The sequence below is a fragment of the Enterobacter sp. BIDMC 27 genome (assembly GCF_000534415.1).
Lineage (GTDB): Bacteria > Pseudomonadota > Gammaproteobacteria > Enterobacterales > Enterobacteriaceae > Enterobacter > Enterobacter hormaechei_C.
This window is the reverse complement of record NZ_KI973178.1, coordinates 1,033,978-1,149,320: the sequence shown is the minus strand read 5'-3', so window position 1 is coordinate 1,149,320 and position 115,343 is coordinate 1,033,978. Positions and strand designations below refer to the sequence as shown.

Genomic DNA, 115,343 nt, shown 5'->3' with positions numbered 1-115,343 from the left:
CCTTCGTACTCCAGCTTCAGACGTAACGGCTGCCACGGTGTTTGATACTCCACGCCGCCAAACAGCGAGGCCGGGCCGTGGAACATCTGGTCCCCGTTGATGGAGCCCGCTTTCTGGTAGCTGTTATCGCGGTAGCAGTATTTATCGCTGTAGGTACAGAACGGATTTTTGACGTTGCCGCTGGTGCCGAGATAGCCCCATCCCAGACCGAGTGAGAAATCAAACGGTCCCCAGGCTTTGCTGGCCACGATGTATTCCGCGTCAAACAGGCCGGTCCCGCCGATATCCTTCGCACCAACGGAGACCTGCGGCATCCAGTAGCTCTCTTCCCACAGGCGCAGCTTCACGTCGAAAGCTTTGTCTTTATAAGTCTGGTCGCCGGAGAAGGCATCCACGCTGCTGTACTGTTTTGTACGCACGTCGGTGTAGCGCAGCGTGGTCTCCAGCCAGGGGAACAGCTGCACGGACGCAGAGTAGTAACGGTACTGATCGTTATCGCGATAGTTAAGGCTGATTTCCCCCTCGCGGGCCATACGCGCGGTTGGGGTTTGCAGTAAGCCCACGCCGCCAAAATCGGACTGCGACGGGCCGATGGGTGCCGGATACGTTTCTGCATGACAGGCGGCACTCACGCACAGTGCAAGCATGCTGTAGAGATAGGTTTTTTTCATTATTCCGGTATCCGCTGTATCAGGGAGCGAAGGATATCGGCATTAAGCCCGTCATACGCTTTCGTCCAGAAATGGTCGGCAAAACCGACAAAAATGATGCTGCCTGGCATAGGTTCGATATGGCGTTTATTCCAGTAAGCCACCGGCGCTTTCTGCGTATGCCCGTCCGGATAGACCACCCAGGCATAGCTGTTATCCGCTCCGCTGAGCAGACTTTGCTCGTCGAGATAGCTCGCCACGTCCCGGCCCGGCGCAAACGGCTTTTTGCCAGGGCTGCTGAGAAGCCCCATCACGGTGACGGTGGAAGGTTGAGCCGGAAGCCACAGGGTATAGTCCCCTTCCAGCGACGGATTGCCGTTTTCCGCAACGCGCACCTCATCCGGATCCAGATTCACCTTCTGGCGCCCCGTCACCTTAACCGCCTGAAGCTGTTGACGCAGGCTAGTAATGGCCGCGGCATCGTCGGTATCTTCCTGTTGTGCCAGCCCGCTCAGTCGGGCGAGCAGCGCCTGATGTTTTTGTTCCGCTACGATCGTCGCCTGACGCTCGCTGATCACCGCCCCGGTCCACCAGCTTTTCGCCAGCCTCGGCTGCCCCACCAGATCGAGCAGATGCCCGGCATTGGTTAAGGTTTTAGGTTTTTCGCTGTCCGGGGTGTAGACCTGTACCGTTCCCGCAGACCACGCCAGCGGCGAGGTCAGGCTGGCGAGAAGCGCAATGTGGATGAACATTTTCATGATTTCGCCGCCTTGATCAGGGTGGCCTTCACCGGGAAGAAACCGGCACCGAGATACTGTAAGGACTGGCGGATTTGCCCCTCTTCGTCCACCCAGAAGCGGTTATGCCAGGTGGCCTGATCGGTTGTCACTTCTTCATCCAGCACGCGCACCTGCGTTTCGTCGCTGCCCACTTTGACACTGTCCGTACCGTCCCAGCGGAAGGTGGAGCGGGCCGTGGCGTAGCGCACCTGTTTATGCTCGGTCCAGCCCATCGTGCGCGTCCAGCTTGCGCCATCGACGATCTGATTCGGCTTGATGAGCGGATCTTCAGCCAGGTTGTTCACCTCAAGCAGGTTGTCGCCACCGAGCAACGTTTTCACGATGCGGGAATGCTGCGTCACGATGGTGGCCTGATCCTGCGTCACCCATTTCTGCTGCCCGTTTTCATCGAAAGCGAGCACCACAAACAGTTGCGGACCATCGTTTAGCTGCATGTACTGGCTGGCATACGGCATGTTCTGAAGTTCGTCATCGGTCAGATGCACGCCCGGCGTGCCGAACATGCTGTCCCACAGTGAGTGGCCCAGCCCTTTGGTGGTAGCTGAGCACGCCTGCAACAGCAGGCAAATCAGGATGATTGCAGGTCGCTTCACGACTCTTCTCCGAAGGGGCGAAATAACCACACCGAAGTGTGGTTATGATTAAAACACCCGTTATTACTGGGTGCTGGTCGTCGTAGTGGTCGTGGTTCCGGTATTGGAGCCATCACCGCCACCGGTTGCCGCCAGCGCGACACCCACGGCTGAACTTACGGCGCTGGTGCTGGCTGCGGTAGAACTCCCCGCAGACGCAGACGTCGCTGCCGACCCTGCTGCTTCCCCGACCTGGACCGGAGCTGCATAGACAGACGTCGCCGCAAGCGCAGATATGGCAAAAATGCCATACAGTACTTTCTTCATAACAATTTCCCTTCAATGAATGAATGGAGATTTGCCCGAAAAGAAATTCAGGCGGATTCGAGTATACACAACTAAAGCAGTGGGTTTACCGTGGGGGTAAATAGGGATGAGGTTTTCAGACTAATGGTTAAAAATGGAAGGAAAAAAGAATCAAGGAAATATATAATCAATATAAATCAACCAGTTATAATATAAGAACATTAAAGCATCACTCCGTATTTTCTTAAAATAAACCTCAGCAATTAACGGGGTTACCGTCTTTTTCGGATTAAACTCAGCTTCAGAATTTGAGATAACTAACAGACATCAGGAATTATCCGATAAAAAAATGCCGGCATATCGCCGGCATTGTTCATGACATATTTATTACGCACGCCAGGCTTTATAACGGTTAATCAGACCATTGGTGGAGCTGTCGTGGCTGTCGATCGCTTTATCGTCACCCAGCTCTGGCAGAATGCGGTTTGCCAGCTGTTTGCCCAGCTCAACGCCCCACTGGTCAAAGGTAAAGATGTTCAGAATAGCGCCCTGAGTGAAGATTTTGTGCTCGTAGAGGGCAATCAGCGCACCCAGGCTGAACGGCGTGATTTCGCGCAGCAGAATGGAGTTAGTTGGACGGTTGCCTTCGAACACTTTAAACGGCACAACGTGCTCCAGCGTAGCCGGATCTTTACCCTGGTCACGGTATTCCTGCTCAACCACCTCGCGGGATTTACCGAACGCCAGCGCTTCGGTCTGGGCGAAGAAGTTAGACAGCAGCTTCGGATGGTGGTCGGACAGTGGGTTGTGCGTAATCGCCGGGGCGATGAAATCGCACGGTACCATTTTGGTACCCTGGTGGATCAGCTGGTAGAACGCGTGCTGGCCGTTGGTGCCCGGCTCGCCCCAGATGATTGGGCCAGTCTGGTAATCCACCGCGTTGCCGTTACGGTCAACGTACTTGCCGTTGGATTCCATGTTGCCCTGCTGGAAGTAGGCCGCAAAGCGGTGCATGTACTGGTCGTACGGCAGAATCGCTTCGGTTTCAGCGCCGAAGAAGTTGTTGTACCAGATCCCGATCAGCGCCAGCAGTACCGGCAGGTTTTTCTCAGGCGCGGTGGTGGAGAAGTGTTTGTCCATCGCGTGCGCGCCGGAGAGCAGTTCAACGAAGTTGTCGAAGCCCACGGACAGGATGATGGACAGACCGATCGCAGACCACAGTGAGTAGCGGCCGCCCACCCAGTCCCAGAACTCAAACATGTTCGCGGTATCAATACCGAACTCACCCACCGCTTTACCGTTGGTGGACAGCGCCGCAAAGTGTTTCGCCACGTGCTTTTCGTCGCCCGCGGTTTTCAGGAACCAGTCGCGCGCGCTGTGGGCGTTGGTCATGGTTTCCTGAGTGGTGAAGGTTTTAGACGCCACCAGGAACAGCGTGGTTTCCGGGTTCACCTTTTTCAGCACTTCAGCGATGTGAGTCCCATCGACGTTGGACACGAAGTGCATGTTGAGGTGGTTTTTGTACGGGCGCAGCGCCTCGGTCACCATGAACGGGCCGAGGTCAGAGCCGCCGATACCGATGTTTACGACGTCGGTGATCGCTTTGCCGGTGTAGCCTTTCCAGCTACCTGAGATGATCGCTTCAGAGAAGGTTTTCATCTTTTCCAGCACCGCGTTCACTTCCGGCATCACATCTTTGCCGTCAACGATAATTGGCGTATTGCTACGGTTACGCAGGGCCACGTGCAGGACGGCACGGTCTTCGGTGCGGTTGATTTTCTCACCAGAGAACATGGCTTTGATGGCATCTGCCAGCTCAGTCTCTTTCGCCAGATCTTGCAGCTTCGCCAGCGTCTCTTCGGTGATACGGTTCTTGGAGAAATCCACCAGCATCAGGTCATCGAAGGTGGCGGAAAACTTGCTGAAACGATCGGCATCTTTCGCGAACAGTTCCGCGATGGTGACGTCTTTCATTTCATCAAAATGTTTCTGTAGTGCCTGCCATGCAGCGGTCTGCGTTGGGTTGATGTTTTTCATAGCAATACTCTTCTGATTTGAGAATTGTGACTGCGGTCGATTGTAGCGCCTGCAAATAAAAATTGTGATGGTTTTTATGCCATTGCCCTGGTCTGCATCAAACGCAGGTGAAAAGACCCGAAAAGTATAGCTGCTGTCGCGCCCTTCCGGCGTGGCGAAATGTTGGTCAAAAAGAGGGAAAAAGGAGCATAAAATATGGGCCTGTTATAAGTCCTGTTTCTGAGGGGTACCCCCCCATGAAAAATCCGCATAATCCCAGCATTGACAGGACCTCCCCCGCATTTTATTTATAGGGCCGTATTTTGCGCCTGCACCTGTTCTCGCTTCATTCTTGTGCCAAGGTCGCTCTATTCATTCCCTGACACGAGGTTGTTATGACGAGTTTTGTGGTCGCCAAGTTTGGCGGCACCAGTGTGGCAGACTACGATGCCATGAACCGCAGCGCCGATGTGGTGCTGGCCGATCCGAATACCCGCCTGGTGGTGCTTTCCGCCTCAGCCGGCGTGACGAACCTGCTGGTTTCCCTGTCTGAAGGACTGGAAGCGACCGAGCGTTTCGTGAAGCTGGATGCACTGCGCAAAATTCAGTTCGACATTCTCGAGCGTCTGCAAAACCCGAACGTCATTCGTGAGGAAGTGGAACGCCTGCTGGAAAATATCACCACCCTGGCAGAAGCCGCGTCGCTGGCCACCTCCAGCGCACTGACCGATGAACTGGTCAGCCACGGCGAACTGATGTCCACACTGCTGTTCGTTGAGATCATGCGCGAGCGCAATATTCAGGCGCAGTGGTTCGACGTGCGTAAAGTGATGCGCACCAGCGACCGCTTTGGCCGCGCCGAGCCGGACGTGGAAGCCCTGGCTGAGCTGACTAACCAGCAGCTTGCCCCGCGCCTGGATGAAGGCATAGTGATCACCCAGGGCTTTATCGGCAGCGAAGCCAAAGGGCGCACAACCACGCTGGGCCGTGGCGGTAGCGACTACACCGCCGCCCTGCTGGGTGAAGCCCTGCACGCCACCCGCGTGGATATCTGGACGGACGTGCCGGGTATCTACACCACCGACCCGCGCGTGGTCTCTGCGGCAAAACGTATTGACGTGATCGCCTTTGAAGAAGCGGCTGAAATGGCGACTTTCGGCGCGAAAGTGCTGCACCCGGCCACCCTGCTGCCCGCCGTGCGCAGCGACATTCCGGTCTTCGTTGGCTCCAGTAAAGATCCAAAGGCGGGCGGGACGCTGGTCTGCAAGAAAACCGAGAACCCACCGCTGTTCCGCGCGCTGGCCCTGCGTCGTAAGCAGACGCTGGTTACCCTGCACAGCCATAATATGCTGCACTCCCGTGGATTTCTGGCGGAAGTGTTTGGCATCCTGGCGCGCCACAATATCTCCGTGGACCTGATCACCACGTCAGAAGTCAGCATCGCGCTGACGCTCGACACCACCGGCTCCACCTCTACCGGCGACACCCTGCTGACGCAGTCGCTGCTGATTGAGCTTTCCGAGTTGTGCCGCGTGGAGGTGGAAGAAGATCTGGCGCTGGTGGCCATCATCGGTAATAAGCTGTCGCGCGCGTGCGGCGTGGGCAAAGAGGTGTTCGGCGTGCTCGACCCGTTCAATATCCGCATGATTTGCTACGGCGCGTCCAGCTACAACCTCTGCTTCCTGGTCCCAGCCGACCAGGCGGAGCAGGTGGTGCAGAAACTTCATCAGAATTTGTTTGAATAAAATTCGTTAGCACGATAAACATTATCTACAAGCCGGGCACAGACCCGGCTTTTTCATAACTAAACAACACGACAATACTGCAAGGAAACCACTATGTTATCCGCCATCACGCGGCTGTTCCCGTTATGGGCGCTGCTGCTCTCTGTACTCGCGTATTACACTCCCACCACGTTCACGGGCATTGGTCCGTGGGTCACCACGCTGCTGATGCTGATTATGTTCGGCATGGGCGTGCATCTGAAAATTGACGATTTCAAACGCGTGCTGTCTCGCCCGGCACCGGTTGCCGCAGGGATTTTCCTGCACTACCTGGTGATGCCGCTCGCGGCCTGGCTGCTGGCGATGGCCTTTAAGATGCCGCCCGACCTTTCCGCAGGGATGGTGCTGGTGGGGAGCGTCGCCAGCGGTACGGCATCTAACGTCATGATCTATCTGGCGAAAGGCGACGTGGCGCTCTCCGTCACCATCTCGTCCGTTTCCACGCTGGTGGGCGTGATTGCCACGCCGCTGTTAACCCGCCTGTATGTGGACGCGCATATCCAGGTGGACGTGATGGGCATGCTGCTCAGCATCCTGCAAATTGTGGTGATCCCGATTGCGCTGGGGCTGGTGATCCACCATCTCTTCCCGCGGGTGGTGAAAGCGGTTGAGCCGTATCTGCCCGCGTTTTCGATGGTCTGCATTCTGGCCATTATCAGCGCCGTGGTAGCCGGTTCCGCATCGCACATTGCTTCGGTGGGCTTTGTGGTGATCGTCGCGGTTGTGCTGCATAACACTATTGGTCTGCTGGGCGGTTACTGGGGCGGAAAGCTGTTTGGCTTTGACGAATCCACCTGCCGCACGCTGGCGATCGAAGTGGGGATGCAGAACTCCGGCCTGGCAGCGGCGCTGGGTAAAATTTACTTCTCACCGCTGGCAGCGCTACCGGGGGCGCTGTTCTCTGTCTGGCACAACCTGTCCGGTTCGCTGTTAGCTGGATACTGGTCCGGTAAGCCGATTGATGACCAACCGAAAAAAGATGCGGTAAAACAGGGTTAATTGACCCGGCTTGCTTTACACTGAAGCCTCCCCATCAGGAGGCTTCAGCAATGGCTACACCACGTTTGACCCAGAAAGACATGACCGAAGCCGAGCAGCGCGAACTGAAAACGCTTCTCGACCGCGCCCGCATCGCGCATGGCCGCACGCTGACGAACGCCGAAACCAATCAGGTTAAAAAAGAGTACATCGATAAACTGATGGCGCAACGTGATGCTGCGGCGAAAAAAGCCCGCAAGCTGAAAAAAGAGCAGGCGTATAAACCCGATGCAGAGGCGACTTTTTCCTGGTCCGCCAGCACATCAACCCGTGGAAGGCGCTAATCAGCGCCCTTTCTTTTTGCGCCCCGGCTGGGTAAAGCGTTTTCCGTTGCCCGGCTTGCCTCGCCCTTTCTCTTCCGCCTGCGGTGCCTTCACCACCGGACGCTTAATCGCCTGCGTTTTCGGTTTGGCTTTAGCTTTCGGCTTCGCTTCGGACGAGGAGTTCTCGATAAGTTTGAACAGCTCGATCAGCTCGTCATCCGTTAAGTCACGCCACTCGCCCAGCGGGATCCCGGACAGGCTGACGTTCATGATGCGCGTGCGTTCCAGCTTCGTCACTTCATAACCGAAGTACTCGCACATGCGGCGGATCTGGCGGTTCAGGCCCTGCACCAGCGTGATACGAAACGCAAACGGCGCCTCTTTTCTGACTTTACACTTCTTCGTCACGGTGCCCAGAATCGGCACGCCTGCGCCCATTCCCCGGATGAACTCGTCCGTGACCGGCTTGTTCACCGTAACAATGTACTCTTTCTCGTGGTCGTTACCGGCACGCAGAATTTTGTTCACCAGATCGCCGTGATTAGTCAGGAAAATTAACCCCTGAGAGTCCTTATCCAGGCGACCAATCGGGAAAATACGGCTGCTGTGGTTCACGAAATCAACGATGTTGTCCCGTTCACCGTCTTCCGTAGTGCTGACAATCCCAACCGGCTTGTTCAACGCGATAAACACCAGGTCTTCGGCATCACGCGGTTCGATGACCTGACCATTCACTTTCACCACATCGCCAGGCACTACCTGATCGCCAATGGTGGCGCGTTTGCCGTTAAGAAACACGTTACCCTGTTCAATGTAACGGTCAGCCTCGCGACGTGAGCAGATCCCGCTCTCGCTAATGTATTTGTTTAATCGGGTTGATTGAGTTGGCAGCATAGTTTCTCCTGTGAAGGGCGAAATATACCTTAGGTTTGGGCTGGAAAAAAAGATTAGCCGACGGTTACTGAGACGGGTTTTTTAGTTTGCGAGACGCTTTCAGGATTTAGCGTCAGGCTATTTATCCTTGGGCTAACTCCTTTTAGCTTTACTCTCCAGAGACAATTGCTTGTAGTTTATAAATCACAGGGAGTAATATGAAGGAGATCGTTCAGACAGAATCCTTCCGACGCTGGGAGCAAAATTTAAAGGACAGGCGGGCAAAGACGATTATCGCCTCCCGCCTCTTTAGGCTGGCAAATGGCTTAGCGGGCGACATTAGACCTGTGGGAGAAGGTATCAGTGAACTGAGGATCCACTTTGGCCCGGGCTACAGGATCTATTTTAAGGACCAGGGCAATTGCATCATCGTGCTGTTATGTGGTGGTGACAAAAGCAGCCAGGCCAGAGACATACTTATGGCAAAAATGCTGAGCAATGTATCCCAATGGCAGGAGTGAATGAGCATGCATAAATTAACACCCTACGATCCAGCCAACGCACTGCTGGATGACGAGGAAATCGCTGTGTTTATGGCTGATGCATTAGAGACGGGTGACTCAGCGTACATTGCTAAAGCGCTGGGCGTCATCGCCCGAGCGAAAGGGATGTCGACCATTTCCCAGCAAACGGGCCTGTCACGAGAACAACTGTATCGATCATTCAGTGATAAGGGGAACCCAACGCTCAAAACCACGCTGGCGGTCATGAAAGCATTGGGCCTTGGGTTAACAATCAAACCCTCTGGGGATTAATACTCATCCCGCTCGTCGTCTTCATCCGGCTGCTCCATCACGCTGTACGCCACCGCACAGAACAACGAGTTGAGACGCTTCATATCCCCCAGCAGCCCCAGGTGCAGGGAGCTGGTCTCGATACTCTGCACGTTCTGCTGGTGCAGACGCTCAACGTGGGCGTGTGAGTAGCGGCGATTAAGGATGCGGAAACGATGCTTATTGCGGCGCAGGCGGCGCGCGCTCGGCACGTCGCTGGAGAAGAAGACCGACATCGCCAGCTTCAGGTTGCTGACCAGCTGTTCGTGCAGCGCTTCCAGCTCTTTCAGCCCTTCAACAGAAAACGCCCGGCGTGCGGCCAGGGATTTGTCTGCGATTTCACTGCCCATACGCTCGACAATATCCGAAGCCTGCTCCAGGTTAAGCGACATCTCGATGATTTCCGCCCAGCGGCGCGACTCCTCTTCCGCCAGCTCGTCCTGGGGGATCCGCGCCAGATAGAGCTTGATGGCGGTATAGAGCACGTTGATATCGTCCGCCAGCCTGCGCAGCTCTTTTTCTTCGCGCGGCTCGCCGTGCATCACCTTTTGCAGCCCTTCCAGCATGGTTTCCATCGCGTCGCCCATGCGCAGCGTTTCGCGGGCGGCATTGGCGATTGCCAGCGCAGGAGTATCCAGCACCGAGGTGTCCAGATGCTTCGGTTTAAGGCGCGCGTCCAGCTCCGGTTCATCACGAATAAGCCGCTCGCAGAAGCGGGCCATCGGCGCGGCAAACGGCACCATCGCCAGACAGCGCACCAGGTTGTAGAAGACGTGGAAGTTGATCACCAGCTCCGCTTTCGGCAGAGAGAGATTATCCATCAGGTTCGCCAGCGGGTGCACAAACGGCAGAATGATCAGGCTACCCACCAGCTTAAACAGTAAACTCCCCAGCGCCACCCGGCGGGCGGCAGCGTTGGCGGCGCTGTTGTTGAGCATCGCCAGCAGGCCAGAGCCTAGGTTGGCACCGATCACCAGGCACAGCGCCACCGGGAAGGAAATTACCCCTGCGGCGGTTAAGGTCGCCGTCAGCAGGACCGCTGCCAGGCTGGAGTAGCTGACGATGGCGAATACCGCGCCGATCAGCGCATCCAGCATAATATCGCCGGTTAACGAGGCGAAGATGACCTGCACACCGTTGGCCTGGGTGATCGGCGTGACAGCCTGCACAATCAGCTCCAGTGCCAGCAGGATCAGCCCGAGGCCAATACCGACGCGGCCAAGCTGCCCGGCACGGCTTTGCTTACGGCCGAGGAAAAAAATGACGCCGATAAAAATCAGCAGTGGCGACAGCCAGGAGAGATCGAACGTCAGGATACGCGCCATCAGCGCGGTACCGACGTCGGCGCCAAGGACAATCACCAGCGCCGGGGCGAGCGCCACCAGATCCTGCGCCACGAACGAGGTGACGAGCATGGTGGTGGCGTTGCTGCTTTGCACCAGCGCCGTGACGCCAATACCCGCGCAGAAGGCGAGCGGCTTCTTCTCAACGCTGCCGCTGAGAACGGTACGTAAACGTGCGCCAAACACGCGCATCACACCGGTACGAACGATATGGGTGCCCCATACCAGCAGTGCGACTGCGGAGAGCAGGTGTAACAACGTCAACACGGTAGGTATTCCTCCTTATCGTTATTCGTTTTCCTGAGGTTCAGTATAAGGGTTTAAACGTAAGAAAGAGACAGGGCACCATAGCGGTGCCCTGTTTGTTGTAAGGAAAAGTGACGTTAGTCTGCGTCGTAGCCCAAATTCGGCGCCAGCCAGCGTTCCACCTCTGACACGCTCATGCCTTTACGCAGGGCGTAATCCTCAATCTGATCGCGCTGAAGCTGCGCCACGGCGAAGTACTTGCTGTCCGGATGGCTGAAGTACCAGCCGGAAACGGACGCGCCCGGCCACATGGCGAACGACTCGGTGAGCTTCATGCCGGTATGCGCTTCGACGTCCAGCAACTTCCAGATAGTGCCCTTCTCGGTGTGTTCCGGGCAGGCCGGATACCCCGGCGCCGGACGAATGCCCTGGTAATTTTCGCGAATCAGCTCCTCGTTGCTGAGATTCTCATTCGCCGCGTAGCCCCAGTGCACCTTACGTACGCGTTCATGCAGATATTCAGCGAAGGCTTCCGCCAGACGGTCGGCGATCGCTTTCACCATGATTTTGTTGTAATCATCGTGCTGCGCGTCGTACGCATCCGCCAGCGCGTCTTCTTCCAGACCACCAGTTACGGCAAAGGCGCCGATATAGTCGGCTTTACCGGAGAGTTTCGGTGCGACGAAATCCGCCAGGCAGTAGTTGGCAAAGCCCACTTTCTCGGTTTGCTGGCGCAGGTGGTGGCTCACGGCCAGCACGTGGGTGCGGGTTTCATCGCGGTAGATTTCCACATCGTCGCCCACGCGGTTCGCCGGGAACAGCCCCACCACGCCGCGCGGGTTGAGGGCTTTCTCTGCGCTCAGCCTGTCGAGCATGTCGTTAGCATCTTTAAACAGGCGCTTCGCCTCTTCGCCCACCACCTCATCTTCAAGAATGCGCGGATATTTGCCCGCCAGCGACCAGGTCATGAAGAACGGCGTCCAGTCGATGTAGTTACGCAGCGTTTCGATGCTGGCCGTCACGTCCTGCACGCCCAGACGGTGTGCGACCGGCGGCGTATAGCTGGACCAGTCGAACGCCAGATCGTTATCGCGCGCCGCCTGAAGCGAAACCGGCGGCGTGCGCGGTTTCTTACGTCCATGCTGAATGCGGACGGTTTCATACTCTTTGCGGGTGCGGGCGACAAAGTCATCGCGCTGGGTGTCGGACAGCAGCGCGGAGACCACGCCCACAGTGCGCGAGGCGTTTTGAACATACACCGTCGGCCCACTGTAGTTCTGCTCGATTTTCACCGCCGTGTGGGCTTTCGAGGTGGTTGCCCCGCCAATCAGCAGTGGAATGGTAAAGCCCTGGCGCTCCATCTCTTTTGCCACGTTGACCATTTCGTCAAGCGAAGGCGTAATCAGCCCGGAAAGACCAATCAGATCCGCATTCACTTCGCGCGCGGTCCTGAGGATTTTATCCGCCGGGACCATCACGCCAAGATCGATAATTTCGTAGTTATTACACTGCAACACCACGCCAACGATGTTTTTGCCGATGTCGTGTACGTCGCCCTTCACGGTGGCGATGACCATTTTACCGTTACTGGAGCCCTTCTCTTTGCTGGCTTCGATAAAGGGTTCCAGATACGCCACCGCCTGCTTCATGACGCGGGCGGATTTCACCACCTGCGGCAGGAACATTTTGCCCTCGCCGAACAGATCGCCGACCACGTTCATGCCGTCCATCAGCGGCCCTTCGATCACTTCAATCGGACGGGCGGCCTGCTGACGCGCTTCCTCGGTATCCTGCTCGATAAACTCGGTAATGCCTTTTACCAGCGAGTATTCCAGACGCTTATTCACATCCCAGGAGCGCCATTCGGCCTGTTGAACGTTGGCTGATTCGTCAGATTTACTGCCGCGGTATTTTTCCGCCAGATCCAGCATGCGTTCGGTGGTGTCGTCACGACGATTGAGGATCACGTCTTCTACGGCGTCGCGCAGCTCGGCTGGCAGATCGTCGTAAATTGCCAGCTGGCCGGCGTTGACGATCCCCATGTCCATCCCGTTGCGGATGGCGTAGTAGAGGAATACGGCGTGGATCGCCTCACGCACCGGGTCGTTGCCGCGGAACGAGAACGACACGTTTGACACGCCGCCGGAGATCAGCGCATGCGGTAGCTCGCGTTTAATGTCTTCACACGCGCCGATAAAGTCCTGGGCGTAGTTGTTGTGCTCTTCGATGCCGGTCGCGACGGCGAAGATGTTCGGGTCGAAGATGATGTCTTCCGGCGGGAAGCCCACCTCTTCGGTCAAAATTTTGTACGCGCGGCGGCAAATCTCAATCTTGCGCTCGCGGGTATCGGCCTGGCCCACTTCATCGAAGGCCATCACCACCACGGCGGCTCCGTAGCGACGGACCAGCTTCGCGTGGTGGATAAAGGTATCGACGCCCTCTTTCATCGAGATGGAGTTAACGATGCCTTTGCCCTGAATGCACTTCAGCCCTTTTTCGATGACTTCCCATTTGGAAGAGTCAATCATGATCGGCACGCGGGCGATATCCGGCTCACCGGCAATCAGGTTGAGGAAACGCACCATTGCCGCTTCGGCATCAAGCATCCCCTCGTCCATGTTGATATCGATAATCTGCGCGCCGCTTTCTACCTGCTGGCGGGCAACGTCCAGCGCTTCGCTGTACTTCTCTTCTTTGATCAGGCGCTTGAACTTCGCAGAACCGGTAACGTTAGTACGTTCACCCACGTTCACAAACAGGCTGTCGTCGCCGATGGTCAACGGCTCCAGGCCGGACAGACGACAGGCTACCGGAAGCTCGGGTAGCTTGCGCGGTGGAAGCCCGGCGACGGCGCGGCTCATGGCGGTGATATGCTCAGGCGTGGTGCCGCAGCAGCCGCCGACGATGTTGAGGAAACCAGATTCGGCCCATTCGCGGATTTGCGCCGCCATGGTGTCGGCATCCAGATCGTACTCACCAAACGCGTTCGGCAGACCGGCGTTCGGGTGGGCGGTGACGTAGCACTCTGCGATGCGCGAAAGCTCCTGCACGTACTGGCGCAGCTCGTCCGGCCCCAGCGCGCAGTTCAGGCCGAAGGAGAGCGCTTCGGCGTGGCGCAGGGAGTTATAAAACGCTTCGGTTGTCTGGCCGGAAAGCGTGCGCCCCGAGGCGTCGGTGATGGTGCCGGAAATCATGATCGGCAGGTCGACGCCCAGCGCCTCGAACTCCTCTTTCACCGCGTAAATCGCGGCTTTAGCGTTGAGGGTGTCGAATACGGTTTCAATCAGGATCAGATCGGAACCGCCTTCCACCAGCGCTTTGGTCGACTCGCGGTAGGCGGTAACCAGCTGGTCAAAGGTGATGTTCCGAAACGCCGGGTCGTTGACGTCCGGAGAAATCGACGCGGTGCGGTTGGTTGGGCCCAGCACCCCGGCTACGTAGCGCGGCTTGTCCGGCGTACGGGCCGTCCATTCTTCGGCGCAGGCGCGCGCCAGCTTCGCCGCTTCAAAGTTGATCTCCGCCGACAGGGATTCCATCTGGTAATCCGCCATGGCGATGGTTGTCGAGTTGAAGGTGTTGGTTTCAACAATATCCGCACCCGCTTCGAAGTAAGCGTTGTGGATATCCCTGATAACAGACGGTTTGCTTAACACCAGCAGGTCATTGTTCCCTTTCAGGTCACAAGGCCAGTCGGCAAAGCGCTCGCCGCGGAAATCGTCTTCACTCAGACGATAGCCCTGGATCATGGTGCCCATGCCGCCGTCCAGCACCAGAATTCGTTCATTTAACTGCGCACGCAGTTGCTCTACTTTGCTGCTCACACTTGCTCCCGACAACGCTCAACATGGCCAAAAGGCTGCGTTCCATACTGGCATAATCTCGCAGGGTCGAAAAGTCACACAGCGGTAACATGAGACATGTTCACTATCACTCCTCCGATCAGTCAGGAAAGCGGTTGCAAAACCACCAAATAAAACGAAAATGATTTCCACGATACAGAAAAAGGAGTTCGTCATGGTTACGACCGTTCCCGCTAAACGCGGCAGAAAACCTGCTGCAACCACCGCTGCACAACCAGGCGGACAGGTTCAATCCCTGACGCGCGGCCTGAAGCTGCTGGAATGGATAGCCGAATCGCATGGTAGCGTGGCCCTGACGGAGCTGGCGCAGCAGGCTGGCCTGCCGAACTCCACCACGCACCGTCTGCTGACCACCATGCAGCAGCTGGGCTTCGTGCGTCAGGTGGGCGAGCTGGGACACTGGGCGGTGGGGGCGCATGCGTTTATTGTCGGCAGCAGCTTCCTGCAAAGCCGCAACCTGCTGGCGATTGTCCACCCGATTCTGCGCAAGCTGATGGAGGAGTCCGGCGAGACGGTAAACCTGGCCGTGCTGGATCAGAGCGATCACCAGGCGATTATCATCGACCAGGTGCAGTGTACGCAGCTGATGCGCATGTCCGCACCGATTGGCGGCAAGCTGCCGATGCACGCCTCTGGCGCAGGGAAAGCGTTTCTCTCGCAGCTGAGCGAAGAGCAGGTAACGGGGCTGCTGCACCGTAAAGGGCTGCACGCCTATACCCACGCCACGCTGGTGTCGCCCGTGCATCTGAAAGAAGATCTGGCTCTGACCCGCAAGCGCGGCTATTCGTTTGATGACGAAGAACATGCCCTCGGGCTGCGCTGCCTCGCGTCCTGCATTTTTGACGAGCACCGCGAGCCGTTTGCCGCCATCTCCATCTCCGGGCCGATTTCACGCATGACCGACGACCGCGTCACCGAGCTGGGCGCGATGGTGATTAAGGCCGCGAAAGAGGTGACGCTGGCGTATGGTGGGATTCGTTAAACGTGCATTGCCGCCTGATGCCCTCACCCCGGCCCTCTCCCACAGGGAGAGGGAGAAAAGCGGATGCAAAACCGCTGCTTGCGGCGGTAAGCATAGACATCTTCCACGTGCCCATTTTTGATCCGCGTTTGCAGCCCGCGCCAGTAGCTGGCGCGGAACAGATCGGCATGCATCTCTTCGAATAGCGGCCCGATGCGCGGGTCGGCACAAAGCCAGTGGCGAAACTCCTCCGGAAACACATCGCCCGGCGATACGCTGTACCACGGCTCGCTGGACAGTTCATCTTCCGGGTAGCGCGGCGGCGGGATATCGCGGAAGTTCACCTCGGTCATGTAGCAAATTTCATCGTAATCGTAGAACACCACCCGCCCGTGACGGGTGACGCCGAAGTTTTTAAACAGCATGTCGCCGGGGAAAATATTGGCGGCGGCGAGCTGGCGAATCGCATTGCCGTACTCTTCAATGGCGTCTCGTAAAGCCTGGCCTTCGGATTGCTCCAGCCAGATATTTAGCGGCACCATCCGGCGTTCGATATAGAGATGGCTAATCGCAATCTTATCGCCAAGATCGGTAATTTTCGTCGGCGCTTCCTGCATTAGCAGCGACATCAGCGACGGATCGATCTGCTGCTTATCCAGCACAAAGTTTTCAAACTCCTGGGTATCCGCCATTCGCCCGACGCGATCGTGCTCTTTAACCAGCTGATAGCAGGCGCGGACGTGAGCGGCGGTCATCTCTTTCTGCGGGGCAAATTTATCCTTAATCACCTTAAACACGCGGTCGAAGCCCGGCAGTGTGAAAACCAGCATCACCATGCCGCGGATCCCCGGCGCTTCGATAAACTGCTCATCAGCCGTGGTGACATAACGCAGGTATTCCCGATAACTTTCCGTTTTGGCATGCTTCTGACAGCCAATCGCCATATACAGCTCGGCGGTGGTTTTGCCCGGCAGGATCTCGCGCAGCCACTCCACCAGGGCGGCAGGCAGTGGGGCATAGACCATGAAATAGGAACGGGCGAAGCCAAATACGATGCTGGCCTCAGCGCTGGTAGTCAGGCAGGTATCGACAAACAGTTCGCCGTCGTCGGTACGGTGAATGGGTAGCAGAAACGGCACGATAGCTGTCGGCGTAACCAGTTTGCCCACCAGCCAGGCGGCCTTATTCCGGTAGAAAAGCTCGTTGGCAACCTGCAAATGGCTGCGGCTGAGTACCTCCTCACCGAAGGTTTCACTGAGATATGCGTGGATATAGCCGATATCCCGGGGTTTATTCTCCCAAGGCAGGCGCAGCGGCAAATCCGTTAAGACGCGGTGCAGGAGCTTTTCCCAACCGCGATCGGGAAAGAAATCTTTCGCCAGCGGACGCGGAATGGTACGAAAGCGGCGCTCCGGCTGGGAGCTGAAGATAAATAACCGCTCAGGAGATAATGAGCGGTGGTCAAATAACCGGCAATAGACGGAGTTGAAAAAGCTCTCCGCAATCTCGAAGCGCGGGTAGTCGGGTAACAGATGGGTGTAGTGCTCTTTCACGCGCAGTAAAAATTCCGCATCCGGGCTTTTACCGTCGGTGATACAGCGCAGTTGCTCCACCACCAGACCTACGTGGTGATCATAAAGATGGATACGCTGCTTCATGGCCTGCTGAACCGCATGCCAGTCGGCGTGCTCAAAACGCTGTTGCGCGCCGGAGGTGACTTCCAGAAAGCGGCCATACTGGGCATCAAAGCCCTGCAAAATAGTTTGGGCAATCAGTAATTCCAGACCACGCGACATATATTCCCCCTCCCCCCAACCCTCTCCCCGAGGGGGGAGAGGGGGAAAAGATTAGAACTGTGCTTCTTCCGTCGAGCCCGTTAATGCCGTGACGGAGGAGGCCCCGCCCTGAATAATCGTGGTCACATTATCGAAGTAGCCGGTTCCCACTTCCTGCTGGTGCGAAACGAAGGTATATCCTTCTTTGCCCGCCGCAAATTCTGGCTGCTGCACCTTCTCAACATAGTGTTTCATGCCTTCGCCCTGCGCGTAGGCGTGCGCCAGGTCGAACATGTTGAACCACATGCTGTGGATACCCGCCAGGGTGATGAACTGGTACTTGTAGCCCATATCTGACAATTGCTGCTGGAAGCTGGCGATGGTCGTATCGTCCAGATTCTTTTGCCAGTTGAAGGACGGCGAACAGTTATAGGCCAGCAGCTTGCCCGGATACTTCGCATGAATCGCATCGGCAAAGCGCTTCGCCAGCGCCAGATCCGGCGTGGAGGTTTCACACCAGACCAGGTCGGCGTAAGGGGCATACGCCAGGCCGCGGCTGATCGCCTGTTCAATACCGGCATGTGTGCGATAGAACCCTTCGCTGGTACGTTCGCCGGTAATGAATTCGCTGTCATACGGGTCGCAGTCAGAGGTGATCAGGTCCGCCGCGTCAGCATCGGTACGGGCAATCACCAGCGTCGGCACGCCGAGCACGTCAGCAGCCAGACGCGCGGCAACCAGCTTCTGGATCGCTTCCTGGGTTGGCACCAGCACTTTCCCGCCCATATGCCCGCACTTCTTCACCGACGCCAGCTGATCTTCAAAGTGAACGGCCGCTGCACCGGCCTCAATCATGGATTTCATCAGCTCAAAGGCGTTCAGCACGCCGCCGAAACCGGCTTCCGCATCGGCGACGATCGGCAGGAAATAGTCGATAAAACGCGGATCGTGGGGTTCGATACCCGCGGCCCACTGGATCTGATCCGCACGGCGGAAGGTATTGTTGATCCGATCCACCACTGACGGCACCGAGTTCGCCGGATAAAGAGATTGATCCGGATACATGCTGGAGGCAAGGTTAGCATCCGCCGCGACCTGCCAGCCGGAAAGATAGATAGCCTCAATGCCGGCCTTCGCCTGCTGCAATGCCTGACCGCCGGTCAGCGCGCCGAGGCTGTTGATATAGCCTTTTTTAGACCCCCCATGCAGCAGATCCCACATTTTCGCCGCGCCGTTCTGCGCCAGCGTACATTCCGGGTTAACCGAGCCGCGTAACTTCACCACTTCCTCTGCGCTGTACGGACGGCGGATGCCTTCCCAGCGCGGTTGGGTCCACTCTTTTTGTAACTCTTCGATCTGTTGGGTACGAGTTTTCATGTGCAGATGCTCCATATTGTTATGTGGTGAATTACGCCAGGAAGCGGTAGCCCGGCAGGGTCAGGAAGTCGATTAAGTCATCAGAGGTGGTGATTTGCTCCATCAGACGTGCGGCATCGTCAAAACGCCCACTGCTGAAGCGGTGCTCGCCCAGTTCGTCCTGGATGACCCGCATCTCTTCGGCCAGCATCTGACGGAACAGGGCTTTGGTTACCGGTTTGCCGTTGCTGAGCGTTTTTTGATGATGGATCCACTGCCAGATGGAGGTACGTGAAATTTCCGCCGTGGCGGCATCTTCCATCAGGCCGTAGATAGGCACGCAGCCGTTGCCTGAGATCCATGCCTCGATGTACTGCACGGCGACGCGAATGTTGGCGCGCATCCCCTCTTCCGTGCGTTCGCCCGCACACGGCGCCAGCAACTGTTCTTCTGCGATTGGCGCATCGTCTTCACGGGTGACAAACAGCTGGTTTTTGTTGTCGCCGAGTACGCGGTTAAAGACTTCCATCGCCGTATCGGCCAGACCAGGATGGGCAATCCACGTCCCGTCGTGGCCATTACGGGCTTCCAGCTCTTTATCGGCTTTCACCTTGTTGAGCACCTGATTGTTACGCTCTGCGTCTTTGCTCGGGATAAACGCCGCCATACCGCCCATCGCAAAGGCGCCGCGTTTGTGGCAGGTCTTAATCAGCAGGCGCGAGTAGGCGCTGAGGAACGGTTTATCCATGGTGACAACCTGACGATCCGGCAATACCCGGTCGGCATGGTTTTTCAGGGTTTTGATGTAGCTGAAGATGTAATCCCAACGGCCGCAGTTCAGGCCCACAATATGGTCACGCAGCGCATGGAGGATCTCATGCATCTGGAATACGGCAGGCAGGGTTTCAATCAGCAGCGTGGCCTTAATGGTGCCGCGCGGCAGGCCAAAGCGGTCTTCTGCGTAGCTGAAGACTTCACTCCACCACGCCGCTTCCTGCCAGGACTGTGTTTTAGGCAGATAGAAATAGGGGCCGCTGCCTTTCGCCAGCAGGTTTTTATAGTTGTGGAAGAAGTACAGCGCAAAGTCGAACAGGCTGCCCGGAATCGCTTCTCCGCGCCAGGTGACGTGTTTTTCTGGCAAATGCAGACCGCGTACGCGGCAGATCAGCACCGCCGGATTCGGTTTGAGCTGGTAAATTTTACCGGCTTCGTTGGTATAGCTGATGGTGCCGTTGACGGCGTCGCGCAGGTTGATCTGCCCGTCGATAACTTTCTGCCAGTCCGGCGCGAGGGAATCTTCGAAGTCCGCCATAAATACTTTGACGTTGGCATTCATGGCGTTGATCACCATTTTGCGCTCTACCGGACCGGTGATCTCTACGCGACGATCCTGTAAATCTTCAGGGATTCCGCGGATTTTCCATTCACCATGACGAATGGAAGCGGTTTCCGAAATAAACCCTGGCAACTTGCCGTTATCGATCTCCTGCTGTTGATGAATGCGCGCCGCCAGCAGTTTATTACGCTGTGGCGTAAAGCGAGTCACCAGTTCAGTCAGAAACTCTACCGCTTCTGCCGTCAAAACTTGCTGTTCTTGTTCACCATTCGGCTGGGTAAAGGTCAGTTCATCGACCGTTGTTGCCTGTTGAGTCATCGTTCTGCTCCTCATCAAAGATCCAAAATCACGCCCCCGACGCGAGCGAAAGATCGTTGTGTAGTTTTCGCTCAGCAGAATTAAGACTATCTATAATTTTTCCAAAATCAAAAACAATTTCCATTTTAATTGAGTTATGCGTGCAATGATTTGATTAATATGAAATTAAAGTTATTCACGATGCTGAGTTGGATTTCGGAAATAAAAAAGGCACCCGAAGGTGCCTGATCTGAATAGCTGAAACGCTTTAGGATCGTTTAATGCAGACGATTACTCCAACGTCGGATTCATGTGTCGCAGATCGTACGGCGTAATCTGGTAGACGTAATAGTTGAGCCAGTTGGTAAACAGCAAATTTCCATGGCTACGCCAGGTTGCCCGAGGCGTGTTTTGCGGATCGTTTTTCGGGAAATAGTTGTACGGGACATCCGGATTCAGACCCGCTTCAACGTCACGAAAATACTCTGACGCGAGGGTATGCGGATCGTACTCAGGATGGCCGGTAACGAACGCGATGCGTTTGTCTTTACTGGCGAACAGGTAGGCATCGCCGTCTTCCGTTTCGGCCAGGATTTCCAGGTCGGTGTAATCGCGGATCAGCTGTGCCGGAAAATCGGCGTAGCGAGAATGCGGGGCCAGGAAAGTGTCATCGAAACCACGCGTCAGCAGCGCATGCGGGTGAAGAATGTGGTGTTCGTATACGCCAGAAAGTTTGTCGCTGCGGGTTTGCTTGGGAATGCCATAGAGGATATTCAGCGCGGCCTGTACCGCCCAACAGACAAACAAGGTGGACGTGACGTGATCTTTTGCCCACTCCAGCACCTGCCTGATCTGTGGCCAGTAGGCAACGTCATTAAATTCCACCAGACCCAGCGGGGCGCCGGTGACGATCAGTCCATCGAAATTCTCATCGCGAATATCTTCAAAATTACAGTAGAAGTTATTCAGATGCTCAGCAGGCGTGTTGCGTGACTCACGCGCGTCAATGCGCAGCAGCTGGATATCAACCTGAAGCGGAGAGTTGGAGAGCAAACGCAGGAACTGGTTCTCCGTTTCGATCTTCTTTGGCATCAGATTAAGGATCAGCACCTTCAGCGGGCGAATTTCCTGACCAGAAGCACGCGAAGTTGTCATTACGAAGACATTCTCTTCACGCAAGAAATTGACGGCTGGTAGCTCGTCCTGCACCCGAATCGGCATAACCTTAAATCCTCAAAGCATACGTATAAACGTTTAGACATCCAGACAGCTAACGATACCCAGAAATGGGGTTAATGTCGAGTCTGCAAGCGAAAGGTGAGAAAGTTTCAAGGAGGAAAAGCATGTAGGGCGGGTAAGGCTGGGCCACCACCCGACTTTTCAGAACGTACAAAGCAAAAAACCCCGCACCTTACGGTACGGGGTTCTTCTTAATTGATGCCTGGCAGTTCCCTACTCTCACATGGGGAGACCCCACACTACCATCGGCGCTACGGCGTTTCACTTCTGAGTTCGGCATGGGGTCAGGTGGGACCACCGCGCTAAAGCCGCCAGGCAAATTCTGTTAATCTGTATCAGGCTGAAAATCGTGTCTGTCTCTTCGCCAAAACACCTTCGGCGTTGTAAGGTTAAGCCTCACGGTTCATTAGTATCGGTTAGCTCAACGCATCGCTGCGCTTACACACCCGACCTATCAACGTCGTCGTCTTCAACGTTCCTTCAGGAGACTTAAAGTCTCAGGGAGAACTCATCTCGGGGCAAGTTTCGTGCTTAGATGCTTTCAGCACTTATCTCTTCCGCATTTAGCTACCGGGCAGTGCCATTGGCATGACAACCCGAACACCAGTGATGCGTCCACTCCGGTCCTCTCGTACTAGGAGCAGCCCCCCTCAATTCTCCAGCGCCCACGGCAGATAGGGACCGAACTGTCTCACGACGTTCTAAACCCAGCTCGCGTACCACTTTAAATGGCGAACAGCCATACCCTTGGGACCTACTTCAGCCCCAGGATGTGATGAGCCGACATCGAGGTGCCAAACACCGCCGTCGATATGAACTCTTGGGCGGTATCAGCCTGTTATCCCCGGAGTACCTTTTATCCGTTGAGCGATGGCCCTTCCATTCAGAACCACCGGATCACTATGACCTGCTTTCGCACCTGCTCGCGCCGTCACGCTCGCAGTCAAGCTGGCTTATGCCATTGCACTAACCTCCTGATGTCCGACCAGGATTAGCCAACCTTCGTGCTCCTCCGTTACTCTTTGGGAGGAGACCGCCCCAGTCAAACTACCCACCAGACACTGTCCGCAACCCGGATTACGGGTCTACGTTAGAACACCAGCCATTAAAGGGTGGTATTTCAAGGTTGGCTCCACGCAGACTGGCGTCCACGCTTCAAAGCCTCCCACCTATCCTACACATCAAGGACCAGTGTTCAGTGTCAAGCTATAGTAAAGGTTCACGGGGTCTTTCCGTCTTGCCGCGGGTACACTGCATCTTCACAGCGAGTTCAATTTCACTGAGTCTCGGGTGGAGACAGCCTGGCCATCATTACGCCATTCGTGCAGGTCGGAACTTACCCGACAAGGAATTTCGCTACCTTAGGACCGTTATAGTTACGGCCGCCGTTTACCGGGGCTTCGATCAAGAGCTTCGCGTTGCCGCTAACCCCATCAATTAACCTTCCGGCACCGGGCAGGCGTCACACCGTATACGTCCACTTTCGTGTTTGCACAGTGCTGTGTTTTTAATAAACAGTTGCAGCCAGCTGGTATCTTCGACTGATTTCAGCTCCACCCGCAGGGGCTTCACCTACACATCAGCGTGCCTTCTCCCGAAGTTACGGCACCATTTTGCCTAGTTCCTTCACCCGAGTTCTCTCAAGCGCCTTGGTATTCTCTACCTGACCACCTGTGTCGGTTTGGGGTACGATTTCGTGTTACCTGATGCTTAGAGGCTTTTCCTGGAAGCAGGGCATTTATCACTTCAGCACCGTAGTGCCTCGTCATCACACCTCAGCGTTAACAAGGTACCGGATTTACCTGGAACCTCCGCCTACATGCTTAAACCGGGACAACCGTCGCCCGGCTGACATAGCCTTCTCCGTCCCCCCTTCGCAGTAACACCAAGTACAGGAATATTAACCTGTTTCCCATCGACTACGCCTTTCGGCCTCGCCTTAGGGGTCGACTCACCCTGCCCCGATTAACGTTGGACAGGAACCCTTGGTCTTCCGGCGAGCGGGCTTTTCACCCGCTTTATCGTTACTTATGTCAGCATTCGCACTTCTGATACCTCCAGCATGCCTCACAGCACACCTTCAACGGCTTACAGAACGCTCCCCTACCCAACAACACATAGTGTCGCTGCCGCAGCTTCGGTGCATGGTTTAGCCCCGTTACATCTTCCGCGCAGGCCGACTCGACCAGTGAGCTATTACGCTTTCTTTAAATGATGGCTGCTTCTAAGCCAACATCCTGGCTGTCTGTGCCTTCCCACATCGTTTCCCACTTAACCATGACTTTGGGACCTTAGCTGGCGGTCTGGGTTGTTTCCCTCTTCACGACGGACGTTAGCACCCGCCGTGTGTCTCCCGTGATAACATTCTTCGGTATTCGTAGTTTGCATCGGGTTGGTAAGCCGGGATGGCCCCCTAGCCGAAACAGTGCTCTACCCCCGAAGATGAGTTCACGAGGTGCTACCTAAATAGCTTTCGGGGAGAACCAGCTATCTCCCGGTTTGATTGGCCTTTCACCCCCAGCCACAGGTCATCCGCTAATTTTTCAACATTAGTCGGTTCGGTCCTCCAGTTAGTGTTACCCAACCTTCAACCTGCCCATGGCTAGATCACCGGGTTTCGGGTCTATACCCTGCAACTTAACGCCCAGTTAAGACTCGGTTTCCCTTCGGCTCCCCTATACGGTTAACCTTGCTACAGAATATAAGTCGCTGACCCATTATACAAAAGGTACGCAGTCACCCCATAAAGAGGCTCCCACTGCTTGTACGTACACGGTTTCAGGTTCTTTTTCACTCCCCTCGCCGGGGTTCTTTTCGCCTTTCCCTCACGGTACTGGTTCACTATCGGTCAGTCAGGAGTATTTAGCCTTGGAGGATGGTCCCCCCATATTCAGACAGGATACCACGTGTCCCGCCCTACTCTTCGAGTTCACAGCATGTGTGCTTTCGTGTACGGGACTATCACCCTGTACCGTCGGACTTTCCAGACCGTTCCACTAACACACAAGCTGATTCAGACTCCGGGCTGCTCCCCGTTCGCTCGCCGCTACTGGGGGAATCTCGGTTGATTTCTTTTCCTCGGGGTACTTAGATGTTTCAGTTCCCCCGGTTCGCCTCGTTAACCTATGTATTCAGTTAACGATAGTGCAACGGATTGCACTGGGTTTCCCCATTCGGACATCGCCGGGTCAAGGGTTCATATCACCTCGCCGGCGCTTTTCGCAGATTAGCACGTCCTTCATCGCCTCTGACTGCCAGGGCATCCACCGTGTACGCTTAGTCGCTTAACCTCACAACCCGAAGATGTTTCACTTCTGATTGCGAAAATTTGAGAGACTCGAACACACATGAGCTGTGTGTCGTTTCAATTTTCAGCTTGATCCAGATTTTTAAAGAGCAAAACTTCTTAATGCACTCAAAAGTACATTCAGAAGTTCATCATTCATCAGACAATCTGTGTGAGCACTGCAAAGGCAGGTTCTTTAAGGTAAGGAGGTGATCCAACCGCAGGTTCCCCTACGGTTACCTTGTTACGACTTCACCCCAGTCATGAATCACAAAGTGGTAAGCGCCCTCCCGAAGGTTAAGCTACCTACTTCTTTTGCAACCCACTCCCATGGTGTGACGGGCGGTGTGTACAAGGCCCGGGAACGTATTCACCGTGGCATTCTGATCCACGATTACTAGCGATTCCGACTTCATGGAGTCGAGTTGCAGACTCCAATCCGGACTACGACGCACTTTATGAGGTCCGCTTGCTCTCGCGAGGTCGCTTCTCTTTGTATGCGCCATTGTAGCACGTGTGTAGCCCTACTCGTAAGGGCCATGATGACTTGACGTCATCCCCACCTTCCTCCAGTTTATCACTGGCAGTCTCCTTTGAGTTCCCGGCCTAACCGCTGGCAACAAAGGATAAGGGTTGCGCTCGTTGCGGGACTTAACCCAACATTTCACAACACGAGCTGACGACAGCCATGCAGCACCTGTCTCAGAGTTCCCGAAGGCACCAATCCATCTCTGGAAAGTTCTCTGGATGTCAAGAGTAGGTAAGGTTCTTCGCGTTGCATCGAATTAAACCACATGCTCCACCGCTTGTGCGGGCCCCCGTCAATTCATTTGAGTTTTAACCTTGCGGCCGTACTCCCCAGGCGGTCGACTTAACGCGTTAGCTCCGGAAGCCACGCCTCAAGGGCACAACCTCCAAGTCGACATCGTTTACGGCGTGGACTACCAGGGTATCTAATCCTGTTTGCTCCCCACGCTTTCGCACCTGAGCGTCAGTCTTTGTCCAGGGGGCCGCCTTCGCCACCGGTATTCCTCCAGATCTCTACGCATTTCACCGCTACACCTGGAATTCTACCCCCCTCTACAAGACTCTAGCCTGCCAGTTTCGAATGCAGTTCCCAGGTTGAGCCCGGGGATTTCACATCCGACTTGACAGACCGCCTGCGTGCGCTTTACGCCCAGTAATTCCGATTAACGCTTGCACCCTCCGTATTACCGCGGCTGCTGGCACGGAGTTAGCCGGTGCTTCTTCTGCGGGTAACGTCAATCGACAAGGTTATTAACCTTATCGCCTTCCTCCCCGCTGAAAGTACTTTACAACCCGAAGGCCTTCTTCATACACGCGGCATGGCTGCATCAGGCTTGCGCCCATTGTGCAATATTCCCCACTGCTGCCTCCCGTAGGAGTCTGGACCGTGTCTCAGTTCCAGTGTGGCTGGTCATCCTCTCAGACCAGCTAGGGATCGTCGCCTAGGTGAGCCGTTACCCCACCTACTAGCTAATCCCATCTGGGCACATCCGATGGCAAGAGGCCCGAAGGTCCCCCTCTTTGGTCTTGCGACGTTATGCGGTATTAGCTACCGTTTCCAGTAGTTATCCCCCTCCATCAGGCAGTTTCCCAGACATTACTCACCCGTCCGCCACTCGTCAGCGAAGCAGCAAGCTGCTTCCTGTTACCGTTCGACTTGCATGTGTTAGGCCTGCCGCCAGCGTTCAATCTGAGCCATGATCAAACTCTTCAATTTAAAAGTTTGATGCTCAATGAATTAAACTTCGTAATGAATTACGTGTTCACTCGTTGAGACTTGGTATTCATTTAGTGTCCGAAGACATTAAGAATCCATGTCACTTTGAGTGCCCACACAGATTGTCTGATAAATTGTTAAAGAGCAGTTGCGACGCGCTTCAGCGCTCTGTCGCGAGGTGGCGTATATTACGCTTTCCTCTTTCAGAGTCAACCCGTTATTTCAGGATTTTTTCTCTTCAGCCGACCGGGTTATCTGTGAAGTGATTCACATCCGCCGTGTCGATGGAGGCGCATTATAGGGAGTTCTCCGCAGGCCGCAACCGCTAAATGACAGAAAAATGACTGACTGCTGCATTCCACAGCAAAACCCCGCCTTATACCTTTTTACGCACAGACTTATCCACAATGATACGAAAAAGTAAAAATATGCGAGCGTTGCGCAAACGTTTTCGTTAAAATGCTCGCGCTTCACAAGGATGCCTCGTCAGGTGTGTTAGATGAGTTTTTCACAGGAAAATTCATCTAACGCTCTCTGTAATCGTGAAATCCAGGGGATTTACCATGCAACAACGTCGTCCAGTCCGCCGCGCTCTGCTCAGTGTTTCTGATAAAGCCGGTATCGTCGAATTCGCTCAGGCACTTTCCGCACGCGGTGTGGAGCTGCTTTCTACAGGCGGTACCGCTCGCCTGTTAGCAGATAAAGGTCTGCCGGTAACCGAAGTGTCCGATTACACCGGTTTCCCGGAAATGATGGATGGACGCGTCAAAACCCTGCACCCGAAAGTGCACGGCGGTATTCTGGGCCGTCGCGGTCAGGACGACGGCATTATGGAGCAGCACAATATTGCCCCCATCGACATGGTGGTTGTTAACCTCTACCCGTTCGCCCAGACCGTTGCCCGCGAAGGCTGTTCTCTGGAAGACGCTGTTGAGAATATCGACATCGGCGGCCCGACCATGGTGCGCTCCGCAGCCAAGAACCATAAAGATGTAGCCATCGTGGTAAAGAGCAGTGACTACAACGCCATTATTAATGAGATGGATGCCAACGAAGGGTCCCTGACGCTTGAAACGCGTTTCGATCTCGCCATCAAAGCCTTCGAGCATACCGCCGCCTACGACAGCATGATCGCCAACTATTTCGGTAGCCTGGTACCTGCCTACCACGGTGAAAGCAAAGATCCATCTGGCCGCTTCCCGCGCACGCTGAACCTGAACTTCATTAAGAAGCAGGATATGCGTTACGGTGAGAACAGCCACCAGCAGGCTGCCTTCTATATAGAAGAAGAGGTAAAAGAAGCCTCTGTAGCGACTGCCCAGCAGGTTCAGGGCAAAGCGCTCTCCTATAACAATATTGCCGATACCGACGCCGCGCTGGAATGCGTGAAAGAGTTCAGCGAGCCTGCCTGCGTTATTGTCAAGCACGCCAACCCATGCGGCGTTGCGGTAAGTGCGTCTATTCTGGAAGCATACGATCGCGCCTACAAAACCGACCCGACCTCCGCGTTCGGCGGCATTATCGCCTTCAACCGCGAGCTGGATGCGGAAACCGCGCAGGCCATCATCTCCCGCCAGTTTGTCGAAGTGATCATCGCGCCATCCGCATCCGAAGAGGCGCTGAAAATCACCGCGGCGAAACAGAACGTGCGCGTACTGGTTTGCGGCCAGTGGGCAGAGCGCGTTCCAGGCCTGGACTTCAAGCGCGTGAACGGCGGGCTGCTGGTTCAGGACCGCGATCTGGGTATGGTGGGCGAAGCCGATCTGCGTGTCGTCACCAAACGTCAGCCAACCGAGCAGGAACTGCGTGACGCGCTGTTCTGCTGGAAAGTGGCGAAGTTCGTGAAATCCAACGCTATCGTCTACGCCAAAGAGAACATGACCATCGGAATAGGCGCAGGCCAGATGAGCCGCGTTTACTCTGCGAAAATCGCGGGTATTAAAGCAGGTGACGAAGGTCTGGAAGTCAAAGGTTCCGCCATGGCCTCTGACGCCTTCTTCCCGTTCCGCGACGGTATCGATGCGGCCGCTGCTGTGGGCATCACCTGTGTGATCCAGCCTGGCGGTTCAATCCGTGATGACGAAGTGATTGCCGCTGCCGACGAGCATGGCATCGCAATGATCTTCACTGACATGCGCCACTTCCGCCATTAATTCCCGGAGCAGAAAATGAAAGTATTAGTGATTGGTAACGGCGGGCGCGAGCACGCCCTGGCGTGGAAAGCAGCGCAGTCTCCGCAGGTTGAAACCGTCTTTGTGGCACCGGGTAACGCCGGGACCGCGCTGGAGCCCGCACTACAGAACGTCGCCATCGGCGTAACCGACATCCCGGCGCTGCTGAGCTTTGCCCAAAACGAGAATATCGATCTGACGATTGTTGGCCCGGAAGCACCGCTGGTGATCGGCGTTGTAGATGCCTTCCGCGCCGCGGGCCTGAAAATTTTCGGCCCAACGGAAGGGGCTGCGCAGCTGGAAGGCTCAAAAGCCTTCACCAAAGATTTTCTCGCGCGTCATAACATCCCGACGGCGGAATATCAGAACTTCACCGAGGTAGAGCCTGCTCTGGCTTACCTGCGTGAAAAAGGCGCGCCCATCGTGATCAAAGCCGACGGCCTGGCTGCCGGGAAAGGCGTTATCGTGGCGATGACCCTCGAAGAAGCGGAAGCCGCCGTGCAGGATATGCTGGCGGGTAACGCCTTTGGCGACGCGGGCCACCGCATCGTGATTGAAGAGTTCCTCGACGGCGAAGAAGCGAGCTTTATCGTGATGGTTGACGGCGAGCACGTTCTGCCGATGGCGACCAGCCAGGATCACAAGCGCGTAGGCAATGCCGACACGGGGCCAAACACCGGCGGGATGGGAGCTTACTCCCCTGCTCCGGTGGTCACTGACGAAGTACACCAGCGCACCATGGACCGCATCATCTGGCCAACCGTGAAGGGGATGGCTGCGGAAGGCAATACCTACACCGGTTTCCTTTACGCAGGCCTGATGATCGACAAGCAGGGTAACCCGAAGGTGATTGAATTCAACTGCCGCTTCGGCGATCCGGAAACCCAGCCGATCATGCTGCGCATGAAGTCCGATCTGGTTGATCTGTGTCTGGCGGCGTGCGAAGGCAAGCTGGACGAGAAAACTTCCGAGTGGGACGAGCGTGCCTCTTTAGGTGTGGTGATTGCTGCGGGTGGCTATCCGGGTAGCTACAACACCGGAGATGAGATCCACGGCCTGCCGCTGGAAGAGATTGACGGTGCGAAGGTGTTCCACGCCGGTACAAAGCTCTCTGACGACGACCGCGTGCTCACCAACGGCGGTCGCGTGCTGTGTGCGACCGCGCTGGGCCAGACCGTGGCAGAGGCGCAGAAGCGCGCCTATGCGCTGATGGCGGATATTCACTGGAATGGCAGCTTCAGCCGCCAGGATATCGGCTATCGTGCCATTGCGCGGGAGCAGGGAGAGTAATTTCACACCCTCACCCTAACCCTCTCCCACAGGGAGAGGGGATTTACGTCAGAAACTCTTCTCTGTCGGCTGCCAGGTGCAGAAATCTTCATTCGCCACCAGCAACAGCTGAGAGCCTTCCGGCGCTTCCAGCCATGCCACACTCACCTCCACAGATGAATGCCGCTGACGACGCTGAATGTGTTCGGTTGCCCAGGATTCAAGCTCAGGCTTCACCGTCTGCCCTTCGCAGGTGGTCACCGTGCCGTCGGCATGCCAGCGCCCCTGGCGCAGCACCACGCGGCCCTGACGCAGCGCATCGCTGGTCTGGCGGAGTTGTTCAGCACGGTAGCGGTAGAGAGCGACCTGATCGCTGGAAAGCTGCTGTTTCAGTCCACTGACCTCATGCTGCATAAAGCTCAGCTCGCCGTGGTCGTCGAAACGCACCTTCACGTGTTCGGGAGTCTTACTGTAGATATTCAGTTCAATGAGCGACAGCGCATCGCCCTGCCAGCGGTATTCTGCGGTCGAGGTGTTGCCGTTATGCCACGGGCTGAATGCGGTGAGCATATGGACTTCATCGCTGGAATCTTTGCGCCAGATCCTGACCGCACCCTGGTTGTCAGCATAGCCGCTGGCGGTAAACGGGGGGAGTGAGGAATCATGGCTACAGGCAGACAGCAACAGTACGCCTGCCAGCGCGAGCGTTCCACGCCAGAATGACAAAAGGGGCGTTGCCGCCCCTTCGTTAAAACTGTTCACTGCCACGCGTCTTACTTAACTGCGTCTTTCAGTGCTTTACCAGAAACAAATGCCGGCACGTTAGCTGCGGCGATTTTGATTTCTTTACCGGTCTGCGGGTTGCGGCCAGTACGCTCAGCGCGGTGGTTCACTTTGAAGGTACCGAAACCAACCAGTTGTACAGCATCGCCTTCTTTCAGAGACTCAGTAATAGCAGCCAGGGTAGATTCCAGAGCAGCTTTAGCCTGCACTTTAGACAGATCAGCCTTGTCCGCAATTACATCAATCAGTTGAGTCTTGTTCATAAGTTATCCTTTCAATGTGTTTATCGCTTGCTAAGCATCGAGTGCGACGAAAATGCCAAAAAAGCACTCTCCTGCATACACGCACCGATAGCCACTTTTTTTCGCCCCCCAAATGTAGACCAGACGGGGGGCGAAAGGGAAGAGTCGAGGAGTGACAAAACAGGCGTTAAATCACGTTTTGTTGTCTCATTGGTTAAAAATTATACCAATATTGCTCTCACCGGCCTCGCGAAGGTCCGCGCGAAGCCCTTTGATCAGCTCAATATCACGTTCTTCACACTCCGCCAGCAGACGGAAAATTTCCCACTGAATATCCCATTCCTGTTCAACCGCCGGGTTAGCACGCAGCTCCTCGTCGGTCATTTCACGGCCTTCCTGGGTCATTTCCAGCATCGCAACGGTGGTAATGGATGCCTTACTGACTTCAATGGCGTGTTCCAGGGTTTCACCGCTCAGACGGGAGTGGATCAGCTCGCTCAACGCCACACAGGCATCAATGGCCGGGTAGACGCCATACAGATCGAAATCATCCGCAGCCGGAATAGCCTCTTCCAGCTTTTCGAGCTGAGAGTCAAAATTTACCTTCGCATCTTTGACCGTCAGCGTCTCCCAGATTAAATCCAGGATACGACGATAAATCTGGCCTTCGCCAAACGCCGTCTGCTTGCAGAACGCGGCATAGTTGGGATACATGCGCTCGCACAGGCAAGCCATAAACGTCACGTGCTGCCAGCTTTCCAGCTTCTCAAGGCGCAGATGAATCGGGTTTTGTAACATGATGATGTCTCGAATCGAAAATTAGCCGCAGTTTACCTGAATCACGGCTGAATTTCCTGCCAACGAATGAATGCCGGACGTGAAGAGGCCACGGCGTCAGCCCAGCGGGTTGGCTCCGGTAAACGGTAGCCCTTCATACAGCGTTGCACCCACGCCAGTGCGCTATCCATGCTGACCCGATGCCCGGTGGCGATAAACAACGGGTTGCAGCGCGCTTTACTGCGCCAGACCCACGCCAGCTGCTCGCCTTTATGGATAAGCGGCGCCAGCGCGCCCGGTTCGGCAGAGAGCGGCTCAAACGCGCCGCACAGGCGTTTTTTCGCCACGCCGATGGTCGGCACGTCCACCAACAGACCAAAGTGGCTGGCGACACCTAAGCGACGCGGATGGGAGATACCATGCCCATCAACAAACAGCAGATCGGGTTTTTGCGAGAGTTGCTCCCACGCGGCCAGCAGCGCGGGATATTCGCGGAAGGAGAGAAAGCCGGGGATATAGGGCATGGTGGTGGCGATACGCGCCACCTTGTACTCCACCAGCTCCAGCGAAGGGTATTTCAGCACCACCATCGCCGCTCGCGTCACTTCACCGCCCTGCTCAAACCCGACGTCCGCCCCGCCAATGTACCGCGGAGGGTCCGTATCCAGACGATCCTCGCGGATCACTGATGAAGCCAGTTCGATTTGCTGAGCGCGTAGCGACGCGAGATCCATAACCACTCCTTACTTATGATACTGGGCAGAAAGCCGATGCACCGCCTCCACAAATACGCCAGCGTGTTCTGGCGGTACATCCTGATGAATACCGTGACCGAGGTTGAAGACGTGGCCTTCGCCCTGGCCGAAACCAGACAGTATAGTCGACACTTCTTCTTCGATACGGGCAGGCTGCGCATAGAGCATGGACGGATCCATGTTGCCCTGGAGCGCCACTTTGTCCCCCACGCGACGGCGCGCATCGGCAATATCGGTGGTCCAGTCGAGGCCCAGCGCGTCGCAGCCGGTGGCCGCCATCGCTTCCAGCCACTGACCGCCGCCTTTGGTAAACAGCGTCACCGGCACGCGACGGCCTTCGTTTTCACGCAGCAGGCCATCGACAATTTTGTGCATGTAGTACAGGGAGAACTGCTGATAATCACGTCCGGTCAGCACGCCGCCCCAGGTGTCGAAAATCATCACCGACTGCGCGCCCGCTTTAATCTGCGCGTTGAGATAGAGCGTGACGCTCTTCGCCAGCTTGTCGAGCAGGGCATGCAGGGCCAGCGGCTCGGCGTACATCATCTTTTTGATGACGGTAAAGGCTTTGCTGCTGCCGCCTTCCACCATGTAGGTGGCCAGCGTCCACGGACTACCGGAGAAGCCAATCAGCGGCACGTCGCCTTTCAGTTCGCGGCGAATGGTGCGCACGGCGTTCATCACATAGCCCAGCTCGCCTTCAGGATCGGGGATCGGCAGCTTATCAACGTCGGCTTTGCTTTTGATCGGAGAGGTAAAACGCGGGCCTTCTCCGGTTTCGAAATAGAGCCCAAGGCCCATCGCATCCGGAATGGTGAGAATGTCCGAAAAAAGAATGGCGGCATCGAGCGGGAAGCGGCGCAGCGGCTGGAGCGTCACTTCACAGGCCAGCTCGGCGTTTTTGCACAGCGACATAAAATCGCCTGCCTGCGCGCGCGTGGCTTTGTACTCTGGCAGATAGCGTCCCGCCTGGCGCATCATCCACACCGGGGTGACATCAACGGGCTGGCGCAGCAGCGCACGCAGATAACGATCGTTCTTCAGTTCGGTCATTTTGCAGTTCCTTATTGCGTCAGTCCGTCAGTGTAACACTACTCATACTCGGCCCGACACATTGCCACGGTATCTTCTATCAGGCGACGCGCCACCGTTCCCGGTGGGGGCAGCAGCGGTAAATCGTCGTAGCGATACCAGTTCGCCTCCAGCAGCTCTTTCTGATCGATAACAATCTCGCCGCTGTCGTATTCCGCCATAAACGCGGTCATCAGGGACATCGGGAACGGCCACGGCTGCGATGTCACATAGCGCAGGTTTTTCACCTTAATGCCGCTCTCCTCCATCACCTCGCGCGCCACCGCCTGTTCCAGCGTTTCGCCGACTTCCACGAACCCGGCGAGGACGGTGTGAATGCCGTTGCGATGGCGGGTATGCTGCGCCAGCAGGATGGAATCATCACGGCGGATGGCGACAATGATGCACGGTGCGATTTGCGGGTAATAGCGTTCACGGCAGTGGCCGCAGAGCATTGCCCACTCGGTTTTGCTCGGGTGCATGGTGTGGCCGCAGTAGCCGCAGTATTTGTGCGAGCGGTAAAACTCCGCCAGCTGCACGCCGCGCCCCGCCAGCTGGAACAGGCCGACATCCCGATCCAACACCTGACGAACGGATCCCATATCCTGACGACGAGCCTGTTGGATCAACCATACCGGATCGCCCTGCCACTCGCCGATCCGCAGCGCCGGTTGGCCGACGAGATCGAAGATGTCTGCCGCACCGTAGGGTATCTCCCCACCGGGCAGCCATAATTTTTGTTCGTGACTGACGATCCACCAACCCAGATCTGATTTTTCAATAATACGATCCATATCTATTGCACTACCTTCGCTTCACTGACATGTTGTTAGCATTATGGTTACATTTTGGATAAGCAGATCCCATTCTAAACCTTATGGAGTCGACCATGTTAAACCAGCTGGAAAGCCTGACTGAGCGCGTTGGAGGAAGTAACACCCTGGTGGATCGCTGGCTACATGTGCGCAAGCATCTACTCGTGGCGTATTACAATCTGGTTGGTCTTAAGCCTGGCAAAGAATCCTTTATGCGGCTGAATGAAAAAGCGCTGGACGACTTCTGTCAGAGCCTGGTCGACTACCTTTCCGACGGCCATTTCAACCTTTATGAACGCATTATCCGCGAAATGGAAGGGACAACGCCGTATTTAGCGGCCAGCAAACTCTGTCCGCTGCTGGAAGCCAACACCCAGCAGATCATGGACTATTACGATTCCACGCTAGAGAACGCTATCGATCACGATAACTATCTTGAGTTTCAGCAGGCGCTTTCCGACCTTGGCGAAGCGCTGGAAGAGCGATTCACGCTGGAAGACAAGCTCATCGCCCTCGTGCTGGACAACAACCTGAATATCAGCACCAGCGATAACGTTGCGCGCCCTGCTTGAGTTCTTAATCGTTAACGAGTAATTTACAACCATTCGCCCCTCTCACGAGGGGGATTTTTCTTGTCGGAGTGCCCAGTGTGAAAGCACGGGCTGAGACCGTTAATTCGGGATCCGCGGAACCTGATCAGGTTAATACCTGCGAAGGGAACAAGAGTCACACTGCTGTTGTATCGCCCCTGAGGCGATCTTCTCTTGCTTCATCCGTCGTCTGACAAGCCATGTCCTTCACATCTGGAATGAGCTATGTCTACAACAAAACTGACCCGCCGCGAACAGCGCGAACACGCACAACGCTTCATCGACACCCTGGAAGGCACCGCTTTCCCGAACTCAACGCGCATCTACATCACCGGTTCACAGGCTGATATCCGCGTGCCGATGCGCGAAATCCAGCTCAGCCCGACGCTTATCGGCGGCAGCAAAGAAAACCCGCAGTTTGAAGACAACGAAGCCGTGCCGGTGTATGACACTTCCGGCCCGTACGGCGACCCTTCTGTTGCTATCAACGTACAGCAGGGTCTGGCAAAACTGCGCCAGCCGTGGATTGACGCCCGTAACGACTGCGAAGAACTGAGCGTGCGCAGCTCGGCGTATACCAACGCGCGCCTGGCCGACGACGGTCTGGACGAGCTGCGCTTTACCGGCCTGCTGACGCCGAAACGCGCTAAAGCGGGCAAATGCGTCACCCAGCTGCACTACGCGCGCCAGGGTATCGTCACGCCGGAGATGGAGTTCATCGCCATCCGCGAAAACATGGGCCGCGAGCGCATCCGCAGCGAAGTGCTGCGCCACCAGCATCCTGGTGAAGGGTTTGGCGCTCGCCTGCCGGAAAACATCACGCCGGAATTTGTGCGTGACGAAGTGGCCGCCGGGCGCGCCATTATCCCCGCCAACATCAACCACCCGGAATCCGAGCCGATGATTATCGGCCGCAACTTCCTGGTGAAGGTCAACGCCAATATCGGCAACTCAGCGGTGACGTCATCCATCGAAGAAGAGGTGGAAAAGCTGGTCTGGTCGACGCGCTGGGGCGCGGACACGGTGATGGATCTGTCCACTGGCCGTTATATTCACGAAACCCGCGAATGGATCCTGCGTAACAGCCCGGTGCCGATCGGTACCGTCCCGATTTATCAGGCGCTGGAGAAGGTCAACGGCATCGCCGAAAACCTCACCTGGGAAGCGTTCCGCGACACGCTGCTGGAGCAGGCCGAGCAGGGCGTGGACTACTTCACCATCCACGCGGGCGTGCTGCTGCGCTACGTGCCGATGACGGCGAAACGTCTGACCGGTATCGTCTCACGCGGCGGTTCGATTATGGCGAAATGGTGCCTTTCCCATCATCAGGAAAACTTCCTCTACGAGCACTTCCGCGAAATCTGCGAAATTTGCGCCGCGTACGACGTCTCCCTGTCGCTGGGCGACGGCCTGCGCCCGGGCTCCATCCGCGATGCTAACGACGAGGCGCAGTTTGCCGAGCTGCACACGCTGGGCGAGCTGACCAAAATCGCCTGGGAGTACGACGTGCAGGTGATGATTGAAGGCCCGGGCCATGTGCCGATGCAGATGATCCGTCGCAACATGACCGAGGAGCTGGAGCACTGCCACGAAGCACCGTTCTACACCCTGGGGCCGTTGACCACCGATATTGCGCCGGGCTACGACCACTTCACGTCAGGCATTGGCGCGGCGATGATCGGCTGGTTCGGCTGCGCCATGCTCTGCTACGTGACGCCGAAAGAGCACCTCGGGCTGCCAAACAAAGAGGACGTGAAGCAGGGGCTGATCACCTACAAGATTGCCGCCCACGCGGCGGATCTGGCGAAAGGCCATCCGGGCGCGCAAATTCGCGACAACGCCATGTCCAAAGCGCGCTTTGAATTCCGCTGGGAAGACCAGTTTAACCTGGCCCTCGATCCGTTCACCGCCCGCGCCTATCACGACGAAACTCTGCCGCAGGAATCGGGCAAAGTTGCGCACTTCTGCTCCATGTGCGGACCTAAATTCTGCTCGATGAAAATCAGCCAGGAAGTACGCGATTACGCCGCCGCGCAGACCATTGAAGTCGGCATGGCGGACATGTCGGAAACCTTCCGCGCGAAAGGCGGCGAAATCTACCTCAAAAAGGAGGAGGCATAATGTACCAGCCTGATTTCCCCCCTGTCCCCTTCCGCTTAGGGCTTTACCCGGTGGTGGACAGCGTGGCGTGGATCGCCCGCCTGCTGGAAGCTGGCGTTCGCACCCTCCAGCTACGCATCAAGGATAAACGCGATGAAGAGGTGGAGGCCGACGTGATCGCCGCTATCGCGCTGGGACGTCGCTACCACGCCCGCCTGTTTATCAACGACTACTGGCGACTGGCGGTTAAACACCAGGCGTACGGCGTGCATCTGGGACAGGAAGATCTGGAAACGACCGATCTCAACGCGATCCGTGACGCCGGTCTGCGGCTGGGCGTTTCTACCCACGATGATATGGAGATCGACGTGGCGCTGGCGGCCCGCCCCTCTTATATCGCGCTCGGGCACGTTTTCCCGACGCAAACCAAACAGATGCCGTCCGCTCCACAGGGTTTGACGCAGCTGGCGGCCCACGTTAAGCGCCTTGCCGATTACCCCACCGTCGCCATCGGCGGGATCAGCCTTGAACGTGCGCCCGCGGTGCTGGAGACCGGCGTCGGCAGTATCGCCGTCGTCAGCGCTATCACCCAGGCGGCAGACTGGCAGGCCGCCACCGCGCAGCTTTTACAACTGGCAGGAGCAGGTGATGAAAGATCGTGATTTTATGCGTTACAGCCGCCAGATCCTGCTGGAGGATATCGCCATCGAGGGGCAGCAAAAGCTGCTCGCCAGCCGGGTACTGATTGTCGGTCTGGGCGGATTAGGCACCCCCGCCGCGCTGTATCTGGCCGGCGCGGGCGTGGGCACGCTGGTGCTGGCCGATGACGACGAGGTACATCTCAGCAATCTGCAACGGCAAATTCTCTTTACGACAGAAGATATCAACCAGCCTAAAGCGCACGTTACGCGCCAGCGGCTGAACCAGCTTAACCCCGATATCGAACTGGTCGCACTCCAGACGCGGCTGAGCGGGGAAGATCTGCAACGCGAAGTGGCCCTTGCCGACGTGGTGCTGGACTGTACGGACAATATGGCGACACGTCAGGCCATCAACGCGGCCTGTGTTGCGCAGAACACGCCGCTGATCACCGCCAGCGCGGTCGGTTTCGGTGGGCAAATAATGGTGCTTACGCCGCCGTGGGCACAGGGCTGCTACCGCTGCCTGTGGCCGGACGAGGCTGAACCGGAGCGTAACTGCCGCACGGCAGGCATTCTGGGCCCGGTGGTGGGCGTGATGGGTACTCTTCAGGCGCTGGAGGCCATCAAGTTGCTCAGCGGCATGGAGACAGAACGCAACACGCTGCGGCTGTTCGACGCCCGCTCCAGCGGCTGGCGTCATCTGGCGTTAAACCGTGCCAGCCACTGCCCGGTATGCGGAGGCCGCAATGCGCATTCTGTTTAACGATGAGCCGATGACGTGCGACGACGATCTCACCGTTGCCGCCCTGCTCGACATGCTGCGCCAGCTGAAGCCGGGAACGGCGCTGGCGCTCAATCAACAGATCCTGCCGCGCGAGCGGTGGGAACATCAGCAGGTCAATGAGGGCGACCAGATCCTGCTGTTTCAGGTTATCGCAGGGGGCTGAGATGTTACGTATTGCCGACAAAGTCTTTGATTCACATCTGTTTACCGGAACCGGAAAATTCGCCTCCCCGCAACTGATGGTGGATGCCATTCGTGAAAGCGGCAGCCAGCTGGTGACGCTGGCGATGAAGCGCGTGGATCTGCGTCAGCACAACGATGCCATACTTGCGCCGTTACTGGAGGCAGGCGTGACGCTCTTACCAAATACCTCCGGTGCGAAAACGGCCGAGGAAGCAATTTTCGCTGCGCAACTGGCGCGGGAAGCGCTCGGCACCCGCTGGCTGAAGCTGGAAATTCATCCGGACGCCCGCTGGCTGTTGCCCGATCCGATCGAAACCCTGAAAGCGGCAGAGAAGCTGGTGCAGCAGGGATTCACCGTTCTGCCCTACTGTGGTGCCGACCCCGTGCTCTGTAAGCGTCTGGAAGAGGTCGGCTGCGCGGCCGTAATGCCGCTGGGCGCCCCCATTGGCTCCAACCAGGGGCTGGAGACCCGCGCGATGCTGGAAATCATTATTGAGCAGGCGACCGTGCCCGTGGTGGTGGATGCGGGCATCGGCGTACCCAGTCACGCCGCGCAGGCGCTGGAGATAGGGGCCGATGCGGTGCTGGTCAATACCGCGATTGCGGTGGCCGACGACCCGGTGATGATGGCGCGTGCGTTCCGCCTTGCCGTGGAGTCCGGTCTGCTGGCTCGGCAGTCCGGCCCCGGCTCGCGCAGTGTTCAGGCGCAGGCCACCAGCCCGCTGACCGATTTTCTGGAGGCGCTCTGATGGCTACCTTTACCGATCGCTGGCGTCAGCTTAACTGGGACGATATTGCCTTACGCATCAACAGTAAAACCTCTGCGGACGTAGAGCGGGCATTAACAGCCAAACATTTGACGCGCGAGGATTTGATGGCCCTGCTTTCTCCGGCAGCCAGCGCGTACCTTGAACCGATGGCCCAGCGCGCGCAACGCCTCACCCGCCAGCGTTTTGGCAACACGGTGAGCTTTTACGTGCCGCTCTATCTTTCTAATCTGTGCGCCAATGACTGCACCTACTGTGGTTTCTCCATGAGCAACCGTATTAAGCGTAAAACGCTGGATGAGCATGAGATCGCCCGCGAGTGTGCGGCTATTCGTGAGATGGGTTTTGAACATCTCCTGCTGGTGACGGGTGAACATCAGGGCAAAGTGGGGATGGACTATTTTCGCCAGCATCTTACGGCCATCCGCCGCGAATTTGCCTCGTTGCAAATGGAAGTGCAGCCTCTGTCGCAGGAGGAATATGCGGAGCTGAAAACCCTCGGGCTGGACGGCGTAATGGTTTATCAGGAAACCTACCATGAGGCGACCTATGCCCGGCATCACCTGAAAGGGAAGAAGCAGGATTTCATCTTCCGGCTGGAAACGCCGGACAGGCTGGGGCGCGCCGGTATCGATAAAATTGGGCTGGGCGCGCTTATCGGTCTGTCCGACAGCTGGCGGGTGGACTGCTATATGGTGGCGGAGCATCTGCTGTGGCTACAGCAGCAGTACTGGCAAAGCCGCTATTCCATCTCTTTCCCGCGGCTGCGTCCCTGTACGGGAGGCGTTGAACCCGCCTCGCTGATGGATGAGCGCCAGCTGGTGCAAACCCTGTGTGCATTTCGCCTGTTCGCGCCGGAAGTGGAATTGTCGCTCTCCACGCGTGAATCCCCCGCGTTTCGCGATCGCGCGATCCCGCTGGCGATCAATAACGTCAGCGCCTTTTCCAAAACGCAGCCGGGCGGTTACGCGGACGATCACCCGGAACTGGAACAGTTTGCACCGCACGACGGCCGACGGCCCGAAGCGGTGGCGGAAGCCCTGACTGCACAGGGGCTACAGCCGGTGTGGAAAGACTGGGATAGCTGGCTGGGAAGAGCCTCGCATTAGCGCTGAAACTGTCTGCAAAAATGCGAAAAGGTTACGAGGCGGCTCGTAAGATCATAACCGGGCGATTGAGGCGATCTGCCCGGTTTTCTTATGCTTAACCACGTCAGCAACGGACGCTGACCAGGGTGAAAATGCTTCTTCCTCGTTTCGCCCTGCCCTCCGCCTCTTAAACAAAATTCAATTGATACAATAAATACGTCGTTTCTTATCTACGCTTAAGATAAATCATCTCGTCGGTAATCGCCTTCTGTATAATTTACTACCAGCAACCGGACAGCGACTATGCTGAGGGTATCGACAGACGCAACGCGTCTACCATCTGGATTGATGTACAACTCATGGCACTCCACAGTAAAAAGCTCTCTTTTACCCGGCCAATTATGGTCAGCTTCGCGGGGATCCTGTTCAGTTTCGCGCTAATCGCCATCCTGGTCATCCTTTCACAGAGAAAGGATTTTCTTGAGGATTATCATAAAATTAATGGTAATTTCACCCATAATCTGGCGGTGAACTATACCGAATCCATCCTGCGAGAAAATGACTATATTCTTGGTCGCGCTGCGATGTACTTCGCCCGTAACGACAGAGTAAATCAGACAATAAATATCGATCCGACACACGGTTTGCAGATGTTGATGCATTTGCAGAACCTGATGCCGACGGTGTCGTCTATCTCTCTGGCGGACACAGAAGGGCGCCATCTGCGCGCGCCGGAAGTGCTGCCAACGGAGAAAAGTAAGTCGTTCGACGCCAGAACCCGCCCATGGTTTGTCGGGCAAGCGGAAGCCAGCAACTTTCCTCACTACACCCGCCCCTATCTGGACTATTTCACCCAACATCCTACTGTCACCCTCTATAAGCCGGTCATTTCACCGGAAGGCCGTCTGAAGGGCACGCTCGCTTTCCATCTTGATTTAACGTCCATGGGGTATACCCTGCGCCAGATGGTGGCGCCTGTTCAGGGTGAGTTTTTTGTCGTGGAGCGTGACGGCGCCGTTGTGCTGCATCCGGACACGGGGGCGCTCTTTAAGCAGTACGTAAGCGAAGCGCTGATGGACAAAATGACCAGCGGCGAAGGCCATCTTTTCGACCCCAAAAGTAAAACCTGGTATTACTACTACTCTTTCACCAATCCGGACTGGTTTGTGATTTATCGGGTCTCCGATGCCACGCTTACCGTCATCACCCGGCATGAAACCACCGTCGTCGGCTGGGGATTTGCGCTGGCGGCAATCATCATCATTTTGTTCGGGCTTTACCTTCGTCATGCCTCGCGTTCTGTGCTGATGAACATTATCAACGCCATCAAAACCGGCGACGTCAACCAGGCGCCACGCCTTGAAGCGATGCTCAGCCATACCATTCGAACCAATAAAGAACGCGAGCTGGCCTATGTCCGTCAGGCCACCCATGATGCGCTGACAGGTTGCAAAAATCGCCGTGCGTTCGACAACGATGTGGACGAGTTGCTGACTGCCCATCAACCCTTCGTTCTGGCGCTGATCGACATCGATAACTTCAAGTCCATTAACGACACCTGGGGCCACCTGAGCGGGGATATTGTGCTGCGCAACGTGGCGCGGGAAGGTATTCAGATCATGCAGCCGCACCACGTTTCCGTTTACCGCTACGGTGGAGAAGAGTTCGGCGTGATATTCCCGGCCGAGCTGATGAACTCCGCGCACGCGCTACTGGAAGCCTGGCGCACCGCCGTTGAGAAGCGGACCTGGCGGGAAGAGAACCTGCGAGTGACCTTCAGCGCCGGGATGGGAGAGTGGCACTTCGAACCGCTGGAGCAGTTTATCGGTAGCGTAGATGAAGCGCTGTATACCGCTAAACAACAGGGTAAAAACCGCATCGTAAGCACGGCCAGCCGATAATACCCTTCCTGAAATTCTGCCCGATCTGACGGGCAGAATGCTCTCCGCTGTAAAATTGTAACCGGTTTCAGAAAAATGCCGATTTCTTTGTGATGCCTGACACACAATCGCGGTAAAGCGGTTGTTGAAGCGGTCTGCACGGGATAATTATCAATAAACACATGTAGATCGAGGCTGACTATGAAGAACATCGTTTTATGCTGTGCAGCGGGAATGTCAACCAGCATGCTGGTTCAACGTATGAAAGATGCCGCGCAGAAAAAAGGAGTCGAAGTAACCATTAAAGCCGTTCCGGTCGCGGAGTTTAAAGATAACATCGCGACGGCTGATATCGTATTACTGGGGCCACAGGTTAAATACGAACAGGCAAAACTCCAGGCGCAGGCCGATCCGCTCGGAAAAAAGGTTGCGGTCATCGACATGATGGATTACGGCATGATGAAAGGTGATGCCGTACTGGAAAAAGCGCTCAAACTTCTGGAGTCATAATGGAAGACTTAGAAACCACGATTATGGAACTGCTGGTCAACGCAGGCGCAGCGCGCAGTGCGGCCCTGACGGCGTTACAGATGGCGCGAAAAGGCGACTTTGATGAAGCCGAGAAAGCGATGGAAGAATCGCGTGAATATGTGAAGCATGCGCACACCATCCAGACACAGCTTATTGGTCTTGATGAAGGCACCGGGAAGCTTCCGGTTAACCTGATTACCGTCCACTCTCAGGATCACCTGATGAACGCAATGGTTATTCAGGATCTGGCGGGCGATATGATTGAGCTTTATCGACGCATCCCGTTAGTGAATTGAAGACATACAGACGTAAAAAAACCCGCCGAGGCGGGTTTTTTATTTACGGCATCAACGATTACTCGTTGTCGGAACCGCCCAGACCTGCGTTCAGCAGTTCTGCAAGGCTCGCGGATGCATCTTCGGCAGTCACCTGCGGTGCAGCTGGCAGTTCGCCCGCTGCGCGACGACGCATACGATCCTGGTGGTACGCATAACCGGTACCGGCCGGGATCAGACGACCCACGATAACGTTCTCTTTCAGACCGCGCAGTTCATCACGTTTACCTGCAACAGCCGCTTCGGTCAGGACACGAGTGGTTTCCTGGAACGATGCAGCAGAGATGAAGGACTCGGTTGCCAGAGACGCTTTGGTGATACCCAGCAGATCGCGTGCGAAGGTCGCACCGATTTTGCCGTTCGCTTCCAGATCGCGGTTAGCGATCTTAACGCGTGAGTATTCAACCTGCTCGCCTTCCAGGAAGTCGGAGCTGCCCGCGTTTTCGATGGTTGCTTTACGCAGCATCTGACGAACGATAACTTCAATGTGTTTATCGTTAATCTTAACGCCTTGCAGACGGTATACGTCCTGTACTTCGTTAACAATGTAACGGGTAACAGCATGCACACCACGCAGACGCAGGATGTCGTGCGGCGCTTCTGGACCATCGGAAACCACGTCACCACGTTCTACGCGTTCACCTTCGAACACGTTGAGCTGACGCCACTTAGGAATCATCTCTTCGTACGGCTCGCTGCCATCTACTGGCGTAATAACCAGGCGGCGCTTACCTTTGGTCTCTTTACCGAAGGAGATGATACCGCTGATTTCAGCCAGGATCGCAGGCTCTTTCGGACGACGTGCTTCGAACAGGTCCGCAACGCGTGGCAGACCACCGGTGATGTCCTTGGTACCGCCGGATTCCTGAGGAATACGCGCCAGGGTGTCACCAGAGCTGATCTGTACGCCATCTTCCAGCTGTACAATCGCTTTACCCGGCAGGAAGTACTGCGCAGGCATATCGGTACCAGGGATCAGAACGTCGTTGCCCTGAGCATCAACGATTTTCAGTGCAGGACGCAGATCTTTACCGCCGGTAGTACGTTCAGCAGAATCCAGAACCACCAGAGAAGACAGACCGGTCAGCTCGTCGGTCTGACGAGTAATGGTCTGGCCGTCGATCATGTCAGTGAAGCGGATGAAACCACTTACTTCGGTGATAACCGGCATGGTGTGTGGATCCCAGTTTGCAACGGTTTCACCGCCAGCAACCTGCTCGCCATCACCTTTCGCCATAACCGCACCGTAAGGCACTTTATAGCTCTCTTTGGTACGACCGAATTCGTCGATCAGCTTCAGCTCGGTGTTACGGGAAGTGATAACCAGTTTACCGCTGGAGTTCACAACCGACTTCGCGTTGCTGAGCTTGATGCTACCTTTGTTTTTCACCTGGATGCTGGATTCAGCAGCCGCACGAGATGCCGCACCACCGATGTGGAACGTACGCATCGTCAGCTGTGTACCCGGCTCACCGATGGACTGTGCCGCGATAACGCCGATAGCCTCACCTTTGTTGATGATGTGGCCACGCGCCAGGTCACGACCGTAGCAGTGCGCACACACACCAAAGTCGGTGTCACAGGATACAACGGAACGCACTTTCACGGAGTCAACAGAGTTCGCTTCCAGCAGGTCACACCACTGTTCGTGCAGCAGGGTGTTGCGTGGAACCAGAATGTCTGCGGTGCCCGGCTTCAGAATGTCTTCCGCGGTCACACGACCCAGTACGCGATCGCGCAGCGGCTCTTTAACATCACCACCCTCGATAACCGGGGTCATGGTGATACCTTCGAGGGTGCCACAATCGTCTTCGGTGACGACCAGATCCTGCGCAACGTCAACCAGACGACGCGTCAGATAACCGGAGTTCGCCGTTTTCAGTGCGGTATCCGCCAGACCTTTACGCGCACCGTGCGTGGAGATGAAGTACTGGAGTACGTTCAGACCTTCACGGAAGTTCGCGGTGATTGGCGTTTCGATGATGGAGCCATCTGGCTTCGCCATCAGACCACGCATACCTGCCAGCTGACGAATCTGTGCCGCAGAACCACGCGCACCGGAGTCGGCCATCATGTAGATGCTGTTGAAGGAGACCTGCTGCTCTTCTACGCCGTCACGGTTAATCACGGTTTCGGTTTGCAGGTTATCCATCATCGCTTTAGATACACGATCGTTCGCCGCAGCCCAGATATCGATAACTTTGTTGTAACGTTCGCCTGCGGTTACCAGACCAGACTGGAACTGCTCCTGGATCTCAGCAACTTCAGCTTCCGCTTCAGAGATGATCTCGTGTTTCTTCTCTGGGATGACCATGTCATCGATACCAACAGATGCACCTGAACGCGCTGCATAAGCAAAGCCGGTGTACATTGTCTGATCAGCGAAGATAACGGTCGGCTTCAGACCCAGAATGCGGTAACAGGTGTTCAGCATTTTGGAGATCGCTTTCTTGCCCAGCGCCTGGTTGACGATGGAGAAAGGCAGACCTTTCGGTACGATCATCCACAGAATGGCACGGCCAACGGTCGTGTCTTTCAGGCTGGTGTGCGCAACGAACTCGCCGTTTTCATCTTTTTCGTATTCGGTGATACGCACTTTAACGCGCGCATGCAGAGAGGCCAGGCCAGCGCGATAAATACGCTCAGCTTCTTTCGGGCCAGTCAGCACCATGCCTTCGCCTTTGGCGTTAACACAGTCACGGGTCATGTAGTACAGACCCAGTACAACGTCCTGAGAAGGAACGATGATAGGTTCACCGTTCGCTGGAGACAGGATGTTGTTGGTAGACATCATCAGCGCACGCGCTTCGAGCTGGGCTTCCAGCGTCAGCGGTACGTGAACAGCCATCTGGTCACCATCGAAGTCGGCGTTATAGGCCGCACAAACCAGCGGGTGCAGCTGGATCGCTTTACCTTCGATCAGGACTGGCTCAAAGGCCTGGATACCCAGACGGTGCAGAGTTGGTGCACGGTTCAGCAGTACCGGGTGTTCGCGGATCACTTCGTCCAGGATATCCCAAACGACAGCTTCTTCACGCTCAACCATTTTCTTCGCGGCTTTGATGGTGGTGGCGAGGCCACGCAGTTCCAGCTTGCCGTAGATGAACGGTTTGAACAGCTCCAGTGCCATTTTCTTCGGCAGACCGCACTGATGCAGACGCAGGTATGGACCTACGGTGATTACAGAACGACCGGAGTAGTCAACACGCTTACCGAGCAGGTTCTGACGGAAACGACCCTGCTTACCTTTGATCATGTCGGCCAAAGATTTCAGAGGACGTTTGTTAGAACCGGTGATCGCACGACCACGACGACCGTTATCCAACAGGGCATCGACTGCTTCCTGAAGCATACGTTTTTCGTTGCGTACGATGATGTCCGGCGCAGCCAGATCCAGCAGACGTTTCAGACGGTTGTTACGGTTGATCACGCGACGGTACAGATCGTTCAGATCCGACGTTGCGAAACGACCGCCATCCAGCGGAACCAGCGGACGCAGATCTGGCGGCAGAACCGGCAGAACGGTCAGGATCATCCACTCTGGTTTGTTACCAGACTGAACGAACGCTTCCAGCAGTTTGATACGCTTGGTCAGCTTTTTACGCTTGGTTTCGGAGTTGGTTTCGTTCAGCTCTTCGCGCAGAGTTTCACACTCTTGCTCCAGATCCATGCTCTTCAGCAGGGCCTGGATAGCTTCCGCACCCATCTTCGCGTCGAATTCGTCACCGAACTCTTCCAGCGCGTCCAGATACTGTTCTTCGGTCAGGATCTGGTTACGTTCCAGATTGGTCATCCCGCCTTCGATAACCACATAAGATTCGAAGTACAGAACACGTTCGATATCGCGCAGCGGCATATCCAGCAGCAGACCGATACGGGACGGCAGAGATTTCAGGAACCAGATGTGAGCGGTCGGAGACGCCAGCTCGATGTGGCCCATACGCTCACGGCGTACTTTGGTCTGGGTCACTTCAACGCCGCACTTCTCACAGATCACACCACGGTGTTTCAGGCGCTTGTACTTACCGCACAGGCACTCGTAATCTTTTACTGGCCCGAAAATACGCGCACAGAAAAGGCCGTCACGCTCAGGTTTGAACGTACGGTAGTTAATGGTTTCCGGCTTTTTAACTTCACCGAAAGACCATGAACGGATCATGTCTGGCGAAGCCAGAGCAATTTTGATCGCATCAAACTCTTCGGTTTTAGTTTGCGCTTTCAGAAACTTTAATAAGTCTTTCACGGATTTGCTCCCGTCGGAGTTAGCACACTCTGCTGTCGGGCGTTAACCCGACAGCAGTGACCTGTTTGAGCGAGAATTACTCGTCTTCCAGTTCGATGTTGATACCCAGCGAACGAATCTCTTTCAACAGTACGTTGAAGGATTCTGGCATGCCCGGTTCCATCTGATGGTTGCCGTCTACGATGTTCTTATACATCTTAGTACGACCGTTCACGTCATCAGACTTAACGGTGAGCATTTCCTGCAAGGTGTATGCTGCGCCGTATGCTTCCAGCGCCCACACTTCCATCTCCCCGAAGCGCTGACCACCGAACTGAGCCTTACCACCCAGCGGCTGCTGAGTAACCAGGCTGTAAGAACCGGTAGAACGAGCGTGCATCTTGTCGTCGACCAGGTGGTTCAGTTTCAGCATGTACATGTAACCTACGGTTACCGGACGCTCGAACTGTTCACCGGTACGGCCGTCAAACAGCGTAATCTGGCCAGACGTTGGCAGACCACCCAGTTGCAGCAGCTCTTTAATTTCAGCTTCTTTTGCACCGTCGAATACCGGCGTTGCAATTGGCATACCTTTGCGCAGGTTCTCTGCCAGACGCAGCACTTCTTCATCGCTGAAGGTGTTCAGGTCGACTTTCTGACGAACGTCGGTACCCAGATCGTAGGCACGCTGGATGAACTCGCGCAGTTTCGCGACTTCCTGCTGCTGTTTCAGCATGGCGTTGATCTTATCGCCGATACCTTTCGCAGCCATACCCAGGTGGGTTTCCAGAATCTGACCGATGTTCATACGAGACGGTACGCCCAGTGGGTTCAGTACGATATCTACCGGCGTACCGTTAGCATCGTGCGGCATATCTTCGATCGGGTTGATCTTAGAGATAACACCCTTGTTACCGTGACGACCTGCCATCTTATCACCAGGCTGGATCTGACGTTTAACAGCCAGATACACCTTAACAATCTTCAGCACGCCTGGTGCCAGATCGTCGCCCTGAGTGATTTTGCGGCGTTTCGCTTCGAGTTTTTTCTCGAACTCGTGTTTCAGTTCGTCATACTGCTCAGCCAGCTGTTCCAGCTGATTCTGTTTCTCTTCGTCGGTCAGGCCCAGTTCCAGCCAGCGATCGCGTGGCAGTTTGTCGAGCTTCTCAGCTTCAACGCCACCGGCAACCAGCACCGCATAGATACGGCTGAACAGACCTGCTTCGAGGATTTGCAGTTCTTCAGACAGGTCTTTCTTAGCCTGTTTGAGCTGCATCTCTTCGATTTCCAGCGCACGCTTATCTTTCTCAACGCCGTCACGGGTGAAGACCTGAACGTCGATAACCGTACCGGAAACACCGTTTGGTACGCGCAGAGAAGAGTCTTTAACGTCAGACGCTTTCTCACCGAAGATAGCACGCAGCAGTTTCTCTTCTGGCGTCAGCTGGGTTTCGCCTTTCGGCGTGACCTTACCAACCAGAATGTCACCGCCGGTCACTTCCGCGCCGATGTAAACAATACCGGATTCATCCAGTTTAGAGAGCGCAGCTTCACCCACGTTCGGGATGTCAGCGGTGATCTCTTCTGGCCCCAGCTTGGTGTCACGGGACACACATGCCAGTTCCTGAATGTGGATGGTGGTGAAACGATCTTCCTGAACCACACGCTCGGAGACGAGGATGGAGTCTTCGAAGTTGTAACCGTTCCACGGCATGAACGCTACGCGCATGTTCTGACCGAGCGCCAGTTCACCGAGGTCGGTGGACGGACCGTCTGCCAGCACGTCGCCGCGCTCAACTGGCTCACCCAGAGACACACATGGCATCTGGTTGATACAGGTGTTCTGGTTAGAACGGGTGTATTTGGTCAGGTTGTAGATGTCGATACCCGCTTCGCCCGGATACATCTCGTCTTCGTTAACTTTGATAACGATACGGGATGCGTCAACGTACTGAACGGTACCGCCACGCTTAGCAACTGCTGTAACACCAGAGTCAACGGCAACAGCACGTTCCATACCGGTACCAACCAGCGGCTTATCAGCACGCAGAGTTGGAACGGCCTGACGTTGCATGTTCGCACCCATCAATGCACGGTTGGCGTCATCGTGTTCCAGGAACGGGATCAGGGACGCACCGACGGATACCACCTGCTGGGTGGATACGTCCATGTAGTCAACCTGGTCGCGGCTGAACAAGCTGGATTCGCCTTTGCTACGGCAGGTAACCAGATCTTCTACAAAGTGGCCTTCGTCATCCAGGTTGGAGTTCGCCTGAGCGATAACGTAGTTGCCTTCTTCGATAGCAGACAGGTAATGAATTTCGTCAGTAACAACACCGTCGGTCACTTTACGATACGGGGTCTCGAGGAAACCGTATTCGTTCGTCTGTGCGTACACGGACAGGGAGTTGATCAGACCGATGTTTGGACCTTCAGGCGTTTCGATTGGACATACGCGACCGTAGTGAGTCGGGTGTACGTCTCGAACTTCAAAGCCTGCGCGTTCACGGGTCAGGCCGCCTGGGCCGAGTGCGGAGATACGACGTTTGTGCGTGATCTCAGACAGCGGGTTGTTCTGGTCCATGAACTGAGACAGCTGGCTGGAACCGAAGAACTCTTTCACTGCCGCAGAAATCGGCTTCGCGTTAATCATATCCTGAGGCATCAGGGTATCCAGATCGCCCAGAGACAGACGCTCTTTCACCGCACGCTCTACACGTACCAGGCCAACGCGGAACTGGTTTTCCGCCATTTCGCCTACGGAACGGATACGACGGTTGCCGAGGTGGTCGATATCGTCCACTTCGCCTTTACCGTTACGGATATCGATGAGCTTCTTCATCACTTCAATGATGTCGTCTTTGCTCAGGATACCGGAACCTTCGATCTCGTCGCGCAGCAGAGAACGGTTGAACTTCATACGACCAACCGCGGACAGATCGTAGCGGTCTTCGGAGAAGAACAGGTTCTCGAACAGGCTTTCAGCCGCTTCGCGTGTTGGTGGCTCACCAGGACGCATCATGCGGTAGATTTCGACCAGCGCGCTCAGACGATCGTTGGTTGGGTCGACGCGTACAGTCTCAGAGATGTACGGACCGTGGTCCAGATCGTTGGTGAACAGCGTTTCGATACGTTTGTGGCCAGACTGGCTCAGCTTAGCCAGCAGATCCAGGCTCAGCTCCATGTTCGCCGGGCAGATCAGCTCGCCAGTTGATTCATCAACGTAATCTTTCGCGGCTACTTTTCCTGCAATGTATTCAACCGGAACTTCGATGTGTTTGATATCATCTTTTTCCAGCTGGCGGATGTGGCGCGCGGTGATACGGCGACCTTTTTCCACATACACTTTGCCGTCGGCTTCGATGTCGAACGACGCGGTCTCACCACGCAGACGTTCCGGCACCAACTCCATCTGCAACTTGTTGTCGCGGATTTCAAAGATCACTTTCTCAAAGAACAGGTCCAGGATCTGCTCAGTGGTATAGTTCAGTGCACGCAGAATGATGGTTGCAGGCAGCTTACGACGACGGTCGATACGGACAAACAGGTTGTCTTTTGGATCGAATTCGAAGTCCAGCCATGAACCACGGTAAGGAATGATGCGTGCGTTATACAGTACTTTACCGGAAGAGTGCGTTTTACCTTTATCGCTGTCGAAGAAGACACCCGGGCTACGGTGCAGCTGGGAAACGATAACACGCTCAGTACCGTTGATAACGAAAGTACCGTTGTCCGTCATGAGTGGAATTTCACCCATGTAGACTTCTTGTTCTTTAATGTCTTTTACGGTGCCTTCCGGCGCTTCGCGCTCGTAGATCACCAGACGCAGTTTTACGCGCAGCGGTGCGGAATAGGTCACGCCACGGATCTGACATTCCTGAACGTCAAACACCGGTTCGCCAAGGCGGTAGCTGACGTACTGCAGCTCGGAATTACCGCTGTAGCTCTGAATCGGGAACACGGAACGGAAGGCTGCTTCCAGGCCGTACTGCCCTTCAGGATCTTGCTCGATAAACTTCTGGAACGAGTCAAGCTGGATAGAAAGGAGATATGGAATGTCCAGAACTTGTGGACGTTTACCAAAATCCTTACGAATACGTTTTTTCTCGGTATAGGAGTAAACCATAGGGTTCCTCAGCTCGCTGACAAGTCGACCCATCTGTCCGACGAAGGGACAGTTTGTGCAACACCATTTTGTGGACCGGAAAATTGAATACTTTCCGCAATACCTGTTGCTATCACGCTTAAACCATTTCATTGCGATTTACACAGAGCGAGCACCCTGTCGCAGTATATTAAGTCGTCGATAGAAACAAGCATTGTCAGGACAACCAGCAGTCAAACAGTGTGAAATGCTGCTGATGCCTTACAGCGCAAAAAGGCTGGTGACTAAAAAGTCACCAGCCATCAGCCTAATTGCTTAGGCTGCAACCAGAAAAGTTGGCTTATTTAACTTCAACTTCAGCGCCAGCTTCTTCCAGAGATTTTTTCAGTGCTTCTGCGTCGTCTTTGCTCACGCCTTCTTTCAGCGCAGCTGGAGCAGATTCTACCAGGTCTTTAGCTTCTTTCAGACCCAGGCCAGTTGCGCCACGTACTGCTTTGATTACAGCAACTTTGTTCGCGCCAGCAGCTTTCAGAATTACGTCGAATTCAGTTTTTTCTTCAGCAGCTTCAGCCGGGCCCGCAGCTACAGCTACAGCAGCAGCAGCAGAAACACCGAATTTTTCTTCCATTGCAGAAACCAGCTCTACAACGTCCATTACGGACATAGCTGCTACTGCTTCAATGATTTGATCTTTAGTGATAGACATTTAAATTGTTCCTGAAAATCAGAATAAGTTTATACGTAAGCAAATGCTTTATAAAGATAACTGCGATTAAGCAGCTTCTTTCGCATCGCGTACAGCAGCCAGAGTGCGAACCAGTTTGCCAGCCGCAGCTTCTTTCATGGTTGCCATCAGGCGTGCAATTGCTTCTTCGTAGGTCGGCAGGGTTGCCAGGCGATCGATTTGCGATGCCGGGATCAACTCACCTTCAAAGGCTGCAGCTTTGACCTCAAATTTTGCATTCGCTTTCGCGAACTCTTTGAACAGACGAGCAGCAGCGCCCGGGTGTTCCATAGAGTATGCAATCAGGGTCGGACCAACAAACGTGTCTTTCAGGCACTCGAACTGAGTACCTTCAACTACGCGACGCAGCAGGGTGTTACGAACAACACGCATGTATACGCCAGCTTCACGACCTGCTTTACGCAGTTCAGTCATTTTGTCTACAGTAACGCCACGGGAATCCGCAACTACTGCAGACAGCGCGCCTTTGGCTACTTCGCTGACTTCAGCAACAATCGCTTGTTTGTCTTGAAGATTTAAAGCCATTAGCTTTGCTCCTGGATGTTTGCCGGAACTCATGTTCCGGAACTCACTTCACTCGACCCAACGGGAAGAGCGTCTTAATACGGTGAGCAGAAACAAGCCAGAGTATTTAAAATAATCTTAGCGTTCTGTCACCGTCTACGCAGGGGATTAAGTTTCTTGCGAAACACCTGCGGTCTTCGACGGAGGCCTGGATAGGCCAGGCTCCAACGAACAATTCTTTTAGCCGCTAACTTTTGTTAGCAAACGTGGGGGTAAGATTGTAGACAAAATCACCGCCCACGTAAAGGCATTAGTTTGCAGCAGCGCTCAGGCCAGCCTGGTCAACTGCAACACCTGCACCCATGGTGGTGGAGATGCTAACTTTCTTGATGTACACGCCTTTCGCCTGAGTTGGTTTTGCTTTTTTCAGCGCAACCAGCAGAGCTTCCAGGTTTTCTTTCAGTTTGTCAGCGTCAAAGTCCACTTTACCGATGGTGGTGTGGATGATGCCGTTTTTGTCGTTACGGTAACGAACCTGACCTGCTTTAGCGTTCTTAACCGCTTCAGCAACGTTAGGAGTTACAGTACCCACTTTCGGGTTTGGCATCAGGCCGCGTGGACCCAGAACCTGGCCCAGCTGGCCAACAACGCGCATTGCATCTGGAGAAGCAATAACAACGTCAAAGTTCATTTCGCCTTTCTTGATCTGATCAGCCAGATCTTCCATACCTACCAGTTCAGCGCCGGCAGCTTTAGCAGCTTCAGCGTTTGCACCCTGAGCAAATACAGCTACGCGTACGGAACGGCCAGTACCGTGTGGCAGTACAGTTGCGCCACGAACGTTCTGATCGGATTTACGAGCGTCGATGCCCAGGTTAACGGCAACGTCAACGCTTTCAACGAACTTAGCAGTTGCCAGTTCTTTCAGCAGAGCGATAGCTTCGTTGATGTCGTACTGTTTGGTCGCATCAACTTTGTCACGGATCACGGACATGCGCTTGGTCAGTTTAGCCATTTCTTAGTCCTCCACTACCAGGCCCATGGAACGTGCAGTACCTTCGATGGAGCGAGTCATCGCTTCAATGTCGGAACCAGTCATGTCGGCAGCTTTGGTCTGCGCGATTTCCTGCAACTGAGCGCGGGAAATTTTACCCACTTTGTCTTTGTTCGGCTTACCGGAACCAGACTTGATGCCCGCTGCTTTCTTCAGCAGAACTGCTGCTGGAGGGGTTTTGGTAACGAAAGTGAAAGAACGGTCAGCGTAAACAGTGATTACAACTGGGATTGGCAGACCTTTTTCCATGGATTCAGTTTTGGCGTTGAACGCTTTACAGAATTCCATGATGTTCACACCCTGCTGACCCAGAGCTGGACCAACTGGTGGACTTGGGTTCGCCATACCTGCTGCAACCTGCAGCTTGACGTAGGCTTGTACTTTCTTAGCCATTCTAAAATCCTCTGATTGGGTAATAACGCCTCGGAGAGGCTCCCCGTGAATAAAATTCGTTTTACGGGCCGGGGCCCATAAAAACAAAAGGCGCGAAATTGTATTCCAATCTCGCGCCCTGTGCAACGATTAAATCGTCGCTTTTTTGATCGCTGCTTAGGCTTTTTCTACCTGAGCAAAGTCCAGCTCTACCGGGGTCGCACGACCAAAGATAGAAACGGAAACTTTCAGGCGGGACTTCTCGTAGTCCACTTCTTCGACGACGCCATTGAAGTCAGCAAACGGACCGTCGTTAACACGAACCATCTCACCCGGTTCAAACAGCGTTTTCGGACGCGGTTTATCACCAACCTGCTGGAGGCGGTTCATAATCGCATCAACTTCTTTGTCGCTGATTGGCGCCGGACGGTCAGATGTGCCGCCGATAAAGCCCATCACGCGTGGTACGCTGCGCACCAGGTGCCAGCTCGCGTCGTTCATCACCATCTGAACCAGCACGTAACCCGGGAAGAATTTACGCTCGCTTTTGCGACGTTGGCCGCCACGGATCTCAACCACTTCTTCGGTCGGAACCATAACTTCGCCAAATAACTCTTCCATATTGTGTAATTTGATATGCTCACGCAGCGACGTAGCTACGCGGCCTTCAAAACCGGAAAACGCCTGAACGACGTACCAGCGCTTTTTAGGGGCTTCAGACATCTCAGAACCTCAGGCCAGTGATAAAGGATACCAGGCGAACCAGAATACCATCCAGTCCCCACAGGATCAGTGACATTACAGCGGTTACCGCCGCTACAATCAGCGTGGTGTGCAATGTTTCCTGGCGAGTCGGCCAAATGACCTTGCGGACTTCGGTACGCGCTTCGCGGGCAAACGCAACGGTCGCTTTGCCTTTCGTCGTCAACAGCGCGACACCACCCGCCGCAGCAATCAGAATTACCACTGCAAGCGCGCGTAGCGGCAGCATCATGTCACGATAAAGATAGTTGCCGACAATCGCCACAATCAGCAGCACGGCTACAACTACCCATTTCATCGCTTCCAGGCCGCGCCCGCTCCCTTGAGCTTCGGTATTCGCACTCATAAACCAACCTGTCAGAAGTATTCTACAAACATTTTCACCCCGCGAGCGCGAGGCAAACCAATCGAAATGCTATTCGCTTTTCGTATTATACGCTCTCCGCAGAGCCTGTCTCAGCAATGATTATGACAAAATTAATCACTGATGAGCCAGGTTCTGATGTGAAAGCGTGCAAAAAGGGCATCAAATGATGCCCTTTTATTGCGCATTGCGTCAAATGTTATCAGCGATTAGCCGAGAACTTTAGCAACAACGCCCGCGCCAACGGTACGGCCGCCTTCACGGATTGCGAAACGCAGACCGTCGTCCATCGCGATTGGGTGGATCAGCGTCACAACCATCTTGATGTTGTCGCCTGGCATTACCATCTCTACGCCTTCTGGCAGTTCGATGGTACCGGTCACGTCAGTTGTACGGAAGTAGAACTGTGGACGGTAGCCTTTGAAGAACGGAGTATGACGGCCGCCTTCGTCTTTGGACAGAATGTACACTTCAGATTCGAACTTGGTGTGTGGCTTGATTGAGCCTGGCTTCGCCAGAACCTGACCACGTTCGATTTCTTCACGTTTGATACCACGCAGCAGAACACCAACGTTCTCACCAGCACGGCCTTCGTCCAGCAGTTTGCGGAACATTTCAACGCCAGTACAGGTAGACTTCGCAGTCTCTTTGATACCAACGATTTCAACTTCTTCACCCACTTTGATGATACCGCGCTCTACACGACCGGTAACAACGGTACCACGACCAGAGATGGAGAATACGTCTTCGATTGGCAGCAGGAATGGCTTGTCAATCGCACGCTCTGGTTCTGGGATGTAAGAATCCAGGTAGCCAGCCAGTTCGATGATTTTCGCTTCCCACTCTGCGTCGCCTTCCAGCGCTTTCAGCGCGGAACCACGAACGATTGGAGTGTCGTCGCCTGGGAAATCGTACTGAGACAGCAGTTCACGAACTTCCATCTCTACCAGTTCCAGCAGCTCTTCGTCATCAACCATGTCGCATTTGTTCAGGAACACGATGATGTAAGGAACGCCAACCTGACGACCCAGCAGGATGTGCTCACGGGTCTGAGGCATAGGGCCGTCAGTCGCAGCAACAACCAGGATCGCGCCATCCATCTGCGCAGCACCGGTGATCATGTTTTTAACATAGTCGGCGTGGCCTGGGCAGTCTACGTGTGCGTAGTGGCGAGTCGGGGTGTCATACTCAACGTGAGAGGTGTTGATGGTGATACCACGAGCTTTTTCTTCTGGTGCGTTATCGATCTGGTCGAAAGCACGAGCAGCACCGCCGTAGGTTTTAGCCAGTACGGTAGTGATTGCAGCGGTCAGCGTTGTTTTACCATGGTCAACGTGGCCGATAGTACCGACGTTAACGTGCGGTTTTGTACGTTCAAACTTTTCTTTAGACATCGATTGTCCCTCTAAGACACGGATAAATCGGTGATATCACCACATCAACCAGGCGAAAATGCCTGAACTGTTGAATACATTTACATTGAAACAGAGAGAAAGGGAGGGAGAAGTGAAGTGGTGCTGATACCCAGAGTCGAACTGGGGACCTCACCCTTACCAAGGGTGCGCTCTACCAACTGAGCCATATCAGCACGTATTGGAGCGGGCAGCGGGAATCGAACCCGCATCATCAGCTTGGAAGGCTGAGGTAATAGCCATTATACGATGCCCGCATCCTGAAACTCGGCTACCCAGTTCTTTCTGTAACAAAAAAAGAGATTTCTCTCTTTTCTGTTCGAGCTGGTCAATTTTTCCAACCAGCTCCGGCGGCGTTGACGCTGCCAGAAAGTGGTGGTGGGGGAAGGATTCGAACCTTCGAAGTCTGTGACGGCAGATTTACAGTCTGCTCCCTTTGGCCGCTCGGGAACCCCACCGGACTTGATGGTGCCGACTACCGGAATCGAACTGGTGACCTACTGATTACAAGTCAGTTGCTCTACCTACTGAGCTAAGTCGGCATCAAGTAGCGCGCATTCTATGGAGACCTGCGCAGTCATGCAACTAAAAAATTGCATAAAACGTTCTTTCGCTCACATTTTATTCGAAACCAGGGCTAACCGCTGTAAATTCATCCGCTCACGGTTAAAAATTCAACATGAACGCCTGATTTCGGCACGCTATAGCCCCAGGTGATGCCTGCCCGGTTAAGCATCGCTTTCCCATATTTTTTCTTATTATTCCTCTCATCTGGTGTTAACCTCCTGCCCATTGTCCAAAATTAACTATGTGATGAGCCCGCACCCGCCGTTTCGTGATGGTTCACAGAAGCATGCTTATGAGCAAAAAAGAGCAAACGTTAATGACGCCCTATCTTCAGTTTAACCGTAGCCAGTGGGCAGCCCTGCGTGACTCCGTCCCTATGACACTGACGGAAGGTGAAATCGCACGGCTAAAAGGGATAAACGAAGATCTCTCCCTGGAAGAGGTGGCAGAAATCTATCTCCCCCTCTCTCGCTTGCTTAACTTCTATATCAGCTCCAATTTGCGTCGTCAGGCCGTACTGGAACAGTTCCTCGGCACGAACGGTCAACGTATTCCTTATATCATCAGTATTGCGGGCAGCGTGGCAGTGGGTAAAAGTACCACCGCGCGCGTGCTACAGGCGCTGCTGAGCCGCTGGCCGGAACACCGCAGCGTGGAGCTGATCACCACCGACGGCTTCCTGCATCCCAACGAGGTGTTGAAAGAACGCGGCCTGATGAAAAAGAAGGGCTTCCCGCTCTCTTATGATATGCACCGCCTGGTAAAGTTTGTTTCAGATCTAAAATCGGGCGTACCTCACGTTACCGCGCCGGTTTACTCGCATCTGATCTACGACCGCATCCCGGATGGCGACAAAACGGTTGTGCAGCCCGACATCCTGATTCTGGAAGGCTTAAACGTCCTGCAAAGCGGGATGGATTATCCTCACGATCCGCATCATGTGTTTGTCTCTGACTTTGTCGATTTCTCAATTTATGTCGATGCGCCGGAAGATTTGCTGCAACGCTGGTATATCAACCGCTTCCTGAAGTTCCGCGAAGGCGCGTTCACCGACCCGGATTCCTACTTCCACAACTACGCCCAGCTCTCTGAAGAAGAGGCTATCAGCGTGGCGACCGGGCTGTGGAATGAGATCAACTACGTCAACCTCAAAGAGAACATCCTGCCGACGCGCGAACGCGCAAGCCTGATCCTCACCAAGAGTGAGAAACACGCCGTCGACCAGATTCGTTTACGGAAGTAGACCTCAGACGTAAAAAAAACCGGCTTAACGCCGGTTTTTTTATTTATGCCTGCGGCTTTTCGCCGTTTTCATCCTGATCGACCGCGAAGCAGGCCACCAGCTGTCCGCCATAATCCTTCAGCTGTGGCTGCAACTGCGTGCACGGGCCGAAGCGGCGACGGCAACGGGCGTTGAACGCACATCCCGGCGGCGGGTTAAGTGGGCTTGGCAACTCGCCGGTCAGCTTAATGCGCTCCCGGCGGTCATCCGGGTTCAGCCGCGGCGTTGCAGACAGCAGCGCCTGCGTATACGGATGACGCGGGTTAGTAAAGATCTGATCTTTCGTCCCCTTCTCCACGCAGCGTCCCAGATACATCACCATCACCTCATCGGCAATGTGCTCAACCACGGACAGGTCATGGGAGATGAAGACGTACGACAGTCCCAGATCCTGCTGTAAATCCATCATCAGGTTAAGCACCTGCGCACGTACGGACACGTCAAGCGCTGAGACCGGCTCATCGGCAATCACCACGTCCGGGTCAAGCATCAGCCCACGGGCGATGGCAATACGCTGACGCTGACCGCCAGAGAACATATGCGGGTAGCGATCGTAATGCTCGGTTTTAAGCCCCACCTTCGCCATCATCGCCAGCGCTTTTTCACGACGCTGCTCTTTGCTCAGATTGCTGTTAATCAGCAGCGGCTCTTCCAGAATCTGCCCCACTTTTTTACGCGGGTTTAAAGAACCGTACGGGTTCTGGAACACAATCTGGATTTTTTGACGACGCAGCTTCTGCGCCTGCGGATCGTGCTTGAGCAGATCCTGGCCCTGATAGTAAAGCTCGCCGCCGGTTGGCGTTTCGATCATCGTCAGCAGACGGCCCAGCGTGGATTTTCCACAGCCCGACTCCCCGACGACCGCCAGCGTTTTACCGCGTTCAAGGCTGAAGGAGACGCCGTCCAGCGCTTTTACCAGGCGCTCGGGGGCAAAAATCCCCTTCTTCACCGGGTAATGTTTTTTCAGGTCGATAGCCTGCAACAGCGGCTGTTGCGTGGTGGCCTCGTGCGTACTCATAGTGTTGGCCTCCCGGCATCATCGAGTGGGTAGTGGCATTTTGACTGCCGACCATCGGCCAGCAGATTCAGCTCTGGCTCCTCGGCGCGGCATTTATCCGTCGCATACGGGCAGCGCGGATTCAGCAGGCAGCCCTGCGGACGGTCATATTTACCCGGAACCACACCCGGCAGTGACGCCAGACGCGCTTTGTCCTGGGCAAACTCCGGCAGCGCGCGCAGTAACGCCTGCGTATACGGGTGACGCGGCGCGCGGAAGATATCGTGCGAACTTCCGGTCTCCACTACCTGACCCGCATACATCACGATGATTTTGTGTGCCGCTTCCGCCACCAGCGCCAGGTCGTGCGTAATCAGCACCAGCGCCATATTCTCTTTCTGCTGCAACTCCAGCAGCAGCTCGATGATTTGCGCCTGGATGGTTACGTCCAGCGCGGTAGTTGGTTCATCCGCAATCAGCAGTTTTGGTCGACAGGCAATCGCCATGGCGATCATCACGCGCTGGCTCATGCCGCCGGAAAGCTGATGCGGGTAAACGTCCAGACGCGATGCTGGGTCAGGTATCCCCACCAGGTTCAGCAGATCGATAGCACGCTGGCGACGGGTTTTCTTATTCCCGCCCTGATGCACCTTAATGGCTTCCATAATCTGGAAACCGACGGTGTAGCATGGGTTCAGGCTGGTCATGGGGTCCTGGAAGATCATCGCCACTTCCGCGCCCACCAGCTGGCGGCGCTGTTTTTCGGAAATGCGCTTCAGATCCTGACCGTTGAACTCCAGATTTTCCGCCATCACGCGACCGGGGTAGTCAATCAGCCCCATAATCGCCAGCGAACTCACTGACTTACCGGAGCCCGACTCTCCTACAATCCCGACCACTTCGCCCTGATTAACGCTGTAGCTGATGCGGTCCACGGCGCGAAACGGTGTGCCTTCGTCGCCAAAGTGCACGGATAATTTATCTACATTTAATAACGCCATCTCGTGCCTCTTACTGCTTCAGTTTGGGATCAAGTGCATCACGCAGACCGTCACCCATCAGGTTAAATGCCAGCACCGTCAGCAGAATCGCCAGACCCGGGAAGGTGACGACCCACCAGGCGCTTTGCGCGAACTGCAACACGTCGGAGAGCATGGTGCCCCACTCCGGTGTTGGCGGCTGCGCACCCATGCCAAGGAAGCCAAGAGCGGCCATATCAAGAATGGCGTTAGAGAAACCGAGCGACGCCTGAACAATCAGCGGCGCAAGGCAGTTTGGGAAAATATTGATAAACATCTGACGCATCGCACCAGCACCCGCCACGCGAGAGGCGGTAACGTAGTCGCGGTTCACTTCCACCAGCACCGCCGCACGGGTCAGACGCACGTAATGCGGTAGCGCAACAAACGTCAGCGCAAGCGCGGCGTTACCAATCGACGGACCAAAGATCGCCACCAGCACCAGCGCCAGCAGCAGGCTTGGCAATGCCAGCATAATGTCGACGACGCGCATGATGATGTTATCAACAATGCCGCCGAAGTAGCCTGCCACCAGGCCGAGTACGATCCCCATGATCAGCGACAGTACGACAACGAGGCAGCCAACCAGCAGCGACAGGCGTGCGCCGTACATCAGGCGCGACAGCACATCGCGGCCCACGTCGTCGGTGCCCAGCAGGTGCGTCAGGCTTCCGCCGTCCTGCCATGCAGGAGGTGCCAGCAGCGCATCGCGGAACTGATCAGCCGGGTTATACGGCGCAAGGAAGTTCGCAAACACCGCAATCAGGATCATGATGGAAACATACACCAGCCCGACGACCGCGCCTTTGTTGCGCTTGAAGTAGTGCCAGAACTCCTGCATCGGCGTCATTGGCACCGGTGCGGTGACCACTTTATTTTGAGTAACTTGTGACATGATGGCCCCTTACTTCTTATGACGAATACGCGGGTTCACCACGCCGTACAGCAAATCGACCAGCAGGTTGACGAGGATAATCATCGTCGCGACCAGCAGTACACCGCCCTGCACAACCGGATAGTCACGGCGTTGCAGCGCATCAATCAGCCAGCGTCCAAGACCCGGCCAGGAGAAGATGGTTTCGGTCAGGATCGCCCCCGCCAGCAGCGTACCGACCTGCAAACCGATAACGGTTACCACCGGCAGCATAGCGTTACGCAGGGCATGAATGATGATGACGCGCATACGGGTCAGGCCTTTAGCGCGGGCAGTACGAATATAATCCTCGCCCAGCACTTCCAGCATGGAGGAACGGGTCATACGCACGATCACCGCCAGAGGGATGGTGCCCAGCACCATTGCAGGCAGGATCATGTGCGCAACCGCATCAATGAAGTTGCCCTCTTCGCCCCAGATCGCCGTATCAATCAGCATAAAGCCGGTTAACGGGTTGGTGTCGTCAAGGAAAACCATGTCGCTGACGCGTCCGGAGACCGGCGTCAGGTTCCACTGCACCGAGACCAGCATGATCAGCATCATGCCCCACCAGAAGATAGGCATGGAGTAGCCGGTCAGTGCCAGGCCAACAGCGGTGTGGTCGAAAATAGAGCCACGCTTAACGGCAGCCAGTACGCCAACGGGGATCCCTACCGCGGTCGCGAAGATCATGGCGCAGATACCGAGTTCCAGCGTCGCTTTAAAGCGCGGTACGAACTCGTCCCACACCGGAAGACGGCTTTTCAGTGAAATCCCTAAATCGCCGTGCAACACACCCCAGATATAGTGGAGATACTGCTGCCACATCGGCTTATCAAGGCCGAGTTCAGCCAGCAGTTGCGCATGACGTTCAGGGGAGATACCACGCTCGCCCGCCATAATCATTACCGGGTCACCCGGGATCATATGGACGAAGGCAAAAGTGAGAAGGGTGATACCGATAAACGTCGGGATAACCAGTCCCAGACGTCGGAGGATGAACTGCAACATAACCCGGATTCTCTCTGATGACGCACGCCCAGTGGCGTGACGTCTGTATTGCTCACAAATGTAAATTCCCTCTCCCTGTGGGAGAGGGTTAGGATGAGGGGATGCATGCACGCCCCTCACCCCTGCCCTCTCCCACAGGGAGAGGGAGAACACCCTACTTATTATTCAACAGATACGTTTTCGAAGTGGTGTTTGCCCAGTGGATCAACCACGTAGCCCTTCACTTCTTTACGCACTGGCTCGTACACGGTGGAGTGAGCAACAATCAGCGCCGGGGCCTGATCGTGCATAACAACCTGCGCTTGCTTGTACAGTTCAATACGTTTGTTGTGATCGTCGGTCGCACGCGCCGGCTGGATCAGGTCTTCAAACGGCTTGTAGCACCAGCGAGAGTAGTTAGAACCGTCTTTCGCTGCCGCACAGCTGAACAGGGTCGCGAAGAAGTTGTCCGGATCCCCGTTGTCGCCGGTCCAGCCCATCATGACCGCCTGGTGTTCGCCCGCTTTGGCGCGCTTCAGGTACTCGCCCCACTCGTAGGTCACAATCTTGGCCTGTACGCCAATCTTCGCCCAGTCAGCCTGAACCATTTCCGCCATACGACGTGCGTTCGGGTTGTAAGGACGCTGTACCGGCATCGCCCACAGCTCGACGGTGAAGCCTTTGTCCTGGCCCGCTTCTTTCAGCAGCGCTTTCGCTTTCTCAGGATCGTAGGTGTAGTCCTTAATGTCGTCGTTATAGCCCCACATGGTTGGTGGGATCAGGTTCTTGGCCGCAACGCCCGCGCCCTGGTAAACGGCTTTGATGATCGCTTCTTTGTTCACCGCGTAAGTCAGCGCCTGGCGCACTTTCACGTCATCGAACGGTTTCTTCTCGGTGTTGAAGGAGAGATAACCCACGTTCAGGCCCGCCTGCTCCAGCAGGTTGATATTTTTGTCCTGCTTCATGCGCGCGATGTCAGCCGGGTTTGGATACGGCATCACCTGACATTCGTTTTTCTGCAATTTTGCGTAACGCACGGATGCGTCAGGCGTGATGGAGAAGACCAGACGGTCGATCTGCGGCTTGGTGCCCCAGTAGCCCGGGAAGGCTTTATACAGAATACGGGAATCTTTCTGGTACTGAAGCAGCTGGAACGGGCCGGTACCGATTGGGTTCAGGTCCACTTTTTCCGGCGTGCCGGCTTTCAGCATGTTGTCCGCGTACTCTTTAGAGAGAATCGAGGCGAAGTCCATCGCCAGGTCAGCCAGGAATGGCGCTTCCGGACGCGTCAGCACAAACTGAACGGTTTTATCGTCCACTTTTTTCACTTCAGCGATCAGGTCTGGCAGACCCATCCCTTCGAAGTATTCATAGCTGCCGCCAGACACTTTATGGTACGGGTTCTGGGCATTTTTCTGACGGTCGAAGGAGAACACAACGTCGTCGGCGTTAAAGTCGCGCGTAGGTTTAAATTCTTTGCTGTCCTGCCACTTCACGCCCTGGCGCAGGTGGAAGGTATAGGTTTTACCGTCTTCGCTGACATCCCACTTTTCAGCCAGGCCAGGAATTACTTCCGTGGTGCCGGTTTTAAATTCAACCAGACGGTTATAGATCGGTACAGAGCTTGCGTCGTAAGTCGTACCAGAGGTAAAGAGCTGTGGGTTAAAGCCTTCCGGAGAGCCTTCAGAACAGTAAACCAGGGTTTTTGCCTGTACGCTTGCTGCAACGGTCATGGCCACCAGGCTCAGACCAAGCTTCAGCATCCCTGACTTCTTCAAGGAAATACTCATTATTGTGCTCCAATGTGATGTTTTGCTTTGTTGTGTTACGCCGCCTGACCTTTATTTATTTTTTACCCGGTCCGGTCGGTGATGCCCGAAGGCGTTAAAAGGGATAGAGAATCCTTTCAGAAGAGCGTTTGAGTTGCAGCGCAGATCCTCCCTGAAATGCCCCTCGTGCCCTACAATCTGTCAACAGAATGTGAAAACGTCAATACAGGTGGCGGGGATTTACGTGGAGTGTGAGAAACCGCAAACAAAGATTAAAAAAACCCTGACCGTGAGTTTTCAGCAGAGAAATTTATGCTACTCGCCATGATGCAGCACAATTATCTTCATATTTCGCAACACTCAGTGATTAAGTTTTATTCAGAATGGGTAAATTTTCTTACAGAATGGTGATTATCTGAGCACTAAATACCGCGAACGTTAAAACGCACAGCGAAAAATGCTGAGGTTATCCATAAGCAACGCGAAAAAAGATCAAACTATATATAAAAAAATACAATGGATTATGTCACAAAACCGCAAGCAGGCAGGGGGAAGCAGGGCTAAGGGGTATTTTGAGGACTCGTGCGGGGTAACGCGTTAATGCAAAAAGGGCTAACCTTGCGGTTAGCCCTTTTTAGAATGTGGTCGGCGAGAGAGGATTCGAACCTCCGACCCACTGGTCCCAAACCAGTTGCGCTACCAAGCTGCGCTACTCGCCGAATGCGGAGCGCATCTTACTGCTGAGGTGCGCCCCCGTCAATCCCTTATTTTCAAAAAGCCATTCAACTGGCGATATTCTCGCCAGACCAGCTACTGCGCGGCTTTTGTGGTGTTATCAGGGAGTTTACACCAGTTGTTGTTTTCGTTAATCCCACCGTTCGGTGAGGTATAGCCGAGACAACCCATAATGGTGTCGTACAGCTCAACGTGACGGCGCGGTACCTTGATCTCTGCCTGCTGTTTCAGATGGGCAAACATTTTGGCTTTGTCCGGGTTTTCCAGGTACTTATCCGACATCCACATGATCATCGGCACGCGGAACTGCTCAGGCGGGGCCAGCTTACGCGGCGTGCCGTGTAAATGCTCTTTCTCGTTGATGGACTCGCCGTGGTCGGCCGCGTAAATCACAATCGCTTTCTTATCGCGAAGCTGGTCGATCACCCGGCTGAGGAAGGTATCCACATACAGAATCGAGTTATCATAGGCATTGATCAGCTCCTGCTTGCTACAGTTCTTGTTAATGCCGACGCACTCAGGCGTCCATTTGGCGAAATCGCGCGTGTAACGCTGATAGTAGCTGTAGTGTGAACCTTTGGTATGCAGAACAATAAGGTGCTTACCCTGCGGATGGTTTTTCAGCGACTGTTCCATCTCAGAGAGCAGCAGCATATCATCAACGTTCTTTCCGCGGTTACGCGGCTCGGCGCCAATCTGCTCGCGGTAGGCGATGTTATCCGCCATGGTGTTGGTGTAGAACCACATCTCACTTTGCATGGCGAACAGATCGGAGCTAAATCCAAGCTGCTTCAGAACAGCAAACACGTTTTGCTCTTTGAGAGTGCGCTGAGGATTATCACTCGCACCGCCCTCACGAACAAACATACAGCGCAACGAGAGCTTCGTGGCGGTATCGCAGGAGTAGCCGCGGTATGCCACCAGGTTCTTTTCCTGCGCCAGTTTCGGGGTGGTATCGCGGTCATAACCGAGAATACCCATATGATCCCAGCGCGTCGTTTCGCCGATAACGAAGACCACGTAAGTATCATCCAGTCCGTCAGCCGGAGCCTGGTAGGTGAACTTTTTGGTCGGGTTAATCAGCGATTTCACATCGCTGGATTCGTCCGCCTGAGCCCAGGCATAGAGACCTAGCGCCGACAGCCAGTTAGACGGCAGATACGAGTTAGCCACCACGCCGCCGTAGCTTGGCATATCTACGCCTGTCGCTTTTTCGATCCGCTTTTGCTGTTTTTCCATCAGGCGAATAGGCGCCCATACCAGCAGACCCGCCAGAAGAACGACGGCGACGTTGCGGATGCGTTGCCCACGGGTACGCAGCTGGCGTAACAGGGTATAGCGACAGGTATTACTCCAGATAAAGAAGAGCGGGATCAGGCAGGTCAAAATCGTCCACATGATGAACCCTTGCCCCACCACCTCTTTCGAGAGGTCGATGTCCGTGGTCATCACCGAGGCCACAATACCGTAGCCAATGACCACATTCATGAATGTCATGTAATAGCTTGCGGCGGCAGAGATAATCACCACCAGCGAGGCCAGAACCTGCCATGTACGTCTGCCAAAAAGCGAGAGCAGACGTAGCAGGAAGAAGGTTGCCAGAATTGAGCCAAACACTTCAATCGCGGCGAAAATCCCGTTTCTTACGGTGAGGTGTTCAAAATAACCTTCCACTCTTCTGAACAGCACCGCGCCATTCAGAAACAAACCGATATAGACAGCCAGCATCAGACACAATCTTTGCTGGGTAAGAGACCTGATATATTTCATGCAAACAACCCTGGGGGAAGGGGTATAAAGACCCGCCGAATCTCATTGAGAAAGCAGACAGAGTAAGTAGGTGCGAGATAAACCGTTATCAGAAACGTCTACAAGCGCGATAAGTAGACCACAGCGAGGAAGAAAAGTGGCAGCAGAGAATGTGAATCGATGAAAATTTTTACAAAATAACAAGTCCGGAAGTGATATTGCGATAAAAAAAGAGGCCCTGCGGCCCCTTTTTATCGAATCATGCATGCGCTTCTTTATAGACCTCGCGCTGCGGCTGACGAATCGTGGTGGACAGTGCCAGTGAAATAATCAGCAAGGCAAATATCACGCAGAATGTCACGTAGAAGCCACCAAACAGCGAGGCAATCAGCGACCCGCAAATACTGCCGATACCGAAGCCGAGATAAATCACACCGTAGTTTTTCGCCAGATTGTTCAGGCCGAAGAACTCGCTCACCAGCGACGGGAAGACGGTAATGGTACCGCCAAAGTTAAAGGCTACGCAGGCTATCGCCGCAAAGAATGTCGCTTCGTTCAGCGGTGCAAACAGCAGCGCCGCCATGCCCACCAGAGAGATGACCTGCCCCAGCGTAATCACGCGGATGCGGGCGATTTTGTCAGACAGGATACCGAGCACCAGACGACCCGAGAGGTTAGCGATGGAGATGACCGTTACCGCGTTCGCCGCCGTCGCCGCGTCCAGTTTTACCATCCCTTGCGCGATATCTTTCGCCACACCGATGACATACAGACCGCTCATGCAGGCCGTCAGGAACATCACCGCCAGCATCCAGTACTGCGGTTTACGCATGGACTGTGCGAGGGTGAAATCATTCTCCACCACACCGTTAACGGTTTTCACTTCCTGCTGCGGCGCGTCTTTCATCAGCGTTGCGCCGAAGAGGATCATCACCAGCACAATCACGCCCCAGATCATAAAGGTTTTCTCAAGCCCCACCGAGGCCAGCAGATGCGCATCGATGAATTTGAAGCCGAGGCTGCCCAGGCCATATGAACCGATGGCAAACGCGGAGATAAGCCCTTTACGCTCCGGGAACCACTTCACGCAGTTAGACAGCGTCAGCAGGTAACCTGCGCCGTCCGCCAGCCCCACCAGCACCCCGGCGCTCAGCCACAGCATCATCAGGTTGTCGGAATATGCCGTCAGGAAGAAGCCCACACCCAGCAAGATCCCGGAGGCCATGGTTACACGCTTCACGCCGAAGCGCTCCTGAAGTTTGCCCGCCACGGAAGAGGAAATTGCTAACCCAAGACTCAGCAAGCCGAAGGAGAACGCGACCTGGCTTATCGGCGCGCCGAGCTTATCAGACAGGGCGCTGTTAAACAGGCTCCAGGTATAGACCGATCCCAGTGCGAACTGGGTAACGATGGTGCCGAATAGCGTCAGCCAACGCGTGCGGTTATAAGTTGATGTGTTCATGGCAGTGTCCTGCAAGATAAATTAAGGAAATTCGCTGAGGACACGATAAACAAAACCTTAGTAGCGCTGGGGGAAAATGGCATGAAATGCAGGAGAAGCGGAATGAAATGCCTGGAAGCGGGAATGAATGACCTTGCCGGAGAAGAAAAAGCTCAAAGGTGAGCGATCACTATCGCTACAGTCCCTGCCGTTATTGTATTAAATATGTTACCGCAGCGTTTAAAAAAGTGACAACCCTTTAAAATTTGGCGCTCAATCCCAGCGTATATAAATATTCTTCTTCAGTTTGCTGGTTATAGCTGACCTTCGCCCAGGGGTGTAAATCACCATACTGCGTATCGACACGCCACCCCAATGAGTTCACGCTGGCATGCCAGAGTGGATCGGTAAGCGACTGCGTGGTGGTTGTATCCTCAAACGCATTCACTGGTACGGGGGGAGCGCCATCAGTGCGCCACGCCATGACGGGCCCGGTGGTGAAATGTTCCGCCACGGGAAAATTCCAGCCAACGCTCAGAACGGTTTCCGCATCTGAACCGGATGGGTCGTTCAGGGCAAACCCCGCAGCATTCTGCGTGCGGTTAATACGCTCCGCGAGAATATCTTCATAACGAGGTTGGTGATCGGCGTCCCATGTATAGCGTTCCGTCGTATTACTTTTAGCATCTGAAACGATATATTCCTGTTGCCACGCAAAAGCGGTGTTACAAAAAAGCAGGCAGGCTGAAACACCCACCAGGCCAGAAGCAGCATGGCGACCACTGATTTTTTTTATCATCATCAAAGCGACTCCAGAAAGAGCCGAGTTCGGCGATATATGTCATTGTTCGAAGAGGTATTAGGGCGTATAGCCCTGTATTAACTATTGTCTCTTTAGCAGACACGTCAAGCCGGGCAGATTGAAATTTTTGCGTTTACCGTATCAGGAAGGGAGATGACCTATGCAACGTTGCGGCTGGGTAAGCCAGGATCAGCTTTATATCGATTATCACGACAAGGAATGGGGCGTACCGGAAACCGACGGTAAAAAACTGTTTGAAATGATTTGCCTTGAAGGCCAGCAGGCCGGGCTGTCGTGGATCACCGTTCTGAAAAAGCGTGAGAACTATCGCAAAGCCTTCCACCAGTTCGATCCGGCTGCGGTTGCCGCCATGACCGACGACGACGTGGAAAGGCTGGTTCTGGATACCGGTATCATCCGCCATCGCGGTAAAATTCAGGCCATTATTGGTAACGCGCGTGCTTATCTGGCGATGGAGCAAAACGGCGAACCCTTCTCAGCATTCGTCTGGTCGTTTGTGGATAACGAGCCGAAGGTGACGCAGGCCGCCACGCTTGCAGAGATCCCAACGTCGACCCCCGCCTCAGATGCCCTGTCGAAAGCGCTGAAAAAACGCGGCTTTAAGTTTGTGGGCACCACCATCTGTTACTCCTTTATGCAGGCCTGCGGGCTGGTCAATGACCACATTACGGGCTGCTTCTGCCATCCGGAGGGCCACCATGATCCGCAAATGGCAAAGTGAGGACACCGCTCCGCTTTTGAGTCTGTGGCTGGAGAGCACCACCGAGGCGCATCCGTTTATCGACGCAAGTTACTGGCAAGCGAATGAAGCGGTAGTGCGGGATGAATACCTTCCCGCCGCCGAGACCTGGGTCTGGGAAGAAAACGGTACCCTGTGCGGTTTTATCAGCGTCATGCAGTTCCAGTTCGTGGGGGCGTTGTTTATCGCCCCGGCGTTCATCGGAAAGGGGATCGGGCGTGCGCTGCTGAACCACGTTCAGCAGCACTATCCGTATTTAACTCTGGAGGTGTATCAGAAAAACGTGCGGGCGGTGAATTTCTATCATGCTCAGGGTTTTCGCATCGAAGACAGCGCCTGGCAGGATGATACCCAACACCCGACGTGGATCATGAGCTGGCAGGCGGATCAAACGCCGTAAGGGTAAGCGCCGGCCCCTCATATTTATCCACCCATGCCAGCGCCGTATTCCCCGCGCAGCCATTCCCCAGCTTTGAGCTGGGGAGATCTTTGGTCAGCACGTTTACGGCGCCGTTCTTACAAATACCGCCCTCCTCCAGCGCCAGATCCGGCCATGCGCCCTGATGAATGCAGAAAACGCCAGGGCGGATCCCGTCACTCACCACGGCGCCTGCCAGCACCTGCCCGCGCGCGTTCCAGACCCGAACGAGGTCGCCGTGGTTAATCCCCCGCGCCTTTGCGTCATCGCTGTTCAGCGCAATCGGCTCACGACCCGCCACCGCATACTGCTCGCGCAAAGCCGAATAGTTGAGCTGGCTGTGCAGACGATGGGCGGGATGGGCAGACAGCAGCTGAAGCTGCCCCGGCTGCGCGTTGCCATGCCATTCATCCGGCTCCAGCCACGCCGGATGCGGCGGACAGTCCGCGTAGCCAAAGCTGGCGATGCGTTCGCTGTAGATCACAATCTTCCCGCTTTCGGTTTTTAGCGGGTGATTCTCCGGATCGCGACGGAAGTCAGCAAAGCGCACAAACCGCGCATTCTGCTCGCTTTCCGGCATTTCGAAGAGTTGATTCGCCTCCCAGAATTCGGCAAATGGCGGCAGCGTCACGCCCTGCGCAGCCCCGCGCTGGCTGGCAATCTGATAAAACGTTTCCAGCCATTGCAGATCGGTTTTGCCCTCGGTGAAACGCTCCCGCCCGCCCGCTTCCCACATTTCACTCAGGTCGGCAAAGACATCAAAATCATCCCGCGCTTCGTCCCGGGGGGCCACGACGCGCTTCATCGGCACCATATGCTGATTACTGTAATCCCCCGTCATGGTGAGATCGTTACGCTCGAACGAGGTCGTGGCGGGCAAAACGATATCGGCATGTTTCGCTGACGCGGTCCAGAAGCACTCCGAGATCACCACCAGCTCCGGTTTCTGCCAGGCGCGGATCAGGCGGTTAGTATCCTGGTGATGGGTGAAGTTGGCCCCACCCGCCCACCAGACAAACTTAATATCCGGGAAATGCCGATCCTGGCCGTTGTGCTGATAAAACCCGCCTGGGTTCTCCAGGGCTTCAACAATGCGTGCCACCGGAATTTTATCTACCGCGTCCACGCCACCCTGCACCGAGCCCTGCATGGAGGCCAGCACCGCGGCTTTTCGCGTCGGGTTGCCGCCGTTAGCAAAGTGATAGGAAAGCCCAAAACCGCCGCCGGGTGTGCCAATCTGCCCGAGCATCGCGGCGAGCGTCACCAGCATCCAGTGCTTCTGCTCGCCAAACTGCTGGCGCTGCATCCCCCAGCCGGACATGAGCATCGTGACACGGCTATGGAATAACGTCGCCAGTTCGCGGATTTTAACGGCATCAACGCCGCAAATCGCCGCAGCCCACTCTGCGGTTTTGGCGATACCGTCGGTTTGTCCCGTCAGGTAGTCGGCAAATTTATCGAAGCCCGTGGTGCAGCGCGCCAGAAATTCCGTATCGTGCCAGCCGTTCTCCACCAGGGTGTGGGCGATGCCCAGCATCATCGCCACGTCGGTGCCCATATGCGGCGCGATCCACTCGGCGCTGTCGCCGAAGAAATCCAGCGTTTCAGAACGCATCGGATCGATACAGATGATGCGCTTGCCGCTTTTGCGCAGCGCATCAAAGTAGGAAACGCCCTGCTCGTCGGACGCATTCCAGGCAATTTTCAGGGTATTGAGCGGGTTGGCGCTCCAGAGCACCACCACCTCCGCATGCTCCAGCACCAGCGGCCAGCTGGTCTGCTGCTGATAAACCTCATTCCCGCCCACGACATACGGCATGATTGCCTGCGCCGCGCCGGTCGAGTAATCGCCCAGATGGCCGGTGTATCCTCCGGCCAGGCTCATATAGCGTTGCAGCAGGGTTGCGGCCTTATGCAGCACGCCGTTCGAGCGCCAGCCATAGGAGCCGGCAAAAATGGACGACGGGCCATAGCTGTCGCGAATGCGTTTATGCTGGGTATGGATCAGCGCCAGCGCGTCGTCCCAGCTCACGCGTACGAACTCATCCTGCCCACGAATACCCTGCGGCTTATCCGGTGACGCCAGAAAGCCTTTACGCACCATCGGCCAGCGGACGCGGGTTTTACTGTGTACCTGATCGCGAACGACGGTCTGTAAAGAGTTGAGATGGCGCGAAGGCAAAGCCCCGCGAGACGACAGCACAGTGTCGCCATCGGTTTCGACCAGCATCGGCCCCCAGTGGGCGGCGGTCAGAATGGTTTTTGTTGAGGTGCTCAAAGCGTGCGCTCCTGGTTGCGTGCAGGTGTTTCGGCCTTTCATTGAGGCAGTTTATCGTTTGTGACAAATTTCAGAGTTATACACTGAATTTTCTCCGTATCCGGACGTCATAATCCACTGCCACGTCCATCGTGGCAAAGAATAAAAAGGATTAAGGAAATAAGATGAAAAAACGCGTACTCGTTATTGCCGCTCTGGTGAGCGGCGCACTGGCTGTTTCTGGCTGCACAACCAACCCTTACACCGGTGAACGCGAAGCGGGCAAATCCGGCATTGGCGCGGGTATTGGTTCCCTGGTGGGCGCTGGCGTTGGCGCACTCTCCTCCTCCAAGAAAGATCGCGGCAAAGGTGCGCTGATTGGCGCAGCGGCAGGCGCAGCCCTGGGCGGCGGCGTGGGTTATTACATGGACGTGCAGGAAGCAAAACTGCGTGACAAAATGAAAGGTACGGGCGTGAGCGTGACGCGCAGCGGTGACAACATCATCCTGAACATGCCAAACAACGTGACCTTTGACAGCAGCAGCGCGACGCTGAAACCCGCCGGCGCAAACACCCTGACCGGCGTGGCCGCGGTGCTGAAAGAGTACAATAAAACTGCCGTGAACGTGATTGGCTACACCGACAGCACCGGCAGCCAGGATCTGAACATGCGTCTGTCCCAGCAGCGCGCCGATTCCGTGGCCAGCTCGCTGATCGCCCAGGGCGTAGAAGCGAACCGCATCCGCACCAGCGGCATGGGTCCGGCTAACCCGATCGCCAGCAACAGCACGGCGGAAGGCAAAGCGCAGAACCGCCGCGTTGAGATTACGTTAAGCCCGGTGCAGTAGGTAAAAGCAAAACGGCAACCCCGTTGCCGTTTTTAGTGTTTGCGCCCTCTCCCGTGGGAGAGGGTTGGGGTGAAGGCATCAGACCGCAACCTCCGGTAAGCGCAGCGCCACCCGGTAAATTGCTTGATTCGCCAGATTTTCCCGCTAAGGTATTCTCACTAAATTCAGGGAAATCAGCGATGATCAAACCAACCCGAGCCACCATCAGCGACGTGGCGAAAGCCGCCAAAACCGGAAAAACCAGCATTTCACGCTACCTCAACGGCGAGAAACACCTGCTTTCCGATGCGCTGCTGGCACGAATCGAACAGGCCATTGCCGATCTCGACTACCGTCCCAGCCTGATGGCGCGCGGCCTCAAGCGGGGCCGCACCCGTCTGATTGGCCTCATCATCGCCGATATCACCAACCCCTATTCCGTTAACGTCCTCAGCGGCATCGAAGCGGCGTGCCGTGAAAAAGGCTTTACCCCGCTGGTCTGTAACACCAATAACGAGGTTGATCAGGAGCTGCATTACCTCGATCTGCTGCGCAGCTATCAGGTGGAAGGGATTGTGGTGAATGCCGTCGGGATGCGAGAAGAGGGGCTAAATCGCCTGCAACAATCGTCGCTGCCAATGGTGCTTATTGACCGCAAAATCCCGGAATTTGCCTGCGATGTGGTCGGGCTGGATAACACCCAGGCGGCCACCACCGCCACCGAGCACCTGATTGAACAGGGTTTCGAAGCCATTCTGTTCCTGAGCGAACCGCTGGGCATGGTTAATACCCGCCGCGACCGCCTGGCGGCATTTCGTGCCACGCTGGCGCGATATCCCGGTGTGATCGCCGAAAATGCTGAAATCCCCCTGCATGAAGCCGGGCAGCTGGATAATACCCTGCGCCAGTTCCATACCCGTCATCGGGGTATGCGTAAAGCGGTGATCTCCGCGAACGGGGCGCTGACGCTTCAGGTTGCCCGCTCGCTTAAACGCATTGGCCTGCACTGGGGCAGCGACATCGGCTTACTCGGCTTTGATGAACTGGAGTGGGCAGAACTGGCTGGCGTAGGCATCACCACCCTCAAACAACCCACCTGGCAGATCGGCTATGCCGCGGTTGAACAAGTGGTTCGCCGCATTGAAGGCACCCGCGACGCCGTACGCGAGCAGGTTTTTTCCGGCGAGCTGATCGTTCGCGGCTCTACTGCCCGTTAATTTCCCCTTCGTGACAGCGATCATAAATTCAGCATCCCGATCTTTTCTTTGGAACCGGTTCCATCTAGCGTAATACTATCGATTACGCTCTGGAGTCAGGAAATGAGCAGGAAAATTATGGTGGTCACCGCCGCGTATGGTGCGGATCAGGTGCGACAGGCAGGCGGTCAACGGGCAATGCTTCCCGTTATTGCCGGCGCAGGAGCTGATGGCGTTGAAATCCGCCGCGAGCTCTTCAGCAACGACGAGTTAATGGCCCTGCCTGCGCTCGGCGAGTCCATTGAACTGCTGGGTTTACTGGCGTGCTACTCCGCCCCGGCCCCCCTGTTTATGCCCGATGGCGCCCTCAACCCGGATCTCCCGCGCTACCTTAGCGAAGCCAGCGCCCTGAACGCGCTGTGGCTTAAAGTCTCGCTGGGTCATTTCAGCGACAAACAACCCCTTGAAGCCCTGCGCACACTGCTGGATGAAAGCGGCATGACGCTGGTGGTGGAAAACGACCAGACCGACTGCGGGCAGCTCGCGCCGATGCAGCGCTTCAAAGCCGCCTGCCGGGTAATGGCGCTGCCGGTCACGCTGACGTTCGATATGGGCAACTGGCTGTGGGTTGGCGACTCCCCGGAAGAGGCTGCACGTCAGCTGGCTCCCGCCGTGAGCTATATTCATGTGAAGGCCGCAGTCCCACATAAGGCGCAGTTCCGCGCTGTCGCGCCGGATCAGACCGATTCTCGCTGGCGGGATCTGCTTAATCAGCTCCCTGCCGATGCGCCACGCGGTATCGAATTTCCGCTGGAAGGGACGGATCTCACCGCCGTCACCCGCCATTACGTCAACCTGCTGCGCGAGGAGTAAACCATGCACAAGACGCTGGATGTCATCACCATTGGCGAGGCCATGGCGATGTTTGTCGCCACCGAAACGGGCGAGCTGAGCGCAGTGGAGCACTTCATTAAACGCGTGGCAGGTGCCGAGCTGAATGTTGCTACCGGCCTTGCGCGGCTGGGGCTGAATGTCGGCTGGGTAAGCCGCGTGGGAAATGACAGCTTTGGCCATTTTGTTCTCGACTCGCTGAAAAAAGAGGGCATTGATGCCGCAGGCGTGACCCTCGACGGACGCTTTGCGACGGGCTTTCAGCTGAAATCTAAAGTTGAAAATGGAACCGATCCCATCGTGGAGTATTTCCGCAAAGGCTCAGCGGCAAGCCATCTCTCCGTGGATGATTATCACGCCGCGTATTTCTCCTCCGCGCGCCACCTGCACCTGAGCGGCGTGGCGGCGGCGCTCTCGGCCAGCTCGTACGATTTACTGGATCACGCGGCTTCGGCAATGAAAGTGCAGGGCAAAACGATCTCCTTTGATCCGAACCTGCGCCCGGTGCTGTGGAAAAGCGAAGCGGAGATGGCTGAGAAACTCAACCGACTGGCGTTTCAGGCGGACTGGGTTCTGCCGGGCATAAAAGAGGGAATGATCCTCACTGGCGAAAGCACGCCCGAAGGCATTGCTGATTTTTACCTCAACAGAGGGGTAAAAGCCGTGGTGCTGAAAACCGGTGCCGACGGCGCATGGTTCAAAACTGCCGACGATGAGCAAGGCGCTGTCGCTGCGGTAAAAGTCGACAACGTGGTCGATACCGTGGGCGCGGGCGATGGGTTTGCCGTCGGGGTCATCAGCGCTCTGCTGGAGGGCAAACCACTGTCGCAGGCCGTGGCGCGAGGCAACAAAATTGGTTCGCTGGCGATTCAGGTGCAGGGCGACAGCGAAGGATTACCAACACGAGCAGAGCTCGGCGTCTAAATTCCCTCTCCCTGTGGGAGAGGGCCAGGGTGAGGGCAGCAATCCGCACCAGATAATTAAGCCACCGTGTACCCTACAGACAACGGCGGCAACAACCTCAACAACAGAGGCAAGCCTATGAACAGTTCGACCAATGCAGTAAAACGCTGGTGGTACATCATGCCAATCGTGTTTATCACGTACAGCCTGGCGTACCTGGATCGTGCCAACTTCAGTTTCGCATCCGCCGCCGGGATCAACGAAGACCTCGGGATCACCAAAGGGGTCTCCTCCCTGCTGGGTGCCCTCTTCTTCCTGGGTTATTTCTTCTTCCAGATCCCCGGCGCGATTTACGCTGAACGCCGCAGCGTGCGAAAGCTCATTTTCATCTGCCTGATCTTATGGGGTGCCTGTGCGTCGCTTACTGGCGTGGTGAATAACATTCCTGCTCTGGCGGCTATTCGCTTTATTCTCGGCGTGGTTGAGGCGGCCGTCATGCCAGCAATGCTGATTTACATCAGCAACTGGTTCACAAAATCTGAGCGTTCACGTGCTAATACGTTCCTGATACTCGGTAACCCGGTCACCGTGTTGTGGATGTCGGTGGTTTCCGGCTACCTGATCCAGTCCTTCGGCTGGCGCGAGATGTTCATCATCGAAGGGGTTCCCGCGATTATCTGGGCCTTCTGCTGGTGGGTGCTGGTGAAAGATAAGCCAGCCCAGGCAAAATGGCTTTCAGAGGACGAAAAAGCCGCACTCCAGGCGCAGCTGGATAAAGAGCAGCAGGGGCTGAAAGCGGTGCGTAACTACGGTGAAGCCTTCCGCTCCCGGAACGTTATTCTGCTGTGCGCACAGTATTTTACCTGGAGTATTGGCGTGTACGGCTTTGTGCTGTGGCTACCGTCGATTATCCGCAGCGGCGGTGAAAACCTTGGCATGGTGGAAGTGGGCTGGCTGTCATCGGTGCCTTACCTGGCTGCGACCATCGCGATGATTATCGTCTCCTGGGCATCGGACAAGCTGCAAAACCGTAAGCTGTTCGTCTGGCCACTGCTGCTGATCGCTGCTTTTGCCTTTATTGGCTCCTGGGCCGTAGGCGCGAACCACTTCTGGGCTTCGTATACGCTGCTGGTGATTGCGGGTGCGGCCATGTATGCCCCGTATGGTCCGTTCTTTGCCATCATCCCGGAAATGCTGCCGCGTAACGTCGCTGGGGGCGCGATGGCGTTGATCAACAGTATGGGCGCGCTGGGTTCGTTCTTTGGCTCGTGGTTTGTGGGCTATCTGAACGGCGCCACTGGCAGCCCATCGGCCTCTTACATCTTTATGGGGGTGGCGCTTTTTGCCTCGGTATGGCTTACTCTGATTGTTAAGCCTGCTAATAATCAACAGCTACCCGTCGGCGCACGCCACGCCTGAATCCTTTTAAAATCAACGGAGATTAGCATGAAGCCGTCCGTCATTTTGTACAAAGCACTGCCTGAAGACCTGCAAAAACGCCTGGAGGAACACTTTACCGTTACCCGGGTCAAGAACCTCAGCCCGGAAACCGTGGCACAGCACGCCGACGCGTTTGCCAGCGCCGAGGGCCTGCTGGGTTCGAGCGAAAAGGTGGATGCAGCGCTGCTGGAGAAAATGCCGAAGCTTCGTGCTACCTCAACCGTTTCGGTGGGATACGACAATTTCGACGTGGATGCGCTAAACGCGCGCAACATCCTGCTGATGCACACGCCGCATGCCCTGACAGAGACCGTCGCCGACACGCTGATGGCGCTGGTGCTCAGTACCGCGCGTCGCGTGGTGGAAGTGGCCGAGCGCGTGAAAGCGGGCGAATGGACGAAAAGCATTGGCCCGGACTGGTTCGGCGTGGACGTTCATGGCAAAACGCTGGGGATTGTTGGGATGGGCCGCATCGGTCTGGCGCTGGCACAGCGCGCGCATTTCGGCTTCAGCATGCCCATTCTGTATAACGCACGCCGTCACCACACTGAAGCCGAAGAACGTTTCAATGCCCGCTACTGCGAGCTTGATACGCTGTTGCGGGAAGCCGACTTTGTCTGCCTGATCCTGCCGCTGACGGATGAAACGCGTCATCTCATCGGCAAAGCGGCGTTTGAAAAGATGAAGAAATCGGCCATTTTCATCAACGCGGGTCGTGGTCCGGTGGTCGATGAGAAGGCGCTGATTGAGGCACTGCAAAACGGTGAGATCCACGCCGCTGGTCTGGACGTGTTTGAACAGGAGCCGCTGCCGGTGGATTCTCCGCTACTGACCATGCCGAACGTCGTCGCCCTGCCACACATCGGCTCTGCCACTCATGAAACACGCTACAATATGGCGGCGACCGCCGTGGATAACCTGATTGCCGCGCTCGGCGGTAAAGTGGATAAGAACTGCGTTAACCCACAGATACAACAGTAGAAACGAAAAAACCCGCCAGAAGGCGGGTTTTTGAATTTTGTGCTACTGGGTTGGAAGCTTACAGGCTTACAACGTTACCAGCTGCTGGGCCTTTAGCGCCGCTTTCGATGGTGAAGGAAACTTTCTGACCTTCATCCAGAGATTTGTAGCCATCGTTCTGGATAGCAGAGAAGTGTACGAACACGTCTTTAGAACCATCGTCAGGAGTGATGAAGCCGAAACCTTTATCAGCGTTGAACCATTTTACCAGACCAGTCATTTTAGCAGACATAGAAATTACCTTATTAACAAATATATTGTGCCTTCCGGCTTGATGGATTGCGTTACAGATTTTTAAGCGATGAAGGAAGGGTCACTACGAAGGGTATCTATGGATAACAATCTGGACTGCTTTACTAAACTGCTTTAGGTCTGTGTAACAAACCGACGAACATAGTTATACCGATGTGGTAGATGAATGACAAGCGTTATTTTCATCAAGCATAAAAAAAACCCCGCCGAAGCGGGGGTTTTTCTTATTCCGTAGCAGCGACCGCTGCGCTCCAGGCCTGGCTAAAGGCCTGATGCTGGGACGCGAGCGGCCCGATCAGCGCGTTGTACTGGCTCGCCTGCTGGGAGGTCGGGAACTGGATACCGTTAGAGACGAAGCTCACCTGCGTACCTTGTTCACTAATAAAGTCACCCACCTGAACCAGCTGCTGAGTAAAGACCTGCGCCGCCGGGATCAGCGGTTGCAAGGCGTTTGACGGCTTGGTCACGACTTTCTCATACACCTGGTCATAGACCGGTTTGAGATCCTCGCCCTGCTTCAACGCGGAACGCGACGCATCAGCCTGCATTTTGGCATTTTGCAGCTGCTGGCTCAGTACCCCAAGCGCGCCATTTGACTGGCGCAGCGGTTCGCGCTGGGTCATATAATCCTGTGGAACGCGGATGGCATTCACGCTATCCACTACCGGGCGAATACCGGAATCCATCGCCTGGCTTACCTGCTGTGAATAGCCATACAGAATGGCGTAATCCGACACGAATGGACCAAACTGTTTTTTCTGATCCGCAGTCAGCGTTGGTAAACGCTCGCCGCTACGCATCACTGTATTCTGTAGAAAATCGATAAACGCTTTGCGCTGATCGCCTTCTTTATCGAAACACCCACTCAGGCTAACAACCATCAACAACGCCGCAATAGGCGCAAACCAGCGAGAGCAGGACTTTCCTGTCGCCATTTTATTACTCCTTTCACCCAAAAAGCGCACACCGGCACACGCGTGCCCAACGCTGACAAGGATAGTCCAGGTCAGCCTTGCAAGATAGAGTTTTCATGCAAAACGGGTATTCCCGTTTTTGTACTGACTATTTACAAAAAAATACCTGTGCATCCCTACATATGACTAATCAGGTAATTAGCATAACTATCCATATAGCTGAAACGCGTAAAGCGATCGTTATCGCACAATTAATCACAGCCGTGACGATCCTGTGTCTGGTTTAGGGACTATTCTTAACAGGCTCTCTGATGTTCATGATCCCGATGTGTGATTTATGAGGAGTTCTCAATGGAATTAAAAGATCCTGAGTTTGAGCTGCTGAGCAGCCTGGAACAGATTATTTTTAAAGATGTACCGCCGACGGTTACCCTGAATCAAAAGTCCAATCCTTTTAGTGAATTTGAGCGTTTACGCAAAGGATCGGGCCTGAAAACAGATGAATTCGCAAGAGCGATGGGTGTCAGCGTAGCGATGGTGCTGGAGTGGGAGTCAAAACGTGAAAAACCTACCCCAGCCGAGCTAAAGCTGATGCGCCTGATCCAGGCAAACCCTGACCTTCGCAAGCAGTTAGCCTGATAAAGTTTGTTTGCCCCCGCCCTTGCGGGGGCTTGTGTTTACAGACTTTCACATCGCCATCCCGTCTCTTCCCACACCAGTTCATGCGTCAGCTTCAGCCCTGCCAGAAAGGCTTCATCATGCGACACCACCAGCAGCGCGCCGGGGTAATCGGCTAAGGCCGCTTCTATGGCCTGAACAGAGGCCAGATCAAGATGGTTGGTCGGCTCATCCAGAAGCAGCAGTTGCGTTGCCGCTTCACGCCACAATACGCAGGCCAGCGCGGCCTTCAGGCGCTCGCCGCCACTCAGTTCGGCCAGTGGTAGTGTCACTTTCTCTGCGCCCAGCTGAAGCTGCGCTAAACGGGTACGCAGCGCCCCCTCTTCGAGCGGCGTATTGCCCAGGCTAAGGTGTGTCATCACCGACTTCGAAAGATCCAGCCGGGAAAGATGCTGATCGAGATAAGCACACCTGACGGAGACCTTACAGGTTCCCGTAACAGGGGCGGTTTCGCCCAACATCACTTTCAACAGCGTGGATTTTCCACAGCCGTTCGGCCCGCGTAGCGCCACGCGCATCGGGCCATCCATTCGCCAGTTTATCGGGGAGACAGGCACGTGCGGAAGCACCAGTTCTTCCAGCACCAGAACCTGTTTTCCTTCCGGGATTTCACTGCCCGGCAGGGTAAACATCACCGCGTTATCCTCTTCAACCCTCTCGCGTGCCTGGTTGACCGCAGCGTTCAGAGCATGATTTTGATCGCTATGCTGTTTTTTCCAGGAACCAATACGCTCTTTCGCCGCCCCTTTGTATTTGACCCGTTCAAACGAGGCGATGTTAAGGCTGTCGACCGTGCGAAGCGTTTTGGCTGAACGCCGCAGGCTGTCGTCATGCTCTTTATGCATACGGGCGCGGGTACGCTTGCGTTCGGTGGCAGCATGCTCCAGCGCGGCGCGGGCAGCCAGCTGCTCAGCATCACGCTGGGTTCGATAGTCAGCATAATTCCCCCCGTAGCTGCGCAAGCCCAACGCGCTCAGTTCAAGGATACGCGGTACCTGGGCCAGCAACTCACGGTCGTGAGAGGCCACCAGTACCCCGCCCTGATACCGGGAAAGCTGCTCGTAGAACCACACGCGGCCTTGCCTGTCGAGGTGGTTGGTCGGTTCGTCCAGCAGCAGGTAATCAGCATCTGCGGTGAATGCGCTGCACAGCAAAGCACGAATGCGCTCGCCGCCGCTCAGTTCTGCCGCGCGTTTATTCGGGTCAAAAGGGGGAAGTTTTGCAGCGATAAAAGCCTGGCTCAGCCGTTCAGCCAGATCCCAGTAACCGTCGAGCGTGTCGAGATCGTCGGGTTCATAATGACCGCTGTCGATGCGCGTGCGCGCCGCAAAGATCGCGTCGTAACCAAGCAGTCCGGCAAGCGTGGTATCCGCAGAAATATCCTGCTGTTGCGCCACATAGACGTGTGTACCAAAGCGCTCAATATGACCGCTGGCGGGTTCATCAACCCCTGCCAGCAGCCGCAGCAGCCGTGTTTTGCCGCTGCCGTTGCGGCCAACCAGCGCGCACACTGACGCATCCAGAGAAAGATTCAGTGGACCAAAAAGGATATCGCCCGTCGCAAACTGACAGGTGACCTGATGCAAAATAAAAGAGGGGGACTGCGCAAAATGAGCCATAAGCACTCCTGAATGAAATCAAAACATCCCCTGCCGACGCGGTGCGTTGAGCAAGGATCGAAATTCATCAGTCGTGTTTGTTCATTTTTGGGGGGCGCTCCTGAGGGCGAAATTTAACGGGAACAAGAATAACGGCATTGCGCCGCTCATTTCAAGGTTAAATTTTCACCAGGCTATTGCCCGAGCATAAAAAACCCGCCGAAGCGGGTCTCTCAATCAGATAAACGCAAACGCATCGCCAAACAGACGATCTTCCCGCGCGTCACGCTCGTTGCAGAACAGGTCGCGGGCAATTTTTGCCATTTCAAAGCGACCGGCAATGTAGATATCGTGCCCGGCCAGCGTCCCGTGATCCTGCAATACCGCAGTCAGCACCGTACCGCTGCGCCCGCGCCAGCCCTCTTCCGGCTGCTCGACAACCGGCTCGATGCGCAGGTTTGGATGATTTACGCTCAGCGCTTCCAGCTCAGACAGATCGTAAAGATGCTTCTCTTCACGGCCGCCCCAGTAGATGGTGATATCGCGATTCGGGTTGCGCGCCAGCGCGGTCAGCAGAATAGAGCGGACATATGAGAAGCCCGTGCCACCGGCAATCAGGATCAGCGGACGGTCTTCGTCTTCACGCAGCCAGGCCTCGCCGTGAGGAATATCGACCACGATTTCACGCTCTTTCAGGATGCGGTCCATCACGGCCATCGCGTACAGGTTAAGCTCAGACGCACCAATATGCAGCTCAATAAATTCCTTCTCTGCTGGCGTTGAGGCCATAGAGAAAGGACGCTTATCACGCTCGTCCATCACGACCATCAGGTACTGACCGGCACGGAATGAGAAGGCCGCTTCAGGAACCAAACGGACGCGATATACGGTGTCGGTAATAGCATCTACCGACGTCACTTTACAGCTTAAGGTTGTCATTCGCTCTCTCTGTCGGGAAGTCTATAGGGCTAAACGGTCTTATTCTGCCTTACCGTTATTCATTATGGCCAGCTCGTCCCAGATCGCGTCAATTCGCGCGGTCACGGCAGGATCTTTTTTGATCGGGCGACCCCATTCACGGTCGGTTTCGCCAGGCCATTTGTTCGTGGCATCCAGTCCCATTTTTGAGCCAAGGCCGGAAACCGGCGAGGCAAAGTCCAGGTAATCAATCGGCGTGTTTTCCACTAACACCGTATCACGCGCCGGATCCATACGCGTGGTGATGGCCCAGATGACGTCATTCCAGTCGCGGGCATTGACGTCATCATCGCAGACAATCACAAACTTGGTATACATAAACTGGCGCAGGAAAGACCATACGCCCATCATCACGCGCTTAGCGTGACCGGCATACTGCTTCTTCATCGTCACCACCGCCAGGCGATACGAACACCCTTCCGGCGGCAGATAAAAATCAACAATTTCCGGGAACTGCTTTTGCAGGATCGGCACGAACACTTCGTTCAGCGCCACGCCAAGCACCGCCGGTTCATCCGGTGGACGGCCGGTATAGGTGGAGTGATAGATGGCATCTTCACGCTGGGTAATGTGGGTGACGGTGAACACCGGGAAGTTATCCACTTCGTTGTAATAGCCGGTGTGGTCGCCGTACGGCCCTTCGGGCGCCAGCTCGCCCTGTTCAATGTAACCTTCCAGCACAATCTCTGCGCTGGCCGGTACTTCCAGGTCATTGGAGATGCACTTCACCACTTCGGTTTTGGTGCCGCGCAGCAGCCCTGCAAAGGCATATTCAGACAGCGTATCAGGAACAGGCGTCACCGCGCCCAGAATGGTTGCCGGATCGGCACCCAGCGCGACGGAAACCGGGAAGCGTTCGCCCGGATGGGCCGCGCACCACTCCTGGAAATCCAGCGCCCCACCGCGATGGGACAACCAGCGCATGATGAGCTTGTTCTTGCCAATCAGCTGCTGGCGATAAATGCCGAGGTTTTGACGCTCTTTATGCGGCCCACGCGTCACGGTGAGGCCCCAGGTGATCAGCGGTGCGGCATCGTCAGGCCAGCACTGCATGATGGGAATTTTGGTCAGATCCACCGCATCGCCTTCCAGCACTTTTTGCTGGCACGGCGCACCGCGCAGGCGTTTGGTGGGCATGTTCAGCACCTGCTTAAACTGCGGCAGCTTGTCGAACAGGTCGCGGAACCCTTTTGGCGGCTCCGGCTCTTTAAGAAAGGCCAGCAGTTTGCCCACTTCACGTAACGCCGTGACATCTTCCTGTCCCATCCCCAGCGCCACGCGGCGAGGTGTGCCAAACAGGTTGCACAGCACCGGCATGGCGTAGCCTTTTGGGTTTTCAAACAGCAACGCCGGGCCGCCCGCGCGCAGGGTGCGGTCAGCGATTTCTGTCATTTCCAGATACGGATCAACAGGAAGCGTAATGCGTTTGAGTTCGCCCTGCTTTTCCAGCAGCGCCAGGAAGTCGCGTAGATCGTGGTATTTCATGCAGTTAATCATGGCCTCTCTGTAAGCGCTTCATTATACGGCGTAAGACCGCGTGATGCTGTAATTTTGTTAAATTAGCGTGAACTTCCACGACTTACTCTCTTTTTCGCCATTATAATCACCTTAGCGATCCCGCCAGGGTTTTGGTATGCTTGCGCCCCGAACAATGGGAAGAGTGATTATGCAGGCCTGGTATTTACTGTATTGCAAACGCGGGCAACTTCAGCGCGCGCAGGAACATCTTGAACGTCAGTCTGTTAACTGCCTGACACCCGTGATCACGCTTGAAAAAATGCAGCGTGGAAGACGCACGACCGTCAGTGAGCCTCTGTTCCCGAACTATCTGTTCGTCGAGTTCGACCCCGAAGTGATCCACACCACGACGATCAGCGCCACGCGCGGCGTCAGCCATTTTGTGCGTTTTGGCGCCCATCCGGCAAGAGTACCGTCATCGGTTATTCATCAGCTTTCTGTCTACCAGCAGCCTGAAGATATTACCGATCCGGAAACCCCTTATGCTGGCGACAGCGTGGTGATCACCGAAGGCGCCTTTGAAGGGTTACAGGCCATCTTCGCTGAGCCGGACGGTGAAGCGCGCTCCATGCTGCTGCTCAACCTGCTGAACAAAGAGGTGTTGCAGAGCGTTAAAAACACCGATTTCCGCAAAGTTTAGAACTGCACGCCGAACAGACGACGCACGTTATCATCGGTTTGTGCTGCCAGCCACTGGGCATCTTCTCCGCGCCAGTGCGCCACTCGCTCAGCAATATGCCCCAGGTAGGCCGGTTCATTACGTCGTGATGGCGGTTTGGGCTGCATATCCCGGGGCAACAGATACGGCGCATCCGTTTCCAGCAGCAAACGATCGGCCGGGATAACAGGTAACAGCTCACGCAGCTCCAGCCCACGACGCTCATCGCAGACCCAGCCCGTGATACCCAAATACAGCCCGCGGTTCAGGCAGTCCAGCGCTTCCTGACGGGAGCCCGTAAAGCAGTGCAACACCGCGCCCGGCAGTTTCTCCAGCCAGGGTTCCAGAAGCGCCATAAAACGTTCATGCGCATCGCGACAGTGCATAAACACCGGCATCTCCAGCTCTGCTGCCAGCGCGAGCTGGGCGGTAAATGCCTTCTCCTGCTCTTCAGGCGTCGAGAAGTTACGGTTGAAATCAAGCCCGCATTCGCCAATGGCAACCACTTCTGGCGTTTGTGCCAGACGATGTAGCGCCTCAGCGCTTTCATGCGTCCACTGACTGCTGTCATGAGGATGCACGCCTGCGGTGGACCAGCAGTGTTGATAGCGTTGCGCCAGCTGCCGTGCCTGCTCACTCTCATGCAGATTCGTTCCCGTCAGTAGCAGCCCACCCACGCCGGCGGCAAAGGCACGCGCCACCACCTCATCGTGGTCTTTCGCAAACTGGGCGCTGGTGAGGTTAAGCCCGATATCAAACATACGTATCCCCATATGACAACCGCCCTGACGGGCGGTTGGTTTTATTCTTTAGTAGTCTCTTCAGACGGCTCGTCTTCTTCGTCCCGGGTACGCCCCTTTCCGACGTAGAAACGAGCGAAGAACACGCCGACTTCAAACAGGCAGTACATGGGTATCGCCAGTAAGGTTTGCGAGAAGACGTCCGGTGGCGTTAACAGCATACCTACGACAAATGCCCCCACCAGGATGTACGGGCGCTTCTTACGCAGATCGTCAGGCGTGGTCACCCCCACCCAGCAGAGCAGGACAATTGCTACGGGCACCTCGAAGGCGACACCAAAGGCCATAAACAGCGCCATCACGAAGCTGAGGTAGCTGGCGATGTCCGTCGACACCTGTACCCCTTCCGGTGCGGTATGCGTCAGGAAACCGAAGGCCAGCGGGAAGACAACGAAGTAGGCGAACGCCATGCCGATATAAAACAGCAGCGAACTGGACACCAGCAGCGGAATAACCAGCTTGCGTTCATGCTTGTACAGCGCGGGCGCCACAAATGCCCAGACCTGATACAGAATAACCGGCGCAGAGGCAATCAACGACACCCAGAAGGTCAGTTTGATCGGGGTAAAGAACGGTGAAGCAACGTCTGTTGCAATCATCGTCGCGCCCAGAGGCATCTGTTTAATCAGCGGCGCGGAAACCACCTGATAGATATCGTTGGCAAAATAGACCAGACATAAAAAAATGAGGAAAACCGCAATAATGCAGTTTAACAGGCGCTTACGCAGCTCAATGAGGTGCGTAATAAGCGGTTGAGTATCATCTACTGCCATGTTTACGCTTTATCACTCGACGAGGGGGATGATTCGGAAACGGGCGCGGCGGGTTTTACCTCAGCCGTTTTGACCACGGGCTCTTCCGGCGGCACCTGCTTTTTCACTTCGGGCTCCTGCGGCGATTGCTCTGGCGAAGCAGCCTGATGCTCCGCGCTGGAAGGCGTTACACCCTCGCGCTGCTCTTCGCTACCCTTCACCACCGGATTGTGGATGGTGTTTGCTTCATCGCTCGCCTTCTCAGGATCGTTAATACTGTAAGAACGCTTCATGGATTCAGCCGCTTCGCGCAACTCATCCATTGATGCTTTCAGCTCCGGCGTCAGGTTGTCCATGCTCGCCTTTTCAACCTTTTTCAGGCTGTCCTGAAATTCCTGAAGCTTCAGCTCCTGCGCCAGCTCGTTCTGCACGGTAGTTGCCAGCGAGCGAAGCGCCCGCACCCAGCCCACGACGGTTTTCACCGCAACGGGTAAACGCTGCGGCCCCAACACAATCAGACCAATCACAAAGACCAGCAGTAACTCACCAAAACCAATGTCGAACACGAATTACACCTGCTCTTTATCGTGACGTTTAGCCTCTTCCTTTTTGGCTTCGTCCTGCTTATCGGCGATGGATTTAGCGGTAAAATCAGCATCCTGACTGGTTTTTTCCTGCTTATTCTCATCATCGCTCATGGCTTTCTTGAAGCCTTTGATTGACGCGCCCAGGTCGGAACCAATCGATCCGAGTTTTTTCGTGCCAAACAGCAGCACAACGATGACGGCAATGATCACTAACTGCCAGATACTGATACCACCCATGCGTGTTCCCCAGTGATAGATGATTAATTAGTCAGATCGCATTATACGTATGCAATCTCTCGATAGCGACGCTAATTCAGCGCGTTTTTCTCCAGCCAGCAAGCCAGACAACCACACCGGCAGCCATAATCCAGGCTGGCATCATTTCCCAGTCCGGACGATTGATCAACAGCAACGTGCCGCTTATCAGCAGCGTCGCGCCAATTCCGAAGAGATAGCGGGACTGCCCCTGACGCACGCGACTGGATTGAAGCTCGTGCGCGATTTTATCCATGCTGTGCTGAAGGTTCTTGCTCTGACGCAAACTGTCGTAAACCAGTTCAGGAATTTCAGGCATTTTTTCAATCCAGAACGGGCCTTTCTCTTTAAGCGAGCGAACCAGAGCTGGAATTCCGACCTGATCCTTAATCCAGGATTCGAGGAACGGTTTCGCGGTTTTCCACAAGTCTAACTGAGGATAGAGCTGGCGGCCTACGCCCTCAACGTAAAGTAATGTTTTCTGAAGTAAAACTAATTGCGGCTGCACTTCCATATTGAATCGGCGTGCGGTGTTGAACAGGTTGAGCAGGACGTGTCCGAAAGAGATCTCCGAGAGCGGCTTTTCAAAAATCGGCTCACAGACGGTGCGGATCGCAAATTCAAACTCTTCCACGTTGGTATCTGGCGGAACCCAGCCTGAATCCACGTGCAGCTCGGCCACCTTACGGTAGTCGCGATTGAAGAAAGCGATAAAGTTCTCTGCGAGGTAGCGCTTATCCTCTTTATTCAGCGAGCCGACAATACCGCAGTCGATGCCGATGTATTTCGGATCTTCCGGGTGCTCATAGCTGACGAAAATGTTGCCCGGATGCATGTCTGCATGGAAGAAGCTGTCGCGGAAAACCTGAGTAAAGAAGACCTGCACGCCACGTTCGGCCAGCAGCTTCATGTTGGTGCCCTGTTTTTCCAGCGCCGCCACGTCAGAGACCGGAATACCGTAGATACGTTCCATCACCATCATGTTCTGACTGCAATAGTCAGAATAGACTTCAGGAACATACAGCATCGGGCTGTCTTCAAAGTTTCGACGCAGCTGAATGGCGTTCGCCGATTCACGCAGCAGGTTAAGCTCGTCAATCAGCGTTTTTTCGTATTCCCGAACCACTTCCAGCGGACGCAGACGGCGGCCATCCGGCAACAGACGCGGCACCCAGCGAGCCAGGCGATAAATCAGCTTCATGTCTGCTTTGATAACCGGCAGGATATCCGGACGAATCACTTTGATGACCACCTCTTTGCCATTTTCCTTCAGGCGCGCGGTGTGAACCTGCGCAATAGAGGCAGAGGCCAGGGGCTGAATATCGAAATCATCAAACCAGGTCTCGATGGGGATATTGCCCATCGCTTCTTCGATTTGTTTCTTCGCTCTCTCTCCGTCAAACGGAGCAACGCGGTCCTGCAATAGCGCGAGCTGATCGGCAATTTGCGGTGGGAAAAGGTCGCGACGTGTTGAGAGCATTTGTCCAAACTTGATCCAGACCGGGCCCAGCTCCTGTAACGCAAGACGCAGGCGTGCGCCCAGCTCCTGATCCTTATGGCGATTCGGCATCCAGAACAGCGTGCGACGCCAAAGCCGAAGCGGCAGGGTGATACGCATTCTGGGGATAAGCTCGTCGAGCCCGTAGCTCAAAAAGGTGCGAACGATAAAATAGAGGCGCCGAATTTCACCAGGCGTCATTTGCCCTCCAGTTTTTCCAGCCGTTTGGTTAACGCATCAACTGCGCGCTCAACTGCCGCGGTCTCTTCTGCAAACCAGGCGACTTCTAAAGGCCCCGGCGCCATACGCCACTCTTCGGTCAGCACCTCGGCAGCGTAGCGCTGTTGACGGAGCAGACCTTTACGCAGGAAAGCGGAACCCGTGCGCAGCGTTTTGCTTATACCTTCAGCCGCGATGTCGCCGATATAGGGCGCCAGCAGTTCCGCCGGGTCGAATTCAGCCTGATCGCTGAGTGCAACGAAGTTCTGTACCACCTGAATATCGCCCTCGACCTCCAGCTCACCGCTGCGAATAAGCGCCGTCATCTGCTGACGGTCACGCAGTTTTGGCAATACGCTCATGTGCGTAATCACCGAGCAGTCCGCCTCGCCTTCCCACTCCCCCAGAACGTCAAGCTGGCGTTCGCTGAAGACCAGCACAAGCGGCGTCGAGAACTCCTTTAAAACGATGCGCAGCACCTTTCCGTTAAGCCGCTGACGTGCGGTTTTCAGCGCCGGAGCGCGATACAGAAAGGCATTCAGTACATTCTCGATGCCTGCGGTGACTAAGGGTTTAATGGGCACGGGAAACCTCCACTCAGAACTTGTAACCACGATGCAGCGCGACGACACCCGCCGTCATATTGAAGTATTCCACGTTTTCAAACTCCGCATCCTGCATCATCGCTTTCAGCGTGTCCTGATCCGGGTGCATTCGGATGGATTCGGCCAGATAACGGTAACTTTCTGCATCGTTTGCCACCAGCTCGCCGATGCGCGGCAGAACGTGGAAGGAATAGGCATCGTAAGCTTTGCTCAGCGGGTCGATAATCGGTTTAGAAAACTCGAGTACCAGAAGTCGACCGCCCGGCTTAAGCACGCGGTACATGGAGCGCAGCGCTTTATCTTTATCGGTCACGTTACGCAGACCGAAAGAGATGGTGATGCAGTCGAACGTATTATCCGGGAACGGCAGCGCTTCGGCGTTGGCCTGAACATATTCAACGTTGCCTACCACGCCGATGTTACGCAGCTTTTCGCGCCCCATTTTCAGCATGGAGTCGTTGATATCCGCCAGCACCACGCGGCCGGTTTCGCCAACCAGACGGGAGAATTTAGCGGTCAGATCCCCTGTGCCTCCGGCTAAATCCAGCACCGTTTGTCCACGGCGCACGCCGCTGCAATCAATAGTGAAGCGCTTCCACAAGCGATGAATGCCAAATGACATCAAATCATTCATCACATCGTACTTCGCCGCCACGGAATGAAATACGTGGGCCACCATGTCAGCTTTCTGCGCTTTGGCGACAGTCTGAAAGCCAAAGTGCGTTGTGTCTTGTGAATCGTCAACCATCTCAGAGCCTGCTAATCAGTCAAATGTTCGTGAAGTGTAACAGATTGGGCGCATTTGCCCTACGTTTCAACCACCGTGAAAGAAACGCGCCGGCTGCGCTTCGGGGGATAAACTCGCCGCTAAATCGTTGTCTTCATTGCGGCTATTTTGCTTACCGTCGCCTTCACGCAGACGAAACTCTTCGTCCTGAGCGGTAGCCTGCTCCACCAGTTCCGGATTAATCTCGCGTTTAACTTCCACCCCCAGGCTGCGAAACGCCTCCGCCTGCGCCAGCAAATTGCCACGCCCGGAGGAGAGTTTTTTCATCGCCTGGCGGTAGTTATCCTGCGCGCGATCCAGGCTTTGCCCCACCGAGGACATATCGTCCACAAACAGCCGCATTTTGTCGTACAGCTTGCTGGCGCGATCGGCAATCTGCTGCGCGTTACGGCTTTGGTGCTCATAGCGCCACAGGTTGGCAATGGTACGTAACGCCACCAGTAGCGTGGTGGGGCTGACCAGCATAATGTTATTTTTCAGCGCTTCGGTGATCAGTTCGGGCTGTCTGTCGAGCGCCAGCAGGAACGCAGGCTCGACCGGAATGAACATCAGCACATAATCCAGCGATCGCAGCCCCGGCAACTGCTGATAATCTTTTCTGCCCAACAGACGGATATGGTTACGCACGGAGGCGATGTGCTCCTGCAACGCTGTTTCGCGGGTGTAGTCATCCTCAGCGTTGAAGTAGCGCTCATAGGCCACCAGCGTCATTTTGGCGTCGATAACCACATCTTTGCCCTGTGGCAGACGAACAATGACATCCGGCTGCATCCGCGAGCGCGCATCGTTCTCAATGCTGACCTGCGTTTCGTATTCGTATCCTTCGCGCAGGCCAGAGGCCTCCAGCACGCGCGTCATGACCACTTCGCCCCAGTTTCCCTGCGCTTTGTTATCACCTTTCAGTGCGCGCGTCAGGTTAACCGCCTCCTGCGCCATCTGCGCATTCAGCTGCTGGAGATTACGAATTTCATGCGCCAGCGTGTGGCGTTCGCGGGCCTCCTGACCAAAGCTGTCCTGTACCTGACGGCGAAAGCCGTCCAGCTGTTCACGCAGCGGCGTCAGCAGGCTGTTCAGGCTCTGGCGGTTCTGCTCATCCACGCGGCGATTGCTGTGCTCAAAAATGCGGTTCGCGAGGTTCTCAAACTGCTCGCTAAGACGCTGCTCGCTGTTGATCATCTGGCGGATTTTGTCTTCCGCATGCAGTTGGGTGGACTCAAGACGGGTGGTCACTTCACGGAGATCGGCCTCCAGCGAGGTATTGATATCACGCAGATTGCGCAGTTCGTTATTGAGCAGTTCGCATTCGTCGCGCCAGTGGTCACTCAGCGCAAGCTGTTGTTTCGTCGCGCTGAGTTCAGCGACGATCTCCTCGCGCTCTGCCAGCTGTTCGGCTTTCTGCTGCGCATGCTGGTAGCCGGAAATGAGCCAGCCAATTCCCACGCTCACCAGCGCAATCACTGCATAAATCAGGATTGAGATATCCACAATGCCCCCTGCATCAACGTATTACCGCACAAAATAGAATTGTGCTGTATGAACGTCCAGTTTGAAAGGGTTTTCCTGCGAGGCGTTACGCAAAAAGAAAAGGCCGAGCATGTCGGCCTTTCAGCACTGAAGAGAGAATTAGATCAGGCGGCGCGCCGCTTCAACCACGATTTTCACCGCATGGCTTTCAGTCTGCTTCATGGTTTCAGCGTTCGGGATCTCCTGCTGAGTACGGTTGACGATAACGCCCGCCACCATACCGGCACGCAGACCCTGGCTTGCGCACATGGTCAGCAGCGTCGCAGATTCCATTTCGTAGTTCATGACGCCCATCGACTGCCACTCTTCCATGGAGCCTTTGAAACGGCTCACCACGCGACCAGAGAAGGTGTCGTAACGCTCCTGGCCCGGGTAGAAGGTATCGGAAGAGGCAGTTACGCCCACGTGGGTTGTTGCGCCCACGGACTTCGCGGCTTCAACCAGCGCGGTGGTGCATTCGAAATCGGCCACTGCCGGGAATTCCATCGGTGCAAAGTGCAGGCTTGCCCCGTCCAGACGCACGGATGCGGTGGTAACCAGCACGTCGCCCACGTTGATGTGCGGCTGAATGGCGCCTGTGGTGCCGATGCGCAGGAAAGTACGAATGCCCAGCTGCGCCAGCTCTTCAACGGCGATAGAGGTAGACGGGCCACCAATACCGGTAGAGCACACGATCACCGCTTTACCGTCCAGCTCTGCGCGCCAGGTGGTGAATTCGCGATGTGCTGCCAGCTTAACCGGCTTATCCATCAGCGCGGCGATCTTTTCCACACGCTCAGGATCGCCAGGGACGATAGCAAGCGTAGCCCCTTGTAAATCGTTTTTAGTGAGGCCGAGATGAAAAACATCAGACTTAGACATAGGTGACTCCTCTGTGGGTCGGTTTGTCAGAAGAAGTAAAACGGTACTTTACAGAAGCAATGTGCATTATTTCGTGACACACCTCACCATGAATGAAAATGATTGCAGTTAATTTCCATAAAATAGTGATTCACATCACATTAACAAGTTATATCGCCGGGTGCTGCACAAAAGATAGACGCTATAAGGCACTGTGGATTGTTAACCTGGTGTCTATATTTATCTTTGCGCTAATCCATTCATTGGTACGGAGAATGCCATGACTGAAAAAACCGGTTTTGCACCTGCTGCGGCCCCGCATGCTTCAACCATCGTCTCAACCCCTGAAGAGGCCATTACCGCAGGCGAGACCTCCATTCCCTCCCAGGGAGAGAACATGCCAGCGTACCACGCGCGGCCAAAATCCGCCGATGGCCCGCTGCCCATCGTGATCGTGGTGCAGGAAATATTTGGCGTTCATGAACATATTCGCGACCTCTGCCGCCGTCTGGCGCTGGAAGGTTACCTGGCCGTTGCGCCGGAACTCTACTTCCGTCAGGGCGATCCGAATGATTACAGCGACATCCCGACGCTGTTCAGCAACCTGGTCAGCAAAGTGCCGGACGCGCAGGTGCTGGCCGATCTCGACCACGTTGCCAGCTGGGCGGCGCGCAACGGTGGCGACCCGCACCGTCTGATGGTGACCGGCTTCTGCTGGGGCGGACGCATTAGCTGGCTGTATGCCGCGCACAATCCGCAGCTGAAAGCCGCTGTGGCCTGGTACGGTAAACTGGTGGGTGAAAAGACCCTGAACTCGCCGAAACATCCGGTTGATATCGCCACCGATTTAAATGCCCCGGTGCTAGGGCTGTATGGCGGCCAGGATACCGGCATTCCGCTTGATACCGTCGAGACCATGCGCCACGCGCTGCGGGCGGCAAACGCGAAGGCCGAAATCGTGGTGTACCCGGATGCGGGACACGCGTTTAATGCCGATTATCGTCCGAGCTATCACGCAGAATCGGCGAAAGATGGCTGGCAGAGAATGCTGGCGTGGTTCAGCCAGTACGGCGGGAAGAAAGCGTAATACAAAAAGCCCGGTGGCGGCTGCGCCAACCGGGCAATCCAGCCCTACTACGCCTGACGCAAATTCTGCGCCGCCTGCACCATGTTCGCCAGCGCCGCGCGGGTTTCAGGCCAGCCGCGGGTTTTCAGGCCGCAGTCCGGGTTTACCCACAGGCGTTCCGCCGGAATGCGCTGGGCGGCTTTTTGCAGCAGCGATTCAATCCACTCCACGCTCGGCACGTTAGGGGAGTGAATGTCATACACGCCCGGCCCGATTTCGTTCGGGTAGTCGAACTCTTCGAACGACTCCAGCAGCTCCATGTCTGAACGCGAGGTCTCGATGGTGATCACATCGGCGTCGAGCGCGGCAATGGAGTCCATGATGTCGTTAAATTCGCAGTAACACATGTGGGTGTGGATCTGCGTGTCGTCCTTCGCGACGGCCGCGTTGAGGCGGAACGCCTCCACGCCCCACGTCAGATAAGCATCCCAGTCGCTGCGACGCAGCGGCAAGCCTTCACGCAGCGCCGGTTCGTCGATCTGAATGATGCCAATCCCCGCCGCTTCCAGATCCGCCACTTCATCACGCAGCGCCAGGGCGATCTGTTTGGCGATGGTTTCCCGGGATACATCTTCACGCGGGAACGACCAGCAGAGAATGGTCACCGGCCCCGTCAGCATGCCTTTTACCGGTTTGTCGGTCAGAGACTGGGCATACTTCGCCCACTCCACGGTGATCGCTTCCGGGCGGCTGACGTCACCGATCACCACCGGCGGCTTCACGCAGCGGGAGCCGTAGCTTTGCACCCAGCCGTTCTGGGTAAAGACAAAGCCGTCCAGGTGTTCACCGAAGTATTCCACCATATCGTTACGCTCGGCCTCGCCGTGCACCAGCACGTCCAGACCCAGACGTTCCTGCTCGACGATCGCCTGTTTGATGTGCTCCGCAATGCCGGTGCGGTAGTGATTCGCATCCAGATTGCCCTTTTTGAAGTCCAGGCGCAGGCCGCGGATCTCGGTAGTCTGCGGGAAGGAGCCGATGGTTGTGGTCGGCCATGCGGGCAGGTTAAAGCGCGCACGCTGGGCTTCGGCGCGCACTTCATACGGGCTCTGGCGCTGGCTGTCCCGGGCAGTGATGGCCGCCAGACGTTTTTCCACCGCCGGGTTATGCACGCGCGTCGAGTGACGGCGCGCCTGGATCGGGGCGCTCCAGTCGGTAATCGCTGCCGTGTCGCCGCTGTTCAACGCGTCGCGCAGCAGAGCCAGCTCCTCACACTTTTGCAGGGCAAAGGCAAACCAGCTTTTCACCTCAGGGTCGAGTCGGGTCTCCACGCTCAGGTCGATCGGGCTGTGCAGCAGGGAACAGGAAGAGGCTACCCACAATTCACGTTTACCGACAATGTCCTTGATTTGTGCATATTTCCCGGTGAGATCGGCACGCCAGACGTTACGACCATTCACCAGACCGGCAGAGAGCAGCCACTCCGCAGGCAGACGCTTGTGCAACTCTGCCACATCGTCTTTGCCGTGAACGAGATCAACGTGCAGACCCTGAACCGGCAGCGCGGTAATGGTGTCGAGGTTCGGCGTTACGCCCTCGAAATAGGTGGTCAGCAGCAGCTTCACCTGGCCCGTGAGCGCGTCATACGCCGGTTTGAAGGCATCCAGCCACGCCTGCGGCAGCTCAAGCACCAGCGCCGGTTCATCGATTTGCACCCACTGAATACCGCGCTTACCCAGCTCAATCAGCACCTGCTTATAAACCGGCAGAATATCGTTCAGCAGGCTGAGGCGGTCGAACTGCTCGCCTTTCACTTTGCCCAGCCACAGGTAGGTGACCGGCCCCAGCAGCACGGGTTTCACCTGGTGACCCAGCGCCAGCGCTTCGTCCACTTCATCCAGAAGCTGGGTCCAGGTCAGTTTGAACTGCTGGCCCTTAACGAACTCCGGCACCATATAGTGATAGTTAGTGTTAAACCACTTGGTCATTTCCGCCGCTGCCGCTGGCTCACCCGTTGGCGCGCGGCCACGGCCGATGCGGAACAGGGTATCGATATCCACCGATCCATCGTTGTTCTGATGACGAGCCGGCACGTTGCCAAGCAGCAGGCTGGTGGTCAGAACATGGTCGTACCAGGCGAAATCGCCCACCGGCAGCAGGTCTACGCCCGCCTGTTTTTGCTGATCCCAGTGACGCGCGCGCAGCTCGCGCCCCACCGCCAGCAGTTCTTCGCGGGTGGCGTTACCCGCCCAGTAGCTTTCTTGCGCTTTTTTCAGCTCGCGACGCAGACCAACGCGAGGGAAACCGAGAGTGTGAGTGCGGATTGTCATGGCATACCCCTTGTAGAAATTCGTTATTTAGACGTCCAGATGTTTACACTTCTATAATTGGCAGGTACTGTATATTCCTCAAGCGCAAAATGTTCATGGCGAAGTGAAGGACTTTCATGATTGAGATTAAACACCTGAAAACGCTACAAGCGTTGCGGAACTGCGGTTCTCTTGCGGCGGCAGCGGCCACGCTGCACCAGACTCAGTCTGCCCTTTCTCACCAGTTCAGCGATCTGGAACAACGCCTCGGCTTTCGTCTTTTTGTGCGTAAGAGCCAGCCTTTGCGCTTTACGCCGCAGGGCGAAATTTTGCTTCAGCTGGCGAACCAGGTGCTGCCGCAGATTGCCAGCGCGTTGCAGTCCTGCAACGAGCCGCAGCAGACCACCCTGCGCATCGCCATTGAGTGTCACAGCTGTATTCAGTGGCTGACCCCCGCGCTTGAGAACTTCCGCCAGAAGTGGCCGCAGGTGGAGATGGACTTCAAATCCGGCGTCACGTTTGATCCGCAGCCGTCGCTTCAGCAGGGTGAGCTGGATCTGGTGATGACCTCAGATATTCTGCCGCGCAGCGGTCTGCACTATTCGCCAATGTTTGATTTTGAGGTGCGTCTGGTGCTGGCCCCGGACCATCCGCTGGCCGCTAAAACGCGTATCACGCCGGAAGATCTGGCAACGGAGACGCTGCTGATTTACCCGGTACAGCGCAGTCGTCTGGATATCTGGCGCCATTTCCTGCAACCCGCGGGCATCAGCCCACAGCTGAAAAGCGTGGATAACACGCTGCTGTTAATTCAGATGGTGGCGGCCAGAATGGGGATTGCGGCGCTGCCGCACTGGGTGGTCGAGACGGTTGAACGCCAGGGTCTGGTGGTCACCAAAACCCTGGGTGAAGGACTGTGGAGCCGGCTGTACGCCGCCGTGCGCGACGGCGAGCAGCGTCAGCCGATTACGGAAGCGTTTATTCGCTCAGCGCGGAACCACGCGTGCGACCATCTTCCGTTTGTGCGGAGCGCGGAGCGACCCAGCGGCGATGTACCCACAGCGAAGCCAGGATCACCGTTCCCCCAATAAGGAAACTCGGCCAGTGCGGCTGCTCCTGCCAGATGGCGAGGTTCACCAGTAGCCCCGCCGGCACGTGCACATTGTTCATGATCCCCAGCGTCCCGGCGTCTACCTGCGTAGCGCCGTAGTTCCACATAAAATAGCCCAGCCCCGACGCCACCACGCCCAGCCAGACCAGAACGCTCCACTGCACGGAGGTAGTCGGCAGCTTTTGCGGATTGCCGAGCAGAAACCACGCCGCTACCGCGACAATCGCCGCGCCCATATAGAACCACGCAAACGCGTTATGCTGCGGCATCGGGCGGGTCTCCATCAGACGTTTGTAACCCACCATCCCGATGGCAAAGCTGATATTAGCGAGCTGGACGAACATCAGCCCGGTCCAGAAGTGATCGCTTACCTTGTCATAGCGAATAATCGCCGCGCCAATGACTGCCAGCGCAGCGCTCAGCAGATATCCCCAGCGCAAACGGCGCCTGCTGAGCAAGTCATAAATCAGCGTGATGTAGAGCGGCGTCAGCACGGTGAAGAGCAGAAATTCCGAGACGGACAGGTAAACGTAGGCCCGGAAGCTGAACAGGTACATGATGCCGAGCTGCATCGCGCCTACCAGCATGTACAGCAGTATCGTTTTTAGCGACTGCCCGCGGGTACGCAGGAACGGCAGGAACACCAGCGCCGCCAGCCCCACGCGCATCAGTACCGAGAAGTAGCTGTCGACCGATCCGGCAAGGTATTCGCCAATCAGACTAAAGGAGAAGGCCCACAGGATAGTGGTGATAATGAGTAGCGCCACAATGCTTGTCTCTCAGAAAGAAGGAGAGGCATTGTAGCGAACTCTTTAGTTGACATCTGAACAATAAACAATCAATTGAAGATTATTCAAGGAACAGTTTGCGCAGATACTTAGGCACGGCGTTATCGCCGTTGGTGCCGATCACTTCCAGCTCCGGGTGCAGATCTTTCAGGCGCTGGTGCGCGTTCTGCATGATGCAGCCTTTACCCGCCATGGAGAGCATCTCGGCATCGTTCATGCCATCGCCAAAGGCAATACAGTCTTTCAGATCAAAGCCCAGCCGTTTCGCTACCGCTTCCAGCGCGTGACCTTTGGACACCCCGCCCGCCATCACTTCCAGACAGGTCAGCGTGGAGAAGCTCACGTTCACGCGGTCGCCCCAGCGGGCGTTGATCGCCTGCTCCAGCGGCAGTAACTCCTCATGATTTACACAGGTGAAGAACACCTTACTGATCCCTTCCGGCTCCAGCAGACCCGGCTCGTACAGTGAGTACTGGAATACGGCTTCCTTGAAAAAGCGCATCTCTTCCGGGCGGTGGCGGTTCATAAACCACTCGTCGTCGCGGTAAACGTTAGTGACGATATCCGGGTTGTTATGCACAATGCCGAACAAATCGGTGGCGATGTCGCGATCGAGATTGTGGGTAAAAATCAGGTTGCCGTCCGTGTCATGTACGCGCGCACCGTTGGAGGTGATCATGTACGACTTGATCTCCAGGTTATCGCGGATCTGCCCCACGTCCACGTGGTGGCGGCCAGTGGCGAAGACAAAGTTCACGCCACGGGCAGTCAGGAGTTTTAAGGTCTCTTTCGCATAAGGCGACAGGGTGTGGTCGGGGGAAAGCAGCGTGCCATCTAAATCAGATGCAACAACCTGGTACATAGGGATTTCAACCTCTGGTGGAAAACAATAATCAGTTATGCCTGTTGAAAAATTCAACAATGGCGTTGAGCGCGACTGAGCGCATAGCGTCCTTTTCAAAAAGGATCTCATGGTACGCACCGTTGATGACCAGCGGTTTACCCCCTTCACAGGGATGGCCCGCAGCGGCGCGAAGTTCACAATAGCGGTCATGCATGCGGTTATCCACCACACGCTCTTCTTCCGCCTGGATCAGGAGCGTCGGCGTGTCATCATCGCCTACGCCCGCCAGCACCTGCTCACCGGCATGAATACCTTCCCGCACCCAGTGCCAGGTAGGGCCGCCGACCCGCAGACGCGGTTCATCGGCATAAAAACGCAGGTTGCGGCGATAACGCTGCCGACTGTGGGTTAAGACGTTGATGGCAAACGGCAATGCCCGCCAGCGTCCTGTTCCGATGGCATAGCCTTCTCGAATGCGCTGATGGCCCTCAGCCCAGTCGAGAAGATGGCGCACCATCCAGTCAGGAAAACGTATCACAATGCCGTACATCGGCGCGGTCAGCGCAATGGCGTCACACTGGTGCTTATGGCGCTGCAAAAACAACGTCGAGATCGCCCCCCCCATGGAGTGGGCAAGAATATAACGCTTGCGCCACGGTCCGGGCTGCACTTCCTGCTGCCAGAACGCGGCCAGATCGTCGACGTAATCGCTGAAGTTATCCACGTGGCCGCGATGGGTATCCGGCAACATCCTGCCAGAAAGCCCCTGCCCGCGATGGTCGATAATTAACACATCAAAGCCCAGATGGAACAGGTCATACGCCAGCTCGGCATATTTGATATAGCTTTCGATGCGCCCGGGGCAGACCACAATCACCCGGTCATTTTTTTCATCACGGAAACGAACGAAGCGCACCGGGATTTCCCCGACGCCCATAAACTCATCTTCCTCACGCTGGCGCCAGAAATCGGTCAGCGGCCCCATGGAGAAAGCAGCAAATGCGTTTTCTCGTGTTTCCCAGTCCTTTTTCTGCTGAAACATTGGGTTTCCACCCCCCGTAATTCAGGGAATATCGTTTTTTTCGTCACCGGTCACAAAATGACTCAACAATAGCGTATTGTGGCATAAAAACAGACGATCCGGGAGTTTCAAATGACCTTCGAATGGTGGTTCGCCTACCTGCTGACATCCATCATCCTCAGCCTTTCACCTGGCTCGGGCGCAATCAACACCATGACCACCTCCATCAATCACGGCTATCGCGGCGCGGCGGCGTCAATCGCCGGTTTACAGACCGGGCTTGGCATTCATATTGTGCTGGTGGGGATTGGTCTGGGCACGCTGTTCTCCCGTTCGGTGCTGGCCTTCGAGGTGCTGAAATGGGCTGGCGCAGCGTATCTTATCTGGCTGGGTATTCAGCAGTGGCGCGCCGCAGGCTCGATTGATCTGCATACGCTCTCCCGGACGCAAACACGCGGCCACCTGTTTAAACGCGCGGTGTTCGTTAACCTGACCAACCCGAAAAGCATCGTGTTCCTCGCCGCCCTGTTCCCGCAGTTTATCGTGCCGCATCAGCCACAGGTGATGCAGTACGTGGTGCTGGGCGCGACCACCATTATTGTCGATATCATTGTGATGATTGGTTACGCGACGCTGGCGCAGCGAATTGCGGCGTGGATCAAAGGGCCTAAACAGATGAAGGCCCTGAACAAAGTCTTTGGTTCGCTGTTTATGCTGGTTGGCGCGCTGCTTGCGTCAGCGCGTCATGCTTAGCGAGAAATGATGAGATGAATGCCGAAGCCGGCGAACAGCGCGCCGGCAAAGCCGTCGATCCACTTCGCGATGCGCTGGTAGCCGCGACGCATCGCCGGTAAGGCAAACAGGCTTGCCACAACGGTAAACCAGGCGAACGTCTCAACAACGATCAGCAGAAAGATCCCCCAGCGCGCGCCCGCGCCGACGTTATCCCCTACAAACAGCGAGAACACAGAGCCGAAGTAGATAATCGCTTTCGGGTTCGCCAGGTTGGTCAGCAGCCCTTTCACAAAGCTACGGCCGCCCGTTGCCAGCTCAACCTTTGGCTCTTCCGGCTTTTTCTCTTCTTTCTTCAGCGCCCCGCGCAGCATCTGGTAGCCCATCCAGCACAGGTACAGACCGCCGCCGACCATGATGATGTTATGCAGCCACGCCATTTTCGCCAGGATCAGGTTCAGACCGAGCAGCGCAACCGCCGCCCAGACCATGACGCCCATGGTAATACCGAGCACACCCATCATTGCCTCTTTGCGGGAGCGGCTGACGGCCGTTTGTGACACGAAGAAAAAGTCAGGGCCAGGGCTCATCAGCGCAACGATGTGCACTAACGCCACGGTGAGAAATAGCATTAACATAATTAGCTCGCGGGGAAATAATACAGTGAGTCACCATCCTGGCACTTTTTCGCCCGGCTGACTACTCCTCATCATCACCATCAGCGTGGGAACGGATGAGCGCCATAAACTCTTTACCGAAGCGCTCCAGCTTACGCGTGCCAACGCCGTTGACGCTGAGCATCTCGCTGGCGCTGAGCGGCATTTGCTCGGCCATCTCGATAAGCGTCGCGTCGTTGAACACCACGTATGGCGGGATGTTCTCTTCATCCGCAATGGCTTTACGCAGCTTACGCAGCTTGGCGAACAGCTTGCGATCGTAGTTACCGCCGTAGGATTTCTGCATCACGCGCGGCTTCAGGGCGACGACGCGCGGAACGGCGAGCTTCAGTTCAACCTCGCCACGCAGGACCGGTCGCGCCGCTTCGGTCAGCTGAAGCGCAGAATGCTGGGCAATGTTCTGCGTGGCAAAGCCGAGATGGATCAGCTGGCGGATGATACTCACCCAGTGCTCGTGGCTCTGGTCTTTCCCGATGCCATAAACCGGCAGCTTGTCGTGACCCATATCGCGGATACGCTGGTTGTTAGCCCCGCGCAGCACTTCAACGACGTAGCCCATCCCGAAGCGCTGGTTCACGCGTCCGATAGTCGAGAGCGCTTTGCGCGCGTCCATCAGGCCATCGTACTGCTTCGGCGGGTCGAGGCAGATATCGCAGTTGCCGCACGGTGCCTGACGCCCTTCACCAAAGTAGTTGAGCAGCACCAGACGGCGGCAGGTTTGCGCTTCGGCGAAGGCACCCATCGCGTTAAGCTTGTGGCGTTCGATATCCTGCAACTGCCCCTGCGGTTTCTCCTCGAGACAGCGGCGCAGCCACGCCATATCCGCCGGATCGTAAAACAGCATCGCTTCCGCAGGCAGGCCGTCACGCCCGGCGCGGCCGGTTTCCTGATAGTAGGATTCGATATTGCGCGGAATGTCGAAATGCACCACAAAGCGCACGTTGGGCTTGTTGATCCCCATCCCGAACGCCACCGTTGCGACCACGATTTGCAGGTCGTCGCGCTGGAATTTCTCCTGCACGTCGGCGCGGATATGGTTCTCCAGCCCGGCGTGATAGGCCGCGGCGCTAAAGCCACGGTTTTGCAGACGCGCGGCGGTGTCTTCCACCTTCGCCCGGCTGTTGCAGTAGATGATGCCGGACTTTCCGCGCTGCTCCTGCACGTAGCGTAAGAGCTGATCCAGCGGCTTGAACTTCTCCATCAGCATATAGCGGATGTTCGGGCGGTCGAAGCTGCTGACTTGAATATACGGGTCGTTTAGCCCCAGCAGGCGAACGATGTCCTGACGCGTGGTGTCGTCCGCCGTGGCGGTAAGCGCCATAAACGGCAGCTCGGGGAAGCGCTGACGAAGCTGACCAAGAGCGGCATATTCCGGGCGGAAATCGTGCCCCCACTGGGAGATACAGTGCGCTTCATCCACCGCTAGCAGCACCGGATCCCAGTGCGCCAGATGATCGAGGAAGTTGTCCAGCATCAGGCGTTCTGGCGCGATATACAGCAGGCGGATCTGCCCGGTGCGGCACCCGGTCATTACCTCTTGCTGTTGCTCGCGGGTCTGCGTCGAGTTCAGGCAGGCCGCCGCCACGCCGTTGGCAAGCAGCTGGTCGACCTGGTCTTTCATCAGGGAAATAAGGGGCGATACCACGACCGTCAGGCCATTAAGCACCAGCGCGGGCACCTGATAGCAGAGCGATTTTCCGCCGCCGGTCGGCATGACCACCAGGCAATCGCGGCCTTCCAGCACGGTTTCAATGATGGTTTCCTGGCCAGGACGGAACTGCTGGTAGCCAAAGGTTTCCTGCAAAACCTGTTTAGCCAGCGATTCCTGATTCAATACTTCCGCCTGCGCCACGTTAACCCCATATGCCAGAAATGAAACAGGCGCTATTTTCAGCGCCTGAGAGAGAAACTTCAACGTTTAACGCAAAAACATTCGAGCAGCTTAGAAAATATCGTTCAGCATGACGCCCACACCGACGCGGGTCTGATTGAAATTGTAGTCGATCAGCGATTCGCCATACCCGCTATACACCTGAGTATAAAGACGAACGTGTTTCGTTACCGGGTAGCTCAGGCCCAGCTCTGCACCGCCGTAGCCGGTATTCCAGTTGTACTGGCCTTTGGCGCTCAGCACCGCGTCACCCAGCTGATAGCCCACTTTAAGCTGATAGTAGCCCATATATTTGGTGATATCCGGGTTGTCATCGGTGCTGCCCACCACGTACCACGGCTTCACTTCCACCATGAAATTGCCGTTCTGCGCCATCAGACGCGTATAGATGCGGTTCCAGCTGCGTGAGGTTGGGTCGGAACGACCGTTAGAATCGTGGTTATAGCCCACCTCCACGTCTCGCAGCGTCCAGCCTGCAAACTCATAATCGGTGGCGAAACCGAGGAACAGCTGCGGTTCATAGTTGGTTTCGCGGAACGGTGAAGATTCCCCGCTGTTGGAGAGCTGCCACCATGACTTCTGCGTGTAAGACGCGCCAAGCACCGAGTTCGGCCCCAGGATGCCGCGCCAGAACGGGAAGGCGAGGCTGAGCTGGAACTTCACCTCATCTTTACGCGCATTATCAGACCAGTTATAGGAGCTTATCGCCTCTTTGTTGAGATCGCTGGTCTGGGTGTAGATCACGTAGTTTGTATCATAAGGGTACAGCGTGAACGGATTGTCATGCTCCTGAAGCATATTGGCGATGATGCTGCCCTTAACGGCAGGTTTATCATGCACCTCTTTGATCGTCGCTTCCTGCGCATATGCTGTGAGGGGCAGCGCAACCGCCGCCAGTAACCAACCCAGATACGTCCGCATCGGTGGTGTTCTCCTGAAATGGTGACATTTAATGAATAGTTTTGTCCGGGCATTCTACAGACTTCTGCGATAACTTCCGCTTCCTCGTTTCTTAAAGTGGCATTCCTTTATCCCGAAGCATAAAATCAACATTTTGTTAACAACAAGGATGCCACGTCAGATGTCAGCCACACTCACCGCCGAAGAAACCTTAAAGCTCGTGGGCGAGATTTTTGTGTACCACATGCCATTCAACCGTGCACTGGGTCTTGAGCTGGAGCGATACGAAAAAGACTTCGCTCAGCTGAGTTTCAATAATCAGCCAATGATGGTCGGTAACTGGGCGCAAAGCATTTTGCACGGCGGGGTCATTGCCTCCGCGCTGGACGTGGCGGCCGGTCTGGTGTGCGTGGGCAGCACGCTGACGCGCCATGACACCATCAACGAAGATGAATTACGCCAGCGCCTGTCGCGCATGGGCACCATCGATTTACGCGTCGACTATCTGCGTCCGGGACGCGGAAACCGCTTCACCTGCACCAGCAGCCTGCTGCGCGCCGGGAATAAAGTTGCCGTCGCCCGCGTTGAGCTGCATAACGAGGAGCAGGTTTATATCGCCAGCGCAACCGCCACTTATATGGTGGGTTGAGACGGCAAATTCGGGTAAAATTACTTCACTTTTTTGTAACGGATTTTCCCGATGGATGCTAAACAGACGCGGCAGGGCGTTTTACTCGCCCTTGCCGCTTATTTTATTTGGGGTATCGCACCGGCGTACTTCAAACTTATCGCCTATGTCCCGGCGGACGAGATCCTCACTCACCGCGTCATCTGGTCCTTTTTCTTCATGATTGCGCTGATGAGTATCAGCCGTCAGTGGTCAGGCGTCAAAACGCTGCTGAAAACCCCGAAGAAGGTCTTCCTGCTCGCTCTCTCTGCGGTGCTGATTGGCGGAAACTGGCTGCTGTTTATCTGGGCGGTGAATAACCATCACATGCTCGAAGCCAGCCTGGGCTACTTTATTAACCCGCTGGTCAATATTTTGCTGGGGATGATTTTCCTCGGCGAGCGCTTTCGCCGGATGCAGTGGGTGGCGGTGATTCTGGCCTTCTGCGGCGTGCTGGTACAGCTGTGGACCTTCGGCTCACTGCCGGTTATCGCCCTGGGGCTGGCGTTCAGCTTTGCGTTTTACGGCCTGGTGCGTAAGAAGATTGCGGTGGAAGCGCAGACGGGAATGCTGTTTGAAACCCTGTGGCTGCTGCCTGTCGCCGCGATCTACCTGTTCGGTATTGCCGACAGCGCCACCAGCCACATGGGCAGCAACCCATGGTCGCTGAACCTGATGCTGATGGCCGCAGGCGTGGTCACAACGATCCCCCTGCTGTGCTTTACCGGCGCGGCAACGCGTCTGCGCCTCTCCACGCTGGGCTTCTTCCAGTACATTGGCCCGACGCTGATGTTCCTGCTGGCGGTGGTGTTTTACGGCGAGGTGCCGGGTGCGGATAAGATGGTGACGTTCGCCTTTATCTGGGTGGCGCTGGCCATCTTTGTTGCGGATGCGATTTATACCCAGCGCAGGGTGCGCAAAGGGTTGTGATGTTGCCCTCACCCTAACCCTCTCCCACAGGGGAGAGGGTTCCCCAGTAATTTGAAAGCAAAAGCGATAACGTTGCCTCAGAATAACTGAGGGCTTTCAGCGATGCCTCGGTCCGGCTGTAAATCGCTGAGGCGTTTCCTGGAGGCCGGGGCGAGGCGCAGGGATGCGCCGAGAGGGCGGGCTTTACAGGGATGTTACCTCCGCCCGTCCCCGATAAGCCGGAAGGAATAAGCCGAAGGCACCGCGAAGCGGCGATTTACCGCCGGAAGCCCGGGTCGCCAGGGTGGTGGCGACTGAGCCACCCTGGCACGTTCACCGGTCATGTCGTGACAGAGTAGCAAGGAACATAAAGTGAACGGAATGACCACCAGAGCCGTATGTTCCCCCTCACCCCAGCCCTCTCCCACAGGGAGAGGGAATTCGATCGTAGGGCGGGTAAGCGCAGCGCCACCCGCCAGATTTTTACAGCCAGTTCTTCCGCTTAAAGTACAGATACGGCGCCAGCCCGGCGAGGATCATAAAGATAATCGCCCCCGGGTAGCCAAAGCTCCACTTCAGCTCCGGCATAAACTCGAAGTTCATCCCGTAGCTGGACGCCACCAGCGTCGGCGGCAGGAACACCACGGACACCACCGAAAAGATCTTGATGATGCGGTTCTGCTCGATGTTGATAAAGCCCATCGCCGCCTGCATCAGGAAGTTGACCTTCTGGAACAGGGATTCGTTGTGCGGCAGCAGGGATTCGATATCGCGTAAGATCTCACGCGCCTGCTCCAACTGACCGCCCGGCAGACGCGCCTTGCGCACCAGGAAGTTCAGCGCGCGCTGGGTATCCATCAGACACAAACGCACCTTCCAGCCGATATCTTCCAGCTCAGCCAGCGTGGACAACGCTTCGTCGTACTCATCGCCCTGATGGCCTTCCATGATCACGCGGCTCAGCTTTTCCAGGTCGCTGTAGATGTTTTCGATTTCATCCGCCAGCTGTTCGATTTTGGTTTCGAACAGATCCAGCAGCAGCTCATAAGCGTTGCCGTCCATCATCGCCTGGCTGCGGGCACGCATACGGTAGAGACGAAACGCAGGCAGTTCGCGCTCGCGCAGGGTGAACAGGCGGCCATCGCGGATGGTAAACGCCACGGTGGAGTTCCCCGCGTGGTCTTCGGCATCTTCGAAAAAGAAGAAGGAGTGAATGTGCAGGCCGTCTTCGTCTTCAAAAAAACGGGCGGATGCTTCGATGTCTTCCAGTTCCGGGCGTGTCGCCAGGCTTTGCCCCAGTTCAGATTGTACGCGAAGGCGCTCATCGTCGTCCGGCTCGACCAGATCCACCCATACGGCATCAATGAGGGGCTGTGACTCTTCGGCTTCAAGCCGAGTCAGTCGGTTATTTTCGAGTTGAAATGCGCTCAACATGACCGGGACTCCCAATGCAAAAAATATCGGACAGTTCGGTGGGCACACAGAAACAAATTGGGTTTCAGACCATTAAACAGCCTGACTCAGCGCGACGGAAATGATGCAGTCGCTGACAACCACTAAGGCCATCAGCAAGAGGAGATAGCCTTAGGAGTTGTTCCTGGATGACAGGGAATTGAGCCAGTATCTACTGGGTGTGTCCAAGGCGAATGTCCTCTTAGCGTAATCGTGCGCGCATGTTACGCCAGCAATAACTGTGGCGTCAACACGCAACGGAACGCTGAAGGGCATTAATTGACCTTCAACGTATAAGGCTAGCAGATTATTACAAAATAGTGATATTTTTCTGAAAGTTACACACTTTCCAGCTTGGCATAGGCTGCCACCAGCCATTTGATCCCCTGCCCCTGGAACGCTACCTGCAAACGGCTGTGCTCGCCGCTGCCTTCCAGGTTGACGATGGTGCCTTCGCCAAACTTCGAGTGGCGCACGCGCTGGCCCAGCTTGTAACCGGTGTCGGTTTCAGAGATCGGCGAGCCCATACGCTGATGGCTGACCGGACGGCTGATGCTGGCGCGCAGGCGCACCTCTTCCACACACTCTTCCGGCAGTTCGCCGATAAAGCGCGACGGACGGTGATACACCTCTTTCCCGTACAGGCGGCGGGTTTCCGCGTAGGTCAGGGTCAGTTTCTGCATCGCACGGGTCACGCCCACGTAGGCCAGACGACGCTCCTCTTCCAGACGCCCGCCTTCATCCAGCGACATCTGGCTCGGGAACATCCCCTCTTCCATCCCGACGATGAACACCTGCGGGAACTCCAGACCTTTCGCGGAGTGCAGGGTCATCAGCTGAACCGCATCCTGCCAGGTATCGGCCTGCCCTTCACCCGCCTCCAGCGCGGCGTGAGAGAGGAATGCCTGCAACGGCATCAGGTCTTCGTCTTCTTCGTTGTAGCTGAACTGGCGCGTTGCCGTCACCAGTTCCTCTAAGTTCTCAATACGGGTCTGGCCCTTCTCGCCTTTTTCCTGCTCGTACATGGTGCGCAGGCCGGAATCTTTGATCACCCGGTCGGTCTGGACGTGCAGCGGCATGTCGGCCGTTTCCTGCGCCAGCGCGTCGATTAACTCCAGGAAGCGCTGCAATGCGCTGGCGGCGCGCCCGGCAAGGGCTTTTTCCTGTAACAGCTCGCGGCACGCCTGCCACAACGTGAGCTGACGATCGCGCGAGGCCTGACGCACCACGTCCAGCGTACGATCGCCGATGCCGCGCGTCGGCGTGTTCACCACGCGCTCAAACGCCGCATCGTCGTTACGGTTGGCAATCAGACGCAAATACGAGAGCGCATCTTTGATCTCCTGACGTTCGAAGAAGCGCATACCGCCATAAATGCGGTACGGCATGCTCACCTGCAACAGCGCCTCTTCCAGCACGCGCGACTGGGCGTTGCTGCGATAGAGAATGGCACACTGCTCCAGCGCGCCGCCGTTCTCCTGCCAGGTTTTAATGCGGTTCACCACGAAGCGGGCTTCGTCGAGCTCGTTGAAGGCGCAGTAAATCGAAATCGGTTCGCCGTCGACGCCATCGGTCCACAGCTTTTTACCCAGGCGCCCGTTGTTGTTCTCAATCAGGGCGTTGGCCGCGCTCAGAATGTTGCTGGTAGAACGGTAGTTCTGCTCCAGACGGATGGTTTGCGCGCCGGGGAAATCGTTGAGGAAGCGCTGGATGTTCTCCACCTGCGCGCCGCGCCAGCCGTAGATAGACTGGTCGTCATCGCCTACGATCATCACCTTGCCGGTATCCCCGGCCAGCAGGCGGATCCAGGCGTACTGGATGTTGTTGGTATCCTGGAATTCGTCCACCAGGATGTTGGTAAAGCGTTCACGGTAGTGTTGCAGAATATGCGGTTTGTTCAGCCACAGCTCGTGGGCGCGCAGCAGCAGCTCGGCGAAATCCACCAGACCGGCGCGATCGCACGCTTCCTGATAGGCCTTGTAGACGTTCTGCCAGGTCTGCTCGACCGGGTTACCGAAGCTCTGAATATGATGCGGACGCAGCCCTTCGTCTTTCTGACCGTTGATGTACCACATCGCCTGACGCGGCGGCCACTGCTTCTCATCGAGGTTCATCGCCTTGATCAGGCGTTTCAGCAAGCGCAGCTGATCTTCGCTGTCGAGGATCTGGAAATCCTGCGGCAGGTTAGCGTCCATATGGTGCGCGCGCAGCAGACGGTGCGCCAGGCCGTGGAAGGTGCCAACCCACATGCCGCCCTGGCTGGTGCCCATCAGCTGCGCGATACGGTGGCGCATCTCCGCCGCCGCCTTGTTGGTGAACGTCACGGCCATAATCGAGTACGGCGAGCAGTTCTCCACGCTCTGTAGCCAGGCGATACGGTGAACCAGCACGCGCGTCTTACCACTGCCCGCTCCAGCCAGTACCAGCAGGTTCGTACGCGAGGCGGCAACCGCGTCACGCTGTTTATCATTAAGGCTGTCGAGCAGGTAAGAAACGTCCATTGGCACCGTCACGTCATGTCGGGCAGGCAAATGTTTCCATTCGCCAAAACCCTGTTAATTTATACAGAACAATTGATGATTATATCAGCGTCGTGAGGGATGCCAACCGTGAAATTTCCACGTGCGGCAGAAGACGGCTATCCGGGGTAGTCATCAGATCGGCATTTTCCGGCTTGATCCAGCAGGCCTGCATGCCGCAGCGGATCGCCCCGGCGACGTCCGTGGTCAGGTCGTCGCCCACGTGCAGGATCTCACCGAGCGGCAAATCCAGTTTTTCCGCTGCCAGATGATACATATCGTTGAACGGCTTCGAGCGTCCGTGCGGGCCCGCGCGCAGCACGAACTGAAAATAGTTCCCCAGACCAAACAGTTCAGGCTGAGCGTTGCCGTTGGTGATGGCCACCAGCGGCCACTTTTCGGCGAGCTTCGCCAGCGTGTCGTGGGTCTCCTGCGGCACGTCGATCCGACTGCGCCATTTGGCGAAGTTTTCCATGGCCGCTTCGGCCCCCGTGGCCGCATCCTGCGCGCTCAGGCCGGCGTTGAGCATCGCCTGCTCAACCGCACGGCGGCGCCATTCGGTCACGTCGTGGTAAATCTCCGGTTCGGTTTCCCGCAGGGACTGACGCAGCTGCTGGAAGTCTTTGTTCTGCATCGCTTTCAGCGCAGGATGGTAGTTCTGCACAAACGCCAGCGACTCCTGCTCGGTACGCAGGATCACCGGGCGGTTATCGTAAAGAGTGTCATCAAGGTCAAACGTCAGGGCTGATATCTGACCGAGTGGGCGGTAAAAACGCATTATTTCCCCCGTTTGGCGCGTGGATGCGCCGCGTCATACACCGAGGCAAGGTGTTGGAAGTCTAAGTGGGTATAGATTTGGGTGGTCGACAGATTCGCGTGACCAAGCAGCTCCTGTACGCCGCGCAGGTCGCCGCTTGATTCCAGCATGTGCGTCGCAAAGGAGTGGCGCAGCTTGTGGGGGTGAACGTGGCTGTTCAGCCCCTGCTTAATGCCCCACTCCGCAAAGCGCTTCTGCACGTTACGCGCCGAGATCCGCTTGCCGAGTTTCGACAGGAACAGCGCATCTTCGTCGGCGCCAAACAGCCCGCGAAGGTCCAGCCAGTGCTCAATCCAGGAGACCGCATTGCGGCCGATCGGCAGGCGGCGCTCTTTGCTGCCCTTGCCCATTACCCACACCTCGCCGGACTCCAGATCGAGGTGCTTTAAGTCGAGGTTCACCAGCTCAGAGAGACGCAGGCCCGCACCGTACATCACCTCCAGCATCGCGCGGTCGCGCACGGCCAGCGGATCGTTAAGATCGATATCCAGCAGGCGGTTTACGTCGTCGACGTCGATATTTTTCGGCAGATGACGCGGGGCTTTCGGCGTGGCGATCCCTTTTGCCGGGTTGGCTTTCAGACCGCCCTGACTGACCAGCCAGTCGAAGAAACTGCGCAGGGCAGAGAGCCGGAGCGCCAGGCTCGCCGGGCTGAGATTTTTTTTACGGCTACGCACGACGAACCCGCGTACCGTGGCGGCGTCACATTGTTGCCAGCTTTTCAGGCCGATTTCATCGGCAAGCTGCATGATGGCATCAAGCTGACGCTGATAGTTGAGCAGCGTAATAGGGCTGAGCTGGCGTTCTACGCCCAGATAGCGCAGAAAGCGGTTGACGTCAGTGGCGAGCAATCCGTCCGTCATACGCGCTCAATCCAGCGCTCCAGCAGCTCAGGCAGCATCAGGGCGATCTCCTGCAACAGTTGCGTGCCCTGCCCCTGTTCATAATGATGCGCGTCGCGGCTGGTAAATAACATCACGCCCAGGTCACCATCGCGCCCCATCAGCGACATCGCCACCGAGCCGATAGCTTTGGCTTCCGGCAGCACCACCAGCAGTTCTGGCCCGTTAAGCGGCCCCAGATAGTGGTGCTCATGGCCCAGACGCTGAATGCGCAGCGGCTCAAACGCCTGACGGCTCAGCGCCAGATGGGTAAACCCGGACGGCGCGCCAATGCGCCAGCGGTCAGGGAAGAGACGGATCGTCGCGCCTGCCAGCCCCAGCTCGCGCGCCCAGCGGTGGAAGCGGTTGAGGAACTCTTCGAGACTGTGCGCGGAAGCCAGACGCGCCTGAAGGTGCAGTAGACGGTAGAACAGGCTTTCGTTATTGCTGGCCTGCTCCATCAGCAGCGTCATGTTCTCTTCGAGCTGATTGATGTGGTTGCGCGAGCGCGCCATGTGCCATTCAACCAGCGACACGGTCTCGCGAACCGGATGCGGCACGCGCATCTGTTCGACGACGCGTGCATTGCGGATAAAAAACTCAGGATTGTGCAGCAGGTAATCCACAACAGCGCTGTCGTCCAGCTCCGTTACAGGTTCCCGCAGTTCTTCCCCTGGTTGCTTCATAGATGGATAAACCCGTCATAAACATGTGTCGCCGGGCCAGTCATGTACAGTGGATGACCCGCACCTTTCCAGGCGATATCAAGACGTCCGCCCGGTAATTCCACGCGAACCTCTTCTGCCAGTAACCCCTGTGAGATACCGACGGCCACCGCCGCACAGGCACCGCTTCCGCAGGCCTGGGTTTCGCCCGCGCCGCGCTCGTAAACCCGCAGGCGAATGTGTTCACGCTTCACCACCTGCATGAAACCGATGTTCGCCCGCTCCGGGAAGCGCTCGTGGCTTTCCAGCACCGGGCCGAGCGTTTCAACCGCCGCGGTTTGCACATCATCCACCTGAATCACGCAGTGCGGGTTACCCATTGAGACGACGCCGCACAATACTGTCTGCTCGGCGGCACGCATAATATAGGTCTTTTCCGCTTTGTTGGCGCGAAACGGCACGGCAGAGGGGTCGAAGTTCGGCTCGCCCATGTTCACGCGCACCAGTTCGTCGTCGGTGACGCTGAGCACCATCCGGCCGTTGGCGGTGCTGACGCGGATATCGCGCTTGTTGGTCAGCCCTTTCAGCCGAACAAAGCGGGCAAAACAGCGCGCGCCGTTGCCGCACTGGGAAACTTCGCTGCCGTCGGCGTTAAAAATGCGGTAGTGAAAATCCAGGTCAGGATCGTAAGGCGGCTCCACCACCAGCAGCTGGTCAAACCCCACGCCCATGTGTCGATCCGCCAGGCGACGGATCAATTCCGGGGAGAAAAAGACATTCTGCGTTACCGCGTCGACGACCATAAAGTCGTTGCCAAGGCCATGCATTTTAGAGAACTGCATCATTTGCTCCATTGCGCGGGTACAGAACGTAATTGTCAGAGATTGACCTGAGTCGGGCCGCCGTTATTGCCGCGATCGTTGGTATCCGGCGTAGATGACTCGATACCACTTTGCACCGGTTTTGTCGGCGGTGGTGCGTTTTTATCCTCTGGCGGGAAGTACAGTGGTCCCTTCAGTCCACAGCCGGTCAGGCTAAACAGAGTGACAAGAACGACAAGCGTTCGGAAGACGTTTTTCATGTAGAGGTTGCCCGTAAGTTCAAATCTGTTTCTATCATCGCAGGAGAAGACACAAAAGCAAGAGTTTGCCGCTTTCCTGCAACGGGAATTATTTAGCGTTATACTGCCGCCATCACGAAAAACAGGAATAAAACCATGAACGACAGTGAATTTCATCGCCTTGCCGATACCCTGTGGATGACCATCGAAGAGCGTATCGACGACTGGGACGGCGACAGCGATATCGATTGTGAAATCAACGGCGGGATCCTGACCTTAAGCTTCGAAAACGGCAGCAAGATTATTATTAACCGTCAGGAGCCGCTTCACCAGGTGTGGCTGGCGGCGAAACAGGGCGGTTATCACTTTGATCTGAAAGGTGACGAGTGGGTCTGCGATCGCAGCGGCGAAACGTTCTGGGATCTACTGGAGCAGGCGGCGACGGCGCAGGCGGGCGAGGACGTGAGTTTCAGGTAGTTGCGTTGCCCGGTGGCGGCTACGCCTTACCGGGCCTACAACGGCTCGAACCGTAGGCCGGGTAAGCGTTAGCGCCACCCGGCGAAAAGCCTCAGGAAAAATACTGCTGCAACAGCGGCGCAGTTTCCTGGTTAGCGGGCGCCGCAGGGGTAATCGCCTGCGTACGGAACGGGATCACCTGCGCTCGCCCATCCACATTCACAATCTGGTAGAACTGCGGCAGGTTGAAGTTGATAAAGCTTGAGCCGTAGGTAAAGCGATCGTGCGAGGACGAATAGAAGCGGCTGACGTCGCGCACCAGCTCCTCTTTGCTGCCTTCACAGTGGTGATACACCTCGGCACGGTTGGTTTCATCCAGAATGTAGATGTTAAACCCGGCGTTATCGCCCGACTCTTCGAAGAAGAACTGAATAATCCCTTCACTCGCAAAGCCATCCACCACCTGCGGCAGCTTAACGTGGTTGGTTTCCACCTGAACCGACAGGCCATGCAGTTTGTTGTGTGAAATCGCGCCGTAGAATTCAATGGCGTTCTCCAGCTTCTGCACCGACACGTTCAGGCGCTCAAAGAACAGCCCCCAGGTCTGGCCGGAGACGCGCAACGCTTTAAAGCGCCCGGTTTCCTGTCGGGTGCTGGAGAGACGCAGTTCGATGCACTCAGACACCAGTTGCTGAACGCGGGTACGAATCAGGCCTCGCAGGTGCTGACTGTAGCAGAACACCTCCACGCTGTCCGGCGGCGCGGCGTCCTGGTGCATCTTGCCGAGGATCGTTTTCAGCGCCTCGATCATCGCCTGCTCGCCGTTAAAGTGCAGGGTACGCACTTCGTTCCACGAGTTGCGGTACAGCAGATCCACGCTGCCCACCAGGCAGTTTTGCTGCTCGCCAAAGCTAAAGACGTCCAGCTTGCGGAAGTCAAAGTGAACCACCTGATTGCGGAAGGCCGCCGTCGGGTCGTATTCCAGGTTGACGATGATCGCCAGATGGCGAATCTCACACGGGCTGTAGAGCGCTTTTGGCGTCGGCGCAGGCAGACGCAGCGGGAAGTGGTGCGAGACATCCGCCACCATCTCCTGCAACTTGGCTAAATCGACCACCTCGTTGCCTTTGATAAACAACCTGGTACGTGAGGTGAGAAGGCCGTTAAACCAGGCCCAGGCCACCAGCTTGTTCAGGTAGCGGTTATATTCCAGCGGCTGATGGCTGATGATCGAATCCA

The 115,343-nt window shown here is 55.8% G+C and carries 101 protein-coding genes, 5 tRNA genes, 3 rRNA genes and 1 riboswitch (2 of these 110 only partly in view); of the genes, 35 read left to right on the top strand and 74 right to left on the bottom strand.

The window, feature by feature from the left end; genetic code table 11:
• From L463_RS17060 to pgi, 5 genes are all read right to left on the bottom strand, one after another.
• Positions 1 to 671, bottom strand: the 5' end (the start) of a protein-coding gene (locus L463_RS17060) for a YjbH domain-containing protein (RefSeq protein WP_032103673.1). 1,426 nt of this gene lie to the left of the window's left edge; the window shows 671 of its 2,097 coding nt (coding positions 1-671); its start codon is at positions 669 to 671; its stop codon lies beyond the left edge, outside the window.
• Positions 671 to 1,408, bottom strand: a complete 738-nt coding sequence (locus L463_RS17065; RefSeq protein WP_032103670.1) for a capsule biosynthesis GfcC family protein — start codon at positions 1,406 to 1,408, stop codon at positions 671 to 673. Before L463_RS17065 ends, L463_RS17060 begins: the two co-directional genes overlap by 1 nt.
• The gene (locus L463_RS17070; RefSeq protein ID WP_017382614.1) at positions 1,405 to 2,043 is read right to left on the bottom strand and encodes a YjbF family lipoprotein; all 639 of its coding nucleotides are present in this window, start codon (positions 2,041 to 2,043) and stop codon (positions 1,405 to 1,407) included. The genes L463_RS17065 and L463_RS17070 overlap by 4 nt, the downstream gene beginning before the upstream one ends.
• A 63-nt stretch (positions 2,044 to 2,106) precedes the next feature.
• Positions 2,107 to 2,349: an exopolysaccharide production protein YjbE gene (gene yjbE, locus L463_RS17075; protein WP_003860341.1), complete on the bottom strand. Its 243-nt coding sequence runs from the start codon at positions 2,347 to 2,349 to the stop codon at positions 2,107 to 2,109.
• Between the two features lie 366 nt (positions 2,350 to 2,715).
• Entirely contained in the window at positions 2,716 to 4,365 is a 1,650-nt protein-coding gene (gene pgi / locus L463_RS17080; protein ID WP_032103668.1) for a glucose-6-phosphate isomerase, read from the bottom strand.
• Between the two features lie 374 nt (positions 4,366 to 4,739).
• On the opposite strand from pgi, the gene lysC reads away from it, so the two are divergent.
• The 3 genes from lysC to L463_RS17095 all read left to right on the top strand — a co-directional run bounded on the left by lysC (position 4,740) and on the right by L463_RS17095 (position 7,450).
• Positions 4,740 to 6,089 carry a lysine-sensitive aspartokinase 3 gene (gene lysC, locus L463_RS17085; protein ID WP_006810501.1) on the top strand — a complete coding sequence of 450 codons (1,350 nt, stop codon included), beginning with the start codon at positions 4,740 to 4,742 and terminating at the stop codon, positions 6,087 to 6,089.
• 93 nt (positions 6,090 to 6,182) lie between these two features.
• On the top strand, positions 6,183 to 7,127 hold the full coding sequence (panS, locus tag L463_RS17090) for a ketopantoate/pantoate/pantothenate transporter PanS (RefSeq protein WP_023295757.1): 945 nt from the start codon (positions 6,183 to 6,185) through the stop codon (positions 7,125 to 7,127).
• 50 nt (positions 7,128 to 7,177) lie between these two features.
• Positions 7,178 to 7,450 carry a YjbD family protein gene (locus tag L463_RS17095; protein WP_017382612.1) on the top strand — a complete coding sequence of 91 codons (273 nt, stop codon included), beginning with the start codon at positions 7,178 to 7,180 and terminating at the stop codon, positions 7,448 to 7,450.
• On the opposite strand, the gene rluF is transcribed toward L463_RS17095, so the two are convergent.
• The gene (gene rluF, locus L463_RS17100) at positions 7,451 to 8,323 is read right to left on the bottom strand and encodes a 23S rRNA pseudouridine(2604) synthase RluF (protein WP_003860347.1); all 873 of its coding nucleotides are present in this window, start codon (positions 8,321 to 8,323) and stop codon (positions 7,451 to 7,453) included. It abuts the gene before it with no gap.
• A gap of 197 nt (positions 8,324 to 8,520) precedes the next feature.
• Here rluF and L463_RS17105 point away from each other — a divergent pair, with 197 nt between their 5' ends.
• Both L463_RS17105 and L463_RS17110 read left to right on the top strand, forming a co-directional pair.
• Positions 8,521 to 8,823, top strand: coding sequence for a type II toxin-antitoxin system RelE/ParE family toxin (locus L463_RS17105; RefSeq protein ID WP_023295756.1), 303 nt, complete (start codon positions 8,521 to 8,523; stop codon positions 8,821 to 8,823).
• A 6-nt stretch (positions 8,824 to 8,829) separates the two neighbouring features.
• A complete protein-coding gene (locus tag L463_RS17110) occupies positions 8,830 to 9,117 on the top strand; it encodes an addiction module antidote protein (protein ID WP_023295755.1) in 288 nt (95 codons plus the stop codon).
• Here the strand turns inward: L463_RS17110 and L463_RS17115 are convergent.
• Together L463_RS17115 and metH are read right to left on the bottom strand one after the other, a co-directional pair.
• Positions 9,114 to 10,745, bottom strand: a complete 1,632-nt coding sequence (locus tag L463_RS17115) for a Na/Pi cotransporter family protein (RefSeq protein WP_032104798.1) — start codon at positions 10,743 to 10,745, stop codon at positions 9,114 to 9,116. The genes L463_RS17110 and L463_RS17115 overlap by 4 nt on opposite strands.
• Positions 10,746 to 10,861: 116 nt before the next feature.
• The gene (gene metH, locus L463_RS17120) at positions 10,862 to 14,545 is read right to left on the bottom strand and encodes a methionine synthase (RefSeq protein ID WP_032104799.1); all 3,684 of its coding nucleotides are present in this window, start codon (positions 14,543 to 14,545) and stop codon (positions 10,862 to 10,864) included.
• Between the two features lie 193 nt (positions 14,546 to 14,738).
• Here metH and iclR point away from each other — a divergent pair, with 193 nt between their 5' ends.
• A complete protein-coding gene (gene iclR / locus L463_RS17125; protein ID WP_003860353.1) occupies positions 14,739 to 15,566 on the top strand; it encodes a glyoxylate bypass operon transcriptional repressor IclR in 828 nt (275 codons plus the stop codon).
• A gap of 23 nt (positions 15,567 to 15,589) precedes the next feature.
• On the opposite strand, the gene aceK is transcribed toward iclR, so the two are convergent.
• The 7 genes from aceK to L463_RS17160 form a co-directional block, all read right to left on the bottom strand.
• Positions 15,590 to 17,341 (bottom strand): bifunctional isocitrate dehydrogenase kinase/phosphatase, encoded by a 1,752-nt coding sequence (gene aceK / locus L463_RS17130; RefSeq protein WP_032104800.1) that lies wholly within the window; start codon positions 17,339 to 17,341, stop codon positions 15,590 to 15,592.
• Between the two features lie 51 nt (positions 17,342 to 17,392).
• Complete coding sequence (aceA, locus tag L463_RS17135; protein WP_023295753.1) at positions 17,393 to 18,697, bottom strand: isocitrate lyase; 1,305 nt, start codon at positions 18,695 to 18,697, stop codon at positions 17,393 to 17,395.
• A 31-nt stretch (positions 18,698 to 18,728) separates the two neighbouring features.
• A complete protein-coding gene (aceB, locus tag L463_RS17140; RefSeq protein WP_023295752.1) occupies positions 18,729 to 20,330 on the bottom strand; it encodes a malate synthase A in 1,602 nt (533 codons plus the stop codon).
• Positions 20,331 to 20,600: 270 nt separating this feature from the next.
• The gene (metA, locus tag L463_RS17145; RefSeq protein WP_017382604.1) at positions 20,601 to 21,530 is read right to left on the bottom strand and encodes a homoserine O-acetyltransferase MetA; all 930 of its coding nucleotides are present in this window, start codon (positions 21,528 to 21,530) and stop codon (positions 20,601 to 20,603) included.
• A 218-nt stretch (positions 21,531 to 21,748) separates the two neighbouring features.
• Positions 21,749 to 21,864 (bottom strand): 5S ribosomal RNA (rrf, locus tag L463_RS17150).
• A 69-nt stretch (positions 21,865 to 21,933) separates the two neighbouring features.
• A 23S ribosomal RNA gene (locus tag L463_RS17155) occupies positions 21,934 to 24,838 on the bottom strand.
• Positions 24,839 to 25,036: 198 nt separating this feature from the next.
• A 16S ribosomal RNA gene (locus L463_RS17160) occupies positions 25,037 to 26,578 on the bottom strand.
• The 16S, 23S and 5S rRNA genes sit together here, the layout of an rRNA operon.
• 563 nt (positions 26,579 to 27,141) lie before the next feature.
• On the opposite strand from L463_RS17160, the gene purH reads away from it, so the two are divergent.
• Positions 27,142 to 28,731 (top strand): bifunctional phosphoribosylaminoimidazolecarboxamide formyltransferase/IMP cyclohydrolase, encoded by a 1,590-nt coding sequence (gene purH, locus L463_RS17165; RefSeq protein WP_023295751.1) that lies wholly within the window; start codon positions 27,142 to 27,144, stop codon positions 28,729 to 28,731.
• A 15-nt stretch (positions 28,732 to 28,746) separates the two neighbouring features.
• On the top strand, positions 28,747 to 30,039 hold the full coding sequence (gene purD / locus L463_RS17170) for a phosphoribosylamine--glycine ligase (protein ID WP_015569963.1): 1,293 nt from the start codon (positions 28,747 to 28,749) through the stop codon (positions 30,037 to 30,039).
• A gap of 48 nt (positions 30,040 to 30,087) precedes the next feature.
• Here purD and L463_RS17175 read toward each other — a convergent pair whose 3' ends face one another.
• The 6 genes from L463_RS17175 to nudC all read right to left on the bottom strand — a co-directional run bounded on the left by L463_RS17175 (position 30,088) and on the right by nudC (position 34,440).
• Positions 30,088 to 30,780 (bottom strand): DUF1481 domain-containing protein, encoded by a 693-nt coding sequence (locus L463_RS17175; protein WP_017384076.1) that lies wholly within the window; start codon positions 30,778 to 30,780, stop codon positions 30,088 to 30,090.
• 11 nt (positions 30,781 to 30,791) lie between these two features.
• Entirely contained in the window at positions 30,792 to 31,064 is a 273-nt protein-coding gene (gene hupA / locus L463_RS17180; protein ID WP_002445246.1) for a nucleoid-associated protein HU-alpha, read from the bottom strand.
• A gap of 186 nt (positions 31,065 to 31,250) precedes the next feature.
• Positions 31,251 to 31,841, bottom strand: a complete 591-nt coding sequence (locus L463_RS17185) for a YjaG family protein (protein ID WP_003862310.1) — start codon at positions 31,839 to 31,841, stop codon at positions 31,251 to 31,253.
• Positions 31,842 to 31,882: 41 nt separating this feature from the next.
• Positions 31,883 to 32,554: a deoxyribonuclease V gene (nfi, locus tag L463_RS17190; protein WP_003862312.1), complete on the bottom strand. Its 672-nt coding sequence runs from the start codon at positions 32,552 to 32,554 to the stop codon at positions 31,883 to 31,885.
• A 9-nt stretch (positions 32,555 to 32,563) separates the two neighbouring features.
• Complete coding sequence (gene hemE / locus L463_RS17195; RefSeq protein WP_022650209.1) at positions 32,564 to 33,628, bottom strand: uroporphyrinogen decarboxylase; 1,065 nt, start codon at positions 33,626 to 33,628, stop codon at positions 32,564 to 32,566.
• Between the two features lie 38 nt (positions 33,629 to 33,666).
• Entirely contained in the window at positions 33,667 to 34,440 is a 774-nt protein-coding gene (gene nudC, locus L463_RS17200) for an NAD(+) diphosphatase (RefSeq protein WP_015569966.1), read from the bottom strand.
• 95 nt (positions 34,441 to 34,535) lie between these two features.
• On the opposite strand from nudC, the gene L463_RS17205 reads away from it, so the two are divergent.
• From L463_RS17205 to L463_RS17250, 10 genes are all read left to right on the top strand, one after another.
• Positions 34,536 to 35,033: an Rsd/AlgQ family anti-sigma factor gene (locus L463_RS17205; RefSeq protein WP_017384077.1), complete on the top strand. Its 498-nt coding sequence runs from the start codon at positions 34,536 to 34,538 to the stop codon at positions 35,031 to 35,033.
• A 54-nt stretch (positions 35,034 to 35,087) separates the two neighbouring features.
• A riboswitch (TPP riboswitch) is annotated at positions 35,088 to 35,197 on the top strand.
• Between the two features lie 79 nt (positions 35,198 to 35,276).
• The gene (gene thiC / locus L463_RS17210; RefSeq protein ID WP_015569968.1) at positions 35,277 to 37,172 is read left to right on the top strand and encodes a phosphomethylpyrimidine synthase ThiC; all 1,896 of its coding nucleotides are present in this window, start codon (positions 35,277 to 35,279) and stop codon (positions 37,170 to 37,172) included.
• Positions 37,172 to 37,813, top strand: a complete 642-nt coding sequence (gene thiE, locus L463_RS17215; RefSeq protein WP_017694729.1) for a thiamine phosphate synthase — start codon at positions 37,172 to 37,174, stop codon at positions 37,811 to 37,813. The genes thiC and thiE overlap by 1 nt, the downstream gene beginning before the upstream one ends.
• A complete protein-coding gene (gene thiF, locus L463_RS17220) occupies positions 37,800 to 38,555 on the top strand; it encodes a thiazole biosynthesis adenylyltransferase ThiF (RefSeq protein WP_023302918.1) in 756 nt (251 codons plus the stop codon). The genes thiE and thiF overlap by 14 nt, the downstream gene beginning before the upstream one ends.
• Positions 38,539 to 38,739 (top strand): sulfur carrier protein ThiS, encoded by a 201-nt coding sequence (thiS, locus tag L463_RS17225; RefSeq protein WP_015569971.1) that lies wholly within the window; start codon positions 38,539 to 38,541, stop codon positions 38,737 to 38,739. Before thiF ends, thiS begins: the two co-directional genes overlap by 17 nt.
• Before the next feature lies 1 nt (position 38,740).
• The gene (gene thiG / locus L463_RS17230) at positions 38,741 to 39,508 is read left to right on the top strand and encodes a thiazole synthase (RefSeq protein ID WP_015569972.1); all 768 of its coding nucleotides are present in this window, start codon (positions 38,741 to 38,743) and stop codon (positions 39,506 to 39,508) included.
• Positions 39,508 to 40,635 (top strand): 2-iminoacetate synthase ThiH, encoded by a 1,128-nt coding sequence (gene thiH / locus L463_RS17235; RefSeq protein ID WP_023295749.1) that lies wholly within the window; start codon positions 39,508 to 39,510, stop codon positions 40,633 to 40,635. Before thiG ends, thiH begins: the two co-directional genes overlap by 1 nt.
• Positions 40,636 to 40,973: 338 nt before the next feature.
• On the top strand, positions 40,974 to 42,515 hold the full coding sequence (locus L463_RS17240) for a sensor domain-containing diguanylate cyclase (protein WP_023295748.1): 1,542 nt from the start codon (positions 40,974 to 40,976) through the stop codon (positions 42,513 to 42,515).
• Between the two features lie 180 nt (positions 42,516 to 42,695).
• Positions 42,696 to 43,004 (top strand): PTS sugar transporter subunit IIB, encoded by a 309-nt coding sequence (locus L463_RS17245; RefSeq protein WP_010425948.1) that lies wholly within the window; start codon positions 42,696 to 42,698, stop codon positions 43,002 to 43,004.
• Positions 43,004 to 43,321, top strand: coding sequence for a PTS lactose/cellobiose transporter subunit IIA (locus L463_RS17250; RefSeq protein WP_003862327.1), 318 nt, complete (start codon positions 43,004 to 43,006; stop codon positions 43,319 to 43,321). Before L463_RS17245 ends, L463_RS17250 begins: the two co-directional genes overlap by 1 nt.
• Before the next feature lie 58 nt (positions 43,322 to 43,379).
• Here the strand turns inward: L463_RS17250 and rpoC are convergent, their stop codons facing one another.
• The 13 genes from rpoC to L463_RS17315 form a co-directional block, all read right to left on the bottom strand.
• Entirely contained in the window at positions 43,380 to 47,603 is a 4,224-nt protein-coding gene (rpoC, locus tag L463_RS17255) for a DNA-directed RNA polymerase subunit beta' (protein WP_017384083.1), read from the bottom strand.
• Positions 47,604 to 47,679: 76 nt separating this feature from the next.
• Positions 47,680 to 51,708 (bottom strand): DNA-directed RNA polymerase subunit beta, encoded by a 4,029-nt coding sequence (gene rpoB, locus L463_RS17260; protein WP_015569976.1) that lies wholly within the window; start codon positions 51,706 to 51,708, stop codon positions 47,680 to 47,682.
• Positions 51,709 to 52,027: 319 nt separating this feature from the next.
• Positions 52,028 to 52,393 (bottom strand): 50S ribosomal protein L7/L12, encoded by a 366-nt coding sequence (gene rplL / locus L463_RS17265; RefSeq protein WP_002445276.1) that lies wholly within the window; start codon positions 52,391 to 52,393, stop codon positions 52,028 to 52,030.
• A gap of 66 nt (positions 52,394 to 52,459) precedes the next feature.
• The gene (rplJ, locus tag L463_RS17270; protein ID WP_003862338.1) at positions 52,460 to 52,957 is read right to left on the bottom strand and encodes a 50S ribosomal protein L10; all 498 of its coding nucleotides are present in this window, start codon (positions 52,955 to 52,957) and stop codon (positions 52,460 to 52,462) included.
• A 289-nt stretch (positions 52,958 to 53,246) separates the two neighbouring features.
• Positions 53,247 to 53,951 (bottom strand): 50S ribosomal protein L1, encoded by a 705-nt coding sequence (gene rplA / locus L463_RS17275; RefSeq protein ID WP_006810530.1) that lies wholly within the window; start codon positions 53,949 to 53,951, stop codon positions 53,247 to 53,249.
• A 3-nt stretch (positions 53,952 to 53,954) separates the two neighbouring features.
• Positions 53,955 to 54,383 carry a 50S ribosomal protein L11 gene (gene rplK / locus L463_RS17280; protein ID WP_003862340.1) on the bottom strand — a complete coding sequence of 143 codons (429 nt, stop codon included), beginning with the start codon at positions 54,381 to 54,383 and terminating at the stop codon, positions 53,955 to 53,957.
• A 156-nt stretch (positions 54,384 to 54,539) separates the two neighbouring features.
• Positions 54,540 to 55,085: a transcription termination/antitermination protein NusG gene (gene nusG, locus L463_RS17285; RefSeq protein ID WP_003862341.1), complete on the bottom strand. Its 546-nt coding sequence runs from the start codon at positions 55,083 to 55,085 to the stop codon at positions 54,540 to 54,542.
• Between the two features lies 1 nt (position 55,086).
• Positions 55,087 to 55,470, bottom strand: coding sequence for a preprotein translocase subunit SecE (gene secE / locus L463_RS17290; protein ID WP_003862342.1), 384 nt, complete (start codon positions 55,468 to 55,470; stop codon positions 55,087 to 55,089).
• Between the two features lie 227 nt (positions 55,471 to 55,697).
• A complete protein-coding gene (gene tuf / locus L463_RS17295) occupies positions 55,698 to 56,882 on the bottom strand; it encodes an elongation factor Tu (RefSeq protein WP_014885484.1) in 1,185 nt (394 codons plus the stop codon).
• Positions 56,883 to 57,000: 118 nt separating this feature from the next.
• Positions 57,001 to 57,076: transfer RNA gene (locus tag L463_RS17300), tRNA-Thr, on the bottom strand.
• Positions 57,077 to 57,082: 6 nt separating this feature from the next.
• Positions 57,083 to 57,157 (bottom strand) — tRNA-Gly (locus tag L463_RS17305).
• A 116-nt stretch (positions 57,158 to 57,273) separates the two neighbouring features.
• A tRNA-Tyr gene (locus tag L463_RS17310) sits at positions 57,274 to 57,358 on the bottom strand.
• An 8-nt stretch (positions 57,359 to 57,366) separates the two neighbouring features.
• Positions 57,367 to 57,442, bottom strand: a tRNA-Thr gene (locus L463_RS17315).
• 317 nt (positions 57,443 to 57,759) lie between these two features.
• Between L463_RS17315 and coaA the strand changes: the two genes are divergently transcribed.
• On the top strand, positions 57,760 to 58,710 hold the full coding sequence (coaA, locus tag L463_RS17320) for a type I pantothenate kinase (RefSeq protein WP_015569977.1): 951 nt from the start codon (positions 57,760 to 57,762) through the stop codon (positions 58,708 to 58,710).
• 43 nt (positions 58,711 to 58,753) lie between these two features.
• Here coaA and dppF read toward each other — a convergent pair whose 3' ends face one another.
• From dppF to L463_RS17365, 9 genes are all read right to left on the bottom strand, one after another.
• Positions 58,754 to 59,767 carry a dipeptide ABC transporter ATP-binding subunit DppF gene (dppF, locus tag L463_RS17325; protein WP_017383568.1) on the bottom strand — a complete coding sequence of 338 codons (1,014 nt, stop codon included), beginning with the start codon at positions 59,765 to 59,767 and terminating at the stop codon, positions 58,754 to 58,756.
• Entirely contained in the window at positions 59,764 to 60,747 is a 984-nt protein-coding gene (dppD, locus tag L463_RS17330) for a dipeptide ABC transporter ATP-binding protein (protein ID WP_015569978.1), read from the bottom strand. Before dppD ends, dppF begins: the two co-directional genes overlap by 4 nt.
• Before the next feature lie 10 nt (positions 60,748 to 60,757).
• Positions 60,758 to 61,660 (bottom strand): dipeptide ABC transporter permease DppC, encoded by a 903-nt coding sequence (gene dppC / locus L463_RS17335; RefSeq protein ID WP_017383569.1) that lies wholly within the window; start codon positions 61,658 to 61,660, stop codon positions 60,758 to 60,760.
• 9 nt (positions 61,661 to 61,669) lie between these two features.
• The gene (dppB, locus tag L463_RS17340; RefSeq protein ID WP_006810536.1) at positions 61,670 to 62,689 is read right to left on the bottom strand and encodes a dipeptide ABC transporter permease DppB; all 1,020 of its coding nucleotides are present in this window, start codon (positions 62,687 to 62,689) and stop codon (positions 61,670 to 61,672) included.
• Positions 62,690 to 62,850: 161 nt separating this feature from the next.
• Complete coding sequence (dppA, locus tag L463_RS17345; RefSeq protein ID WP_006177809.1) at positions 62,851 to 64,458, bottom strand: dipeptide ABC transporter periplasmic-binding protein DppA; 1,608 nt, start codon at positions 64,456 to 64,458, stop codon at positions 62,851 to 62,853.
• Between the two features lie 621 nt (positions 64,459 to 65,079).
• Positions 65,080 to 65,156: transfer RNA gene (locus L463_RS17350), tRNA-Pro, on the bottom strand.
• A 91-nt stretch (positions 65,157 to 65,247) separates the two neighbouring features.
• The gene (gene eptB / locus L463_RS17355) at positions 65,248 to 66,942 is read right to left on the bottom strand and encodes a kdo(2)-lipid A phosphoethanolamine 7''-transferase (protein WP_017383570.1); all 1,695 of its coding nucleotides are present in this window, start codon (positions 66,940 to 66,942) and stop codon (positions 65,248 to 65,250) included.
• Between the two features lie 238 nt (positions 66,943 to 67,180).
• Positions 67,181 to 68,383 carry an L-lactate MFS transporter gene (locus L463_RS17360; protein WP_023295746.1) on the bottom strand — a complete coding sequence of 401 codons (1,203 nt, stop codon included), beginning with the start codon at positions 68,381 to 68,383 and terminating at the stop codon, positions 67,181 to 67,183.
• 238 nt (positions 68,384 to 68,621) lie between these two features.
• Positions 68,622 to 69,164: a lipase gene (locus L463_RS17365; RefSeq protein WP_032104556.1), complete on the bottom strand. Its 543-nt coding sequence runs from the start codon at positions 69,162 to 69,164 to the stop codon at positions 68,622 to 68,624.
• 160 nt (positions 69,165 to 69,324) lie between these two features.
• On the opposite strand from L463_RS17365, the gene tag reads away from it, so the two are divergent.
• Both tag and L463_RS17375 read left to right on the top strand, forming a co-directional pair.
• Positions 69,325 to 69,906 carry a DNA-3-methyladenine glycosylase I gene (gene tag, locus L463_RS17370; protein WP_017383572.1) on the top strand — a complete coding sequence of 194 codons (582 nt, stop codon included), beginning with the start codon at positions 69,325 to 69,327 and terminating at the stop codon, positions 69,904 to 69,906.
• On the top strand, positions 69,884 to 70,324 hold the full coding sequence (locus L463_RS17375) for an N-acetyltransferase (RefSeq protein WP_015569985.1): 441 nt from the start codon (positions 69,884 to 69,886) through the stop codon (positions 70,322 to 70,324). Before tag ends, L463_RS17375 begins: the two co-directional genes overlap by 23 nt.
• Here L463_RS17375 and L463_RS17380 read toward each other — a convergent pair.
• Positions 70,293 to 72,662: a molybdopterin guanine dinucleotide-containing S/N-oxide reductase gene (locus tag L463_RS17380; RefSeq protein WP_048248861.1), complete on the bottom strand. Its 2,370-nt coding sequence runs from the start codon at positions 72,660 to 72,662 to the stop codon at positions 70,293 to 70,295. The two genes, L463_RS17375 and L463_RS17380, sit on opposite strands and share 32 nt — an antisense overlap.
• Before the next feature lie 122 nt (positions 72,663 to 72,784).
• On the opposite strand from L463_RS17380, the gene L463_RS17385 reads away from it, so the two are divergent.
• The 6 genes from L463_RS17385 to ghrB all read left to right on the top strand — a co-directional run bounded on the left by L463_RS17385 (position 72,785) and on the right by ghrB (position 78,837).
• Positions 72,785 to 73,447, top strand: a complete 663-nt coding sequence (locus tag L463_RS17385) for an OmpA family lipoprotein (RefSeq protein WP_015569987.1) — start codon at positions 72,785 to 72,787, stop codon at positions 73,445 to 73,447.
• Positions 73,448 to 73,626: 179 nt separating this feature from the next.
• On the top strand, positions 73,627 to 74,643 hold the full coding sequence (locus tag L463_RS17390) for a LacI family DNA-binding transcriptional regulator (RefSeq protein ID WP_015569988.1): 1,017 nt from the start codon (positions 73,627 to 73,629) through the stop codon (positions 74,641 to 74,643).
• Between the two features lie 102 nt (positions 74,644 to 74,745).
• Positions 74,746 to 75,495, top strand: a complete 750-nt coding sequence (locus L463_RS17395; protein ID WP_032104552.1) for a sugar phosphate isomerase/epimerase family protein — start codon at positions 74,746 to 74,748, stop codon at positions 75,493 to 75,495.
• 3 nt (positions 75,496 to 75,498) lie between these two features.
• Complete coding sequence (locus L463_RS17400) at positions 75,499 to 76,437, top strand: sugar kinase (protein WP_032104550.1); 939 nt, start codon at positions 75,499 to 75,501, stop codon at positions 76,435 to 76,437.
• Between the two features lie 117 nt (positions 76,438 to 76,554).
• Positions 76,555 to 77,835: an MFS transporter gene (locus tag L463_RS17405; RefSeq protein ID WP_001089079.1), complete on the top strand. Its 1,281-nt coding sequence runs from the start codon at positions 76,555 to 76,557 to the stop codon at positions 77,833 to 77,835.
• Positions 77,836 to 77,862: 27 nt separating this feature from the next.
• Positions 77,863 to 78,837 carry a glyoxylate/hydroxypyruvate reductase GhrB gene (gene ghrB, locus L463_RS17410; protein ID WP_032673092.1) on the top strand — a complete coding sequence of 325 codons (975 nt, stop codon included), beginning with the start codon at positions 77,863 to 77,865 and terminating at the stop codon, positions 78,835 to 78,837.
• A 58-nt stretch (positions 78,838 to 78,895) separates the two neighbouring features.
• On the opposite strand, the gene cspA is transcribed toward ghrB, so the two are convergent.
• Both cspA and L463_RS17420 read right to left on the bottom strand, forming a co-directional pair.
• On the bottom strand, positions 78,896 to 79,108 hold the full coding sequence (gene cspA / locus L463_RS17415; protein ID WP_003860775.1) for a transcription antiterminator/RNA stability regulator CspE: 213 nt from the start codon (positions 79,106 to 79,108) through the stop codon (positions 78,896 to 78,898).
• Positions 79,109 to 79,352: 244 nt separating this feature from the next.
• A complete protein-coding gene (locus tag L463_RS17420; RefSeq protein ID WP_017383576.1) occupies positions 79,353 to 80,063 on the bottom strand; it encodes a DUF3053 domain-containing protein in 711 nt (236 codons plus the stop codon).
• A gap of 330 nt (positions 80,064 to 80,393) precedes the next feature.
• Here L463_RS17420 and L463_RS17425 point away from each other — a divergent pair, with 330 nt between their 5' ends.
• Positions 80,394 to 80,681 carry an HTH-type transcriptional regulator gene (locus tag L463_RS17425; RefSeq protein ID WP_003860776.1) on the top strand — a complete coding sequence of 96 codons (288 nt, stop codon included), beginning with the start codon at positions 80,394 to 80,396 and terminating at the stop codon, positions 80,679 to 80,681.
• A gap of 38 nt (positions 80,682 to 80,719) precedes the next feature.
• Here L463_RS17425 and L463_RS17430 read toward each other — a convergent pair whose 3' ends face one another.
• The 3 genes from L463_RS17430 to ubiD all read right to left on the bottom strand — a co-directional run bounded on the left by L463_RS17430 (position 80,720) and on the right by ubiD (position 84,793).
• A complete protein-coding gene (locus tag L463_RS17430; RefSeq protein ID WP_032673091.1) occupies positions 80,720 to 82,339 on the bottom strand; it encodes an ABC-F family ATP-binding cassette domain-containing protein in 1,620 nt (539 codons plus the stop codon).
• A gap of 216 nt (positions 82,340 to 82,555) precedes the next feature.
• Positions 82,556 to 83,257 (bottom strand): NAD(P)H-flavin reductase, encoded by a 702-nt coding sequence (gene fre / locus L463_RS17435; protein WP_003860778.1) that lies wholly within the window; start codon positions 83,255 to 83,257, stop codon positions 82,556 to 82,558.
• 39 nt (positions 83,258 to 83,296) lie between these two features.
• Complete coding sequence (gene ubiD / locus L463_RS17440) at positions 83,297 to 84,793, bottom strand: 4-hydroxy-3-polyprenylbenzoate decarboxylase (RefSeq protein WP_017383578.1); 1,497 nt, start codon at positions 84,791 to 84,793, stop codon at positions 83,297 to 83,299.
• A 169-nt stretch (positions 84,794 to 84,962) separates the two neighbouring features.
• Here ubiD and rfaH point away from each other — a divergent pair, with 169 nt between their 5' ends.
• The gene (rfaH, locus tag L463_RS17445) at positions 84,963 to 85,454 is read left to right on the top strand and encodes a transcription/translation regulatory transformer protein RfaH (RefSeq protein WP_003860779.1); all 492 of its coding nucleotides are present in this window, start codon (positions 84,963 to 84,965) and stop codon (positions 85,452 to 85,454) included.
• Here rfaH and tatD read toward each other — a convergent pair.
• From tatD to udp, 9 genes are all read right to left on the bottom strand, one after another.
• Entirely contained in the window at positions 85,451 to 86,233 is a 783-nt protein-coding gene (gene tatD / locus L463_RS17450) for a 3'-5' ssDNA/RNA exonuclease TatD (protein ID WP_017694739.1), read from the bottom strand. The genes rfaH and tatD overlap by 4 nt on opposite strands.
• 41 nt (positions 86,234 to 86,274) lie before the next feature.
• Positions 86,275 to 87,045 (bottom strand): Sec-independent protein translocase subunit TatC, encoded by a 771-nt coding sequence (gene tatC / locus L463_RS17455; protein WP_015569997.1) that lies wholly within the window; start codon positions 87,043 to 87,045, stop codon positions 86,275 to 86,277.
• 2 nt (positions 87,046 to 87,047) lie between these two features.
• Positions 87,048 to 87,590, bottom strand: a complete 543-nt coding sequence (tatB, locus tag L463_RS17460) for a Sec-independent protein translocase protein TatB (RefSeq protein WP_003860783.1) — start codon at positions 87,588 to 87,590, stop codon at positions 87,048 to 87,050.
• 3 nt (positions 87,591 to 87,593) lie between these two features.
• A complete protein-coding gene (gene tatA / locus L463_RS17465) occupies positions 87,594 to 87,848 on the bottom strand; it encodes a Sec-independent protein translocase subunit TatA (protein WP_003860787.1) in 255 nt (84 codons plus the stop codon).
• A 76-nt stretch (positions 87,849 to 87,924) separates the two neighbouring features.
• The gene (gene ubiB, locus L463_RS17470; RefSeq protein ID WP_017694740.1) at positions 87,925 to 89,565 is read right to left on the bottom strand and encodes a ubiquinone biosynthesis regulatory protein kinase UbiB; all 1,641 of its coding nucleotides are present in this window, start codon (positions 89,563 to 89,565) and stop codon (positions 87,925 to 87,927) included.
• A complete protein-coding gene (ubiJ, locus tag L463_RS17475; protein ID WP_003860788.1) occupies positions 89,562 to 90,167 on the bottom strand; it encodes a ubiquinone biosynthesis protein UbiJ in 606 nt (201 codons plus the stop codon). Before ubiJ ends, ubiB begins: the two co-directional genes overlap by 4 nt.
• A 13-nt stretch (positions 90,168 to 90,180) precedes the next feature.
• The gene (ubiE, locus tag L463_RS17480) at positions 90,181 to 90,936 is read right to left on the bottom strand and encodes a bifunctional demethylmenaquinone methyltransferase/2-methoxy-6-polyprenyl-1,4-benzoquinol methylase UbiE (RefSeq protein ID WP_003860790.1); all 756 of its coding nucleotides are present in this window, start codon (positions 90,934 to 90,936) and stop codon (positions 90,181 to 90,183) included.
• A 66-nt stretch (positions 90,937 to 91,002) separates the two neighbouring features.
• Positions 91,003 to 92,460, bottom strand: a complete 1,458-nt coding sequence (gene rmuC, locus L463_RS17485) for a DNA recombination protein RmuC (RefSeq protein ID WP_017383581.1) — start codon at positions 92,458 to 92,460, stop codon at positions 91,003 to 91,005.
• Between the two features lie 138 nt (positions 92,461 to 92,598).
• Complete coding sequence (gene udp / locus L463_RS17490; protein ID WP_003860792.1) at positions 92,599 to 93,360, bottom strand: uridine phosphorylase; 762 nt, start codon at positions 93,358 to 93,360, stop codon at positions 92,599 to 92,601.
• 259 nt (positions 93,361 to 93,619) lie between these two features.
• On the opposite strand from udp, the gene L463_RS17495 reads away from it, so the two are divergent.
• A complete protein-coding gene (locus tag L463_RS17495; protein ID WP_003860793.1) occupies positions 93,620 to 94,426 on the top strand; it encodes a dienelactone hydrolase family protein in 807 nt (268 codons plus the stop codon).
• Between the two features lie 47 nt (positions 94,427 to 94,473).
• On the opposite strand, the gene metE is transcribed toward L463_RS17495, so the two are convergent.
• The gene (gene metE, locus L463_RS17500; RefSeq protein ID WP_017383582.1) at positions 94,474 to 96,735 is read right to left on the bottom strand and encodes a 5-methyltetrahydropteroyltriglutamate--homocysteine S-methyltransferase; all 2,262 of its coding nucleotides are present in this window, start codon (positions 96,733 to 96,735) and stop codon (positions 94,474 to 94,476) included.
• Between the two features lie 116 nt (positions 96,736 to 96,851).
• Between metE and metR the strand changes: the two genes are divergently transcribed.
• Positions 96,852 to 97,805, top strand: coding sequence for an HTH-type transcriptional regulator MetR (gene metR, locus L463_RS17505; protein ID WP_015570000.1), 954 nt, complete (start codon positions 96,852 to 96,854; stop codon positions 97,803 to 97,805).
• Here the strand turns inward: metR and L463_RS17510 are convergent.
• The 3 genes from L463_RS17510 to pldB form a co-directional block, all read right to left on the bottom strand.
• Complete coding sequence (locus tag L463_RS17510) at positions 97,693 to 98,592, bottom strand: carboxylate/amino acid/amine transporter (protein ID WP_023295736.1); 900 nt, start codon at positions 98,590 to 98,592, stop codon at positions 97,693 to 97,695. The genes metR and L463_RS17510 overlap by 113 nt on opposite strands.
• Before the next feature lie 82 nt (positions 98,593 to 98,674).
• On the bottom strand, positions 98,675 to 99,475 hold the full coding sequence (gene yigL, locus L463_RS17515; RefSeq protein WP_015570001.1) for a sugar/pyridoxal phosphate phosphatase YigL: 801 nt from the start codon (positions 99,473 to 99,475) through the stop codon (positions 98,675 to 98,677).
• Positions 99,476 to 99,506: 31 nt separating this feature from the next.
• A complete protein-coding gene (pldB, locus tag L463_RS17520) occupies positions 99,507 to 100,499 on the bottom strand; it encodes a lysophospholipase L2 (protein WP_015570002.1) in 993 nt (330 codons plus the stop codon).
• 111 nt (positions 100,500 to 100,610) lie between these two features.
• On the opposite strand from pldB, the gene rhtB reads away from it, so the two are divergent.
• Complete coding sequence (gene rhtB, locus L463_RS17525) at positions 100,611 to 101,231, top strand: homoserine/homoserine lactone efflux protein (RefSeq protein ID WP_006812363.1); 621 nt, start codon at positions 100,611 to 100,613, stop codon at positions 101,229 to 101,231.
• On the opposite strand, the gene rhtC is transcribed toward rhtB, so the two are convergent.
• The 3 genes from rhtC to pldA form a co-directional block, all read right to left on the bottom strand.
• Entirely contained in the window at positions 101,228 to 101,848 is a 621-nt protein-coding gene (gene rhtC / locus L463_RS17530; protein WP_006179256.1) for a threonine export protein RhtC, read from the bottom strand. The two genes, rhtB and rhtC, sit on opposite strands and share 4 nt — an antisense overlap.
• Before the next feature lie 61 nt (positions 101,849 to 101,909).
• Positions 101,910 to 103,739 carry an ATP-dependent DNA helicase RecQ gene (gene recQ / locus L463_RS17535; RefSeq protein WP_032104332.1) on the bottom strand — a complete coding sequence of 610 codons (1,830 nt, stop codon included), beginning with the start codon at positions 103,737 to 103,739 and terminating at the stop codon, positions 101,910 to 101,912.
• A 90-nt stretch (positions 103,740 to 103,829) separates the two neighbouring features.
• On the bottom strand, positions 103,830 to 104,699 hold the full coding sequence (gene pldA, locus L463_RS17540) for a phospholipase A (protein WP_003860803.1): 870 nt from the start codon (positions 104,697 to 104,699) through the stop codon (positions 103,830 to 103,832).
• Positions 104,700 to 104,859: 160 nt separating this feature from the next.
• Here pldA and yigI point away from each other — a divergent pair, with 160 nt between their 5' ends.
• Positions 104,860 to 105,327 (top strand): acyl-CoA thioesterase YigI, encoded by a 468-nt coding sequence (yigI, locus tag L463_RS17545; RefSeq protein WP_006812366.1) that lies wholly within the window; start codon positions 104,860 to 104,862, stop codon positions 105,325 to 105,327.
• 51 nt (positions 105,328 to 105,378) lie between these two features.
• The gene (rarD, locus tag L463_RS17550) at positions 105,379 to 106,275 is read left to right on the top strand and encodes an EamA family transporter RarD (protein ID WP_017694744.1); all 897 of its coding nucleotides are present in this window, start codon (positions 105,379 to 105,381) and stop codon (positions 106,273 to 106,275) included.
• A 462-nt stretch (positions 106,276 to 106,737) separates the two neighbouring features.
• Here the strand turns inward: rarD and corA are convergent, their stop codons facing one another.
• From corA to L463_RS17585, 8 genes are all read right to left on the bottom strand, one after another.
• The gene (corA, locus tag L463_RS17555) at positions 106,738 to 107,688 is read right to left on the bottom strand and encodes a magnesium/cobalt transporter CorA (RefSeq protein ID WP_003860807.1); all 951 of its coding nucleotides are present in this window, start codon (positions 107,686 to 107,688) and stop codon (positions 106,738 to 106,740) included.
• Between the two features lie 150 nt (positions 107,689 to 107,838).
• Positions 107,839 to 107,895, bottom strand: coding sequence for a YsgD/CorL family protein (ysgD, locus tag L463_RS24475; protein ID WP_212743980.1), 57 nt, complete (start codon positions 107,893 to 107,895; stop codon positions 107,839 to 107,841).
• Between the two features lie 149 nt (positions 107,896 to 108,044).
• Positions 108,045 to 110,207 carry a DNA helicase II gene (gene uvrD, locus L463_RS17560; RefSeq protein WP_017383586.1) on the bottom strand — a complete coding sequence of 721 codons (2,163 nt, stop codon included), beginning with the start codon at positions 110,205 to 110,207 and terminating at the stop codon, positions 108,045 to 108,047.
• 79 nt (positions 110,208 to 110,286) lie between these two features.
• Positions 110,287 to 111,003 carry a 5-amino-6-(5-phospho-D-ribitylamino)uracil phosphatase YigB gene (gene yigB / locus L463_RS17565; protein ID WP_017383587.1) on the bottom strand — a complete coding sequence of 239 codons (717 nt, stop codon included), beginning with the start codon at positions 111,001 to 111,003 and terminating at the stop codon, positions 110,287 to 110,289.
• On the bottom strand, positions 111,003 to 111,905 hold the full coding sequence (gene xerC / locus L463_RS17570; protein WP_017383588.1) for a tyrosine recombinase XerC: 903 nt from the start codon (positions 111,903 to 111,905) through the stop codon (positions 111,003 to 111,005). Before xerC ends, yigB begins: the two co-directional genes overlap by 1 nt.
• Positions 111,902 to 112,609: a DUF484 domain-containing protein gene (locus tag L463_RS17575; RefSeq protein WP_017694746.1), complete on the bottom strand. Its 708-nt coding sequence runs from the start codon at positions 112,607 to 112,609 to the stop codon at positions 111,902 to 111,904. Before L463_RS17575 ends, xerC begins: the two co-directional genes overlap by 4 nt.
• Complete coding sequence (dapF, locus tag L463_RS17580) at positions 112,606 to 113,430, bottom strand: diaminopimelate epimerase (protein WP_023295730.1); 825 nt, start codon at positions 113,428 to 113,430, stop codon at positions 112,606 to 112,608. The genes L463_RS17575 and dapF overlap by 4 nt, the downstream gene beginning before the upstream one ends.
• A 35-nt stretch (positions 113,431 to 113,465) precedes the next feature.
• On the bottom strand, positions 113,466 to 113,669 hold the full coding sequence (locus tag L463_RS17585; protein WP_003860815.1) for an LPS translocon maturation chaperone LptM: 204 nt from the start codon (positions 113,667 to 113,669) through the stop codon (positions 113,466 to 113,468).
• 135 nt (positions 113,670 to 113,804) lie between these two features.
• Between L463_RS17585 and cyaY the strand changes: the two genes are divergently transcribed.
• Positions 113,805 to 114,125, top strand: coding sequence for an iron donor protein CyaY (gene cyaY / locus L463_RS17590; RefSeq protein ID WP_003860816.1), 321 nt, complete (start codon positions 113,805 to 113,807; stop codon positions 114,123 to 114,125).
• Positions 114,126 to 114,216: 91 nt separating this feature from the next.
• Here cyaY and cyaA read toward each other — a convergent pair whose 3' ends face one another.
• A protein-coding gene (cyaA, locus tag L463_RS17595; protein ID WP_017383591.1) for a class I adenylate cyclase crosses the window boundary here: on the bottom strand, positions 114,217 to 115,343 show its end. The gene runs 1,417 nt beyond the window's last position; 1,127 of the gene's 2,544 nt are visible here — the last part of the coding sequence; the start codon falls outside the window, past its right edge; the stop codon is at positions 114,217 to 114,219.

Coding starts and splice junctions, on each gene's coding strand:
- L463_RS17065 (WP_032103670.1), bottom strand. CDS start 1,408: ATGAAAATGTTCATCCACATTGCGCTTCTCGCCAGCCTGACCTCGCCG.
- yjbE (WP_003860341.1), bottom strand. CDS start 2,349: ATGAAGAAAGTACTGTATGGCATTTTTGCCATATCTGCGCTTGCGGCG.
- pgi (WP_032103668.1), bottom strand. CDS start 4,365: ATGAAAAACATCAACCCAACGCAGACCGCTGCATGGCAGGCACTACAG.
- lysC (WP_006810501.1), top strand. CDS start 4,740: ATGACGAGTTTTGTGGTCGCCAAGTTTGGCGGCACCAGTGTGGCAGAC.
- panS (WP_023295757.1), top strand. CDS start 6,183: ATGTTATCCGCCATCACGCGGCTGTTCCCGTTATGGGCGCTGCTGCTC.
- L463_RS17095 (WP_017382612.1), top strand. CDS start 7,178: ATGGCTACACCACGTTTGACCCAGAAAGACATGACCGAAGCCGAGCAG.
- rluF (WP_003860347.1), bottom strand. CDS start 8,323: ATGCTGCCAACTCAATCAACCCGATTAAACAAATACATTAGCGAGAGC.
- L463_RS17105 (WP_023295756.1), top strand. CDS start 8,521: ATGAAGGAGATCGTTCAGACAGAATCCTTCCGACGCTGGGAGCAAAAT.
- L463_RS17110 (WP_023295755.1), top strand. CDS start 8,830: ATGCATAAATTAACACCCTACGATCCAGCCAACGCACTGCTGGATGAC.
- iclR (WP_003860353.1), top strand. CDS start 14,739: ATGGTTACGACCGTTCCCGCTAAACGCGGCAGAAAACCTGCTGCAACC.
- aceK (WP_032104800.1), bottom strand. CDS start 17,341: ATGTCGCGTGGTCTGGAATTACTGATTGCCCAAACTATTTTGCAGGGC.
- aceA (WP_023295753.1), bottom strand. CDS start 18,697: ATGAAAACTCGTACCCAACAGATCGAAGAGTTACAAAAAGAGTGGACC.
- aceB (WP_023295752.1), bottom strand. CDS start 20,330: ATGACTCAACAGGCAACAACGGTCGATGAACTGACCTTTACCCAGCCG.
- metA (WP_017382604.1), bottom strand. CDS start 21,530: ATGCCGATTCGGGTGCAGGACGAGCTACCAGCCGTCAATTTCTTGCGT.
- purH (WP_023295751.1), top strand. CDS start 27,142: ATGCAACAACGTCGTCCAGTCCGCCGCGCTCTGCTCAGTGTTTCTGAT.
- purD (WP_015569963.1), top strand. CDS start 28,747: ATGAAAGTATTAGTGATTGGTAACGGCGGGCGCGAGCACGCCCTGGCG.
- hupA (WP_002445246.1), bottom strand. CDS start 31,064: ATGAACAAGACTCAACTGATTGATGTAATTGCGGACAAGGCTGATCTG.
- L463_RS17185 (WP_003862310.1), bottom strand. CDS start 31,841: ATGTTACAAAACCCGATTCATCTGCGCCTTGAGAAGCTGGAAAGCTGG.
- nfi (WP_003862312.1), bottom strand. CDS start 32,554: ATGGATCTCGCGTCGCTACGCGCTCAGCAAATCGAACTGGCTTCATCA.
- hemE (WP_022650209.1), bottom strand. CDS start 33,628: ATGACCGAACTGAAGAACGATCGTTATCTGCGTGCGCTGCTGCGCCAG.
- nudC (WP_015569966.1), bottom strand. CDS start 34,440: ATGGATCGTATTATTGAAAAATCAGATCTGGGTTGGTGGATCGTCAGT.
- L463_RS17205 (WP_017384077.1), top strand. CDS start 34,536: ATGTTAAACCAGCTGGAAAGCCTGACTGAGCGCGTTGGAGGAAGTAAC.
- thiC (WP_015569968.1), top strand. CDS start 35,277: ATGTCTACAACAAAACTGACCCGCCGCGAACAGCGCGAACACGCACAA.
- thiE (WP_017694729.1), top strand. CDS start 37,172: ATGTACCAGCCTGATTTCCCCCCTGTCCCCTTCCGCTTAGGGCTTTAC.
- thiF (WP_023302918.1), top strand. CDS start 37,800: ATGAAAGATCGTGATTTTATGCGTTACAGCCGCCAGATCCTGCTGGAG.
- thiS (WP_015569971.1), top strand. CDS start 38,539: ATGCGCATTCTGTTTAACGATGAGCCGATGACGTGCGACGACGATCTC.
- thiG (WP_015569972.1), top strand. CDS start 38,741: ATGTTACGTATTGCCGACAAAGTCTTTGATTCACATCTGTTTACCGGA.
- thiH (WP_023295749.1), top strand. CDS start 39,508: ATGGCTACCTTTACCGATCGCTGGCGTCAGCTTAACTGGGACGATATT.
- L463_RS17240 (WP_023295748.1), top strand. CDS start 40,974: ATGGCACTCCACAGTAAAAAGCTCTCTTTTACCCGGCCAATTATGGTC.
- L463_RS17245 (WP_010425948.1), top strand. CDS start 42,696: ATGAAGAACATCGTTTTATGCTGTGCAGCGGGAATGTCAACCAGCATG.
- L463_RS17250 (WP_003862327.1), top strand. CDS start 43,004: ATGGAAGACTTAGAAACCACGATTATGGAACTGCTGGTCAACGCAGGC.
- rpoB (WP_015569976.1), bottom strand. CDS start 51,708: ATGGTTTACTCCTATACCGAGAAAAAACGTATTCGTAAGGATTTTGGT.
- rplL (WP_002445276.1), bottom strand. CDS start 52,393: ATGTCTATCACTAAAGATCAAATCATTGAAGCAGTAGCAGCTATGTCC.
- rplJ (WP_003862338.1), bottom strand. CDS start 52,957: ATGGCTTTAAATCTTCAAGACAAACAAGCGATTGTTGCTGAAGTCAGC.
- rplA (WP_006810530.1), bottom strand. CDS start 53,951: ATGGCTAAACTGACCAAGCGCATGTCCGTGATCCGTGACAAAGTTGAT.
- rplK (WP_003862340.1), bottom strand. CDS start 54,383: ATGGCTAAGAAAGTACAAGCCTACGTCAAGCTGCAGGTTGCAGCAGGT.
- nusG (WP_003862341.1), bottom strand. CDS start 55,085: ATGTCTGAAGCCCCTAAAAAGCGCTGGTACGTCGTTCAGGCGTTTTCC.
- secE (WP_003862342.1), bottom strand. CDS start 55,470: ATGAGTGCGAATACCGAAGCTCAAGGGAGCGGGCGCGGCCTGGAAGCG.
- tuf (WP_014885484.1), bottom strand. CDS start 56,882: ATGTCTAAAGAAAAGTTTGAACGTACAAAACCGCACGTTAACGTCGGT.
- coaA (WP_015569977.1), top strand. CDS start 57,760: ATGAGCAAAAAAGAGCAAACGTTAATGACGCCCTATCTTCAGTTTAAC.
- dppF (WP_017383568.1), bottom strand. CDS start 59,767: ATGAGTACGCACGAGGCCACCACGCAACAGCCGCTGTTGCAGGCTATC.
- dppD (WP_015569978.1), bottom strand. CDS start 60,747: ATGGCGTTATTAAATGTAGATAAATTATCCGTGCACTTTGGCGACGAA.
- dppC (WP_017383569.1), bottom strand. CDS start 61,660: ATGTCACAAGTTACTCAAAATAAAGTGGTCACCGCACCGGTGCCAATG.
- dppB (WP_006810536.1), bottom strand. CDS start 62,689: ATGTTGCAGTTCATCCTCCGACGTCTGGGACTGGTTATCCCGACGTTT.
- dppA (WP_006177809.1), bottom strand. CDS start 64,458: ATGAGTATTTCCTTGAAGAAGTCAGGGATGCTGAAGCTTGGTCTGAGC.
- eptB (WP_017383570.1), bottom strand. CDS start 66,942: ATGAAATATATCAGGTCTCTTACCCAGCAAAGATTGTGTCTGATGCTG.
- L463_RS17360 (WP_023295746.1), bottom strand. CDS start 68,383: ATGAACACATCAACTTATAACCGCACGCGTTGGCTGACGCTATTCGGC.
- L463_RS17365 (WP_032104556.1), bottom strand. CDS start 69,164: ATGATGATAAAAAAAATCAGTGGTCGCCATGCTGCTTCTGGCCTGGTG.
- tag (WP_017383572.1), top strand. CDS start 69,325: ATGCAACGTTGCGGCTGGGTAAGCCAGGATCAGCTTTATATCGATTAT.
- L463_RS17375 (WP_015569985.1), top strand. CDS start 69,884: ATGATCCGCAAATGGCAAAGTGAGGACACCGCTCCGCTTTTGAGTCTG.
- L463_RS17380 (WP_048248861.1), bottom strand. CDS start 72,662: ATGAAAGGCCGAAACACCTGCACGCAACCAGGAGCGCACGCTTTGAGC.
- L463_RS17385 (WP_015569987.1), top strand. CDS start 72,785: ATGAAAAAACGCGTACTCGTTATTGCCGCTCTGGTGAGCGGCGCACTG.
- L463_RS17390 (WP_015569988.1), top strand. CDS start 73,627: ATGATCAAACCAACCCGAGCCACCATCAGCGACGTGGCGAAAGCCGCC.
- L463_RS17395 (WP_032104552.1), top strand. CDS start 74,746: ATGAGCAGGAAAATTATGGTGGTCACCGCCGCGTATGGTGCGGATCAG.
- L463_RS17400 (WP_032104550.1), top strand. CDS start 75,499: ATGCACAAGACGCTGGATGTCATCACCATTGGCGAGGCCATGGCGATG.
- L463_RS17405 (WP_001089079.1), top strand. CDS start 76,555: ATGAACAGTTCGACCAATGCAGTAAAACGCTGGTGGTACATCATGCCA.
- ghrB (WP_032673092.1), top strand. CDS start 77,863: ATGAAGCCGTCCGTCATTTTGTACAAAGCACTGCCTGAAGACCTGCAA.
- cspA (WP_003860775.1), bottom strand. CDS start 79,108: ATGTCTGCTAAAATGACTGGTCTGGTAAAATGGTTCAACGCTGATAAA.
- L463_RS17420 (WP_017383576.1), bottom strand. CDS start 80,063: ATGGCGACAGGAAAGTCCTGCTCTCGCTGGTTTGCGCCTATTGCGGCG.
- L463_RS17425 (WP_003860776.1), top strand. CDS start 80,394: ATGGAATTAAAAGATCCTGAGTTTGAGCTGCTGAGCAGCCTGGAACAG.
- L463_RS17430 (WP_032673091.1), bottom strand. CDS start 82,339: ATGGCTCATTTTGCGCAGTCCCCCTCTTTTATTTTGCATCAGGTCACC.
- fre (WP_003860778.1), bottom strand. CDS start 83,257: ATGACAACCTTAAGCTGTAAAGTGACGTCGGTAGATGCTATTACCGAC.
- ubiD (WP_017383578.1), bottom strand. CDS start 84,793: ATGATTAACTGCATGAAATACCACGATCTACGCGACTTCCTGGCGCTG.
- rfaH (WP_003860779.1), top strand. CDS start 84,963: ATGCAGGCCTGGTATTTACTGTATTGCAAACGCGGGCAACTTCAGCGC.
- tatD (WP_017694739.1), bottom strand. CDS start 86,233: ATGTTTGATATCGGGCTTAACCTCACCAGCGCCCAGTTTGCGAAAGAC.
- tatC (WP_015569997.1), bottom strand. CDS start 87,045: ATGGCAGTAGATGATACTCAACCGCTTATTACGCACCTCATTGAGCTG.
- tatA (WP_003860787.1), bottom strand. CDS start 87,848: ATGGGTGGTATCAGTATCTGGCAGTTAGTGATCATTGCCGTCATCGTT.
- ubiB (WP_017694740.1), bottom strand. CDS start 89,565: ATGACGCCTGGTGAAATTCGGCGCCTCTATTTTATCGTTCGCACCTTT.
- ubiE (WP_003860790.1), bottom strand. CDS start 90,936: ATGGTTGACGATTCACAAGACACAACGCACTTTGGCTTTCAGACTGTC.
- udp (WP_003860792.1), bottom strand. CDS start 93,360: ATGTCTAAGTCTGATGTTTTTCATCTCGGCCTCACTAAAAACGATTTA.
- L463_RS17495 (WP_003860793.1), top strand. CDS start 93,620: ATGACTGAAAAAACCGGTTTTGCACCTGCTGCGGCCCCGCATGCTTCA.
- metE (WP_017383582.1), bottom strand. CDS start 96,735: ATGACAATCCGCACTCACACTCTCGGTTTCCCTCGCGTTGGTCTGCGT.
- metR (WP_015570000.1), top strand. CDS start 96,852: ATGATTGAGATTAAACACCTGAAAACGCTACAAGCGTTGCGGAACTGC.
- yigL (WP_015570001.1), bottom strand. CDS start 99,475: ATGTACCAGGTTGTTGCATCTGATTTAGATGGCACGCTGCTTTCCCCC.
- pldB (WP_015570002.1), bottom strand. CDS start 100,499: ATGTTTCAGCAGAAAAAGGACTGGGAAACACGAGAAAACGCATTTGCT.
- rhtB (WP_006812363.1), top strand. CDS start 100,611: ATGACCTTCGAATGGTGGTTCGCCTACCTGCTGACATCCATCATCCTC.
- rhtC (WP_006179256.1), bottom strand. CDS start 101,848: ATGTTAATGCTATTTCTCACCGTGGCGTTAGTGCACATCGTTGCGCTG.
- pldA (WP_003860803.1), bottom strand. CDS start 104,699: ATGCGGACGTATCTGGGTTGGTTACTGGCGGCGGTTGCGCTGCCCCTC.
- yigI (WP_006812366.1), top strand. CDS start 104,860: ATGTCAGCCACACTCACCGCCGAAGAAACCTTAAAGCTCGTGGGCGAG.
- rarD (WP_017694744.1), top strand. CDS start 105,379: ATGGATGCTAAACAGACGCGGCAGGGCGTTTTACTCGCCCTTGCCGCT.
- corA (WP_003860807.1), bottom strand. CDS start 107,688: ATGTTGAGCGCATTTCAACTCGAAAATAACCGACTGACTCGGCTTGAA.
- uvrD (WP_017383586.1), bottom strand. CDS start 110,207: ATGGACGTTTCTTACCTGCTCGACAGCCTTAATGATAAACAGCGTGAC.
- yigB (WP_017383587.1), bottom strand. CDS start 111,003: ATGCGTTTTTACCGCCCACTCGGTCAGATATCAGCCCTGACGTTTGAC.
- xerC (WP_017383588.1), bottom strand. CDS start 111,905: ATGACGGACGGATTGCTCGCCACTGACGTCAACCGCTTTCTGCGCTAT.
- L463_RS17575 (WP_017694746.1), bottom strand. CDS start 112,609: ATGAAGCAACCAGGGGAAGAACTGCGGGAACCTGTAACGGAGCTGGAC.
- dapF (WP_023295730.1), bottom strand. CDS start 113,430: ATGCAGTTCTCTAAAATGCATGGCCTTGGCAACGACTTTATGGTCGTC.
- L463_RS17585 (WP_003860815.1), bottom strand. CDS start 113,669: ATGAAAAACGTCTTCCGAACGCTTGTCGTTCTTGTCACTCTGTTTAGC.
- cyaY (WP_003860816.1), top strand. CDS start 113,805: ATGAACGACAGTGAATTTCATCGCCTTGCCGATACCCTGTGGATGACC.